This is a genomic window from Halorubrum tebenquichense DSM 14210 (assembly GCF_000337415.1).
Classification (GTDB): domain Archaea; phylum Halobacteriota; class Halobacteria; order Halobacteriales; family Haloferacaceae; genus Halorubrum; species Halorubrum tebenquichense.
The window spans coordinates 57,672-167,928 of sequence record NZ_AOJD01000027.1; the positions used below are offsets into that span (position 1 = coordinate 57,672).

At 70.4% G+C, this 110,257-nt stretch carries 118 protein-coding genes, 1 tRNA gene and 1 pseudogene (2 of these 120 only partly in view); 56 read left to right on the forward strand and 64 right to left on the reverse strand.

Annotated elements, in window-relative coordinates:
* Window positions 1-800, forward strand: the final stretch of a protein-coding gene (locus C472_RS03845; RefSeq protein WP_006628484.1) for an FAD-binding and (Fe-S)-binding domain-containing protein. Its footprint begins 2,251 nt before the window's first position; the window shows 800 of its 3,051 coding nt (coding positions 2,252-3,051); its start codon lies beyond the left edge, outside the window; its stop codon occupies window positions 798-800.
* A gap of 54 nt (window positions 801-854) precedes the next feature.
* On the opposite strand, the gene C472_RS03850 is transcribed toward C472_RS03845, so the two are convergent.
* From C472_RS03850 to C472_RS03860, 3 genes are all read right to left on the reverse strand, one after another.
* On the reverse strand, window positions 855-1,064 hold the full coding sequence (locus C472_RS03850; protein ID WP_006628485.1) for a hypothetical protein: 210 nt from the start codon (window positions 1,062-1,064) through the stop codon (window positions 855-857).
* Between the two features lie 21 nt (window positions 1,065-1,085).
* Window positions 1,086-2,081, reverse strand: a complete 996-nt coding sequence (locus C472_RS03855) for a DUF5787 family protein (protein WP_006628486.1) — start codon at window positions 2,079-2,081, stop codon at window positions 1,086-1,088.
* Between the two features lie 132 nt (window positions 2,082-2,213).
* A complete protein-coding gene (locus C472_RS03860; RefSeq protein WP_006628487.1) occupies window positions 2,214-2,660 on the reverse strand; it encodes a bis(5'-nucleosyl)-tetraphosphatase in 447 nt (148 codons plus the stop codon).
* 173 nt (window positions 2,661-2,833) lie between these two features.
* On the opposite strand from C472_RS03860, the gene C472_RS03865 reads away from it, so the two are divergent.
* Window positions 2,834-3,166 (forward strand): uS10/mL48 family ribosomal protein, encoded by a 333-nt coding sequence (locus C472_RS03865; RefSeq protein WP_006628488.1) that lies wholly within the window; start codon window positions 2,834-2,836, stop codon window positions 3,164-3,166.
* 94 nt (window positions 3,167-3,260) lie between these two features.
* Here C472_RS03865 and tgtA read toward each other — a convergent pair whose 3' ends face one another.
* From tgtA to C472_RS03905, 8 genes are all read right to left on the reverse strand, one after another.
* On the reverse strand, window positions 3,261-4,754 hold the full coding sequence (tgtA, locus tag C472_RS03870) for a tRNA guanosine(15) transglycosylase TgtA (protein ID WP_006628489.1): 1,494 nt from the start codon (window positions 4,752-4,754) through the stop codon (window positions 3,261-3,263).
* Between the two features lie 98 nt (window positions 4,755-4,852).
* Entirely contained in the window at window positions 4,853-5,629 is a 777-nt protein-coding gene (locus C472_RS03875; RefSeq protein WP_006628490.1) for a Nif3-like dinuclear metal center hexameric protein, read from the reverse strand.
* Between the two features lie 495 nt (window positions 5,630-6,124).
* Complete coding sequence (gene hemA / locus C472_RS03880; protein ID WP_006628491.1) at window positions 6,125-7,459, reverse strand: glutamyl-tRNA reductase; 1,335 nt, start codon at window positions 7,457-7,459, stop codon at window positions 6,125-6,127.
* Window positions 7,456-8,136, reverse strand: a complete 681-nt coding sequence (locus tag C472_RS03885) for a precorrin-2 dehydrogenase/sirohydrochlorin ferrochelatase family protein (protein WP_006628492.1) — start codon at window positions 8,134-8,136, stop codon at window positions 7,456-7,458. The genes hemA and C472_RS03885 overlap by 4 nt, the downstream gene beginning before the upstream one ends.
* A 31-nt stretch (window positions 8,137-8,167) precedes the next feature.
* Window positions 8,168-9,253, reverse strand: a complete 1,086-nt coding sequence (ahbB, locus tag C472_RS03890; RefSeq protein ID WP_006628493.1) for a siroheme decarboxylase subunit beta — start codon at window positions 9,251-9,253, stop codon at window positions 8,168-8,170.
* Window positions 9,254-9,305: 52 nt separating this feature from the next.
* Window positions 9,306-9,773, reverse strand: coding sequence for a DUF7112 family protein (locus tag C472_RS03895; RefSeq protein ID WP_006628494.1), 468 nt, complete (start codon window positions 9,771-9,773; stop codon window positions 9,306-9,308).
* Between the two features lie 9 nt (window positions 9,774-9,782).
* A complete protein-coding gene (locus C472_RS03900) occupies window positions 9,783-10,190 on the reverse strand; it encodes a 30S ribosomal protein S6e (RefSeq protein ID WP_006628495.1) in 408 nt (135 codons plus the stop codon).
* Between the two features lie 66 nt (window positions 10,191-10,256).
* The gene (locus tag C472_RS03905; protein ID WP_006628496.1) at window positions 10,257-11,006 is read right to left on the reverse strand and encodes a lipoate--protein ligase family protein; all 750 of its coding nucleotides are present in this window, start codon (window positions 11,004-11,006) and stop codon (window positions 10,257-10,259) included.
* Window positions 11,007-11,150: 144 nt separating this feature from the next.
* Here C472_RS03905 and C472_RS03910 point away from each other — a divergent pair, with 144 nt between their 5' ends.
* From C472_RS03910 to C472_RS03920, 3 genes are all read left to right on the forward strand, one after another.
* Window positions 11,151-12,824 (forward strand): sensor histidine kinase, encoded by a 1,674-nt coding sequence (locus C472_RS03910; RefSeq protein WP_006628497.1) that lies wholly within the window; start codon window positions 11,151-11,153, stop codon window positions 12,822-12,824.
* Window positions 12,821-13,885, forward strand: a complete 1,065-nt coding sequence (locus C472_RS03915) for a hypothetical protein (RefSeq protein WP_006628498.1) — start codon at window positions 12,821-12,823, stop codon at window positions 13,883-13,885. Before C472_RS03910 ends, C472_RS03915 begins: the two co-directional genes overlap by 4 nt.
* A gap of 119 nt (window positions 13,886-14,004) precedes the next feature.
* Window positions 14,005-14,508 carry a PaaI family thioesterase gene (locus tag C472_RS03920; protein WP_006628499.1) on the forward strand — a complete coding sequence of 168 codons (504 nt, stop codon included), beginning with the start codon at window positions 14,005-14,007 and terminating at the stop codon, window positions 14,506-14,508.
* Here C472_RS03920 and C472_RS03925 read toward each other — a convergent pair.
* From C472_RS03925 to C472_RS03935, 3 genes are read right to left on the reverse strand one after another with little or no spacing between them, the layout of a single operon-like run.
* Window positions 14,478-16,550 carry a molybdopterin biosynthesis protein gene (locus C472_RS03925; protein ID WP_006628500.1) on the reverse strand — a complete coding sequence of 691 codons (2,073 nt, stop codon included), beginning with the start codon at window positions 16,548-16,550 and terminating at the stop codon, window positions 14,478-14,480. The two genes, C472_RS03920 and C472_RS03925, sit on opposite strands and share 31 nt — an antisense overlap.
* Window positions 16,547-17,830, reverse strand: a complete 1,284-nt coding sequence (locus tag C472_RS03930; protein ID WP_006628501.1) for a molybdopterin molybdotransferase MoeA — start codon at window positions 17,828-17,830, stop codon at window positions 16,547-16,549. The genes C472_RS03925 and C472_RS03930 overlap by 4 nt, the downstream gene beginning before the upstream one ends.
* A gap of 47 nt (window positions 17,831-17,877) precedes the next feature.
* The gene (locus tag C472_RS03935) at window positions 17,878-18,789 is read right to left on the reverse strand and encodes a CehA/McbA family metallohydrolase (RefSeq protein ID WP_006628502.1); all 912 of its coding nucleotides are present in this window, start codon (window positions 18,787-18,789) and stop codon (window positions 17,878-17,880) included.
* A gap of 108 nt (window positions 18,790-18,897) precedes the next feature.
* Between C472_RS03935 and C472_RS03940 the strand changes: the two genes are divergently transcribed.
* On the forward strand, window positions 18,898-20,520 hold the full coding sequence (locus C472_RS03940; RefSeq protein WP_006628503.1) for a GMC family oxidoreductase: 1,623 nt from the start codon (window positions 18,898-18,900) through the stop codon (window positions 20,518-20,520).
* A gap of 79 nt (window positions 20,521-20,599) precedes the next feature.
* Here the strand turns inward: C472_RS03940 and C472_RS03945 are convergent, their stop codons facing one another.
* Both C472_RS03945 and C472_RS03950 read right to left on the reverse strand, forming a co-directional pair.
* A complete protein-coding gene (locus tag C472_RS03945) occupies window positions 20,600-22,138 on the reverse strand; it encodes a universal stress protein (protein WP_006628504.1) in 1,539 nt (512 codons plus the stop codon).
* A gap of 48 nt (window positions 22,139-22,186) precedes the next feature.
* Complete coding sequence (locus C472_RS03950) at window positions 22,187-23,128, reverse strand: DUF7139 domain-containing protein (protein ID WP_006628505.1); 942 nt, start codon at window positions 23,126-23,128, stop codon at window positions 22,187-22,189.
* 156 nt (window positions 23,129-23,284) lie between these two features.
* On the opposite strand from C472_RS03950, the gene C472_RS17440 reads away from it, so the two are divergent.
* The 5 genes from C472_RS17440 to C472_RS03970 are packed head-to-tail and all read left to right on the forward strand — an operon-like array spanning window position 23,285 to window position 26,202.
* The gene (locus C472_RS17440; protein WP_006628506.1) at window positions 23,285-23,461 is read left to right on the forward strand and encodes a hypothetical protein; all 177 of its coding nucleotides are present in this window, start codon (window positions 23,285-23,287) and stop codon (window positions 23,459-23,461) included.
* A gap of 39 nt (window positions 23,462-23,500) precedes the next feature.
* The gene (locus C472_RS03955) at window positions 23,501-24,235 is read left to right on the forward strand and encodes a hypothetical protein (RefSeq protein ID WP_006628507.1); all 735 of its coding nucleotides are present in this window, start codon (window positions 23,501-23,503) and stop codon (window positions 24,233-24,235) included.
* Between the two features lie 18 nt (window positions 24,236-24,253).
* Window positions 24,254-24,568 carry a hypothetical protein gene (locus C472_RS03960; RefSeq protein ID WP_006628508.1) on the forward strand — a complete coding sequence of 105 codons (315 nt, stop codon included), beginning with the start codon at window positions 24,254-24,256 and terminating at the stop codon, window positions 24,566-24,568.
* A 24-nt stretch (window positions 24,569-24,592) separates the two neighbouring features.
* On the forward strand, window positions 24,593-25,102 hold the full coding sequence (locus C472_RS03965) for a nucleoside deaminase (RefSeq protein ID WP_006628509.1): 510 nt from the start codon (window positions 24,593-24,595) through the stop codon (window positions 25,100-25,102).
* Window positions 25,099-26,202 carry a carbohydrate kinase family protein gene (locus C472_RS03970; protein WP_006628510.1) on the forward strand — a complete coding sequence of 368 codons (1,104 nt, stop codon included), beginning with the start codon at window positions 25,099-25,101 and terminating at the stop codon, window positions 26,200-26,202. The genes C472_RS03965 and C472_RS03970 overlap by 4 nt, the downstream gene beginning before the upstream one ends.
* Before the next feature lie 34 nt (window positions 26,203-26,236).
* Here C472_RS03970 and C472_RS03975 read toward each other — a convergent pair whose 3' ends face one another.
* Window positions 26,237-27,064, reverse strand: a complete 828-nt coding sequence (locus C472_RS03975; protein WP_006628511.1) for a BtpA/SgcQ family protein — start codon at window positions 27,062-27,064, stop codon at window positions 26,237-26,239.
* 76 nt (window positions 27,065-27,140) lie between these two features.
* Between C472_RS03975 and C472_RS03980 the strand changes: the two genes are divergently transcribed.
* From C472_RS03980 to C472_RS03990, 3 genes are all read left to right on the forward strand, one after another.
* Window positions 27,141-27,608: a DUF7124 domain-containing protein gene (locus tag C472_RS03980; RefSeq protein ID WP_006628512.1), complete on the forward strand. Its 468-nt coding sequence runs from the start codon at window positions 27,141-27,143 to the stop codon at window positions 27,606-27,608.
* An 80-nt stretch (window positions 27,609-27,688) separates the two neighbouring features.
* Window positions 27,689-28,036, forward strand: a complete 348-nt coding sequence (locus C472_RS03985; RefSeq protein WP_006628513.1) for a 4a-hydroxytetrahydrobiopterin dehydratase — start codon at window positions 27,689-27,691, stop codon at window positions 28,034-28,036.
* 51 nt (window positions 28,037-28,087) lie between these two features.
* Entirely contained in the window at window positions 28,088-28,570 is a 483-nt protein-coding gene (locus C472_RS03990; RefSeq protein ID WP_006628514.1) for a hypothetical protein, read from the forward strand.
* Window positions 28,571-28,594: 24 nt separating this feature from the next.
* Here C472_RS03990 and C472_RS03995 read toward each other — a convergent pair whose 3' ends face one another.
* The 6 genes from C472_RS03995 to C472_RS04020 form a co-directional block, all read right to left on the reverse strand.
* Entirely contained in the window at window positions 28,595-29,509 is a 915-nt protein-coding gene (locus C472_RS03995) for a hypothetical protein (protein ID WP_006628515.1), read from the reverse strand.
* Complete coding sequence (locus C472_RS04000) at window positions 29,506-29,826, reverse strand: DUF5827 family protein (RefSeq protein WP_006628516.1); 321 nt, start codon at window positions 29,824-29,826, stop codon at window positions 29,506-29,508. The genes C472_RS03995 and C472_RS04000 overlap by 4 nt, the downstream gene beginning before the upstream one ends.
* A 509-nt stretch (window positions 29,827-30,335) precedes the next feature.
* Entirely contained in the window at window positions 30,336-30,935 is a 600-nt protein-coding gene (sod, locus tag C472_RS04005) for a superoxide dismutase (RefSeq protein ID WP_006628517.1), read from the reverse strand.
* Between the two features lie 271 nt (window positions 30,936-31,206).
* Window positions 31,207-31,290 (reverse strand) — tRNA-Ser (locus C472_RS04010).
* Window positions 31,291-31,367: 77 nt separating this feature from the next.
* On the reverse strand, window positions 31,368-32,123 hold the full coding sequence (locus tag C472_RS04015) for a DUF2064 domain-containing protein (RefSeq protein WP_006628518.1): 756 nt from the start codon (window positions 32,121-32,123) through the stop codon (window positions 31,368-31,370).
* 55 nt (window positions 32,124-32,178) lie between these two features.
* On the reverse strand, window positions 32,179-32,793 hold the full coding sequence (locus C472_RS04020) for an NUDIX hydrolase (RefSeq protein WP_006628519.1): 615 nt from the start codon (window positions 32,791-32,793) through the stop codon (window positions 32,179-32,181).
* 152 nt (window positions 32,794-32,945) lie between these two features.
* On the opposite strand from C472_RS04020, the gene C472_RS04025 reads away from it, so the two are divergent.
* The 7 genes from C472_RS04025 to C472_RS18115 all read left to right on the forward strand — a co-directional run bounded on the left by C472_RS04025 (window position 32,946) and on the right by C472_RS18115 (window position 39,918).
* Window positions 32,946-34,400, forward strand: coding sequence for an ATP-binding protein (locus C472_RS04025; protein WP_006628520.1), 1,455 nt, complete (start codon window positions 32,946-32,948; stop codon window positions 34,398-34,400).
* A 328-nt stretch (window positions 34,401-34,728) separates the two neighbouring features.
* A complete protein-coding gene (locus tag C472_RS04030) occupies window positions 34,729-35,352 on the forward strand; it encodes a peptide-methionine (S)-S-oxide reductase MsrA (protein WP_006628521.1) in 624 nt (207 codons plus the stop codon).
* A gap of 175 nt (window positions 35,353-35,527) precedes the next feature.
* On the forward strand, window positions 35,528-36,856 hold the full coding sequence (locus C472_RS16205) for a protein kinase domain-containing protein (protein WP_082238227.1): 1,329 nt from the start codon (window positions 35,528-35,530) through the stop codon (window positions 36,854-36,856).
* Window positions 36,849-37,667 (forward strand): hypothetical protein, encoded by an 819-nt coding sequence (locus C472_RS04040; protein WP_006628523.1) that lies wholly within the window; start codon window positions 36,849-36,851, stop codon window positions 37,665-37,667. Before C472_RS16205 ends, C472_RS04040 begins: the two co-directional genes overlap by 8 nt.
* A 357-nt stretch (window positions 37,668-38,024) precedes the next feature.
* Window positions 38,025-39,164, forward strand: coding sequence for a sensor histidine kinase (locus C472_RS16210; RefSeq protein ID WP_161612607.1), 1,140 nt, complete (start codon window positions 38,025-38,027; stop codon window positions 39,162-39,164).
* A 25-nt stretch (window positions 39,165-39,189) separates the two neighbouring features.
* The gene (locus C472_RS18110; RefSeq protein ID WP_082238229.1) at window positions 39,190-39,495 is read left to right on the forward strand and encodes a sensor histidine kinase; all 306 of its coding nucleotides are present in this window, start codon (window positions 39,190-39,192) and stop codon (window positions 39,493-39,495) included.
* Window positions 39,496-39,501: 6 nt separating this feature from the next.
* Complete coding sequence (locus tag C472_RS18115) at window positions 39,502-39,918, forward strand: sensor histidine kinase (RefSeq protein WP_082238230.1); 417 nt, start codon at window positions 39,502-39,504, stop codon at window positions 39,916-39,918.
* On the opposite strand, the gene C472_RS04060 is transcribed toward C472_RS18115, so the two are convergent.
* The 3 genes from C472_RS04060 to C472_RS04070 all read right to left on the reverse strand — a co-directional run bounded on the left by C472_RS04060 (window position 39,890) and on the right by C472_RS04070 (window position 42,941).
* Window positions 39,890-40,681: a sensor histidine kinase gene (locus C472_RS04060; RefSeq protein WP_152420595.1), complete on the reverse strand. Its 792-nt coding sequence runs from the start codon at window positions 40,679-40,681 to the stop codon at window positions 39,890-39,892. The two genes, C472_RS18115 and C472_RS04060, sit on opposite strands and share 29 nt — an antisense overlap.
* 138 nt (window positions 40,682-40,819) lie before the next feature.
* Window positions 40,820-42,226 (reverse strand): response regulator, encoded by a 1,407-nt coding sequence (locus C472_RS04065; RefSeq protein WP_082238231.1) that lies wholly within the window; start codon window positions 42,224-42,226, stop codon window positions 40,820-40,822.
* 139 nt (window positions 42,227-42,365) lie between these two features.
* Window positions 42,366-42,941: a class I SAM-dependent methyltransferase gene (locus C472_RS04070; protein WP_006628530.1), complete on the reverse strand. Its 576-nt coding sequence runs from the start codon at window positions 42,939-42,941 to the stop codon at window positions 42,366-42,368.
* 72 nt (window positions 42,942-43,013) lie between these two features.
* Between C472_RS04070 and C472_RS04075 the strand changes: the two genes are divergently transcribed.
* Window positions 43,014-43,616, forward strand: coding sequence for a GNAT family N-acetyltransferase (locus C472_RS04075; protein ID WP_006628531.1), 603 nt, complete (start codon window positions 43,014-43,016; stop codon window positions 43,614-43,616).
* A gap of 56 nt (window positions 43,617-43,672) precedes the next feature.
* On the opposite strand, the gene C472_RS04080 is transcribed toward C472_RS04075, so the two are convergent.
* The 3 genes from C472_RS04080 to C472_RS04090 all read right to left on the reverse strand — a co-directional run bounded on the left by C472_RS04080 (window position 43,673) and on the right by C472_RS04090 (window position 45,953).
* Window positions 43,673-44,185, reverse strand: a complete 513-nt coding sequence (locus C472_RS04080; RefSeq protein WP_006628532.1) for a TspO/MBR family protein — start codon at window positions 44,183-44,185, stop codon at window positions 43,673-43,675.
* A 48-nt stretch (window positions 44,186-44,233) separates the two neighbouring features.
* Window positions 44,234-45,250, reverse strand: coding sequence for an AI-2E family transporter (locus C472_RS04085; RefSeq protein ID WP_006628533.1), 1,017 nt, complete (start codon window positions 45,248-45,250; stop codon window positions 44,234-44,236).
* 106 nt (window positions 45,251-45,356) lie between these two features.
* Window positions 45,357-45,953, reverse strand: a complete 597-nt coding sequence (locus tag C472_RS04090) for a DUF6149 family protein (RefSeq protein WP_006628534.1) — start codon at window positions 45,951-45,953, stop codon at window positions 45,357-45,359.
* A 205-nt stretch (window positions 45,954-46,158) separates the two neighbouring features.
* Here C472_RS04090 and C472_RS04095 point away from each other — a divergent pair, with 205 nt between their 5' ends.
* The 6 genes from C472_RS04095 to C472_RS04120 all read left to right on the forward strand — a co-directional run bounded on the left by C472_RS04095 (window position 46,159) and on the right by C472_RS04120 (window position 52,003).
* Window positions 46,159-46,737, forward strand: coding sequence for a DUF1684 domain-containing protein (locus C472_RS04095; RefSeq protein WP_006628535.1), 579 nt, complete (start codon window positions 46,159-46,161; stop codon window positions 46,735-46,737).
* A gap of 144 nt (window positions 46,738-46,881) precedes the next feature.
* Complete coding sequence (locus C472_RS04100) at window positions 46,882-48,120, forward strand: NAD(P)/FAD-dependent oxidoreductase (protein ID WP_006628536.1); 1,239 nt, start codon at window positions 46,882-46,884, stop codon at window positions 48,118-48,120.
* A gap of 123 nt (window positions 48,121-48,243) precedes the next feature.
* A complete protein-coding gene (locus tag C472_RS04105; protein WP_049906297.1) occupies window positions 48,244-50,436 on the forward strand; it encodes a PAS domain S-box protein in 2,193 nt (730 codons plus the stop codon).
* A 93-nt stretch (window positions 50,437-50,529) separates the two neighbouring features.
* The gene (locus C472_RS04110) at window positions 50,530-50,745 is read left to right on the forward strand and encodes a hypothetical protein (protein ID WP_049906298.1); all 216 of its coding nucleotides are present in this window, start codon (window positions 50,530-50,532) and stop codon (window positions 50,743-50,745) included.
* A gap of 74 nt (window positions 50,746-50,819) precedes the next feature.
* The gene (locus tag C472_RS04115) at window positions 50,820-51,236 is read left to right on the forward strand and encodes a DUF7124 domain-containing protein (protein ID WP_006628539.1); all 417 of its coding nucleotides are present in this window, start codon (window positions 50,820-50,822) and stop codon (window positions 51,234-51,236) included.
* 92 nt (window positions 51,237-51,328) lie between these two features.
* On the forward strand, window positions 51,329-52,003 hold the full coding sequence (locus C472_RS04120; RefSeq protein ID WP_006628540.1) for a MogA/MoaB family molybdenum cofactor biosynthesis protein: 675 nt from the start codon (window positions 51,329-51,331) through the stop codon (window positions 52,001-52,003).
* A gap of 12 nt (window positions 52,004-52,015) precedes the next feature.
* Here C472_RS04120 and trpG read toward each other — a convergent pair whose 3' ends face one another.
* The 6 genes from trpG to C472_RS04150 all read right to left on the reverse strand — a co-directional run bounded on the left by trpG (window position 52,016) and on the right by C472_RS04150 (window position 58,288).
* The gene (trpG, locus tag C472_RS04125) at window positions 52,016-52,609 is read right to left on the reverse strand and encodes an anthranilate synthase component II (RefSeq protein WP_006628541.1); all 594 of its coding nucleotides are present in this window, start codon (window positions 52,607-52,609) and stop codon (window positions 52,016-52,018) included.
* Window positions 52,606-54,336: an anthranilate synthase component I gene (gene trpE, locus C472_RS04130; RefSeq protein WP_006628542.1), complete on the reverse strand. Its 1,731-nt coding sequence runs from the start codon at window positions 54,334-54,336 to the stop codon at window positions 52,606-52,608. Before trpE ends, trpG begins: the two co-directional genes overlap by 4 nt.
* Complete coding sequence (locus tag C472_RS04135; RefSeq protein WP_006628543.1) at window positions 54,333-54,977, reverse strand: phosphoribosylanthranilate isomerase; 645 nt, start codon at window positions 54,975-54,977, stop codon at window positions 54,333-54,335. The genes trpE and C472_RS04135 overlap by 4 nt, the downstream gene beginning before the upstream one ends.
* Window positions 54,977-56,026, reverse strand: coding sequence for an anthranilate phosphoribosyltransferase (gene trpD / locus C472_RS04140; protein ID WP_006628544.1), 1,050 nt, complete (start codon window positions 56,024-56,026; stop codon window positions 54,977-54,979). The genes C472_RS04135 and trpD overlap by 1 nt, the downstream gene beginning before the upstream one ends.
* Before the next feature lie 168 nt (window positions 56,027-56,194).
* Window positions 56,195-56,899, reverse strand: coding sequence for a universal stress protein (locus tag C472_RS04145; protein ID WP_006628545.1), 705 nt, complete (start codon window positions 56,897-56,899; stop codon window positions 56,195-56,197).
* Window positions 56,900-56,998: 99 nt separating this feature from the next.
* The gene (locus C472_RS04150) at window positions 56,999-58,288 is read right to left on the reverse strand and encodes a tRNA pseudouridine(54/55) synthase Pus10 (RefSeq protein WP_006628546.1); all 1,290 of its coding nucleotides are present in this window, start codon (window positions 58,286-58,288) and stop codon (window positions 56,999-57,001) included.
* 150 nt (window positions 58,289-58,438) lie between these two features.
* On the opposite strand from C472_RS04150, the gene nth reads away from it, so the two are divergent.
* Together nth and C472_RS04160 are read left to right on the forward strand one after the other, a co-directional pair.
* A complete protein-coding gene (gene nth / locus C472_RS04155) occupies window positions 58,439-59,122 on the forward strand; it encodes an endonuclease III (RefSeq protein ID WP_006628547.1) in 684 nt (227 codons plus the stop codon).
* Window positions 59,123-59,266: 144 nt separating this feature from the next.
* Window positions 59,267-59,821 carry a DoxX family protein gene (locus C472_RS04160; RefSeq protein ID WP_006628548.1) on the forward strand — a complete coding sequence of 185 codons (555 nt, stop codon included), beginning with the start codon at window positions 59,267-59,269 and terminating at the stop codon, window positions 59,819-59,821.
* A 194-nt stretch (window positions 59,822-60,015) separates the two neighbouring features.
* Here the strand turns inward: C472_RS04160 and C472_RS04165 are convergent, their stop codons facing one another.
* Window positions 60,016-60,372, reverse strand: coding sequence for a hypothetical protein (locus tag C472_RS04165; RefSeq protein ID WP_006628549.1), 357 nt, complete (start codon window positions 60,370-60,372; stop codon window positions 60,016-60,018).
* 580 nt (window positions 60,373-60,952) lie between these two features.
* Here C472_RS04165 and C472_RS04170 point away from each other — a divergent pair.
* The 4 genes from C472_RS04170 (at window position 60,953) to C472_RS04185 (ending at window position 63,797) form a co-directional block, all read left to right on the forward strand.
* On the forward strand, window positions 60,953-62,032 hold the full coding sequence (locus C472_RS04170) for a glutamate--cysteine ligase (RefSeq protein WP_006628550.1): 1,080 nt from the start codon (window positions 60,953-60,955) through the stop codon (window positions 62,030-62,032).
* Window positions 62,033-62,100: 68 nt separating this feature from the next.
* Complete coding sequence (locus C472_RS04175) at window positions 62,101-62,733, forward strand: winged helix-turn-helix domain-containing protein (RefSeq protein WP_006628551.1); 633 nt, start codon at window positions 62,101-62,103, stop codon at window positions 62,731-62,733.
* A gap of 78 nt (window positions 62,734-62,811) precedes the next feature.
* On the forward strand, window positions 62,812-63,306 hold the full coding sequence (locus C472_RS04180) for a phosphopantetheine adenylyltransferase (protein ID WP_006628552.1): 495 nt from the start codon (window positions 62,812-62,814) through the stop codon (window positions 63,304-63,306).
* Window positions 63,303-63,797, forward strand: a complete 495-nt coding sequence (locus C472_RS04185; RefSeq protein ID WP_006628553.1) for a hypothetical protein — start codon at window positions 63,303-63,305, stop codon at window positions 63,795-63,797. Before C472_RS04180 ends, C472_RS04185 begins: the two co-directional genes overlap by 4 nt.
* Window positions 63,798-63,823: 26 nt before the next feature.
* Here the strand turns inward: C472_RS04185 and C472_RS04190 are convergent, their stop codons facing one another.
* The 5 genes from C472_RS04190 to C472_RS04210 form a co-directional block, all read right to left on the reverse strand.
* Window positions 63,824-65,275, reverse strand: coding sequence for an FAD-dependent oxidoreductase (locus C472_RS04190; protein WP_006628554.1), 1,452 nt, complete (start codon window positions 65,273-65,275; stop codon window positions 63,824-63,826).
* A gap of 70 nt (window positions 65,276-65,345) precedes the next feature.
* Window positions 65,346-65,789, reverse strand: coding sequence for an RNA-binding protein (locus C472_RS04195; RefSeq protein WP_006628555.1), 444 nt, complete (start codon window positions 65,787-65,789; stop codon window positions 65,346-65,348).
* 21 nt (window positions 65,790-65,810) lie between these two features.
* Window positions 65,811-65,999, reverse strand: a complete 189-nt coding sequence (locus tag C472_RS04200; protein WP_006113388.1) for a hypothetical protein — start codon at window positions 65,997-65,999, stop codon at window positions 65,811-65,813.
* Window positions 66,000-66,079: 80 nt separating this feature from the next.
* Entirely contained in the window at window positions 66,080-66,661 is a 582-nt protein-coding gene (locus tag C472_RS04205; protein WP_193788340.1) for a DUF7524 family protein, read from the reverse strand.
* 105 nt (window positions 66,662-66,766) lie between these two features.
* A complete protein-coding gene (locus C472_RS04210; protein WP_008586250.1) occupies window positions 66,767-66,961 on the reverse strand; it encodes a methytransferase partner Trm112 in 195 nt (64 codons plus the stop codon).
* Window positions 66,962-67,084: 123 nt separating this feature from the next.
* Between C472_RS04210 and C472_RS04215 the strand changes: the two genes are divergently transcribed.
* Window positions 67,085-67,369, forward strand: a complete 285-nt coding sequence (locus C472_RS04215) for a ribonuclease P protein component 4 (RefSeq protein ID WP_006628558.1) — start codon at window positions 67,085-67,087, stop codon at window positions 67,367-67,369.
* A gap of 18 nt (window positions 67,370-67,387) precedes the next feature.
* Here C472_RS04215 and C472_RS04220 read toward each other — a convergent pair whose 3' ends face one another.
* The 4 genes from C472_RS04220 to glpK form a co-directional block, all read right to left on the reverse strand.
* Window positions 67,388-68,071 (reverse strand): HAD-IIB family hydrolase, encoded by a 684-nt coding sequence (locus tag C472_RS04220; RefSeq protein WP_006628559.1) that lies wholly within the window; start codon window positions 68,069-68,071, stop codon window positions 67,388-67,390.
* A gap of 120 nt (window positions 68,072-68,191) precedes the next feature.
* On the reverse strand, window positions 68,192-69,364 hold the full coding sequence (locus C472_RS04225; protein WP_006628560.1) for a Cdc6/Cdc18 family protein: 1,173 nt from the start codon (window positions 69,362-69,364) through the stop codon (window positions 68,192-68,194).
* Window positions 69,365-69,602: 238 nt separating this feature from the next.
* Window positions 69,603-70,691, reverse strand: a complete 1,089-nt coding sequence (locus C472_RS04230; RefSeq protein WP_006628561.1) for a hypothetical protein — start codon at window positions 70,689-70,691, stop codon at window positions 69,603-69,605.
* A complete protein-coding gene (gene glpK / locus C472_RS04235) occupies window positions 70,692-72,230 on the reverse strand; it encodes a glycerol kinase GlpK (protein WP_006628562.1) in 1,539 nt (512 codons plus the stop codon). It lies immediately after the preceding gene.
* Window positions 72,231-72,610: 380 nt separating this feature from the next.
* On the opposite strand from glpK, the gene glpA reads away from it, so the two are divergent.
* The 14 genes and pseudogenes from glpA (at window position 72,611) to C472_RS04310 (ending at window position 86,271) form a co-directional block, all read left to right on the forward strand.
* A complete protein-coding gene (gene glpA / locus C472_RS04245) occupies window positions 72,611-74,422 on the forward strand; it encodes an anaerobic glycerol-3-phosphate dehydrogenase subunit GlpA (protein WP_049906304.1) in 1,812 nt (603 codons plus the stop codon).
* A complete protein-coding gene (gene glpB / locus C472_RS04250; protein WP_006628564.1) occupies window positions 74,422-75,801 on the forward strand; it encodes a glycerol-3-phosphate dehydrogenase subunit GlpB in 1,380 nt (459 codons plus the stop codon). The genes glpA and glpB overlap by 1 nt, the downstream gene beginning before the upstream one ends.
* A complete protein-coding gene (locus C472_RS04255) occupies window positions 75,798-77,345 on the forward strand; it encodes an anaerobic glycerol-3-phosphate dehydrogenase subunit C (RefSeq protein ID WP_006628565.1) in 1,548 nt (515 codons plus the stop codon). The genes glpB and C472_RS04255 overlap by 4 nt, the downstream gene beginning before the upstream one ends.
* A gap of 149 nt (window positions 77,346-77,494) precedes the next feature.
* Window positions 77,495-78,559 (forward strand): hypothetical protein, encoded by a 1,065-nt coding sequence (locus C472_RS04260; RefSeq protein ID WP_006628566.1) that lies wholly within the window; start codon window positions 77,495-77,497, stop codon window positions 78,557-78,559.
* A gap of 81 nt (window positions 78,560-78,640) precedes the next feature.
* Entirely contained in the window at window positions 78,641-80,047 is a 1,407-nt protein-coding gene (locus tag C472_RS04265) for a CRTAC1 family protein (protein WP_006628567.1), read from the forward strand.
* Window positions 80,048-80,161: 114 nt separating this feature from the next.
* Window positions 80,162-80,362 (forward strand): DUF7576 family protein, encoded by a 201-nt coding sequence (locus C472_RS04270; protein WP_006628568.1) that lies wholly within the window; start codon window positions 80,162-80,164, stop codon window positions 80,360-80,362.
* A gap of 75 nt (window positions 80,363-80,437) precedes the next feature.
* The gene (locus C472_RS04275; protein WP_006628569.1) at window positions 80,438-81,163 is read left to right on the forward strand and encodes a ribosome assembly factor SBDS; all 726 of its coding nucleotides are present in this window, start codon (window positions 80,438-80,440) and stop codon (window positions 81,161-81,163) included.
* 101 nt (window positions 81,164-81,264) lie between these two features.
* Window positions 81,265-81,716: pseudogene (locus C472_RS04280) on the forward strand (YbaK/EbsC family protein).
* Window positions 81,717-81,839: 123 nt separating this feature from the next.
* On the forward strand, window positions 81,840-82,904 hold the full coding sequence (locus C472_RS04285; protein ID WP_006628571.1) for a metal ABC transporter substrate-binding protein: 1,065 nt from the start codon (window positions 81,840-81,842) through the stop codon (window positions 82,902-82,904).
* A gap of 100 nt (window positions 82,905-83,004) precedes the next feature.
* Window positions 83,005-83,736, forward strand: coding sequence for a metal ABC transporter ATP-binding protein (locus tag C472_RS04290; protein ID WP_006628572.1), 732 nt, complete (start codon window positions 83,005-83,007; stop codon window positions 83,734-83,736).
* Window positions 83,736-84,806, forward strand: a complete 1,071-nt coding sequence (locus C472_RS04295) for a metal ABC transporter permease (protein ID WP_006628573.1) — start codon at window positions 83,736-83,738, stop codon at window positions 84,804-84,806. Before C472_RS04290 ends, C472_RS04295 begins: the two co-directional genes overlap by 1 nt.
* A 92-nt stretch (window positions 84,807-84,898) precedes the next feature.
* Window positions 84,899-85,183, forward strand: a complete 285-nt coding sequence (locus tag C472_RS04300) for a DUF7545 family protein (RefSeq protein ID WP_006628574.1) — start codon at window positions 84,899-84,901, stop codon at window positions 85,181-85,183.
* Window positions 85,184-85,262: 79 nt separating this feature from the next.
* On the forward strand, window positions 85,263-85,706 hold the full coding sequence (locus tag C472_RS04305; RefSeq protein ID WP_006628575.1) for a hypothetical protein: 444 nt from the start codon (window positions 85,263-85,265) through the stop codon (window positions 85,704-85,706).
* A 55-nt stretch (window positions 85,707-85,761) separates the two neighbouring features.
* Window positions 85,762-86,271, forward strand: coding sequence for a GIY-YIG nuclease family protein (locus tag C472_RS04310; protein WP_006628576.1), 510 nt, complete (start codon window positions 85,762-85,764; stop codon window positions 86,269-86,271).
* A gap of 62 nt (window positions 86,272-86,333) precedes the next feature.
* On the opposite strand, the gene C472_RS04315 is transcribed toward C472_RS04310, so the two are convergent.
* From C472_RS04315 to C472_RS04325, 3 genes are all read right to left on the reverse strand, one after another.
* Window positions 86,334-86,816 carry an acyl-CoA thioesterase gene (locus C472_RS04315; protein WP_006628577.1) on the reverse strand — a complete coding sequence of 161 codons (483 nt, stop codon included), beginning with the start codon at window positions 86,814-86,816 and terminating at the stop codon, window positions 86,334-86,336.
* Window positions 86,817-86,914: 98 nt separating this feature from the next.
* Complete coding sequence (locus C472_RS04320) at window positions 86,915-87,373, reverse strand: bifunctional nuclease family protein (protein ID WP_006628578.1); 459 nt, start codon at window positions 87,371-87,373, stop codon at window positions 86,915-86,917.
* A gap of 62 nt (window positions 87,374-87,435) precedes the next feature.
* Window positions 87,436-88,122: an ArsR/SmtB family transcription factor gene (locus C472_RS04325; protein ID WP_006628579.1), complete on the reverse strand. Its 687-nt coding sequence runs from the start codon at window positions 88,120-88,122 to the stop codon at window positions 87,436-87,438.
* Between the two features lie 196 nt (window positions 88,123-88,318).
* Here C472_RS04325 and C472_RS04330 point away from each other — a divergent pair, with 196 nt between their 5' ends.
* The 3 genes from C472_RS04330 (at window position 88,319) to purM (ending at window position 91,907) form a co-directional block, all read left to right on the forward strand.
* Window positions 88,319-90,094, forward strand: a complete 1,776-nt coding sequence (locus tag C472_RS04330; RefSeq protein ID WP_006628580.1) for a TraB/GumN family protein — start codon at window positions 88,319-88,321, stop codon at window positions 90,092-90,094.
* Window positions 90,091-90,765 carry a metalloprotease gene (locus tag C472_RS04335; RefSeq protein ID WP_006628581.1) on the forward strand — a complete coding sequence of 225 codons (675 nt, stop codon included), beginning with the start codon at window positions 90,091-90,093 and terminating at the stop codon, window positions 90,763-90,765. Before C472_RS04330 ends, C472_RS04335 begins: the two co-directional genes overlap by 4 nt.
* 110 nt (window positions 90,766-90,875) lie before the next feature.
* The gene (purM, locus tag C472_RS04340; protein WP_006628582.1) at window positions 90,876-91,907 is read left to right on the forward strand and encodes a phosphoribosylformylglycinamidine cyclo-ligase; all 1,032 of its coding nucleotides are present in this window, start codon (window positions 90,876-90,878) and stop codon (window positions 91,905-91,907) included.
* A gap of 370 nt (window positions 91,908-92,277) precedes the next feature.
* On the opposite strand, the gene C472_RS04345 is transcribed toward purM, so the two are convergent.
* The 3 genes from C472_RS04345 to C472_RS04355 all read right to left on the reverse strand — a co-directional run bounded on the left by C472_RS04345 (window position 92,278) and on the right by C472_RS04355 (window position 94,776).
* A complete protein-coding gene (locus C472_RS04345; RefSeq protein ID WP_006628583.1) occupies window positions 92,278-92,571 on the reverse strand; it encodes a DUF6360 family protein in 294 nt (97 codons plus the stop codon).
* Between the two features lie 28 nt (window positions 92,572-92,599).
* A complete protein-coding gene (locus tag C472_RS04350) occupies window positions 92,600-94,378 on the reverse strand; it encodes a nitrite/sulfite reductase (RefSeq protein WP_006628584.1) in 1,779 nt (592 codons plus the stop codon).
* Between the two features lie 80 nt (window positions 94,379-94,458).
* The gene (locus C472_RS04355; RefSeq protein ID WP_193788341.1) at window positions 94,459-94,776 is read right to left on the reverse strand and encodes a hypothetical protein; all 318 of its coding nucleotides are present in this window, start codon (window positions 94,774-94,776) and stop codon (window positions 94,459-94,461) included.
* Window positions 94,777-94,991: 215 nt separating this feature from the next.
* Here C472_RS04355 and C472_RS17975 point away from each other — a divergent pair, with 215 nt between their 5' ends.
* Complete coding sequence (locus tag C472_RS17975; protein ID WP_275039735.1) at window positions 94,992-95,120, forward strand: hypothetical protein; 129 nt, start codon at window positions 94,992-94,994, stop codon at window positions 95,118-95,120.
* The gene (locus C472_RS04360) at window positions 95,117-95,305 is read left to right on the forward strand and encodes a hypothetical protein (RefSeq protein WP_006628587.1); all 189 of its coding nucleotides are present in this window, start codon (window positions 95,117-95,119) and stop codon (window positions 95,303-95,305) included. Before C472_RS17975 ends, C472_RS04360 begins: the two co-directional genes overlap by 4 nt.
* 8 nt (window positions 95,306-95,313) lie before the next feature.
* Here the strand turns inward: C472_RS04360 and C472_RS04365 are convergent, their stop codons facing one another.
* The 13 genes from C472_RS04365 to C472_RS04425 all read right to left on the reverse strand — a co-directional run bounded on the left by C472_RS04365 (window position 95,314) and on the right by C472_RS04425 (window position 108,247).
* The gene (locus tag C472_RS04365; protein WP_006628588.1) at window positions 95,314-95,853 is read right to left on the reverse strand and encodes a CBS domain-containing protein; all 540 of its coding nucleotides are present in this window, start codon (window positions 95,851-95,853) and stop codon (window positions 95,314-95,316) included.
* A gap of 107 nt (window positions 95,854-95,960) precedes the next feature.
* A complete protein-coding gene (locus C472_RS04370; protein ID WP_006628589.1) occupies window positions 95,961-96,335 on the reverse strand; it encodes a DUF555 domain-containing protein in 375 nt (124 codons plus the stop codon).
* Window positions 96,336-96,419: 84 nt separating this feature from the next.
* Window positions 96,420-97,418 carry an isocitrate/isopropylmalate family dehydrogenase gene (locus C472_RS04375; RefSeq protein ID WP_006628590.1) on the reverse strand — a complete coding sequence of 333 codons (999 nt, stop codon included), beginning with the start codon at window positions 97,416-97,418 and terminating at the stop codon, window positions 96,420-96,422.
* Window positions 97,415-98,071, reverse strand: a complete 657-nt coding sequence (gene leuD / locus C472_RS04380; protein WP_006628591.1) for a 3-isopropylmalate dehydratase small subunit — start codon at window positions 98,069-98,071, stop codon at window positions 97,415-97,417. The genes C472_RS04375 and leuD overlap by 4 nt, the downstream gene beginning before the upstream one ends.
* Entirely contained in the window at window positions 98,068-99,489 is a 1,422-nt protein-coding gene (gene leuC, locus C472_RS04385) for a 3-isopropylmalate dehydratase large subunit (protein ID WP_006628592.1), read from the reverse strand. Before leuC ends, leuD begins: the two co-directional genes overlap by 4 nt.
* A 79-nt stretch (window positions 99,490-99,568) precedes the next feature.
* Entirely contained in the window at window positions 99,569-100,627 is a 1,059-nt protein-coding gene (gene ilvC / locus C472_RS04390; protein WP_006628593.1) for a ketol-acid reductoisomerase, read from the reverse strand.
* Between the two features lie 41 nt (window positions 100,628-100,668).
* Window positions 100,669-101,412: an acetolactate synthase small subunit gene (ilvN, locus tag C472_RS04395; protein WP_006628594.1), complete on the reverse strand. Its 744-nt coding sequence runs from the start codon at window positions 101,410-101,412 to the stop codon at window positions 100,669-100,671.
* Window positions 101,409-103,220, reverse strand: a complete 1,812-nt coding sequence (ilvB, locus tag C472_RS04400; protein WP_006628595.1) for a biosynthetic-type acetolactate synthase large subunit — start codon at window positions 103,218-103,220, stop codon at window positions 101,409-101,411. Before ilvB ends, ilvN begins: the two co-directional genes overlap by 4 nt.
* A gap of 364 nt (window positions 103,221-103,584) precedes the next feature.
* Complete coding sequence (locus C472_RS04405; protein ID WP_449271984.1) at window positions 103,585-104,766, reverse strand: LeuA family protein; 1,182 nt, start codon at window positions 104,764-104,766, stop codon at window positions 103,585-103,587.
* A 377-nt stretch (window positions 104,767-105,143) separates the two neighbouring features.
* Window positions 105,144-105,947, reverse strand: coding sequence for an ABC transporter ATP-binding protein (locus tag C472_RS04410; RefSeq protein ID WP_006628597.1), 804 nt, complete (start codon window positions 105,945-105,947; stop codon window positions 105,144-105,146).
* Window positions 105,931-106,731 carry an ABC transporter permease gene (locus C472_RS04415; protein WP_006628598.1) on the reverse strand — a complete coding sequence of 267 codons (801 nt, stop codon included), beginning with the start codon at window positions 106,729-106,731 and terminating at the stop codon, window positions 105,931-105,933. The genes C472_RS04410 and C472_RS04415 overlap by 17 nt, the downstream gene beginning before the upstream one ends.
* Window position 106,732: 1 nt before the next feature.
* Window positions 106,733-107,716 (reverse strand): substrate-binding domain-containing protein, encoded by a 984-nt coding sequence (locus tag C472_RS04420; protein ID WP_006628599.1) that lies wholly within the window; start codon window positions 107,714-107,716, stop codon window positions 106,733-106,735.
* A 252-nt stretch (window positions 107,717-107,968) separates the two neighbouring features.
* Window positions 107,969-108,247, reverse strand: a complete 279-nt coding sequence (locus C472_RS04425; protein ID WP_006628600.1) for a DUF7111 family protein — start codon at window positions 108,245-108,247, stop codon at window positions 107,969-107,971.
* Window positions 108,248-108,367: 120 nt separating this feature from the next.
* Here C472_RS04425 and C472_RS04430 point away from each other — a divergent pair, with 120 nt between their 5' ends.
* Window positions 108,368-109,297 carry a 1,4-dihydroxy-2-naphthoate polyprenyltransferase gene (locus tag C472_RS04430; RefSeq protein ID WP_006628601.1) on the forward strand — a complete coding sequence of 310 codons (930 nt, stop codon included), beginning with the start codon at window positions 108,368-108,370 and terminating at the stop codon, window positions 109,295-109,297.
* Window positions 109,294-110,257 carry the 5' portion of a mandelate racemase/muconate lactonizing enzyme family protein gene (locus tag C472_RS04435; protein ID WP_006628602.1) on the forward strand. It continues 164 nt past the right edge of the window, so the window shows 964 of its 1,128 coding nt (coding positions 1-964); the start codon lies at window positions 109,294-109,296; its stop codon lies off the right edge, out of view. The genes C472_RS04430 and C472_RS04435 overlap by 4 nt, the downstream gene beginning before the upstream one ends.

Sequence of the window (110,257 nt, forward strand, 5' to 3'; positions counted from 1 at the left end):
TCCGCTCCGAGTCGCTCACCGACTGGTTCGAGGCCCGCGGCGGCGCGGGCGTCCCGCGCGAGGAGGCCGACCGCGACGTGCTCTTATTCCCCGACGTGTACACCACCTACACCAACCCCGGCGCGGGGAAGGCCGCGGTGCGCGTGCTGGAGGCCGCGAACTGCCACGTCGAGATTCCGGACGTGGACGGGAGCGGCCGCCCGCCCCACTCGAAGGGGATGCTCGACGTGTCGCGCGCGACGGCGAGAGACGCCGTGGAGACGCTCGCGCCGCGGGCCCGAGACGGTTGGGACGTGGTCGTCGTCGAGCCCTCGGACGCGGTCATGCTCCAGTCCGACTACCACGACCTCCTTGACGGCGACGCCAGCGACGTGCCCGACGGCGACGTGGCGGCCGTCTCAGAGAACGCCTACGGGGTCATGGAGTACGTCGACGCCTTCCGGCTCGACGAGTCGCTCGCGCTCGACGCGCCCACCGAGTCGCTCACCTACCACGGCCACTGCCACCAGAAGGCGACGAAGAAGGACCACCACGCGGTCGGCGTGTTGCGCCGCGCCGGCTACGGCGTCGACCCGCTCGACTCCTCGTGTTGCGGGATGGCCGGCTCGTTCGGCTACGAGGCCGAACACTACTCGATGAGCAAGGCGATCGGTGAGACCCTGTTCGAGCAGGTCTCGGCGAGCGACGGCGACGGCCTCGTCGCGCCGGGCACCTCCTGCCGGACGCAGTTGGAGGAGGGCCCGGGCGAGGTGCCGGAGCCGGACCACCCGGTGGAGAAGCTGGCGGCCGCGCTGGCGTAGTCGGCCGCGACGGCGGCGGCGTCGCCGGAGCGTCGGCGGAACGCCGGCGGCCCGTCATTCCGGGATCCAGCGGACGTTCGCGGCGAGGACGGCCAGCAGGTACGAGAAGACCGGGAACGTCACCGCGACCACGGCGAGGAACACCGGGTCGAGGCCGGCCGGGTCGTCCGAGAGCCAGCCGGTGTACTGGAGGACGGCCAGCGTGAGGACCACGACCGCCGTGTTGACCGCGTACTCGGCGGGAGACGGATCGGGGAACCGCATACGGCCCCCTGACGCCGCCGCTCACTCAACTGTTTCGCCGCGGTCTCGCTCGCGCTCCCGCCGCCGCGCCAGCAGCCGCTCGACCCCCTTTCCCGGCCCGCCCTCGATCGGCCACCCCTTCGTGCGCCACTGGGGCGGCTCCGGCGAGAACTCGTCGCAGGAGCCGGAACACTCCCGCGCGGTCGGGACCTTGTCCTTCGCCGCGCAGTGCGGGACGAGCGCCCGCCCGTCGCGGCGGAGTCCGAAGTGGCGACAGTCGGGGCGCATCGTGTCGTGGAACGAGCGCCACCCCTTCCCGTAGGCGCGTTCGGCGATCTCCAGCCGCAGCGTCTCCGTCTCGGCGTCGCGGCGCTCGCCGTCCGCGGGCGAGAGGTCGCTCGGGTGCCACGCCACGTCGGCCGCGTCGGCGTCGACGCCCCGAGAGAAGTCCGTCGCCAGGATGCCAGCCTCGACCGGCATCTCGCGGAGGAGGGCGGGCTCGACGCGCTCGCCGGTCGTCTCGGTCGCCAGCCACGCCTCGTCGGCGAGCGCGGTCGTCACGTCGTGTTCGAGCTGCTCGGCGAGGCGGTCGGCCGCCGAGCGGTCGAGGTCCGGCTTGTTCTCGACAGCGACGATCCGCTCGACCCAGTCCGGGTACGCTCGCCGCCGGCGGATCTCGATTCGATTCCCGTCGCGGCGCTTCTCGATCAGGTCCCGCCCCGCCGCGCGGTGGACCGCCCGCCGGACGTAGCGCCACGGGTAGCCGGGGTCGGGCAGCGCGTCGCGGTACCACGCCCACTCGGCGGGCGCGCCGCGGACGACGTGGAGGAGGTCGGAGTCGATGGTTCGATCGCCGAACGCGCGTCGGGCCGCGAACGCCTCGGGGTCGACCTCGATGACGAGCGTGTCCCAGCGGCGCTCCTTGGTGCCGAGCTGGCGGGAGACGATCGCGGGACGGGGCCCCTCGCTCGGGTGCCACGCGAGCTCGGCGTACCGACAGACGAGCAGCTCGTAGCCGAACTCGGCGTCTGGCGTCACTGCCCGAACGGTCGTCGGCGGCGGACAAAAGCGGACCGCTCGGCCGCGGCGCGACCGGCCGGTCCGGTCGTCGCGGTCGAGTGGTGCGCGCGGTCAAGCTGACACGCGCGGCCGAGACGGCGCGCGCGGCGGTCAGACGTACTTCCCGCTCTCGTCGTCCTTCCGCTCGTCGAGGTACTCGTGGGCCTCCTCTAAGATCTCGCGGGGGCCGTCCTGGGTGATCGTGTTGAGCGCCTGATCGTAGTCACGCCACTGGAGGTCGCGGTGTTCCTTCGAGAGCTCGGCGCTCGCCTCGAACGAGCGAGCGATGAACAGGTGGACCGTCTTGTGGATGGTCTTCCCGTTCGCCTCGAACACGTAGTCGTACTCCTCGCGGAACCCGTCGATCAGCCGGAAATCCTCGATCCCGGCCTCCTCGCCGACTTCTCGTATCGCCGTCTGCTGGAGCTCCTCGTCCCCCTCGACCCCGCCTTTGGGGAACTCCCAGTCCCCCGGTCGGCTCTTCAGGAGCAAGTACTCCCGTTCGCCGCGGGTATCGCGGAAGAGGATGGCTCCGGCACTGGTCGCTTCGACCGTCATTGGCCGCAGGTAAGCGATCACCCCTAAAGAGCGTGTCGGACTCCCGAACAGATCCGAACGACGCGGCGGGATCGGCCGGTCTCACGGCTGGACTCGCGACCCGAGCGCGCGCGTCGACCGCGGGTAGATGCGTTTTTACCGCTCGGGCGGCCATCCACGCACGACCCCCAGCCATGACCTTCGTCACGAAACTCGACTTCGCGTCCGGCGACCGCGACGTGCTCGTCGAGACCGTTCAGGAGCTCAAAGAGACGCTCGAACGCAAGGGCGCGGAGTGTAAGGGACCGCACGCGACCCCCTCCGAGACCGTCACCGCCCCGCTGTACAAGAACCTCGCGCCCGGCGACGAGTTCTCGCCGTGGCGCTACGACGTGTACCGGCGCTCGATGGAGATCCACGGGGCCGACGACATCGCGCGCGACGTCGTCGGCCGCGACTTCCCCGACTCGATCCACGTCGAGGTCGAGGTCGACCAGAAGAAACCGCTCGGGCACCGGCGCGACTGACGCGCTCGATCCGGTCACGGCTGCGGTTTTCTCGCGGTTCGCGCACCGACGCCACTCCGTCCGGCGGCGCGTCGGTCGGTCGGATTCTCGCCCGTCAGCCGAGCGTTCGCAGGTTCTCCGTCTCGACGCGGTCGGGGAGTCTATCGAGCGCGCGGTCGCACCACGCGTCGTGACCGACCGTCAGGTCCGTCTCGGGGTTGGCCGACGCGAGCGCGGCGACGCCCTCCGCGGCCGCGACCTGCGCCGCGTCGTCGGTCCGCTCCGGCACCTCGGCCGTGAGCGGGTAGGTCTCGGAGAGCGCGGGCGGGTACGGCCCGAACGGAGGTTTCACGCGCCACACCGCGTCGTAGTCGTGGTCCGAGGGGGCCTTCGATTCGGTGAGCAGGAGGGCCTCGGGCGTCGTCAGGCGAGCGAGGCGGTCGCGGTGTCGGCCGACCTCCGGCCGCCGGGTCGCCTCGTGGGAGGTGTGGAAGAACGCGTCCTTCGAGCCCGGGTCGGTCCGCTCCAGTTCGTCGGCGTGGTCGAGCAGCGCCCGGTAGCCGTCGAGCATGGCCGGATGGCCGCGGGCGCGACGGTCGACCAGTTCGAGCAGGTTTCCGGAGCGGATCGCCTCCTTCACGCGGCGCAGCTCCTCGAAGGTGACGTGGAGGTTGTGTTCGGCGAGCAGCCGCTCGGCGGACGGCCCGTCGCCGTCGCCCTCACCGAGTTCCCGCAGGTCCGCGGGCGTGTGCTCGGCGCACACCGGACACGAGCAGGGGAAGTAGTCGAGATCTTCGAGGTGTTCCGTCCCCGAGACGGTGAGGTAGCGGCCGTCGCGGGCCATCAGCGCGTAGGCGGCCGAGTCGAACAGGTCGCAGCCGGCCGCCACCGCGAGCGCCAGCATCATGGGATGGCCGGCCCCGAACAGGTGGACCGGCGCGCCCGGCCCGAGCCCGCGCTTCGCCGCCCGCACGGCCTCGACGGTCTCCGCGTAGCGGTAGGAGTTGAGCAGCGGCACCATCGCGCCGACGGGGAACACGTCGAGGCCGGTCCCCGCCGCGTGCCGCCCGGCCTCCTCACGCAGGTCGGCGTACGTCGACCCCTGGACCGGCGCGTTGACGAGCATCTCGCCCGTCTCGGCCGCCTCGGCGTCCGCGAGCGCCCGCTTCGTCGTCGCCAGTTCGCGCTCTGCGCGCTCGCGGTCGGCGTCGGGCGGCGTCGGCACGTCGACCGGCGTCGCCACGTCGCTGCCGATCCGCCGCTGGAACTCGATTATCTCTTCGGTCGTCACGTCGATGTCGCCGTACTCGGCCAATTGGAAGGAGCCGGAGTCGGTCATGATCGCCCCGTCAAAGTCGAGGAAGTCGTGGAGCCCCTCGTCGACGGCCCGGTCGCGGATGCGGTCGGTGCTGCGGATGATGTAGGAGTTCGTGATCAGCATCTCCGCGCCGAACTCCGATTCGAGCCGCGACGGCTCGATCGTGAGCACGTTCGGGTTGACCACGGGCAGAAGCGCCGGCGTCTCGACCGTGACGTCGGCGCGCGGGACCTCCAGCCGGCCGATCCGCCCGGCGGCGTCGTGGTCCCGGATCTCGAAGTGATCGCGCATACCCCGACTGCGCGGACGCGAGCGGTAAGGGTTGCGTTCGGCGGCGAGGGGCGCGCGCGGCGAGGCTCCGGGCGGTCGGGGCCGGCGGTCGGCCGAGATCAGAGCCCGGTCGGGTGCGAGACGTACGTCGTCTCCAGCCCCCACTCGCACGAGAGCGACTCCAGCGCCCGGACGCCGAACGTCTCGGTGGCGTAGTGGCCGGCGAGGAAGACGGTGAGGCCCGCCTCGCGCGCCTCGTGGTACAGCTTCCCCTTCCCCTCGCCGGTGATCAGCGCGTCCGCGTCGGCCGCGACCGCCTCGTCGAACCAGTCCGCGCCGGAGCCGGTGACGACCGCGACGCGCTCGATCCGGTCCGGGCCGAAGTCGATCACGCGGGTCGGCGAGGCCTCGCCGTCCGGCTGCCCCTCGAACCCGTCGAGCGTCTCGCGGACCGCGCCCGCCGACAGCGGCTCCGCCGTCTCGCCGAGCGTCCCGATCGTGACTGGGCCGATCTCGCCGAACGGTTCGCGGTCAACCAGTCCGACCGCCTCGGCGACGCCCGCCGCGTTGCCGAGTTCGGGATGACCGTCGAGCGGCAGGTGCGAGACGTACAGCGCGAGGTCGTTCTCGATCAGGGCCGCGATCCGGTCGTGCGCCCGCCCGGTGACGCGCTCGATGCCGCCCCACGAGAGCCCGTGGTGGACGACGAGGAGGTCGGCCCCGGCGTCCGCGGCCGCCTCGATCGTCGCCCGCGCGGCGTCGACCGCGAACGCGACGCGCTCGATTTCGCCGTCGTCCGAGCCCACCTGAAGTCCGTTCGCGCTCGCGTCGACGTCGGCGTACGCGGCCGTGTCGAGTCGGTCGTCGAGTCGGTCGACGTACTCGGAGAGTTCCATACCGATCCGTGACTCGGGCGGGGAATAAAGCGCGGCGGTCCGGCAGGACCGATTTCGCTCGGAGAAGCGATCGTACGGGGACGACCGTTTATCCCCGATTGATGAGGTGGCGCGTGCCTGCGAGCGTGCCGCCGAAGGCGGCCGCGAGGTGTACGCGAGAGGTCGCCGGCGACGAAGCCGCCGGCTGCCAGAGGGACCGAAGGTCCCTCGCTGGAGTCAGTCGCCGGAGCAACGCGGAGGCGACTGACGAGGGTGGAGAGGCGTGGGGGGCGGTGCTGTTGCTGTGGGCGGGACTCGAAGGGGCGGTCGCCGGCACCGCAGGAACGAGCGAAGCGAGTGACGAGGAGCACAGCGAGCGCACCGAGTTCTCGCGGCTGGAGCTTCGGCGTTCGCCTCGCTGTTCCGCGTTCGATCTCCCCTCGGCCGCGACGGGGTCGAAGAAGGGGCTCCGCGAATGGACGGTACAAGAACAGGCCCGGAACGCACCGAAACGGCTTAGTCGTCGAGTTCCTCGGCGACGGAGTCCGGGACCGCGTCTGGACCGGCGTCCGCGATCGCGTCGACCTCCTCGGAGCCGGCCGCCTGCGACGTGAACTCGGGGTCGAACAGACGGAGCGCGGTGCGGATCGTCTCCCAGTCGTCCTCGCCGGCCGCGTCCCGCAGCGACCGGGTCGGTGCCGCGAGCAGCTGGCCGACGAGGGCGTCAGCGAGGTCCTCGACCGTCTCGCGCTGCTCGTCGGTCAGACCGCCCTGCGCCTCTAGCCTCGACATCGCGCGGTCGAGCTCTCTGGCCTTCACCTGGTCCGCGCCCGCGTACATCGACGAGATGGCGTCGTCGGCGCGCTTGCGCTTGTACGCCTCCAGGATGCGGTCCAACTCCTCGTCGATGATCGACTCGACGTCGCGGGCCTCCTGCGCCCGGCTCTCGCGCGTCCGGCGGGTGACGTCTTCGAGGTCGTCGATGTCGTAGACGGTCACGCCCTCGCGGGCCCCCGCCGCCGGGTCGACGTCGCGGGGCTGCGCGATGTCGATACAGACGAGGCGGCCGGCCCCGTCGACGTACGACGGGTGGACGATCAGGTCCGGGCTCCCGGTCGCCGTGACGACGAGGTCGGCGTCCGGGATCACCGCGGGGAGGTCCGCGAGCGACACCGCCTCCGCGGGGGTGTCGACCTCCTCCGCGACGAACTCAGCGTTCGGGACGGTGCGGTTCGCGACGAGTATCTCCGCGACCGGCGTGTCGTCGAGCGTGCGGGCCGCCAGCGTGCCCATCTCGCCCGCGCCGACGACGACGGCCGTCCCGTCGGTCAGGTCGATCTCGCTCGCCGCCAGCCGGACCGCCGCGGAGCCGAGCGAGACGACGCCCTCGTTGATCTCGGTCTCCGTGCGGGCGCGCTCGCCGACGTGGAGCGCCTTCGTCACCGCGTCCTTGAGGACCGGACCGATGCCGCCGGCGGACTTCGACTCCTCGTAGGCCTCCCGCAGCTGGCCGATGATCTGGTCTTCGCCGAGCACGAGCGACTCCAGCCCGGACGCGACCCGCATCAGGTGCTCCAGGCTCTCCTCGTGGTCGAGGCGGCGGACCGCGCCGCCGCGCACGTCCGGCGCGAACGTCGAGAGCGCGGTCGCGCCGTCGATCGTGCGGTCGGTGACGACGTACGCCTCCGAGCGGTTACACGTCTGCACCGCGAACGCCTCCTCGACCCCCTCGCGTGCGAGCAGGTCCGAGACGGTCGCGCGGACGCCGTCGCCGCCGGCGGCCTCGATCTCGTCGACGGTCGCGTCGGCGTGGGCGACGCTCACGCCGGCGATCGCACCCGTCTCTCTCATCGGTCGAGTACCTCCTCGATCACGGTGTCAGCCTCTTGCCGTCCGTAAGATCTCCCCTTTTGTAAAGCCTTCCAAACCCCCCGCGATCTGACGACGCGCCGGACTGCTTCCCGACGCTTCTCGGGCGCGACCCCCTCCGCTTTCAGCTCCTCGCGGATCTCGCCGGAGATCCGCGCCATCTCGCCCGCGCCGTCGATCTCGGCCTCGATCCGCTCGCGTAACGCCTTCGCGAGCGCGGGGCTGGTCCCGCCCGTCGAGAGCGCGACGGCCACCGGATCGTCCTCGACCGTCGCGGGCACCACGACGCTCCCGGGGTCGCGCTCGCCCGAGACGTCGGTCCGGTTGACCAGCACGCCTCGGTCGAGCGCGGCCGACTCCACCGCGCCGTTGACCGCCGCGTCGTCGGTCGCGGCGACCGCCAGCGCCGGGTCGAACCGATCGAGCCAGTCGCCGACGGCGGCGGCCTCCGGGGCGGCACGGACCAGTTCGATGGCCGGCCCTTCGCCTCCGTTTGCGTCCGTGTCGTCCGCGAACTCGTGTAACCGCTCGTCGAACGCCGGACTGACGACGACCACGCGGGCGGCGTCGTCGAACCCGCGGGCCTTCCGCGCCCCGACGGAGCCGCCGCCGAAGACGACCACCGTCTCGCCAGCGAAGTCGTGGTACAGCGGGGTCACGGCGCACCTCCGGGGGTCGGCGTTCGGCGGGTCACGCCGTGTTGCTGTCCGCCCGGTCCGCGATGCGGATGCCGGTCTTCTTCAGGATGCGCGTCGAGAACAGGGTGTCCCAGTCGTCGGCCCCGACGTCCCAGTGCTCGGCCATCAGCTCTCGCACCTCCGCGATCCGGCGCTCGGACTCCGCCTCCGTCCGGCCGTGCGTCATCGCGAAGAAGTTGTACTCCCAGACGCCCGCGTGCCGGGGGCGCTCGTAGCAGTGCGTGACGAAGTCCAGCTCCGCCACGGCGGGACCGACCTCGTCTAAGACGTCCTCCGGCACGTTCCAGACCGTCATCCCGTTCTCCGTGTAGCCGAGCGCGTAGTGGTTCGGGATGACGCCGACGCGGCGCACCTTCCCCTCCCGCTCGAACCGCTTGATCGTTTCGACCACCCAGTCGGTGTCGGCGTCGATCGCGGCCGCAACGTCGGCGTACGGCGTCTCAGTCGCCGGGAGACCGCCCTGTATCTCGACGACCAGATCGCGCTCGTCCGGAGTGAGCGTCTCGCGCTCGCTCGGCGACACGCCGGGGCCCAACTCCGATAGGTCGACGTCGCCGTCGGGGACCGGCCCGTCGACGAGGAACTTCGCGCCGACGTGGAACTCCCGGAGCTTCGGGAGGTTGTACGTCTCCTGCCCCGTGGCGGTCTCGATCTCCGCTAACACCTCCTCCACGCGGTCGCTCCCGTCCTTGTCCGGGTCCGGGTGGTCCGCGACGCTCACCACGAACCACATGTTGAGGTGGGGGTGCTCCCGCTCGTAGTTGTGCGCGACCGCGGTGAACTCGTTGACCGTCTCCGCGATCTCCTCGTAGCGGTCCGCTGGCGCGTGCATCGCGACGAGCGACGCCGCGCCGCCGATCTCCTCGGCGTTGACGAGCGCGCCGAACCGCGAGAGGATTCCCTCCTCGTCGAGTTCGCGGACGCGCTCGCAGAGCTCCGGTCCCGTCACGTCGACGCCGCGCTCGCGGAGCGCGGCCGCCGCCGCGTCGAAGGGACGCTCCGCGACCGGGAACCCGCCCTGGAACGCGTTGATGATCGCGCGGTCGAGCGCCGTCAGGTCCGCGTCGACCTCTTGCATGGGGAGATATCGGAGCCGAGCGAGAATAAGCGGTTCGACCTGCCTCGGCGAGCTACTCGTCCACGTCGCGGGCGATGTCCGCGAGCGACGAGCGGGGACCGCGGTTCGCGTCGTAGACGGTCCGGTCGCCGGGGATCCGGAGGCCGTACAGCTCGCCGGGCACCACGACGTCGAGGACGACGCCCTCGCCCGGCTCGCGGTCGTTCGCGTCGAGCCACTCGACCAGCCGGTTCGCCCCCTCGCCGGCCTCGCGCGCGAGCCGCCGGTTGTCGGACGCGCCCCGCAGGAGCCGCCCCTTCGAGTCGCTCGCGACCCGCGCGTGGTACTCCTCGCGGTCGATCGCGACCCGAACGAGGTCGCCCGCGCTCACGCCGAGCGCGTCGCAGGAGCCGGACTCGACGCGGCCGTCGAGCGCGTCGTCGTTCGGGAGCCTGACGCAGGGGCGGCGAGTGCCGCCGCTCCGGGCGAGCGAGACGCGAACGGAGGCAACGTCCTCGCCGTCGGAGGGGACGCGAGGCATCGGGGGTCCTTACTCGTCGGCTTCGTCGCCGTCCGCGTCGCCCTCGCCGAGCGCGGCCGCCACGTCGCCGTCGCCGTCGACGACGCTCGCGTTGATCTGCGCGACGTCGTCGTCGATCTCGCGGCCGCGGACGGTGATGCGCTTGCGCTCGCCCTCGCGGGACGGCTCGAAGCCCACGCCGCCCTCTAAGAGGAGCTCCTTCAGTCGCGTGCCGGAGACGTCCTCGCGCATCGGACGGCCGGTCTCGTCGGAGCCGCCGGTGAGTTCGATCGTGTGCTCGGGGAGCCCGACGGCGTCGCCGCCGATCTCGTCGCCGAGTTCGCGGCCGAGGAATCGGTTGGCGTCCTGTCCGTCGACCTCTCGCTGGAACGTCTCGCCGGTCTCGGGGTCGGCGACGACGACTTTGAATTCAGCCATGCGCGAACCCAGATGCCCGCGCATAAAAAGCACGTCGAAACGTCGGAACCGCGCGGCGCGCCGGGCTCAGGCGTCTCCCCCGCCGACGCGGGCGATCCGGCGCTCCCCGTCGCCCCACGGCCCGTCGACGAACGCCGCCTCGACCGCGCGGGCCACTCGGTCCGGGTCGTCCGGCCCGCCGGCGTCGGCGACGCTCCCGACCGACGCCGGGTCGAACGGCACGCCGAGCGCGTCGTAGACCGGCTCCGTCACCCCGGCGATCGCCTCGGGGTCGGCCGCCGAGACGACGAGGACGCCCGCGACGAGCGCCGCGTCGGCGCGGACGCGCTGTGCGAGTCCCGCGACCTTCCCGCCGCACTCTGCCTCCGCATCGCTGCCTGCCGCTTCCCTGCCGCCGGCGACCCGCAGGGAGTGGTCCCCCGGACAGAAGGATTCCGGCGGCTCCCCGCGGACCACGTCCGCCCCGAGGCCGCGGAGCGCGTCGCGGAGCGTCTCCGTCGCGGTCTCGTACCGCGAGTCGATCGATCCGCGCCCCTCGCCCGTCGGCACCGCGACCCCGAACGAGAGCGTCGACCCGGTGTACGCGACCGCGCGGCCGCCCACGTCGCGCTCGACGACCGGGAACCCGGCGTCGCGAGCCGCGCGCTTCGCCCGGTCGAATCCGGACTCTCGGGCGTCGCGGCGGCCGAACGCGACCTGCCGGGGCGGCGCGGTGACGCGGACGGCCGGGACGCCCTCGGCGGCCGACGCGAGCATCTCGGCCGTCGGGGCGCGGTCGGCGGCCGGCGTCGCGAACTCTCCCCTGTACACGCGCATACGAGGGCGGAGGACCGCAGCGCCGAAGCCATTTGCGCTCGCTTCGAATCTCCCTGCCGCGTCGTCCGCGAACCCCTTCACGAGCCGCGAACGCCGTCCCGTGACACAACAGTTTTGTCGGGGCTGAGAGTGATATCGATATCGATGAGCGACCTGAGCGCCCTGCCGGTCCAAGCGTACCTCGTCGCCTGTCTGCTGGCGGGGGCGATCGGGCTCTGGCTCGGTCGGGTCGCGTGGCACGAGCGCGACGAGCCGGGAGGGCTGGAGGTCGCGCTCTACCTGCTCTGTGGCGGGGGCGTCGCCCTCCTGTACGCCTTCCGGATCGCGCTCCCCGGCGAGGTCGGGATGACGGTGGCGCTCAACCTGGCGACGCCGCTCGTCGGGGCGATCCCCGTCCTCTGGATCCTGTTCGCGCTCGCGTTCACCGGCCACGAGCGATGGCGGACGGAGCGCCGGATCGTCGGGATCGCGACGCCCGCGTTCGTCTGGGTGCTGCTCGCGTGGTCGAGCGCGACCCACGGGCTGGCCCGGGGGCCGGTGACGGCCGTCGTCGACGGTCCGTTCACGCTGCTCGGATACGGGCTGGGACCGGTCGGCGGGGCGTACGTCCTCCTCGCGTACGGCCTGTGTGTCGCCGGCGCGCTGCTCGTCGTCGACCTCTACGAGCGGACCGGGAACCGCTACCGGCTCCAGACGTTCGTCGTGCTGCTCGGCACGCTGTTCCCGTTCCTCGCGGGGGTGGCGACGTTCGTCGACGTGGGGAGCTACGCGCACCTCTCGTGGCTGCCGACGGCGTTCGTGATCCACGGCGTGTTCCTCTACGGCACCGTCTTCTGGCTCGGGACCCTCGACGCCGCGGTCGTCGCGCGCGACACCGCCGTCGAGGTGATGCAAGACCCCGTGATCGTCTCCGGGTCGGACGGGCGGATCCGCGACCTCAACCCGGCGGCCGAGGCGCTCCTCCCGCCCGACGCGGTCGGCTCGTCGCTGTCGGCCGTGTTCCCGCGGCTGGAGGACGGCTCGGAGCACCCGATCGCGATCGGCGACCGCCAGTTCGACATCCAGGAGAACCCCATCACCGACCCGCGCGGCACCGACCGCGGACACGTCTTTCTCCTCCGCGACGTGACCGCGCGGGAACAGCGGCAGGCGGCGCTCGAACGTCGCGAGTCCGAACTCGAACGCCAGAACGAGCGCTTGGAGGAGTTCGCGGGCGTCGTCTCGCACGACCTGCGGAACCCCCTCGCGGCCGCGTCCGCGGCCGTCGAACTGGCCCGCCAGCGCGGCGACGACCCCGACGGCTCGCTGGAGCGGGCCGCGAACGCCCACGAGCGGATGGACGACATGATCGAGGGGCTGCTCGCGCTGGCGACGGCGGGCGAGACGGTGGACGAGCTCGACCGCGTCTCGCTCGACGGGACCGTCCGGCGCGTCTGGTCACGCCTGGAGACCGCGGACGCGACGCTCGCCGTCGAGGGCGACGCGACCGCCCTCGCCGATCGCGACCGGCTCGAACAGCTGCTCTCGAACCTGTTCCGTAACGCGATCGAACACGCGGGCGCGGACGCCGCGGTCACCGTCACCGTCTCGTCCGACGGCGACGGCGTCACGCTCGCCGTCGGCGACGACGGCCCCGGGATCCCGCCCGCGGAGCGCGAGAACGTCACCGAACGCGGCGTGTCGCTCGGCGGCGGCACCGGGCTGGGGCTGGCCATCGTCGGCGACATCGCCGAGGCGCACGGCTGGACGCTCACCGTCGGCGAGTCCGACGCCGGCGGCGCGCGGTTCGTTATCGAGGGGCTGGAGGCGGACTCGTGACGGGAGCGCCGAACGGCCGCGACGACGAGAGCGACGGCGGCAGCGGTGACGGGACCGGCGACGACGGCGGCGACGCTCCGCCGAACGCGACGGTGTCCCTTCCGGCCGACGTCGTCGGGCGCTATCGGAAGTTCTCGCGGTTCAACTCCCCGTACCCCGCCCACCGGCGCGGTCGGGCGATCGACCTGTATCCGGGCGACGGAGTCGGTCGCTCGCCGGTGGCCGGGACCGTCCGCGAGGTCCGGAGTGTCGGCTGTCCGGACCGCCCGTACGCGGCCGACGAGGACCACCTGATCGTCGTCGACCTCGCCGAGGAGTGGTGCGCCCGCGCCGGCGCTCCCCCCGGCACCGTCGCGCGGATCCTCCACGTGATCCCCGAGGTGTCGCCGGGCGACCGGGTGGCCGTCGGCGACGCGCTCGGCCCGACGACGCGCTCCGGCTTCTTCGGGCAGTGGGTCGACGACCACGTCCACCTCGGCTTCCGCCCGCCGGACGCGAACCCGCTCAGGGCGAGCGGGTCGCTCCCGGTCGCCGTCGACGCCCCCGTCGAGCCGGTGACGTGGGACGGCACCGGGTCGGTGATCGAGCGCGGGCCGACGCACGTCGTCCTCGACGGGCCGGGGCGGAACGGGTCGAAGCGGGACGGTTCGCGCCGAAAGGGGCCCCGACGCGACGAGTCCGGCCCGGCGTTCGCGGCGCTCGCGAGCGACGAGGGGGTTCCCGTCGACGGCGGAGTGACGCACTACGCCGGGGGCGGAACGTTCGGCGCGGGGGAGGAGGTGGCCGCGCCGACCGGATCCGCGCTGTCGCTCCTCGGCACCCGGATCGGAACCGCGACCGAACACGATTCGGGGGCCGAGCCCGGAGCGCCGCGCGTCGAGTGGGCCCCGGTCGACGTCCTCGCGAACGGCGAGCGCGTCGTCGGCCTCTCGCTGTTCGCCGCGCGCGGCGACCGCTTCGGCGTCAAGGTCGTCTGTCCCGACGCGACATTCGAGGTCGGCGAGTCCGTGACGGTCGAGGTCGTCCCCAGCGACGACCCGATTCGACTCGGGGTCGGGTGAGCGGTCGCTCGCGCGGACGAGTTGCCCGGCTGGTCCGCGACCGGCCTGACCGACCAATCCGCGGCCCGTTGTCGGGCGTTTCCGGGGGCTACAAGCCGTCCGAGAGCGACGCCCGGGACATGGACCGCACGGAGATCGCGGCGATGGACCCGCTGCCGTCGGAGGCGACGGCGTTCGTCGAGCGGAAGCTGGAGGACGAGCACGGCTACCTCTCGTGGCTGAACACGTCGGTCGAGGTCATCGAGCGCGGGCGCGTCGTCCTCTCTATCCCCTTCGACGACAAGCTCACGAACGCCGACGGGCGGACGATCCACGGCGGCGTCGCGGCGACGCTGATCGACACGGCGGGCGGCGTCGCCCAGCGCACCGCGTTCGAGGACCCCCTCGACGGCGGCGTGGCGACGGTGAACCTCAACGCGAACTACCTCCGGCCCGCGACCGGCGACCTCCGCGCAGAGGCGGAGGTCGTCAGGGCCGGCGGCTCGATCGGCGTCAGCGACATGACCGTCACGACCGCCGGCGAGAGAGAGGGGGCGGACGGGGGAGGCGACGACGGTGGAGAAGGGGCTGACCGCTCCGAGGTCGTCGTCGGTCAGGGGTCGTTCCGGCTGTTCCGCGAGTAGCCCGGGAGGCCGTCGAGGATCGCGTCGAGCGCGGGACCGGCGTCGTCCGAACCGGTTTCTCGACCGTCCGCGGACAGTTCGGCCGCCAGCGCCGCGACCGGTTCGCGGTCGACGCGGTCCGGCGCGGCGCGGACGACGACCGACTGCTCGCCGAGCGGGACGAACCCGCAGCCGAGCCGGGCCGCCGTCTCGCGGAGGCCGAGCCCGGCGTCGGCGTCGCCGGCGACGACCGCGCGGACCGGGCTCTCGAACGCCTTCGCGGTCCGCTCGTAGCCGTCGATCCGCTCGGCGAGTTCGCGGCGGTCGGCGTCTCGCCCGTCGGCGAGGTCGTCGAGCCCCGCGTCGAGGCTGCGCCGCAGTCCCGAGACCGTCGGCCGGTTCCGGAAGCGGAGGTCGCGGTCGACGAGGTCCGCGAGCCCCTCCACGCCGTCGGGGTTCCCCTCGGGGACGATCAGCCCCCACTCGCGGGTCCACCGCCCCAGTTCCTCGGCGTCGACGTCGCGGTCGGTCGGGCCCGCGGTCACGGCCACGTCGGGGACGCCGTCGCGGAGGCGGCGGAGCCCCTCGCGGGAGCCGACCGCGAGGTAACGCGGGTTCGCGAGGCGGTCGAGCAGGCGGTTGAGCGCGGGGTCGTCCTCGCCGACCCCGAGCAGCGTCGGCGGGCGCACGTCGGGCGAGAACAGGTCGACTGAGACGGACTCGCCGGCGTCGAGGTACTCCGTGTCCGGGTCGACCGGGACGACCCCGTCGGCCTCGACGAGGCTCGTCGTCGCCCCCGATCCCTTGTCGACCGGGTAGACGAGCGGGCGGTCGTCCGCGTCGCCGCCGCGGTCGCCGTCGCTCACGTCGAGCAGGCCGACCGGCATCAGGCGCATGCGGCCCTCGCCGTACCGCTCGCCGACGCCCATCCGGCCCTCGACGGTCGCGGTCGCCGGCTCGGGCTGGCCCGCGGCCTCGCGGATCGCGGGCGCGACGAACGTCCGGAAGATCGTGAGCGCGGACACCGGGTAGCCGGGGAGGCCGATGTACGCGGACTCGTCGCCCCGCGAGCCGTCCGCCTCGTCGGTGCGATCGAGTCGGCCGACGAGCATCGGCTTGCCGGGCTTGACGGCGACCCCGTGGAGGAGGAGTTCGCCGCGCGCCTCGATGACGCGGTAGATCACGTCGACCGCGCTCGCCGAGGTCGACCCCGAGGAGAGCACGAGGTCGCACTCGTCGGCCGCCCGGCGGAGCAGCCGCTCCATCTCCTCGTAGTCGTCACCGGCGTGGGGGTAGAGGACGGGCTCGCCGCCCGCCTCCTCGACGCCCGCGGCGATCGTCGTCGAGTTCACGTCGTAGATCTCGCCGCGATCGGGGTTGAGGGCCTCGCCCGGCCGCACGAGCTCGTCGCCGGTCGAGACGATCCCGACGCGCGGCCGCCCCGCGACCGGGACCTCGTCGACGCCGAGCGCCGACAGCAGCCCGATCTCGCGGGGCGTCAGCCGCGTTCCGGGACCGAGCGCGCGCGCGCCGGCGGCGATGTCCGTGCCGGCGGTCATCACGTGGTCGCCGGGCGCGACCGAGGTTCGGACCGCGATCCGGGCCGCACCGTCGGCCGCGGCGTCGTGTCCGTCGCCGGTGTCACCACCGTCGCCGGCGTCGCCGCCGCCGTCCGCGTCGCCGATCTCGTCGGTCCGTTCGACCATCACGACCGCGTCCGCGCCGTCGGGCATCACCGCGCCGGTGGATATCTCCGCGCACGTCCCCGGTTCGACCGTCACGTCTGGCTCCGCGCCCGCGTGGACCGCGCCGGCGAGGTCGAGTTCGGCGGGATCGGCCTCGTCCGCGCCGAAGGTGTCGCGGGCCCGCACCGCATAGCCGTCCATCGAGGCGCGGTCGAAGCCGGGCACGTCGATCGCGGCGTCGATCCGCTCGGCGAGGACGCGGCCGCGGGCCTCCCGCAGCGGGACCGCCTCGGGGGCGGGCGAGAGGTCGAGCGAGTCGATCGCGTCCCGTGCGGCCTCGGGGGTCGCGAGGTCGCGGAACTCCTTGCGGTCGCTCACGCGTTCACCTCCCAGAGCTCCACGTCGACGGTCTCGCCGGCGTCGAGCCCCTCCCGCGGCTCCGGCACGACGACCCAGCCGTCCGCGAGCGCGACGCTGGATAAGATTCCGGAGCCGCTCGCGCGGGTCGGCGTCGCGGTCGGGAGGTCGTCGCCGTCCGCGTCGTCGGCCTCGTCGCCGTCGACCGACCCGTCGTCTCCCTCGCCGTCGCCAGCCGAGAGGCTCACCCGCGCGAACGTCCGGACGCCGGGCTCGCTGGCGACCTTCCGCCCCAGCGTCGCCCGCCGCGTCGGGAACGGGTCCGCGTCGACCCCGCCCGCCCGCTTCAGCGCGGGCCGGAGGAACTGCGCCGCGTTGACGATGCACGCGACCGGGTAGCCGGGCAGCGACACGATCGGCGTCCCCTCCGCCCGCCCGAGACACACCGGGTGGCCGGGCTTCAGCGCGACGCCGTGGACCAGCACCTCGCCGAGGCCGTCGACGACCTCCGGGATCAGGTCCCGCTCGCCGACGGAGGAGCCGCCGGTGGTGACGACCACGTCGGCGTCGAGGTCGGCCGCGACCGCCTCGCGGAGCGCGTCCGGGTCGTCGGTGACCACGTCGCGGTAGCGCGCCTCCCCGCCCCACCGCTCGACGAGCCGCGAGACGGTGAGGCCGTTCGTCTCGATCACCTCGCCGGGGCCGGGGTCGGACTCGACCAGCTCCTCGCCGGTCGGGATCACGGCGACCTCGGGCGGCTCGCGGACCGCGACCTCGTCGAGGCCGACCGAGCGCAGGAGACCGAGGTCCGAGGGCCGCAGGACGTGGCCGGGCTCGTAGAGTCGCTGGCCGGCCGCGACGTCCTCGCCCGCCTCGCCGACGTTCTCGCCGGTCGCGACCGCGTCGAACACCTCCACGTCGTCGCCGACCGACTCGACTTGCTCGATCATCACGACCGCGTCCGCGCCCTCGGGCACCGCGCTGCCGGTGTGGACGCGCGCCGCTTCGTCCGGTGCGATCGACTCCGTCTCGGCCGGTCTCGCCGAGAGGACCGCGGGAGAGCGGTCGCCGGCTCCGAAGGTGTCGCTCGCGCGGACGGCGTACCCGTCCATCGCGGCGCGGTCGTACCCCGGCACGGGCGACGGCGCGTCGATCGGCTCGGCGATCACCCGGCCGTCGGCCCCCCCGACCGGGACGGATTCGGTCCGGTCGTGAGGGGAGACGGCGTCGAGCAGGGTCGCCCTCGCGTCCGCGACCCGGGTCCGCCGCTTGAACCCGGACTCGCGTCTGTCGTGGCTCATACACACCTATTCGCGGCCGCGGGCAAAAACCCGTTCTCCGCCGCCGCTCAGGCGAACCAGGAGAGGAGCCGGCGGGTGCGGTGGACCGACTGGAGCGCGGCGACCTTCGCCGCCGCCGCGCCGTCGACCGCGGTCCGCTTGGTAGCCTTAACGCCGCGGGCCGCGCCGGTGCGCGCGTAGTACGCCGACCGGCGGCCCGCAGCGCCGACGTAGTGTTTCGCCGCCATCCGGATCGGCGCGCGCCGGCCCTCGACGGTCGTCGTGCCGCGGCGGATCGCCGCGAGCACGTCGTCGACGGTGACCGCCGCCGCCGACGCCCGCCCCTCGATCGTCAGGTCGGTGAACGCCCGCCCGACGTACTGGAGGTGGTGCGCGTCGCTGGCGGCGACGCCCGGATAGCCGTGTTCGGCCGCGAACCGCCGCGCGCGGCGGTTGCGGTTCCCCGTGAACAGCCACGCGTTGAACACCTCGATCGCGTCGACCTCGTCGACCGCGTCGGCCTCGCCGACCTCGTCGACCGCGCCGGTCCCTCCGCTCTCGCCGTCCGCGGCGACGCGGTCGCCCTCGTCGCCCGGATCGGGCGTCGGGATGTTGCGCCGGCGGACGCCGTGCCGCGAGCGCTGGAACGGGTGCGGGACGACGGCGACGCCGCCCAGCTCGTGGACCGCTCGGACGGTCTCGTCGTACGGCCGCCCGCGCGGCGGCATCCGGTCGACGCCGATGGCGAGCAGGTGGCCGTGCGCGGTCGACACCTCGACCCCGGGGATCCCGATCAGCCCGTACTCCGGGGCGATCTCCGCGGCGCGTTTCGACTCCCGGATCACGTCGTGGTCGGTGATGACGACCGCGTCGAGCCCGATCTCGGCCGCGTGTTCTAAGATTAGCTCCACCGGCTCGTGCCCGTCGTAGCTCCCCTCGGAGTGGACGTGCGGGTCGACGCTGACGGTGACGCGGGACACGCCCGGACTACGCGGCGGGAAGTATATAAATGGACGAGCGATATCGGCCCCCGACGGGCGGCGTGTGACACGGGTACACTTAATGAGCCGTCCCGCACATGATCGTCCATGATAGAAAGTGAGTACGACTACGTCGTCGTCGGTGCCGGGTCCGCGGGCTGCGTCCTCGCGAACCGGCTCACGCGAGACCCGGAGACGTCCGTGCTGCTGCTCGAAGCGGGCGAGCCGGACGGCGACCGGAACATCGAGATCCCGGCGGCGTTCCCGGAGCTGTTCAAGACCGAGACGGACTGGGAGTACTACACCGAGCCACAGGAGCACTGCGACGGTCGAGAGCTGTACTGGCCGCGCGGCAAGACCCTCGGCGGCTGCTCGTCGAACAACGCGATGATCTACGTCCGCGGGCACCCGTCCGACTACGATCACTGGGCGGAACTGGGCAACGACGGGTGGGGGTACGACTCGATGCTGGAGTACTTCAAGCGGGCGGAGCGGTTCGGCCCGGGCGGGTCGCCGTACCACGGGGCGGACGGACCGCTGAGCGTCACCGAACAGACCTCGCCGCGGCCCGCCTCCGAGGCGTTCGTCCGCGCCGCCGCCGCGGCCGGCTACGACCGGACCGACGACTTCAACGGGGAGACGCAGGAGGGCGTCGGCCTCTACCACGTCACGCAGGAGAACGGGAAGCGCCACAGCGCGGCCGACGCGTACCTGAAACCCGTCCTCGACCGCCCGAACCTCACCGCCGAGACCGGCGCACAGGTGACGGAGGTGACCATCGAGGGCGGCCGCGCGACCGGCGTGGAGTACCGGCGGGACGGCCGGGCTCGCAGCGCTGGCGCGAGCGAAGAGGTGATCCTCACCGCCGGGGCCGTCAACTCGCCGCAGCTGCTCATGCTCTCGGGGGTCGGCGACCCGGACCACCTCTCGGAACACGGCATCGACGTGGCGGTCGAGTCGCCGGGCGTCGGGCGGAACCTCCAGGACCACCTGTTCGCCTTCACCGTCTACGAGACGGCCGACGACGTGAGCACGCTCGACGACGCCGGGGGGCTGCTGGACGCGCTCAAGTGGTTCGCGCTCAAGCGCGGGAAGCTCACCTCCAACGTCGGCGAGGCCGGGGGGTTCGTTCGGACGAGCGAAGACGAGCCGCGTCCCGACCTCCAGTTCCACTTCGCCCCCTCGTACTTCATGGAACACGGACTCGCGAACCCCGCCGACGGCCGGGGGCTGTCTCTCGGCGCGACGCAGCTCCGGCCCGAGAGCCGGGGCCGGATCACGCTCGCGTCGGACGACCCCTTTGACGCGCCGCGGATCGACCCGAACTACCTCGCCGAGAGCGAGGACGTGGCGACCCTCGTCGAAGGGGTGAAACGCGCCCGCGAGATCGCCGCACAGGAGCCGCTCTCGGAGTACGTCGGCCGGGAAGTGTGGCCGGGCGAGGACGCGCAGTCGGACGAGGCGATCGAGGCGCACGTCCGCGAGGAGTGCCACACGGTGTATCACCCCGTCGGGACGTGTAAGATGGGCGATGACGAGATGGCCGTCGTGGACGACCGGCTCCGCGTCCGCGGCGTTGAGGGGCTCCGCGTCGCGGACGCGAGCGTGATGCCGACGCTCGTCGGCGGCAACACGAACGCCCCGACGATCGCGATCGCCGAGCGCGCGGCGGACCTGATCCGCGGCGACCGGGCGGAGTCGGCGGACGAGCCGGTCGCCGCCGCCGACTGACGCGGATCCGCTCCGCGGGCTGCCGCGCGCTCCCCCGCGCGCACCGCCGCCCGGGTCGCCGCCCGCGCCGCAGCAGGGCTCACTCCTCGCGCGACGCCCACGCGTCGCGGTCGGCGTCGCCGCGGTCCACGATCCCCACGTCGCACCGGACGTCCTGAATGCGCTCGAAGGTCGGCGGGGAGACGAGCCGCGAGGCCACGGAGCGGTCCCCGCTCGACCCCATGAGGACGAGGTCGTACGCGTCCGCGTTCGCGCCGAGGAAGTCCGTCACCTCCGCCCGCGCGACCCGCGTCTCGACCGGTCCCGCCGCGGTCTCGACGAGGTTCGCCAGCTTCGTCTCGGCCCGCCTGCGGTCGGACTCGGCGTCGATACAGGTACAGACGCTCACCCCGCCGGCCTCGCCGGCCAGCCGCTCAGCGAAGTCGATCATCGCGTGCGCCGAGTCACCGGGACGGGCGACCAAGACGAGGACGCGCCGCCAGTCTTCGACCTCCGTCGTCGACCGGAACGCGACGGCGTCGAGCGGGCCGGCGAACACCCCCCGAGTGAACGGGGAGAGGAGGCCGTCGTCGGTCTCAAACGGCGTCACGAGCAGGTCCGAGTTCGTCGCGCGCGCCGTCTCGACGGCGACCCGCGCCGGATCGCCGTCGGCCGCGACGACGATCTCGCAGGGCACGTCGAGCCGCTCCCGGATCGCCGCGGCGTGGCGTTCGAGCCGCTCGGCCGCGGTCGCCGCCGCCCGGTCCGTGACCGCCGCCTCGAAGTCGTCGTCAAGCGACGCTCGCACCGACTCCGGGAGGTCCTCGGGCGTCGCGGCGTCGTGATCGTCGAGCATCGCTCGCTCAGCGGCCGCCAGCTCCGCGTCGTCGACGACGTCGAGGAGCACGACCTTGCCGGCGTCGTGGGCCGCCGCGAGCCGCGCGCCGAAGAACGCGGTCGCCTCGCTCGTCTCCCCGCGCATCGGCACCAGCACGTGGTCGTCGGCCTGCGTCGTCCCGTAGAGGTAGCGGGCGCGCTCCTCGTAGAACCACCTGCGCCAGACGGCGAACGCGCCCGCGACGAGACCGCCGGAGACCGCGACGCCCGCGACGTAGGCCGCCGCCGGGTCGACGGCGGTGCCGAACACGAGCACCGCGTCGCCGCGCGCGCTCACGAGGACCAGGAGCGCCGTCGAGAAGGCGGCCGGTTCCTCCACGCCGGCCAGCCACGTCAGGCCGCCGCAGAGCATGATCGACAGCCCGGCGCTGAGCGGACTGATCGCGCCGGCCGAGACGCCGCCGATGCCCAGCAGCGAGAGCTCCAGCGCCACCCACCCCGCGAGCGCCCCCGCCACGAGGCCGCCGACGAACGTCCGCGGCGAGGAGTACTGTCCCTCGGGATCGGCGAAGAGCGTGTAGGTCCCCGACGCCAGCGGCGGGAAGAGGAGGAAGGAGAGGTCGGTCAGGTTCGTTATCTGGGTGACGAGCGCGATGAGCACCGGCACGAGCAGCAGCGTCGTCAGGTGGAGGAGGTTGGTCGTGTCCTCGGCCCACTGCCGGAGCTCCACCACCTCCCGGCGCTCGATCCGACGCGCGCGCCGGCGAGCGGCGGCGAGTTTCGCTCGCACCCTGTCCAGCATTACTCCCGCTTCGCCCGTGGCAGTCAAGAGCGTGGCGGCGCGCCCCGCTCAGCCGAACAGCCCCTTTATCCTGTCGACGACCGAGTCGCCGTCGTCCGCCTCTTCGGCCTCCCGACGCTGTTGTTCGCGCAGTTCGCGGAGCTTCGCGGCCTGGTCATCGGTCCCCTGTCCGCTGTCGGTCTTCGCCTCGCCGCCCTGGAGGCCCTTCAGTTCGGAGACCGCGTCGTTGACCGTGCCGGAAGTCGTCCGGGTCTCCGTCGCCGAGCCCGCGAGCTTCTCGGTGTCGACGTCGACGTCGTCGACCGCGCTCGTGTTCAGCTCCAGCCGCCGCGTCTCGGAGCGCTCGACGCCGCCCCACGTCAGCTCCGCGTCCTCCAGTTCGCGCTCGATGTCGGCGCGGACCGACTCCTCGGTGACCGCCTCGCCGTCCGCGCTCGAGCCCGGTCCGCCGCCGGTCTCCCCGTCGGCAGCTCCGGATCCGGCCGCGCTCCCGGCGTTCGCGACCGCGCCGCCCGTCGCGCGCTCGACGCGGTGCGCGACGAGCGCGCCGCCGGTCGCTCCGATGAGCGCCACCAGCCCGACGCTGTAGACGGCGACGATCTGCGCGCTGTAGTCGGGGTTCACGACGACGTTCCAGTTGTTCGGGTACGCCCAGACGAACGCGCCGGTCCCGGCGAGCGTTATCGCGGTGCCGGCTCCCGCGAGGTACAGCATCCGACGGTCGACCGGCAGGAGGACGACGATGCCCAACAGCAGTGCCGGGAGCCCGACCGCGCCCGCGACGGCGGCGACCTCGCGGACCGCGTACGTCGAGAGCGCGGTGGGGTCGAGCGTCGCGCTGTAGAGGAACACGACGACCCCGATCACCCCGAGGGCGATGCCGGCGAAGAACAGCCCGAAGCCGGCGTACACGTCGATCGTCCGGTCCGGATCGCCGACGTACCGCCGGTAGTACTCGATGAGGACGTTCTCGGCGTCCGCTTCGCTCATGTTCGAACGTTTCCGCCGAGTGTAATGACTGTTACCCTGACCGCGGCGGCGGCGACTCGGTTCGCCCGCCGTTCGAACGTCGTTCCGGTCTCCCCGCGTTCCCGCCCGACCCCCTGCGTTTTTCACGGCGGGCGACGACGTTGTACCCGAGAATCCGTGTCGTCCGAGTGCCCCCGCTGCGGCGGCGACCTGTCGACGCTCTCGCTCGGCGCTGCCACCGCCGTCGCCTGCGACGACTGCGGCTACGCCGACGTCGAGGCCGACCACTCCGGGGAGCCGGAGGCCGTCGAGAGCTGGGCGGACGCGCTCGCGCGCTTCGAGGAGAACCAGTAGCCGCCCCGAACCAACGACCCGTCCGACCGGACTCACACCATGCCCACGCTCGACATCACCGACGACCAGGCGGACCGGATCGAAGCGCTCCGCGAGGAGTTGGCCGCGGCCCACGCCGGCCCGTACGCCTCCGTCGACCGCGAGGACGCGGTCGCGTACCTGCTGGACCTCGCGACCGCCGTCGACGACCCCGACCGCCTCGCGGAGCCGACGGCCGACGGCGACGAGAGCGAGGGCGACGGCGGCGACGCCTCGGACGGACCGGAGGCCGGCGAACCCTTCGACCGCGAGCGAGCGCGCGAACTGCTGAGCGAGCGGAACAGGCGGCACACCGACCCCGCTCCGGACGACCCGATGGACCTCTCCGACATCGCGTCCGCCTTCGACGTGACGGGACGGAGCGGGATGACGAAGGCCGAACTCGTCGACGCGATCATCGACGCGGCCGAGCGCCTCGCGACCGACCCGTTCGTGCGCGTCGACATCGACCTCGGCGTCGACGCGGCCGATTCGGCCGAGACCGAATCCGACGAGAGCGAGTCTGCCGACGCGAGCGACGACGTGGGTGACGGCGGAAGCGACGACGATGGAGGCGCGGCCGGCGACGACGGCACGGGGCAGTTGAACGCGATGATGAGCCTCCTCGACACCCACGCCGACAAGTGGCGCGAGGGCGACGGCGACGCGCGGTACGAGGTCGACCTGCCGGACGGGAGCGTCGAGACCGCCCGGACCAAAGACGACGTGCGCGCGCTGCTGTTCAAGAACTACTGACGACGACACCACCGACAAATGGGATTCATCGACGCGGTCCGCGCGTGGCTCTTCGGCGCGGACGACGACGTAGACGACCCGAGCGAATCGAGCGGCGAAACCGACGCGGCCGACGGCGACGGAGGAGCGGGCGACGCGGGCGGCGAGGCCGACGGTCTCGACCCCGCGGCGGCGACCGAGACGCGGACCGCGGCCGCCACCGACGACGCGGTCGACGCGCTCCGCGACGTGCGGGAGTCGGGTCCGCCGGGCGACGAAGGCGGTTCAGACGGCGAAAGCGAGACCGACGACGGCCGCGAGCGCCCGCCGGACGACGACCGCAGGAAGCGTTAGGTGGTCGGAGGGGCACGTGGGGGTATGCCCGACGAGAACGAACTCGGTGACCCGGTCGCGGCCGACCTCCCGCCCGACGCGACCGACGGCGAGTACGTGGCGCGGACGATCGAACTGGCCGAGGAGGCGGTCGCGGCCGGGAACACGCCGTTCGGCGCGCTGCTCGTCGTCGACGGGGAAATCGTCCGCGAGGCCGGAAACGAGACGCGGACCGGCGACGACGTGGCCGCGCACCCGGAACTCACGCTCGCGCGGTGGGCCGCGCGCGAACTCGACGCCGACGAGCGGGCGGCCTGTACGATGTACGCCAGCACGGAGCCGTGCCCCATGTGCGCGACCGCGGTCCACTACGCGGGGGTCGGACGGGTCGTCTTCGGCGTCGACGGCGAGACCCTCGACGAGCTCTCCGGCGGCGTGGTGCCGATCCCCTGCGAGGAGATGATCCGACGCGCCGGCGGCGAGACGACGGTCGAGGGACCGATCGCCGTCGACGCGGCGATGAGCGTCCACGAGTCCTTCTTCGGCGAGCCGTGACGGCGGGACCGGAGTCCGGCGACGCGGCGGACCGCGCCCCACCCGCGGTCCTCTCCATCGGGGCCGCGGCGATAGACGAGTGGTACGCGGTCAGCAACCTCCCTGAGCCGGACGGCGGTGCGTTCGCCCGCGAAGTCACGTCCGCGTTCGGCGGCGTGGGCGCGAACGTCGCGGTCGCGCTCGACCGGCTCGGTCGGGACACCGGGCTCGTGAGCCGCGTCGGCGACGACGAGTACGGGCGGCGGGCGCGGAGACACCTCGCGGAGACCGGGGTCGACGCGACCCACGTCGCGGTCGGCGACGACCCCCACACCCGGTCGCTGATCTTAAGCGACCCGGAGGGGGAGCGCGCCATCGTCACCGCGGGCGAGAGCTTCCGCGGCCTGCGCTTGGACGACGCCGCGCTCGCGGCGATGGCCGACGCCGACGCCGTCTTCCTCACCGCCTACGCGCCCGACCGCGTCTCTCGGCGGGTCCTCGACCGGATCGCCGCGCTCCGGGAGAGCGCCGCGGACGCGGGCGGCGACCCGCCCGCGCTCGTCTTCGACCTCTCGGGGTCGGTCGAAGAGCTGGTCGACCGGGGAACCGAGCCGGAGACGATCCACCGGTTCCTCCACGCGGCTGACCTGTTCGTCGCCGACGGGGTGGCCGCGCCCGCCTTCTTCGGCTCCGAGACGGCCGCGGTCGAGCGGATCGCGGCCGCACAGACCGGCGCGTCCGAACGCGGTTCCCGGTCGGGGCTGCGGTCGCGAGGGGAACGCGAAGGATGTCGGACGTGGCCCCGGGCCGTCCTCACGCACGGCGCGGACGGGATGACCGCGGTCGCCGGCGGCGACGTCTCGCGGTTCGACGCGTTCGAGGTCGAGACCGTCGACGCGACCGGGGCGGGCGACGCGTTCACCGCCGGCCTGATCGACCGCTGGATCGCCGGCTCCTCATCGGGAACGGCCGAGGCCGATATCGCCCCCGGCGTCCGGTTCGCGGGCGCGGTCGCCGCGATCAACTGTACCGCCCGGTTCACGCAGCCGGGGCTCCCGACGCGGAGCGAGGTCGCCTCGTTCCTCGCGGAGCGGGGGTACGCCCCCGACGGGAGTCGGTGACGGGCTGTCGGTGGAAGCGACGGGCCCGGCGCGGTCACCGGACCGCGTCGGCGGCCGCGACGAGGTCCGCGACGCGGTCCGCGTCGACCGGCGCGGTCGTCTCGCCGCCCCGCTTGAGCGCGGTCCCGACGATCGCGCCGTCGGCGACGGAGAGCAGGTCTGCGACCGTCTCGGGCGTGACGCCGCTGCCGACGAGGACGGGCGTGTCGAGGCCGTGGCGGTCGCGCTCGGCGACGACCGCCTCGAGGGCGTCCGCGTCGACCGCCTCGCCGGTCCCTGAGCCGGAGGCGATCACGGCGTCGGCGAGGCCGCGCTCGGCGGTGTCGGCGAACGACTCGGCGGTGTATCCCGACGGGGTCAGCGGCGCGGAGTGTTTCACGTCGGTGTCGGCGAAGACGCCGACGTCGACGCCGAGGCGGTCGCGCAGGCGGAGCGTCTCGTGGGCGCGGCCCTGAACGATCCCCTGGTCGGTGACGCGAGCGCCGGTGTGGACGTTCACGCGGACGAAGTCGGCGTCGACCGCGGCGGCGACCGAGAGGGCGGCCTCGGCGTCGTTGCGGAGGACGTTGATCCCGAGCGGGAGGTCGGTCTCCGCGGCGACCGCGGTCGCCGCGCGGGTCACGGCGGCGACGACGTGGGGCGGGACCTCGTCGGGGTAGAACGGCGCGTCGCCGAAGTTCTCGATCACGATCCCGTCGACGCCGCCGCGGTCGAGGGCGCGGGCGTCGCTCGCGGCGCGGTCGACCGCGGCCGCCATCGCCCTGCGGCCGTCGTCGGGCGCGCGCGGCGCACCCGGGAGCGGCGGGAGGTGGACCATGCCGAGCAGCGGGGCGGCCGTGCCGAAGGTGGATTCGAACTCCATCGTCGGAGTCGACGGCGCGGCGGGACAAAAGCCTCCCCACAGCGTTTAGGCCGCCCGCCGCGTGGTTCCGATCGAGATGGGAATCGACGCGACGACGCCCGGCGACGGCGACGTGACGCTCGTCTTCTCGCTCGGGGCCGCGCGCTCGCTCGCCGACCCGGCCGCGGCGTTCGCCGACGCTCGGGAGTGGAGCCGCCACGTCGGGATCGTCGCGAACGAGGCCGACGAGGTGGCGGCGTTCGCCCGCAGCCACGGGGTGGAGAACGACTACGCGCTCACGAACTGGGACAAGTGGGGCACCCTCGCGGACGTCCGCGAGGAGAGCGCCGCCCCGCGGCGCGTGTTCGTCGGCACCACCCGCGCGGACGAGCGCGTCGCGACCGAGACGGGCTACGAGTTCCTGCCCGTCGACGAGGCGGCCGAGAAGGCCGGGTGGGAGCTGTCGGAGCCGGGAACGGGAGCGGACGACGGACGCGGCGGCGACGCCGGCCGCCTCGCCCGCCTGCGACGGCGGGTCGGCGACCTGATCTCGCGGCTCCGGTGACCGCCTCGCGCGCCGATCGCCCGGTACCGCGACCGACTCGGTCGCGGAAGGTACAAACCGCTCGTCGCCCAACGTGGGGTATGTCCTCACCGCTCGCGGACGAGCCGGTCGAGCCGGCCGGCGACGACGCGGACCCGCTCGAAGGCGACGAGTACGCCGACCACTTCGCCGAGCTCGGCGACGCGTGGGAGGTCGTCGACGACCACCACTTGGAGGCCAGCTACGAGTTCCCCGACTTCGAGACCGCGCTGGCGTTCACGAACAAGATCGGCGAGCTCGCCGAACGGGAGTGGCACCACCCCGACATCTCGCTGTCGTGGGGCGAGGTCGGGGTCGAGCTCTGGAGCCACGAGGTCGGCGGGCTCACCCGCGCCGACTTCGTGATGGCGGCGAAGATGGACCGACTGTACGCGGACGCCGAGGCGTGACCTGACACGGCAACGAACGAGTTTAAACCCCTCCCGGCGAAACGGTGGGTAATGAGCGAGAACGTCTTCCTGGTCCCGATCGACCCGGAGAACTTCGACCGAACGGTCCGGTCCGCGGTGGATCTCACCGAGTACCCGGACCGGCCGGCCCCCCTCGCGGACCTCGACGAGGCCCGCCTGTGGGCGGTCGACGACGACAGCGGCAACGGATCGACGTTCGAGAAGATGTCCGAGGGCGACCTCCTCCTGTTCTACACCGACGACGAGTACATCGGTACGGGCCGGATCGGCACGACCTTCGAGGACGACGACCGGTGGACCAGCGGCGCGTTCTGGACGGCGTTCCCGACCACGCGGGTGTACACGGTGACCGACTACGCCGATGTCTCGGCCCCCAAGCGCGCGGTCAACCGCATCTTCGACTACTCGTCGTCGTACACGCCCGGCTTCATGCGCGTCGCCGACAGCCGGGTGACCGCCGATCTCTCGTCGATCGAGTCCGCGCTGGACCACTACACGAAGCGGAACGCCTGAGCGCGGGCCGAACGCGCCGACTTCTCAGTTCTCGACCGCACCGACGAGCGCCTCGTACGCCGGTTCGTACCGAGACGCGACGCGGTCGGGGTCCCCCCGGACCTCGCCGGCCAGCGCCGGGAGCGGGACGGTCGCGACCGGGTCGATCATCTCCGTCACCGCGTCGACGTGCTCCTCGCGGGTCCCCTCGCGCGGGCTGCCGGCGGCGACCGCGCGGGCCTTCGCGTACCGGTCGCCCGCGTAGACCCGGGCGCGGCCGGGGTCGACGACGGCGACCGCGTCGGGCGCGACCGGGCCGTCGCGCGGGAGCGTCCCGGCCACGTCGGCGTACGACTCGACGACGACCGGGACGGGCGTCCGCGCGACGCGCGCCGCGAGGCGCTCGATCGCCGGGAGGTGCGCCTCGGCCATCACGTCGTTGAACGCCGGGACGTCGCGCACGCGGGTCGCGTCGTCGAGGGGGAGCCGCTCCGCGAGCCCGTCGGGTATCAGTCCTTCCTCCTCGGCGGCGGCGTTGACGACGAACCGCGTCCCGGAGTCGGTCGTCACGCGGTCACAGAGGAAGGTGCGGTCGCCGTCGCCGAGCATCCCGGTCCGCCCCGGCGTCGGCCGCCAGAGGCGGTGAACGGGGTTTATCGACTCGGGCGCGACCGCCGAGGGCGACGGCGACGCGCCGTCGGCCGCCGCGAGCGCGCGGGTGCTCGCGGCCGCCAGCTTCCGCGCGTCCTTCCCGTAGAGGCGGCCCGAGTCGGTCGCGATCCGGTAGTCGCCGTGGTCGAACCAGAAGTCGTTGCCCGCGCGCGGCTTGACGCCGAGCGCGTCGCCCGCGCGCCCCGCGAGGTGCGCGACGAGCCCCGTCGAGAAGGTGGTCTTCCCGGCGTCGACGCGCGAGCCGCCGGCGACGAGGAACACCGGCGGGTCGGACGGCTCCCCGCTCACGCGGACTCGTCGGCGTCGGCCTTCGCGTCCGTCTCCTCCTCCGGCGTCGCCTCGGGCGCGAGCCCGTAGTACCCCGGGCCGTCCTCGCTCAACGGCTCGGCGATCACCATGTCCTCGGCGTGGACCATCACCCACGGGACCGCCCAGTCGACCAGCACCGCCTCGGTGTCGGGGTCGACCTCGGCGTCCGGTTCGAGGCCCTGAAGCAGGCGACCGATCTCGGGGACGGTGTACATCTGGTCCGGTTCGAACAGCTCGGCCGGTTCGTAGAAGTCGCACGGGTAGGTGGCGTCGAACGCAGACTTCGGTTCGGGCATGTGCGGGGATACGCGACCGCGGCCGTAAACGCTGCCGATAGCGACTCGATTCAATGCCGATAGCGACTCGATTCGATGCGGTGGCGCGTGCCTGCGAGCGGCCGCCCNGCGCTCGGAGAGCGCGAACCGCGAGGCTGGGGAGGCGTGAGGTGCGGGGCGGGGAGGGACTCGAAGGGGCAGCCGGGCGGCGGGCGCAGGTGACGTAAGGACCACAGGAGCGAACGGAGTGAGCGACGAGGAGCGTGGTTCGAAACGGCTCCGCCGTTTCGTCATCACGAGACGCCGAAGGTGTCTCGAACGACAGCGAGCGTGCGCCCGCCGCCCGGTTGGGGCTTCGGGAGTGTTCGTGTCGATCGGCGATTTATAAGCAGGATCACCATCGTACAGTCGCCCGGCTGAGGCTTCGGGAGTGTTCGTGTCGATCAGTGACTCACGCAGTCACGACTACCCGGCAAGCGTCGCGAAAAAATGCGGATCTCGACGCGCGTAACGCGTCCTCTCGAACGCGCTTACTCGAACAGTTCGACGGCCTGCTCGTAGCGGTCCGACGGTTCGTCCCAGTCGACGACCTCGAAGAAGTTGTCGACGAACTCGCCGCGGGCCGGGCCGTAGTCGTGGTAGTAGGAGTGCTCCCAGACGTCGAGCGCCAGAATGGGGTGACCGCCCCAGACAGCGCCCTCGTCGTGGTTGTCGACCACGACGTTACGAAGCTGATTCGAGAACGTGTCGTACACCAGAAGCGCCCAGCCGCTGGCCGCGGAGGCCGCCGCCTCGAACTCGCCCTTCCAGGCCTCGTACGAGCCGAAGTCCTCCTCGATGCGGTCGGCCAGCGCTCCCTCGGGCTCGTCGCCGCCCTCCGGCGACATGTTCTGCCAGAACAGGTCGTGGAGGATGTGCCCCGAGGAGTTGTGGGTCACGTTGCGGATGGCTCCGCCCGACGAAGAGAAGTCGTGCGAGTCACGGTTCTCTTCGAGCGTTTCCTCGGCGGAGTTCCAGCCGTTTACGTACCCTTGGTGGTGGGTATCGTGATGCCATTCGAGCACCTGCTCGGAGATGTGCGGTTCCAGCGCGTCGTAATCGTACGGTAGCGGATCGAGTTCGTAACTCATGCTTGTATCACCTATTCATTACATGTGCCGGAACGCTGTTAAAGATAATGCGGTACGCGGTAGCATGCGACACCAGACGTGAGTGTTATCGGCCGTTTCCGCGGAGTAGCGGTGTTGTTGCGGTTCCGGGACCTCGGGGGCGGGCGATCGGATACCGTCCGTGATCGACAGACGGGAGCGACGAGTAACTGAAACTGGGTTCACGTCAGATCGGTCGCACGCTGATTCGAATCCCAGCAACCGCTCTCTGCTCACTATGTTCGCAGAGAAGCGGTGGGACTGGGATTCGAACCCAGGAAGCCGTGAGGCTACCTGCTTTCAAGGCAGGCGCAATGGGCCGCTCTGCCATCCCACCACACGTAACCGCTCGGCGTCGGCCGACTAAGTCGTGTCGGATCCGACGAAGCCGACGACCGCTCCGACCCGGGCCCGTCAGTCCCGAACTAGCCGCTGCTCGCCGTCCTCCGCGACGACGTCGAGGCCGTGTTGGTGGACGAACGCCGCGGTGTAGTCCGGAACGACGCGCTCGGCGGCGAACCGCGCCCTGAGGATCGGCACCACGTCGAGGAGGTCCTCGCCGGTCTCCAGCGAGGGCGACGGCTCGACGAAGTCCACGGAACGGTCGGCGTCGCGGCCGCGCTCGGCGAGCGTCGGCAGCGCGGGGGCCTCGAACGCGCCGTCGAAGTCGATCGGCTCGGTGAAGCCGGCGAAGTACGCCCGGCCGTCCGTCGACGGGCCGAGCACGACCTCGGTCGTCCGGAGCTTCATCGCCGCGGAGTCGACGAGCGTGCGCGAGAGCAGCGGCGCGGTCGGCGTGACGACCGCGACCGAGTCGGCACCCTCCTCGCGCAGCAGGTGCGTGACGGTGTTGCCGGCGCGCGCGCCGAACGAGGAGCCGACCTGCCGCTCGAAGCGAACGCCCTCGGTGCCGCCGAGCGTGTCCGCGACGAGCGTCCGGAGTTCCGCCTCCGCGCTCGTCTCGGTCCGATGCTCGGCGGGGAGGTGGTCCTCGGCCGGGTAGTTGACGAGGAGCTCGCCGCCGGAGCGCTCGACCGCGAGGACGGCGTCGCGGAACTGCGCCTCGTAGAGGTCGGCCGCCTCGGCGGGCGACAGCGGCGTCGACTCGGCGAGCGCGGTTCCGACGAGCCCCTCGCGGGGCGGGTTCGCCAGCAGGGCGACGACGGTCATACCGGACCGCGGCGCGGGAGCGCCTTCAAGCCGCCGTTTTGGTTCGGGAAACCGCTCAGGAGAAGTCGCGTCGCATCGCGATCTCGAACCACGGACAGAGGCGGAGCTGGCGGTACAGCGCCGGGTTCTCGTGGAGGTGGTCGTAGTCGGCCCACAGCATGCCGCCGATCTCCTCCTCGTCGGGGTCGAGCGAGGTGTCGTCGAGGGTGACCTTCAGCACTGCGCACACCTCCCACTCGACGCCCTCGTTGGGGTAGTAGCGCTTGTACTCGAACTTGTCCGTCACGCGGAGGTCGTCGTACTGGTCGGGCGCGATGCCGAGCTCCTCCTCGAGACGCTGCTCGGTGGCGTCCTCCTGCGACTGCCCCTCGACGGGGTGAGAGGCGACCGTGCCGTCCCAGTGGCCGTCCCACAGCCGCTTGTTCGGCGCGCGCTGGGCCAGCAGGATCCGGCCCTCCGTGTCGAAGACGAGGCAGGTGAACGCGCGGTGACGGATCCCGTCGCCCGTGTGCGCGTCGAGGCGGTTCACCGTGTCCTGCGCGACGTCGTCGGGGTCGACCGCGATGACGTCCTGAAGCGCGTTCTCGTGGTCCGTGTCGCCCGTGTCGCCGGTCTCGCCTGCGCCGTCGCCGGCGGGGTCACCCGGCGCGGCCGCGTCTTCGGAACTCATGCGCGTTACGTCGCGGACCAGGGCTAATAAGGGTTCGATACGGCGGTCGGTGCCCCCGGTCTCGCGCGGGACCCGCGCGCGACTCGCTCTCACGCCCCCGAACCGACGGCGCTTCGACGCTCTTAACCGCGTCCCGGCGCTACTTCGCGCGGATGAGTAACCCGGCGCTCGACGTCGTCGAGTTCGTGTTGACGACGCACTTCTACACGCAGGACCGCGACCTCGACGAGAACGACCTGCCGCCGCGCTTCCGGCAGGTGTTCTGGTCGGCCGACGCCGCCGAGGACGCCCCCGGCGGCGTGGAGCGGCCGCTGAAGGCGACCGACGAGACCACCCGCACCGCGACGGGGGTCGACCGGCCGTGGGGGGCGGTCTCCGACCTCCTTTTCACCCAACGCACGGAGTTCTCCGGCGAGATCTCGCTGACCCAGCCGTCGATGGGGTTGGAGTGGTACCGCGACCGCGCGGACGACGACCGGATCGCCGGGAACCCGACGATCGTCGCCGCGCTGGAGGCCGCCGAGGACCTCGACGCGCCGGTGACCCGCGAGGAGGCCAGAGACGACGTGCGGCCGGTCCAGGCCGATCGCGTCTGGATCGACGCGCTGCTCGCGGAGTACTTCGACGAGGACGAGGACGGGGAGATGCTCGATCTGGTCAACGTCCGCGCGCCCGAAGAGATCGAGACGACGCTCGCCGACCTCGTCCTGACCGGCGATCAGGAGGGCGAGATACAGAAGATCGTCAAGGCGATCGAACACCGCGAGTACCTCGCGGAGATCGGCCTCCGAGAGATCGGGAAGCTGCTGTTCGTCGGCCCGCCGGGAACCGGAAAGACGACCGTGTCGCGCGCGCTCGCTCACGAGCTCGGACTCCCGTTCGTCGAAGTCAAGCTCTCGATGATCACGAGCCAGTACCTCGGCGAGACGTCGAAGAACGTCGAGAAGAGCTTCGAGGTCGCCAAGCGGCTCTCACCGTGCATCCTCTTCATCGACGAGTTCGACTCGGTGGCGAAGACGCGCCGCTCGGACGAACACGCCGCCCTCAAGCGCGCGGTCAACACCCTGCTGAAGTCGATCGACGAGGTGTCGCTCGTCCGCGACGAAGTGCTCCTCATCGGCGCGACGAACCACCCGGACCAGCTCGACGCGGCCGCGTGGCGGCGGTTCGACGAGATCGTCAACTTCCCCAAGCCGGACCGCGACATGCGCGCCGACATCCTCCGCGTGGTGACGAAGGAGATGAAGATCGCCGACTTCGACCCCGAGGAGGTCGCCGACCGGACGAGCGGGCTCACCGGCTCCGACCTCCGGATGGTGCTCCGGGAGGCCGTCCTCGGCGCGCTCACCGAAGACCGGATGACGATCACGCAGGAGGACGTGATGGCGGCCGTCGAGGACTTCGAGGAGCGGGACAACCTCAAGAACATGGACATGATCGACGGGGAGGGCGCGGAGGTGCTCGGCGAGACGGGGTCGAACGACGCCCACGACCACGGGGACCACGACCATGGCGAGCACGACCACGATCATGGCGAGGACGGAGACGGCGGCGAGAGCGCGGACCCGACTCGCGGCGCGGAAGCGCGCGGTCGGACACAGGACTGACGCGAGCGTTCGCGGTTACTGACGCCGGTTTTCGTGCGGGATGACACGGTTGAAGCTGCTCGTTCGAACACGAGACCGAGTGGGACGGCCGGGCGTTCGAGCGCATCTATATTTGATCTCTCGCAGGCACCTAGATGAAGAGTATACAACCGGGATCTCGGATGAAGCCAGTCTTACTCTGACCCGTTGTCTTCCAGTGCGGTCTCTCTTCGCTGCCGATCTCAAACGGATATCGACACTCAGCATATACGGCTGCGAGTCTGATTGGTGTTAGATGCGGTGGAATCCACGAACCACCATTCGGCGACTCTCTCGGAAGGGGACCCCAATGACACTCACAGAAACGCAGATACGCGAGTATGACAGTCGTGCGATGGATAGCGCGGAGACTGCCACGGCAACGTTTGGAACCGGTTGTTTCTGGGGGCCAGATGCCCAGTTCGGGGCGATAGACGGCGTCGTTCGCACCCGTGTCGGCTACGCTGGCGGGACAGAAATCGACCCGACGTATCACGCGTTAGGCGACCACACAGAGGTGTTCCAAGTCGAATTCGACCCCGACACAATGACGTATCGAGACCTCCTGAATCGGGTGTTCCACTCGCACGACCCACAGCACCAGACCCGAAAGACGCAGTATCAGAATATCGTGTTCGCCGCGACAGAAGACCAGCGAGCAGTCCTGGATGAATTCCTCGCGACACGGGGCCTCACTGCCGAGGGGATCGGAACACGCATCGAACAGCTCTCACGGTTCCATCCCGCTGAAGACTACCACCAGAAGTACAAGCTCCGGTCTGTCTCCTCGTTCATGGATGCGTTCGACGCGGCCGGATACGGCGATGAGGAGTTGCGCGAGTCACCGACCGCTGCCAAGCTAAACGGGTACGCTGCCGGACACGATGTTGCTATCGCCGAGGATCTTCAGCCACCGGATCACGGGACGGCATAGACTCCAGTGGGTTTGACGACAGACAGTACCGTCGGCGATGACGCCCTGACCAGTGTGTACGCGTCGCCTTGGTTCCGAAGCAGCATACTGATCGCTGGGAGGCAATGCCGCGATTTATGTGCGGGTCTCTCGTCGACTGACGTACGCACGGCGGCCTTCTGTCGCCCGCCCGACCATGGACCGAACCGATGTGACCCCGGATCCTGACGCGTTGCTTGAGACGGCACTCACGGATCCTGAATCGTTCGACGCCGCCCGAACAGCGAGAGCGGTGGCCCAACTGGAACACGATGATCCGGAGGTTCAACGGGCGGCGTCGTGGGCGCTCAGATTTGTCGCCGCGGAGGCCCCGTCGCTTATGGAGAGCTGTACGAGACGCTTTCGACGGGCACTCGATGACCCCGATGCCCGTCCAGTCGTGTTGCGGACACTCGCAGTTGTCGCCGAACACAATCAGGAGGCCGTCGCAGCGACCGTCCAAAGCGCTGTCGAAGCGGGGATGATCGACCAGCTCGTCGGGCGGCGAGTCGTCGCCGGATACCAGCCGTCCGACTTGGGGGCTGGAGGCTCAGTCATCGCTGATGAAGGAGACGAAACATCGGTGCCGACTGGGACGGCTGGATCAACGGTTGAGACCACTCCCGCAGAGTCCCGATCCGACGAGCGTCCGTCATCGTCGGTTGGGCATCCACCAGCCGATCCGCCGGCGAAACCGCCACAGCTCGACCGGTCGCTAGCTGCGTATGATCCGGTCCCTACGGGTGAACAAACTGTGTCGTCTTCGAACGCAGACGTCCGGTTCACTGTCGGCGGTCAAGAATTTACTGCGGTCCAGCAAGCGATACCGGCCGTAGGCACCACCGAAGGTGTGTTACAAGACGCGTTCGACCGGTGGCGTCGGATCGACGATCACGACGCCGTCGCCCGCCTCGTCGATCACGGAGTGCGACCAACACCATGGGCAATCTCTGAGCAAGGTGCCGTAGGCTCCGTCGTCGAACGGGAGACACCGCTTCCGCCGTTAGAAGCTCGCTGGGTGCTCTCTCGGATCGCGGACGCAGTCCATTACGCACACACTGCTGGTGTGGTCCATGGTGGACTCTTCCCGAAGTCGATCACGTTTGTGAGCGCGGTCGAAGACCCGGACGCGTGGGCGTACCCGCGGGTGAGCGATTGGGGCCTCCGTGAGGCGGTTGGATCACGCGACGATGATGCCGTGTCCCGCCAGCACGCAGCCCCCGAACATCTCGCCCCTGACCGGTTCGGTGACGTCGACGCTGCGACAGACATCTACGGGATCGGGGTGATTGGGCATTTGCTGGTGACGGGCAACGCGCCGGATCGCGACGACGGAACAGTCCGTTTCCATCCGACAGGTGACCGCGCCATTCCGGACGACATCTCGATGATTCTCGCAAAGTGTCTCACAACGGCGAAGATGGAACGATATGCCTCTGCGGCCGCAATCCGTCGCGATCTGGCGACAGAGGGTCACAATGAGTGACTCGGTGGGGGTTGATCTGGCCGGCTTCATCGTGGATAGGGGACTCTCCAATCGAGCGTTCGATACAGTGCCATCCCTAGTCGGCGCGACGACGGCTCCGGTTGGGGGCGGTGTCACCCGGTTCGTTGCGGCTGTCCTCGTTTTGGCAGCCTGTCTCGGTGCGACATGGTACGCGCTCGTTAGCGCGAGACAGGCACCGCTCGATACGCTCGTGTGGCGCTACGTCGCGTTGTCGGCAGCTGTGGGGAGTGTGTTTGCTGGTCTGCTCATTATCGAAACGGTGACCACGACTGTTGGAACCCTCGTCCAAGCGTTCCGTCTCCTCGCACAGCTCTTTTTTGCTGTCTTTTTAGCGCTCTCGCTCCGAGAGTTGTACTACGCACAGCCAGCGACCTCCAGTGACGACGACCGGCTCTCGCTGTCGACCGCTCGTCGGATCGAGACCGGGTTCATGGTTCTCGCCTTGGTCCAGTTTCCAATCGTTGTCTGGGTCGGGCCGACGGCGGTTGCGCAAGTGATTCTCGCCCTCGCTGCTGGAGCCTTCACGGTGTACGGTGTGTCGTTCGGACAGGCGATCCGCGCTCGGCGCGTCACTCGTGGGACGGTTCTCGATGCCACCGTCACCTACGTGATCGCAGTGTTGCTCTGCGTCGGTGCGGTGAGTGTCATGGAGGGAGCAGTTCTCACACCAATTCCGCGGCCAGCTATCGTCGGTGCTGTCAACGTTCTCTTGGCGATGACTGGATCGTTCTTGATCAGTCTGGTCATCCGGCTGAAACGGAGCGTCGACGCTGGCGGTCGCACCAGTTGAATCGAACCACTCCGTGGAAGGAAGAAGCGAGCTTACAAGCGTAAGTGGCAGTCCCCCGGAGCGGTAATTGTGATAGATAAGCAGTTCCGAGCGATTCGAGACCTCGTGCCGAGCTGTCTCTGTGAGCGAGCAGAAATACGAGTATCCATACGGCGGGCTGAGTTGAGTCGCTTCGGTATTCACGGCGAATGTTAACATGAATCTGGCAGTTTGAGCACCAGACCCGGTCACTCTGACTCTGGACGACGTCAAAAGTGAATTCGAGCGTCTGTGATATCGGTTCTGAGAACTAATACTGCTGGTGAGTACGGTTATATGGCTGAGATTTCTAATATCCCAATAGGAGACCAGACAGTCATGAGTGGTATACGGGATGTGAGAACTGGAACATTTCTGTTTGGAGTCCATATCATCTCTGCGCTGGGCCTCGTGGCGTATGTCCTCACCTACACCTGGGCACCGCCTACGACTTACTGGGCACGCGCTTTTGCCACCGGATTTCCCGTTGTTGCGGCCATCGCTCTCGTCAGTTACCCGGTGTTGTTTCGTGATCGGGCTGGGCGACACTTGCTGTTACATACCTCTGGCGTCGGGGGTGCCATTGGGGGATTCCTCGTCTCCACACCCGGCATCGGGGTGGTTTTCCAACAGGCTCAGATCGGTTCCCCTGTTATCAACCCAACTATCTTGTTGACCGAGTCGGCCATCGGAGGCATCCTCATTGGTGCCGCTGCTGGTCACTTCTATGGCCAATTTCTTATCGAACGGAAAGAACTCGCGGCGCAACGGGACCGTCTTGGCCAACACAAAGAACGGCTGACTGTCCTCAACCGAATTCTCCGTCATGACATTCGCAATCACATGAGTGTCGTTCTGGGCAACGTCACCCTTCTCTCCGATCGGCACGGGAAAGGAGAGTTACTGGAAAACATCGAGTCACACGGACAAAAAGTGGTTGAGATAAGCCAGAATGCCCGTCAGATAGAGACGACTCTAACAGAGGACGTACCGAGCGCGTCTGTCAATCTCGCCGACCTCGTACGTGACGGTGTCAAGGCGACGACGATCGACATCGAAGGAGAAGCCGTTGACATTCGACTCCCCGAAGACGTGAACGTCCAGTCTAATGGCCATCTCGCTTCAGCCGTTCGGAACGTGATCGAGAACGCGTTCGAACACAATGATAGCCAGAACCCGGAAGTCATAATCACCGCAACCGTCGACGCTGATATCGGTGAAGTCGAATTGCGAGTGGCGGACAACGGACCTGGGATTCCAAAGCGAGAACGGAAAGCACTCGACAGCGGCGAAAACCAACTCCAACATAGCAACGGCCTTGGACTCTGGTTAACCCACTGGGTGATCGAAGACCTTGGCGGACAGGTCACGTTTCACTCCCGCGACCCACGCGGGACGGTGGTCACTTTTACGCTTCCGACAGTACCGGCCTCTTTTGAGACGGAGGCGGGTTCGACGAGTTCACGCTCACACCTCTGACTGGGAAGAGACGCTGATTGACCTCATGCGCGGCTGGGTGAGTGGTGAACTACAACAAGAGCAGGCACCCCCGGAGCGACAAACGCAAAACGAACAACTGGATGAGTTCGGACGCGTTGTGTCCCATGAGTTGCGAAGTCCGTTGAACGCCATTGAGGGGCGACTCGAGTTGGCGAAAGAAGCGTGTGACAGCGATCACCTTGGCCCCATTGACGACGCCGTTTCGCGAATGGAGTCGCTCATTGACAATCTGCTCGTATTGGCCCGCACCGACGAACAGGTGTGTGAGTTGGAGACTGTAGATTTAGCTGAGATCGTGACAAGTTACTGACAGCGTGTGGCTACTGGAGATGCCACACACTTAGATGTCGAACAGCCGATCCGAGCAGACAGCAGTCGTCTCCAGCAACACCTCGAGAATTTCTCACGCAATGCGATTGAACACGGCGGTGACGATGTCGCTGTAACTATCGACGAGTTAGATGACGGGTTCTCTGTCGAAGACCCCGGTCCCGGCGTTCCGGCAGACAATCGAGAGGCGGCATTTGGTGTAGGCTACTCTACGAGAGGGGATGGCACTGGATTCGGACTGAGTGTTGTCAAACGCGTCGCACAGGGCCACGGTCGGAGCGCTGTTGCGACAACCGGGGTTGAGAGTGGGGCCCGATTTGAGATCACCGGTGTTGCCTCCCAGAGTGAGTTCAGTTCGGTGTTCGAGAGGGGTACTATTCAGTTGAAAACTCGACACCAGTGATTTCAAACCGCGTGCCGCCTCGGGACCCGTTGGTCACGCGAACGGTCCAGCCGTGGGCGTCGACGATCTGCCGTACGATTGGAAGACCGAAGCCCGTTCCCTCGTCGCTCGTCGTATACCCGGCATCGAAGATCTGCTCTTGTTCATCAACAGGAATACCACCCCCGTCATCTTCGACGTAGAATCCCTCCTCTATGTCACCAACCCTGATCGTCACGTCGTCACCGCCGTGTTCGACTGCGTTCCGAAACAAGTTCTCCAACACTTGCGCGAGTCGGCTTCGGTCGGCTCGGATTGTCCGCTCAGCCTCAGTGACGAGGGTAGCGTCACCTGTCTCGACTGTTTGCCAACAGGCCTCTGTGAGACTATCCAAATTAACCGGCTCCGGATCGGTCACCTTGTCTCCCTCACGTGCCAACGCTAGCAGGTCGTCGATCAATGACTCCATCCGGTCGTGTGCTTTCGCTATTGCATCGAGAGAATCGCTCTCATACTTCTCTTGAACCAGCTCGAGGTGACCTTCGGCCACCCCCAACGGATTCTGGAGGTCGTGACTGACGATGCTGGCAAATTCGTCCAGGCGGTCCCGTTCCGCCCGGAGGCGTTGCCTTTGCATTTCCAGTTCCATCTCATGGTCGACTCGATCGAGTACCGCTGTCAGGATCGTTGCGAGTAGTTCCGTGAGATACCGATCCGTTTTATCGAACGCGTTTGGTTCGGGCGAGGTTGTAACGAATATCCCGTGATCGCCGAGCGGGTACACGAGTCCGCTTCGCGTCGGCGTTTCAGCAGCGTCTATGGAATCGACGTCTTCGATGTCGTCAATGACGACTGGGTCACCAGCCTCGAATACCGCCCAATTGAACTCATCGATAGTTCGTGACGGGGTCGTCCGATCGTATCACGGGGCAGTACCCAATTGTTTCCGGACGCCGTCGGATACCGCAACCGGTTCGAGTACATTCGGGTTATCGCCGATGAGGTGAACACCAGTAAACGGAAGCCCGAGCGTCTGTTCTGCGATTTCGACAGTCGTTTCGGCGACCGCTTCGGTGGTCTCTGCGCGGATGAGATCCTGGGCTTGCTGTTGGAGGTCACGGGTCATCTCTCGGCGGTCTTCGCGGTCGGTAACGTCCTGATAGACCCAGAGATGACCGTTCCCATCAGGGAGTTCAAGCGGTCGGTAACTCCGTTCGAACGTTCGCCCATCACTGACTGAGAGGACTTCCTGATCGACCGGAGTTCGATTCGCCACCAATTCGTTGATCCGATTAACAAATCTGTCCCCGCCGACAAATTGGTCGCTCAGCTGTGCGGCCAACCGTTCACAATCCGTGCCGACGACGGTGTCCGGTGGGTCGGGTATCTCGAACAGTTCCAACGCCCGTTCGTTGACCGTCAGCACGTTGCGGTTTTCGTCTTCTGCGAGAATCCCGACGGTGGCCGTTTCGAAGACTGTCGAGAGTACGGCGTTCGTTTCTTCGAGTTCCTGTTCGCGCTCCTGCTGCTCGGTGATGTCGGTGATAAACCCTTCCAACGCTTCCAAGTCCCCATCGGCAGAGTAAATCCCCCGCCCGCGCTCCCACATCCACTTCGTCGTACCGTTTTTAGTGACGATCCGATAAGTCACCTCGAACGAGCCGTCCCCAGAGAGCCCCTCTTGGACAGTGTTCCACATTGGTTCCCTGTCGTCGGGGTGGATGATTTCTGTCCCCCACAGCACGTCGTTGTCTTCGAGCCTGTCGGCACGATACCCAGTCAAGTCCTCGACATCGCCGTCGACGGTTTCCATCGGCCACGCGGGGTCGTTTCGGCACCGGTAGACCATTCCTGGAAGGTTGCTGATGAGCGTCTCTAACTGTCGCGTCTGTTCTTGTGCCAACTGCTGTGTTCGATGCCCATCGACGGCGTTCAGAACCCGGTTAGCGAGCAGTTCGTACTGTTCGGTCCCGCTCTCTTTCTGGAGGTAGTCGGTAACACCGGCCGAGATTGCTTCGCTTGCCACCTCCTCTGAACCCTTGCCGGTGAACAAAATAAACGGGATCTCAGGGTATTCATCGCGGACCTTTGTGAGAAACTGGATGCCGTTCTGGCCGGGCATATCGTAATCCGAAATGATACAGTCGAACGTACCTTCAGCCAACTGGGTTAGACCGTCAGCGGCGCTGGTCGCTGCCTCGATACTGAATCGGTCATCTTTGCGTTTGAGATACGTGGCGGTCAGCTCTGCCACATCTGGCTCGTCATCAACATGGAGGACTCGAATCGACTGGAGTTCTGGTTCCATCTGTGATAAGCTAGAGGTCATTTGGACTCCCCCACTATGTGACTGAGTATCATTCTGTTGTGGGATACTGTAACTGTACCGGCGCTATCGCTACTATCGAATATTATTCCGCGGAACGATGGAGCAAATCAGCCGAGTAGTCGCCTTCGGTACCGAGCGATCATCGTCGAACGCCGACGACCGTGTAGCCGAAGCCGCGGTCGACGATCCGCGGGTCGAGGTCGACGGCGTCCATCGCGGCCGCGAGGTCGTCCGGGGTCAGGAAGCGCGAGTCCATCCCGATCGCGTGCTCGCCGGCGACGAGGAGCCGCCCGAGCGGGTGGTCCGGATCGAACTCGCGGACGACGAGCGCGCCGCCGGGCGCGAGGACGCGGGCCGCCTCGGCGAGCGCGGCGTCGTGGTCCGGGAGGTGGTGGAACGCGTCGACGACCGTCACCGCGTCGACGCTCGCGTCCCGGAGCGGCAGTCGCCCCGCGTCGGCGGCGAGACCGTCGAGTCCACGGGCGCGGCGCGCCCGGGAGAGCATCTCGACGGAGGCGTCGGCGACCGTGATCTCGGGACCGGTCAGCGCGGCCGCCGCGCGTCCCGACCCCCCGCCGACGTCGAGCAGGCGTTTGATCGGCCGCGTCGCGTGATCGAGGCCGGCGGCCAGCGCCGCGCCGTCCGCGGGCGGCATCGCGAGGTCGTACAGCGGGGCCACGCGGTCGAAGAACCCCACGTCGCCGAGTCCGTACATGGAGGGGTGAACTCCCGCGACGGACAAAGAGCCACCGACCCCGTTTAGGGGATCGCCCCCGTACGACGCCGCATGGAGTACGCGCTCGTGTGTCGACCGGGCGAGGGCGCGACCCTGCGGCTCGACTACCGGGCGTTCGCGTACGCCGGGAAGTTCGTCGTCGGCGCGCCGGGCAAGTCCGTGATCCGCACGCCGGACGGGGGTCCGGCCGCGCCCGACTGGACGCCGGACGAGTCGCTGCCGGAGACGGTCGACCCCGACGCGTTCGAGGAGGACGTGATCGCGGCCGTCTCCTTCTCGGCCGACCGGACCGACCCCGACTGCTGCCGGCTGCGGTACGTCACGGTTCACGCCGCGCGGCGCGGCGAGGGGATCGGACCGCGGCTGATCGACGAGACCGTCGCGGACCTGGCCGACGCCGGCTTCGACCGGGTGAAGATCGCCGTGAACAACCCGTTCGCCTACGAGGCGTGCCACAAGTGCGGGTTCGGGTACACCGGCGAGCGAACGGGACTGGCCGAGCTGGAACTCGAACGCCCGGCCGGGACGCCCGCCCGCGTCGACCCCGAGCGATACCGCGAGGGCATGGCGGCGTTCCGCGAGACCGACGGCGAACTGAGCCGCGCCGAGCAGCGGTTCGTCGCCGAGCGAGCGGAGCGCGGGCCGCCGCGGTGACCCTGCGGGCGAGACGGAGGCGGGACCCGGTCGGGAGCCGAGACCGGAGACCGGCGTCAGTTGAGCGCCCAGATGGCGTAGTTGAGCGCGGTCGCGAAACAGACCCACGCGAGGTACGGAACGAGGAGCGCCGCGGCCCGGCGGTCGACGCGGTCGAAGGCGGCTATCGTCGCGACGACGAGCGGGAGGAGGAGGGCGAGGACGGCGAGACCGAGGTCGGCGCGTTCGAGCCCCCAGAACACGGGCGACCACGCGACGTTGAGGGCGAGTTGGACGCCGAACAGCGCGAGCGCAGTCCGCACCCGCCGCGTCGACGCCGCGCCGTCGCGGCCGGCGAGGGACACGAGCGCGGCCGCCGCGCCGAGCAGCGCGTACAGGATCGGCCAGACGACGCCGAACGCCCAGCCCGGCGGGTAGAACGACGGCAGTTCCAGCGCCGCGAACCAGGCGCTCTGAGTGGTCGTGAACGGGACGCCGAGCGCGCCGATCAGGTTGACCCCGACCGCCGCGGCGGCGATGCGGAGAGCGTCGCGTCGGTCCGGGTGCCGGGCGGTCTCGGTCGTCGCCATGGGCGGGGTACGTCGGCGGCAGTGGTAAACCCCGACGCCGGATCCGGCTCAGATCGCGTCGTAGTCCTCGCGGAACGTCTCCAGCGTGGCCGCGAGCACGCCGATCACGATGGGACCGACGAACAGCCCGGTGAACCCGACCGAGTAGATGCCCCCGAACACGCCGAGCAGGATGATCGCGGGGTTGAGATGCGCCTGCTGGTCGATGACGAGCGGGCGGGCGTAGTTGTCGACCATCGCGATCACCGCGACGCCGTAGACGGCGAGGAACACGCCGGCCGTCACCTGGTCGACGACCACGAGGTACGCGGCCGCCGGTCCCCAGACGAAGAACGCACCGATGAGCGGGAGCAGCGCCAGCACGGCCATCACGAACGTCCAAAACACCACGTTCGGGATCCCGGCGACCCACAGGCCGAGCCCGGCGACCAGTGCTTGGAGCAGCGCGACGACGATGTGGCCGATGACGACGCCGCGCGTCATCACGTTGACGCGGTCGACGAGGTCGGCGGTGACCGCCGACGGCAGCGGGCTCGTCGCCCGGATCCACTTGACGAACGCCGGGCCGTCGATGAGCGTGTAGTACACCAAAAAGAGCGCGAGCGACAGTCCGACCGAGGCCCGGATCGCCGTCGTGAGGACGCCGCTGAATCCGCCGAACAGCGTCTGGACGAGCTGCTGCCCGATCGTCTGGAGGATATCTCCGATCTCCGGGTTCTGTCCCGTCAGCGCGGCGATCTCCGCTTCGATCGCCGCCACGTCGATGGCGGTGTCGCCGGCGGCGATGGCCGTGAGGTCGCGGACGAACACCCACGAGATGTACGCGAACGGGAGGATGACGGCGACGATGGACGAGAGGATGAGGGTCAGCGCCGAGAGCATCTCGCCGAACCGCTCCGAGACGCGGCGTCGGAGCCGGCGGGTGAGCCGCCGGTGGAACGGGTAGAGAACGAACGCGAGTATCGCCGAGGCGATGACGTACTCGGCGAACGGGAGGATGACGAAGAGAGTCAGGAGCGCGACCACGCCCATGAGGAGCAGGAGGAACGATTGCCCGCGGTTCATGGGCGTCCGTGTCCCCGGCGGGTTATAAACGTCACCGGGAGAGACTCGATCGGTCCCGGACGCCGAGCGCCGAGAGAGGAGGGGAAACGGCCGGCAGTCGGCCGGGTCAGGCGCTCGCCTCGTCCTCGTCGAGTCCGGGCGCGGCGGCGGCGTCGACCTCGTCCGGCTCGTCCGTGTCGCCGCCGACGACCGTCTCGCCCTCGTCGGTCTGGACGTACACGTCGTCCGCGAAGCCGGCCAGCGCGTTCTCGTACTCGGGCTCGTCGAGTCGAGCGGGCGTCTCGGGTGCCCCGACGACGCCTCCGGCCGGGCGGAACTCGCCCAGCGGGTCGTCGATCGTGATCCCGTGGTCGGAGAAGAACCCCTCGTACCGGCGGTAGTGGGTCTCCAGCTCGTCGCCCGGGATCTCCATCATCTCCGTCCAGCCGTGGTTGAAGAAGTCGAAGTTCGCCTGGACGTGGGTGATCTCGCGGGCCTCGGCCTCGGGGAACCCGGCCTCCAGCGCGGCGACGTACGTGTCCATCGTCGCGTCGAAGAAGCTGTCGAGGTGGTCGCGGCGCTCTTCGCGGCGCTGTTCGTCCGCCTTGTTGAGGAAGATGCTCGTGTGGAGGTCGACGAGCTTGTCGTTCGCGACGTCGCCGACGACCGGCGTGGTCAACGCCTTCTTCGCGGCCCAGTGGCGGATGTTCTGCCGGATTTTCATACGCGTCGTTGGGACGGGACGCTCTTGAATCTGTGGCGTCGGAACCGATCCCCCCGACCCGCTCCCGCCGCGAGCGGACGGCGGGCGGATTCGTGTGGGGACTGCGTGCGCGGATTCGCGCCTCGATCCGCGCGGGGGGATCGTGTGTGCGGTCGGCCCCGCCGCGGAACTGTTATTGCGCTTAGCGAACAATATTGTGGTAGACATGGCAACGAGCGAGGGCGGCGACGACTGGGCGGCGCAGGTGGAGGCACAGCGACGGGCGAAGATCCAACAGTTCCGCGAGTCGGCGCGGTCGCCGCTGCCGGTCTCGATGCGGGGCGACGCGTTCCCCGGGCTGGCGTACTTCGACCCGGACCCGGCGTACCGGTTCGAGCTCCCGCTTCACGAGCACGACGAGACGGAGACGGTGACCGTCGAGACGACCGCGGACGGCGAGCAGACGTACCGCCGCTGGGGCGAGTTCCGCTTCGAGGTTGACGGCGAGCCGGTGACGCTTCAGGCGTACCGCCCGGCCGGCGGCGAGGACCGTCTCTGGGTGCCGTTCCGCGACGCGACCAGCGGCGACGAGACCTACGGCGCGGGCCGGTACCTCGATCTGGAGCCCGACCGCGACCGCGTCGACGGCGAGTGGGTGGTGGACTTCAACGTGGCGTACAACCCCACGTGCGCGTACAACCACGCCTACGAGTGCCCGCTCGTGCCGGGCGAGAACTGGCTCGACGTCCCGATTCGGGCCGGCGAGAAGGACTTCCCCGGGGAGCCGGCCAGCGCGGACCACTGACCGCCGACGAGAGTCACCGACGGCTGACTCGGGTCCGGCGGGAGAGCGGTGCCAGTGCGCGTTTCTCGGCGGTCGTGCGCCCCGTTCGCACGGGGGCGGACGCGGATGACAACCCACATTAGGCACGAATCCGAACGCCGAGACATGAGCGATTCGTACGTGATCATCGGTGACGGTATCGCGGGCGCGTCCGCGGCCGAGACGCTCCGCGAGGAAGCGCCGGACGCCGATATCACGGTTCTCACGGACGAGGGTGAGTCCCTCTACAACCGGATTCTGATCAAGGAGTACGCGAAGGGGAAACTCCCCGAGGCCCCGATATCGATCCATCAGGAGGACTGGTACGACGACCACGACGTCGACCTCCGGCTCAACACGGTCGTCGTCGACATCGACGTCGACGCGGACGCGGTCCACACCCACGAGGGCGAGACGTTCGAGTACGACAGCCTCCTGCTCGCGATCGGCGGTACGCCCCAGCAGCTCCCGGTCGAGAACGCCGACGCCGACGGGATCCACCACTTCTGGACGTTCCAGGACGCCCGGCGGATCAAAGAGAGCGTCGAGGACGCCGAGAAGGCCGTCATCGTCGGCGCGGGCCTGCTCGGCATCGACTTCGCGGCCATCTGCGGCGCGCAGGACGTCGAGGCGAAGTACCTCATGCGCGGCGACAACTGGTGGCGCTACGCGCTCTCGGAGGAGGGCGCAGAGATCATGCACGAGGCGATGCGCGAGCGGGGCGTCGAGCCCGTCTTCAGCTCCGGCGTCGATCGCTTCGAGGTCGACGACGACGGCCACGTCGAGGCCGCGGTCGACCCGAACGGCGAGCGCTACGAGTGCGACTTCGCGGGCGTCGCCATCGGGCTGAACTTCAACACCGAACTGGTCGAGGACACGCCGCTGGAGACGGACGACGGCATCGTCGTCGACGAGTTCATGCGGACCAACGTCGACAACGTGTACGCCGCGGGCGACATCACCACGTTCAACGACCTCATCCTCGGCGAGCGGGCGAAGAACGGCTCGTGGGGATCGGCCAAAGAGCAGGGGACGGTCGCCGCCCGGAACATGATCGACTACGGCAGCGAGGAGTTCGAGTGGGTCTCCTCGTACTCGATCACGCACTTCGACTTCCCGTTCCTCTCCTTTGGCCACCCGACCCTCGGCGACGACTCGGTGGAGGCGACCACCGCCGACGGCGAGTGGCGGCGCGTCGCGCTGAAGGACGGCAAGGTGGTCGGCGGCGTGCTCATCGGCGACCTCTCGCCGCAGTCCGCGTTCAAACAGCTGATGCGCGAGGGCCGCGACGTCAGCGACCACACGGACCTCCTCATGGAGCCCGGCTTCGCCGTCGACGACCTGCCGGCCTCGGCCGAGCAGTAGTCGCGGACTGTCCGTTCGGGATCGGTGCCCGCGGCCCGGCCCGCGGCGGGATCGCCTCGGTCGCGTCGACCACCGGGCGACGGGGCAGGCCGCTTTTTACGCTGTGTGCGTTAGGGCGCGTGTATGAGTCGGGGATCGACACACCCTCCAGACGACTTCTTCGCCTCCTTCGTGGAGGAGTGTTCCGACCCGGTCGTCTCCCTCGACCGCGAGGGAACGATCGTGTACGCGAATCCCGCCACCGATGCGGTTCTCGGCTACGATCCGACCGACCTCCGCGGCCGCGCCCTCGTCTCCCTCGTCGCGTCCGAGGCACCGGACAAACGGACACAGTCGGTCCGAGAGCGACTCTCGCAGGCCGAAGGGCTGGACGGCCACGGAACCCTCTCGGTCCCGGTGAGGCACGCGGACGGCCACACCGTTACCTTCTCAGTACGGTTTCACGAGCACGCGCCCGGCGACGAAGTCGCGGATCACGGATGTGAGGACGGTTCCGAGGCGACGGCGGACGGTCCGGGCGCGGTCTACACGGGCGTCTTCCGAGACGGCGTGGAGGAGGTCGGCGGAGCGGTGACCGAAACGTTCCGGAACCTCGTCGAGCACGCCGGCCACGCCATCTACGTCACCGGCGTCGACGGGACGATCGAGTACGTCAATCCGGCGTTCACCGACCACACCGGCTACGACGCCGACGAGGCGCTGGGCGAGACGCCGGCGATCCTCAACTCCGGCGAGATGCCCGACGAGTACTTCGACGCGCTGTGGTCGACGCTGCTGGACGGCGAGGTGTGGGAGGAGGACATCGTCGACCGGCGGGACGACGGCGAGCTGTACCACGCCCATCAGACCATCGCCCCCGTCGTCGACGAGGACGGCGAGGTCTCGCGGTTCGTGGCCATCCAGACGGACATCACCGAGCGGAAGGCCGCAATGGGACGGCTGAAACAGTACCGCGACATCGTCGAGCGGCTCGACGACCCCGTCCTCCTCCAGAACCGCGACGGCGAGTTCGAACTGTTGAACGAGGCGGTGAGCGATTTCGCCGGCGTCGACCGCGAGGCGCTGTACGGCACCGACGAGTTCGCGTTCATGGGCTCGGAGGCGGCGGCGGCGATCGACGAGCGGCGGCGGGCGGTGCTCGACACCGAGGAGATGGCCGAATACGAGATCACGCCGACGTTCCCGGAGAGCGGTCGCGAGGCGACGTTCAGCACGCAGCGGTACCCCTACTACGACGCCGACGGCGACCTCGCCGGCACCTTCGCAATCTGTCGGAACATCACCGACCGCAAGGAGCACGAACGCGACCTCGAACGGTACGAGCGCGCGATCAACGGCGCGACCGACCTCATCGCTGCGGTCGACCGGAACGGCCGGCTCCTGTTCGCGAATCCGCAGTACCGCGCGTACCACGGGATCGAGGGCCGCGACGTGACCGACCTCACCCTCGCTGACGTCGTCCCCGAGGGGAGCTACGAGCGGGTCGAGCGAGAGGTCGAACGCGCGCTCCGGGGCGAGGCGGTCGAGTATCGGACGACTCGGACGCACCCGACCCAAGGGAACCGGACGTTCGACGTGCGGTACTATCCGCTCGAGAGTCTCGGCGAAGAGAGCCCCGCCGGCGTCGTCGGCGTGCTCCGAGACATCACCGACAGCGAACACCGCGCGCGCCAGCTTCGGGTCGTCGACCGCGTGCTCCAGCACAACCTCCGGAACGCCCTGACTGTCGTCCGGGGACGGGCGGAGCAGATCGTGGCGGGAGACGCCGACCCCGCTGCCGCCGAGTACATCGTCTCGCGAGCCGACGACCTGCTGGAGACGAGCGAGAAGGCACATCACATCACCGAGATACTGAGCGATGCGCCGGAGACCGAGCAGGTCGACGTCGGACGAGTGGCCCGGCAGATCGTCGCCACCGCGGCCGAAGAGTTCCCGGACGCGACGATAGAGGCGTCCGGGCCGGACGACGGCGTCGCGAGGGCATCGGCGACGACGTGGCTCTCGCGGGCGGTGGACGAGTTGGTCCGGAACGCGGTCCTCCACAGCGACCGGGACCGGCCCACGGTCGAGGTGTCAGTGGAGGTGAGCGCCGACTCGGTCGAACTCCGCGTCGCCGACGACGGCCCGGGATTGACCGGGATGAACCGAGACGTGCTCGTCGACGGGACGGCGATCGACGCGCTGTACCACGGCAGCGGTCTCGGGCTGTGGCTCGTCTACTGGGTCATCGAACAGTCCGGCGGCTCGGCGGCGGTCGAGAGCGCGGACCCGCGCGGCACCGTCGTCACGCTCACTTTCGCCCGGGCTGACGTCTGAAACGCCAGTCACCGCGGTTCCGAACGCGAGACGAGCGGCGGTGCCGTTGCTCGCCGCGTAACGTTTATGATTAACCATGTTATATGGTATCGTATGTCACTTAGAGACACCGGGCGACGAGTACGGCTCCGCCGCACCGGCCGGGTTCCGTCCGACGCGTGCGTTCGACACTACGACGAACTGGATGACGACGAGCAGGGCGTGGTCCGAGAACTGGCAGGCAAGCCGTGGACGGCACCGGAGATCGGAGATCTCGACGACGGCGACGTGGTGAAGTTCACCGACTACTACCAGATCCGGTCGCGGTGAGGTCGGGCGTTTCGCTCGACGCGTGACCTCCCCGGAAACGAAGTTGTTTTCGCCGGTGGGGAGTAAGCGGTTCCATGGACAGCGGCGGATCCACCGACATGACGCTGGCGTTCGAGTTGGAAGCGCTGAAGGCGCTCGCGGACCCCAACTCGGTGTTCAGCAACGCCCGACAGTGGACCGAGTACGTCGGCGTCGTCAGCGAGAAGCCAACCTACGTCGTCACGAACTTCACACGGAAACACCGCGTGCGACAGGACTTCTTCTCGGGGCCGCGCGGCGTCGAGGAGAGCTTGGAGAACATCAGCGGGCAGTTCGACACCGACCGGCACGTCTTCGTCGGGGTCGACGACGAGGACGAGGCCGTCGCCGAGGCGACCGGCTGGGAGTTCCTCCACGTCGAGGACGCCGCCGAGGCGGCCGGCTGGACGCTCGCGACCGGGGAGCCCGCGGACGAGACGACCGAGGAGCAGAATCGCGACGACTGGCCCTGAACGGCGGCGACGCTGTCGCACGGGGAGTTCGCGGCCCGGACGCCGCGCCGGCGACCGGGAGGTGTTTTGCGGAGGGCGACGAACGCGGAGTCATGACTGACCGCGGCGAGCAGCACGACCACGGCGACGACGGGCAGGGGAACGACCACGACGGCCACGACCACGGCGACGGCCACGACCACGGCGAGGGTCACGATCACCACCACCACGACGTCGACTCCGTCGCGGTCGCGGTCGTCACCGTGTCGTCGTCGCGGAGCGCGGACGAGGACCCGGCTGGCGACTACGTCGCGGCCGCCTTCAAGGAGGCGGGCCACGAAGTCGCCGTCCGGGAGCTGATACCGGACGACTACGACAGCGTACAGGGGACGGTCGACAGGCTGGCCCGACGCAAGGACACGGACGCGGTGGTCACCACCGGCGGCACGGGCGTCACGCCCGACGACGTGACGCCGGAGGCGGTCCGCGGGCTGTTCGCGAAGCCGCTCCCCGGGTTCGGCGAGCTGTTCCGCCGGCTCTCGTACGACGAGGTCGGGACGCGAACGATCGGGTCGCGCGCGACCGCCGGGATCGTCACCACGACGCCGGTGTTCTGCCTCCCCGGCTCGGAAAACGCGGTCCGGCTCGGCGTCGACGAGGTGATCCTGCCCGAGGTCGGCCACCTCGTCGGCCTCGCCGGGCGCGGAGTCGACGAACGCGGCGAAGAAGAAGTGGAACCTGAGGGAGAGAAGGCTGGAGAGGGGAAGGCGGAAGCGGACGACGCCTGACGCGTCCGCCCTTCAGACCCCGGTGAGGAAGTTCCGGATGAGGTCGTGACCGGAGCCGGTCAGCACGCTCTCCGGGTGGAACTGGACCGCCTCGATCGGGTGCTCGCGGTGGCGGATCCCCATCACGATCGACTCGCCGTCGTGGTCGGTCGTGGCCGAGACCGCGAACGCGTCGGGGACCTCGGTCGCCGCCAGCGAGTGATAGCGCCCGGCGCGGAACCCCTGATCTAACCCGCGGAACACGCCCTCGCCGTCGTGGTCGACGCCGAACGCCTTCCCGTGGACCGGCTCTGGGGCGTGGCCGACGGTCCCGCCGTACTCGTGGACCGCGGCCTCCAGCCCGAGGCAGACGCCGAGCGTCGGGAGCCGCGGCGAGAGGTCGCGCAGCACCGGCATCGTCACGCCCACGTCGCGGTCGTTCTTCGGGTGGCCCGGTCCCGGGCTGACGATCACCGCGTCAGGGTCGGCCCCTTCGATCGCGTCGAGCGACGCGGTGTTCTTGAACACCTCGACGGCGACCGGCTCGCCGTCGATCCGCTGGTCGGAGACGTACTCAACGAGGTTGTAGGTGAACGAGTCGAAGTTGTCGACGACGACGACCTTCATCGCTCGCCCTCCGGGCCGGTGGCGAGCGGCCCCTCTCCGCTTTCGGTATCGCCGCCAGCGTCTTCGCCACCAGCGTCCTCACGGATCCGGTCGATCGCGGTCAACACGCCGTCCATCTTCTGTTCGGTCTCCTCGTACTCGGCGGCCGGGTCGGAGTCGGCGACGAGGCCCGCCCCGGCGCGGACGCTGACGGCGGTCTCGTCCGGACCGCTCGCGTCCGCCGGGGACTCGTCGAGCGTCGCGGTCCGGATCACGATCGCGAAGTCGGCGTCGCCGGTCCACGCGTAGTAGCCGACGCCGCCGCCGTACGCCTCCCTCGGCGTCGTTTCGAGGTCGTCGATGATCTCCATCGCCCGCACCTTCGGCGCGCCGGTGAGCGTCCCCGCGGGGAACGTCGCGCGCGTCGCGTCGAACGCGTCGGCGTCGCCCGCGAGCGTCCCCGTGACGGTCGACTCGATGTGCTGAACGTGGCTGTATTTTAAGACGTTCATGAACTCCTCGACGCGGACCGATCCCGGCTCGGAGACGCGCCGCACGTCGTTTCGCGCGAGGTCGACGAGCATGGTGTGCTCGGCGCGCTCCTTCCCGTCGGCGAGCATCTCGCCCGCGAGCCGGCGGTCCTCGACGGGGCTGGTCCCGCGCGGACAGGTCCCCGCGATGGGGTTCGAGACGATCCGATCGCCTTTCACCGACACGAGGGTCTCCGGGCTGGCACCGACGACGGTCCGGTCGTCGTGGCGCAGGACGTACATGTACGGCGAGGGGTTCACGTCGCGGAGCGCCGCGTACAGCCCGAGCGAGTCCGCCTCGCCGCGCAGTTCGCGGCTCCGCGAGATCACGCCCTGGTAGATGTCGCCGTCGAGGACGTGCCGCTTCGCGGTCCGGACGGCCTCCTCGTACTCCGCGCGGGGGTCCGCGGTCTCCTCGCGCACCCGGACGCCGTCCGGGTCCGGGGGCGCGGCCTCGCGCAGTTCGGTCGCGACGCGCTCGGCCTCGTCGACCAGGTCGTCGTACACCGCCGCCGGGTCGTCGTCGACGCCGATCACCGGGGTGAACACGAGCTCGGCGCTGTCCTCCTTCTCATCGAAGACGACGGTGCGGGTGGTCAGAGCGAACTCGGCGTCCGGGAACTCGGTCTCGGGGCGCTCGACGCCGACCTCCTCCAGCCAGAGGTCGTAGACGGCCTCGTACGCGAGGAACCCGACGAAGCCGCCCGAGAGGATCTGCCGGTCGGTGTCGGGGAACCCGCGCAGGCTCACGTCCGGGAACGCGGCCCGGATCCGGTCGACCGCGTCGCCGGCGTCGGGACCGAGACCCGGCGCTTGCGTCGCTCCGCCGCCGGCGTCCGGGTCGCCGACGAACTCGGCGGCCGGGCCGAGTTCCGTCACCTCCGTGCGGTCCGGGTGGACGGAGACGATCGCCTCCGGGTCGTAGCCGACGAACGAGTAGCGGGCGTGTCTGTCCGCCTTCCCCCCCGAGGTGAACGCGCCGTCGGGATCGCTGGAGGCGACCTTCTCGCCGGACTCGAGGAGGAACCCGTACGGCCCGTCGCCGACGAGGGTCGCGTACGCCGCGAGCGGCGTCACGTCGGCGTCGAGCGAGGCGGACGCGCGGACCACGACCGGCCTGTCGGCGTCCGCGGCGAGGTCGACGAACTCGGCCTTCGAGCGGTCGAGGAGGTGGTGGGCGGACGCGACGCGGTCGTCCGACGCCGTGCCGTCGGTCATGCCAGTTCCATCTCCCGGCCCGCGTTGGCGACGAAGCGGGCCACCGCGTTGTGGTCCTTCCGCCCGCCCTCGATCTCGACGCCCGAGGCGACGTCGACCGCGAACGGGTCGGCGACGCGCACCGCCTCGGCGACGTTGTCGGCCGTGAGGCCGCCGGCCAGCACGACGGGCGTGGTGAGTCGGGCGGCCAGCTCGCCGGTCGCGCGCCAGTCGTGCGTCTCGCCCGTGCCGCCCGCGCCGGAGTCGTCGGTGGAGTCGACCACCAGCGCGTCCACCGCGCCGTCGAACTCCTCCGCGCGGGCCGGGTCGTCGGCGTCGACCGTGAGCAGGACCTTGCGCTCCGTCTCGGCGCGGACGTACCGCAGTTCGTCGACGGTCCACTCGCCGTGGAGCTGGATCGCGTCCGGCGCGGTCGTCCGGGCGAGTTCGACCGCGCGCTCGGCCGACTCGGGCATCGTCACCAGCGTCGCCGTGACGAACGCCGGGACGTCGGCGAGCAGCTCCGCGGCTTTCGCCGGGTCGACCTCGCGCGGCGAGTCGACCGGGGTCTCGGCGATGACGCCGACCGCGTCCGCGCCGGCCTCGACCGCGGCGCGGAGGTCGGCCCCGTTGGTGATCCCGCAGATCTTCACCCGCGCCATCAGTCGCCGTCCTCCGCGGTCACGCCGGGCCCCCCATCGACCGGTTCGCCGTCGCCGCACAGCGCCGCGAACTTCTCGGCGGCCGCGCCGGTGTCGATCGCCTCGGCGGCGCGCTCGACGCCCGCCGCGAGCGACTCGGCCGCGCCGGCGACGTAGATCGCCGCGCCGGCGTTCGCGAGGATCAGGTCCCGCTTCGCTCCCGTGACCGAGCCGTCGACGATCCCGCGCAGGTCGTCGGCGTTCTCCTCGGGGGTCCCGCCCGCGACCGCCTCGATCGGCGCGCGGTCGAGTCCGAGGTCCGCCGGCGTGATCGTGAACTCCGTCACCTCCTCGCCGTCGACCTCGGCTGCGACCGTGTCGTCGTGGATCCCGATCTCGTCCATCCCCGCGCCGTGGACGACCAGCGCGCGCTCGACCGGCATGTGCGCGAGCGACCGCGCGATGACCGGCACGAGGTCCGGGTCGTACACGCCGAGCACCTGCGCGTCGGCCCCGGCGGGGTTGGTGAGCGGCCCGAGGACGTTGAATATCGTCCGCATCCCCAGTTCCTTCCGCGGGCCGATGACGGCCTTCATCGCCGGGTGGAACACGGGCGCGAGCATGAAGCCGATCCCGTCCGACTCGATCGCCGCCTCGACGGCCGGGGGCTCGGCCTCGACGTCGGCCCCCGCGACCTCCAGCACGTCGGCGCTCCCGGAGGAAGAAGAGACCGAGTAGTTGCCGTGTTTGGCGATCGGCACGCCCGCGCCCGCCGCGACGATCGCGGCGGTCGTCGACACGTTGATCGTGTCGTAGTCGTCGCCGCCGGTGCCGCAGGTGTCGACGAGCGGCTCCCGGTCCGGCTCGATCGTCCGGGCGGCGTCGCGCATCCCCTGCGCGAAGCCGGCGATCTCCGCCTCGGTCTCGCCCTTCGTGCGGAGGGCGGCGAGCAGCGCGCCGATCTGCGCCTCCGTGGCGTCCTCGAAGACGAGCCGCGCGGCCTCGCGCGCCTCCTCGACAGTCAGATCCGCCCCGTCCGTCACGCGCTCGACCGTGTCGTTGAGATTCATTGTGTCCACCGATGTAGTATTCCGCGTTGTGATGTACAAGTATGTACACCAATTTAACGCTGTCGTCGACGCGAGAACAGATGGCACGGAGCGGGGGGCGGGGTAGGAGCGAGATCGATTTAACTGGGAACCGGACGCGCGAACCGTCGGGAGAGCGCCGTCGCGCCGTTACTCAGCGTCGAGCGCGGTCGAGCCGTCGGCCTCGACGACGACGACCGGGACCTCGGCGTCGCCGACGACCGTGTCGGTCGTGGAGCCGAAGACGAACCGGCCGACCGTCCCGGTCGTGGGCGCGCCGACGACGACCAGGTCGTAGTAGGGCGACTGCTCGACGACCGCGCCCGCCGCGGTCCGGTCCTCGACGAGCCACCGGTCGGCGCGGTCGAAGCCGCCGAGGCGCGACTCGGCCGCGTCGAGGAGCCGCTCGCCGGCCGCGGCGTAGTCGGTGTCCCGCGCGTCGTCCGGGCCAACGGCGGTTCCGGTCGCGTCGTCGCCGGGGCCGGCGTCGGCGAGCGCCGCGTCGGAGGGGACGACGTGGAACAGTTCGAGCCACGCGCCCGTCGCGGCCGCGATCTCCCTCGCGACGTCGACTGTCGCGCCGGAGTGTGGCCCGGGACCGACGGCGACGAGGACCGAGGAGACGCGGTCGGGCCGCTCCGCCCGCTCCGCGCCGTTCAGCGTCACGTCGGCCGCGGCGGCGACGTCGCTCGCGTCGTCGACCGCGGGTCCGATCACGGAGTCGCCGACCGCGGGCGAGTCGTCGGCGACAGCGGACCCACCGCTCGCCGTCGACTCGCTCGATCCGCCGCGAGCACCGCCGTTCGGGGTTCCGCCCTTCCGGGTGCTCCCGCCGTCGGCGTCGCTCCCGTTCATATCAGAACGTCCGACGCTCGTCAGATAAATCCCGTTGGTTCCGCGCTCGCTCGGAGGGAGCGCTCGGCCCCTGCGGCCCGGGGCCGAGGGGTTCGGACGTCACTCCCGGAAGAACTCCTCGCGCTCGAACGGTTCGTCCTCGCCCTCCACCGTCAGGACGTCGAGCGCGGTCACCTCGGCACCGACGCCGAGCAGGCCGGCGAGGCTCGGCTCCGTCCGGCCCTCGTCGCTCGATATCAGCTCCTTGATGTAGAGGCCGCCCTCCCCGCGGATCTCGACGGTGGCACGGCGGGGGTCGCCGTCGTCCGGTTCGGCGGTCGCCTCGTACACGTCGCGCTCGCGCGTCATGCTCGCGCGCCGGTGGTCGACTCGGTTCGGCGTGTACTGCTCGACGGTCGCCCCCTCCAGTTCGGCGACCGCGTCGGCGAGGGCGTCCGGGTCGACGTCGGCGTCGAAGCTCACCTGCGCGCGGTAGCGCTTGCCGGCGTCGTGTTCCTTCACGCGCTCGACCATGTCGTAGGTCGCGAGCCGGAGGCCCTCGACCTCGACCGCGCCGTCGGCGAACGCGTTGATGTCGGCCTGGAGGCGGTCGGTGTCGACCCGCCGCCGGCGCGGCTCCTCGATCTCGATCACGAACGGTCGCCCGGTGCCGAGCATGAGCGCGTCGACGTCCTCGCGGCCCGCGCCGTGGAACGTCGCCTCCGTCCCGTCCATCACGTCCTCGACGACCGGCGCGGTGTACTCCTCGACGCTGTCGTCGTAGAGGTAGCCGGAGCCGCCGCAGTGGTCGCAGGGGTCCGCGCCCTGCCGCCCGGACCCCTTACACTCCCGGCAGGGCCACTCCGTCTGCGGGATGTCGCGCTCCAGTTTCCGGTACCGGCCGTAGACGAACGTCGAGTTCACCTTCGCGTCGATCTCGTCTTCCGCGAGGTCGATCGTGAACTGGACGTCCGGACGGTCGAACGAGACCGCGGCGTCGGTGAGCCGGCCGACCCGCTTGCCGACCTCGCGGTTGAACTCCGACTTGAACGGCTCGCCCGCGTCCTCGTCGAGGCCGGCGTCGGCGCGCAGCAGGGCCTCGTTCTCCTCGATCAGCGGCGGCGGCCGCGTGCCGACGTTGTACGTGGCGAACTCGACGCCCTCGACCGCCTCGGCGGCGCGGTCGGCCCACTCGTCGAACTCGGTACAACGGCCCTCGCACACCCAGCAGTCCGCCGTTTCGACCGGCTCGTGGTCCTCGTCGTCGCGCAGCGCGAGCGACACGCGGAGCGCCGAGCCGCGCTCGGCGTTCGACAGCCCGAAGCTCCGGTCCGCGACGAGTCGGCCGAGGCAGGCGTCGCACACCGGGCCGGTGTCGGTCGCGCGCGCCGCGACGTCGAGTACGTCCATACGCCCACCAGCGCGGCGCGTGGTAACTGTCTTACTACTCGGACGGGAACGTCCGACTTCCGGTTGCGGGGAGCGGACGCGGGGCTTTCGGTCCGGGGAGCGGACGCGCGCAGTCGGATCGTTCAATGTCGCCCGGACGGAGGTGTTCGTATGGGAACGCCGCTCGACACGCGCGAAGAGCAGGTCGCCGAGGTGCTCGACCGGCTCTACGAGGAGTACCCCGACTCGACCATCTCGCTCAACTACTCGAACCGGCTGGAGCTGCTGATCGCCGTGATCCTCTCGGCGCAGTGTACCGACGAGCGCGTGAACGAGGTGTGCGCCGACCTGTTCGAGACGTACGAGACGCCCGAAGACTACGCGAACGCGCCTCAAGAGGAGCTGGCGGAGGCGATCAACTCGATCACCTACTACAACAACAAGGCGAAGTACATCCGCTCGGCGTGCGCGGACATCGCGGAGGAACACGACGGCGAGGTGCCCGACACGATGTCCGAGCTGACGGACCTTGCGGGCGTGGGCCGCAAGACCGCCAACGTCGTCCTCCAGCACGGCCACGACGTCGTCGAGGGCATCGTCGTCGACACGCACGTCCAGCGGCTCACGCGTCGACTGGGAATCACCGAGGAGGAGCGGCCGGAGGCGATCGAACGGGACCTGCTGGATATCGTCCCCGAGAGCGACTGGCAGCAGTTCACGCACCTCATGATCGACCACGGCCGCGCGACGTGCACCGCGATCAACCCCGACTGCGCGGACTGCGTCCTCGCCGACCTGTGCCCCTCGGAGAAGGGCGACGGCGACGTGGACTTAGCGAGCGGCGAGGCGTGGTAGGCGAAAGGAGACCGATAGCGTTCGGGGAGTGGTATTTAAAGGCCCCTCGGATGGTGGGAACCGGGCGAATCCGTCTCGCGGAGGGGGAACCCGGTTCTCGGTTTATATACTGAACCGGCGTATCCGTAAGTGAGGAGAGACACTATGTCCACCAAAACCACAAACGAGTTCGGCGGGGAGTTCGGCGGCGTCACGCTGTTGGGGAAGGCGCACTCGCTGTCGGCGCTGTTCATCGTCCTGCTCCGGGCGACGATCGGCGGGATGATCCTGTTCGCCGGCCTCGGGAAGGTCTCCGAGTGGCCGTTCGACGCGGCGGGCTACCTCGCGAACATCGACCCCGCGAGCCCGGTCAGCGGGCTGTACGCTGCGATGGCGTCGAACGCGGCGCTGATGGAGATCGTCAACGTCGTGGTCCCGGTCACGCAGCTGCTCATCGGCGTCGCGCTGATCGCCGGCGCGTTCGTCCGGCTGGCCGCGCTCGGCGGCGCGATGCAGATGATGCTGTTCTACCTCGGCGGGTGGAGCGGCGAGGCGCTCGCGCTGTTCGACTCGACGCTCGTCTACGCGGTCGTGTTCCTCACGGTCGCCGCGTTCGGTGCGGGCCGCGTCCTCGGTCTGGACGCCTACATCGAGCGGATCGAGGTCGGCGGGCAGGCGCTCGTCGAGAAGTTCCCCCGGCTCCGCTACGTCCTCGGCTGAACGGGACGTGGGGTCGGGTGTCGGGGAATCGGGCGCGTGACGGCGCGCCGCCGACTCGTTTTCCGATCGGTTCGCGGCTTTCGGTGATCCATTTTCTGCGGTCGAGCGAAAACGCCGCTTCAGCCGTCAGTAACCGTAATATCGAACGATTCGCGGACCTCCCGGTCGGAGGCATCGTTCGGGAACACCACGACTCAGTACTGGTACTCGCCGGGGTCCGCAGTCTCTGCGACGGCGATGGGTACTCCGACGGTCACGTCGGTGCGTCGCGACCAGAACCACCGGGGCGGGTAAGAGTCTTCTCCGGAGTCCGGCGGCGGGGACACGCTCCGTTCCGAGGCGGCCGTCCCGATGGTGATTCCGTCCGGCGGCGGTCGAAAGTTGAAGCCGCCGATGTCGGTCGCGGAGACGGTGACGGTCGCTTCCTCGCCGAGTGGGATGGTCGGCGTGTCACCGTCAACCGTCGGGTTCCACTCGCCGTCGCCAGCACAGCCGGCCAGCGGGACCGTGCCGGCGGTGAGGAGGGCGGCGGCGAACCGGCGTCGATTCATACTGCGTAGCTACGCTCAACGTGACAAATTCCTTGTGGAGAGGTGTGTCGGATTGTCGGTCGCTTCGTGGCTCGGTAGCTGCGAACTCGAATTCGCCACTTCGAACGCCCAGCCGCTCGCTACGACGCAGTCGCCGTCAACGGGACGACCGCCGAAGCCCCAGCCGCGAGGCGGGCGCACGCTCGGGGCGGTCCTCGCTCGGTCGCTTCGCTCCCTCCTGCGGTCCTACCGTCGTCGTCAGAACGCTCCGCGTTCTGATTGGCTCACGAGAGCTCGGCTTTCGTGAACGCCTGCGACCGCCTCGCGGCTGCCCCTTCGAGTCCCGCCCCACACCGCCCAGCACCGCACCTCACGCCTCCCCAGCCTCGTCGACCGGTCTCGCTTCGCTCCGACCGGTCGACTCCCTCGCGCGTGCTGTCGCCGGCGCGTAGCGCCGGCTGCCAGAGGGACCGGAGGCCCCTCGCTGTCTCGCGTCCTGCCGGGCGCTCACAGGCACGCGCCACCGTGAGAAATATTCGCTCGCCGACCACGCTTCCGCCTTCCAAGCCTTATAAGACCGCGCGACTGGTACGGGGCGGTAATGGAACTGGGCTCGCGAGAGGCGTTCACCCGGATGGGGACGCTCGGCATCGAGGAGGAGTTCTACATCGTCGATGCCGAGGGCCGCCCGACCTCCGGGACCGACGACCTCGTCTACGGCCGCGACCCGCCCGCGGCGGTGCCGGAGGGGTTCGACCACGAGCTGTTCGAGTGTACCATCGAGGCGCAGACGGAACTGATCGAGGACCCGGCGAACGCCGAGGACGCGCTCGCGACCGTCCGCGAGGCGCTCGTCGACCACGCCGCGGCCGACGGGTATCGGATCGCGGCCGCGGGCCTCCACCCGGCCGCGAAGTGGCGCGAACTCGACCACGTTCAGAAGCCTCGGTATCAGGCCCAGTTGGACCGAATTCAGTACCCGCAACACCGGAACACGACCGCGGGCCTCCACGTTCACGTCGGCGTCGACGACGCGGACAAGGCGGTGTGGGTCGCGAACCGCCTCCGGTGGCACTGTCCGATTCTGCTCGCCTTATCGGCGAACTCCCCGTTCTGGAACGGGTTCGACACGGGGCTGGCCTCGGCCCGCGCGAAGGTGTTCGAGAACCTCCCGAACACCGGAATTCCGTCGTCTTTCGACGACTTCGACGCGTTCCAGCGGTACGAGCGCCGGATGGTCGAGACGGACTCGATCGCTGACCGCGGCGAACTGTGGTTCGACGTGCGCCCGCACACCGGCCACGGCACCGTGGAGGTGCGCGCGCCCGACGCGCAGCGCGACCCCGAGGTGACCCTCGCCTTAGTCGAGTACGTCCGCGCCCTCGTCGTCGACTACGCGGAGCGGTACGAGGACGGCGAGTCGCCGCCGGCGCTGCGCCGCGAACTCCTCGACGAGAACAAGTGGCGCGCGATCCGCCGCGGCCACGACGCCTCGTTCGTCGACCGCGACGGGGAGGGGACCACCCCGCTCGGTGAGGTCGTCGACGCGGAGTGCGACCGCCTCGGAATCGACGGGATCCGCGAAGTGTACGAGTCGGAGAGCGGGGCCGCGCGCCAGCGCCGGATCCGGGAGGCGTCGGGCGTCGACGCGCTGTGTGCGGACCTCCTAGTTCGGCCCTGACGGCGGCGTGTTTCGTCGGAACGAAAGCGACGAGAAACCCTTTTGGCCGAGTGGCCCCACCTTCCGCCATGACCACGGACGATTCGCCCATCGATTCGACGGACGACGCCGAGGAGTCGCCGACGGAACGGACGCGCGAGGAGCTACGAAAGACCAGGGAACGCCTCGGCGAGGGGGCCGACAGGGCGGTGAAGGGGTTCGACGACAACGTCGTCGACCTGCTCGCGTGGGTCCTCGACACGGAGACCCGAGCGCGCATCTACGTCTACCTGCGGGACAACCCGAAGAGCACGAGCGACGAGGTCGCCGACGGCACCGGACTCTACCCCAGCACCGTCCGCGAGGCGCTCGCAGAACTCCACGACGAGGGCACCGTCGAGCGCGGCAAGCGGAAGGCCGAGGGCGCGGGCAACAACCCCTACGAGTACGAGGCCATCGCGCCGAGCGACCTCGTCCGCGGCGTCGTCGGCGACGTTCAGGCGGAGCTGAACGCCGTCTTCAACCTCGACCGGCGGCTCGGCGGCGAGTCGCCCGACGGCGACGCCGAGCCGGTCCAGATCTCCGTTGACGGCGACGGAGACGAAGGCGGGGAAAGCGACGACGACGCCCGCGAGGACGGAGACGACGCGGACGAGGGTGACGCGGACGACGACGGAAGCGACGAGGGGGACGGCGACGCGGACGACGACCGCGAGGCCTGAGCCGGCTCGCGGCTCGGTCTCGCGTCGCCCCGGCGGCAGTTCGGGACGTTTTAAGTTCGACCCCCGCAACGGGGAGACATGAACGTCGCGCTGGGTGGTACGTTCGACCCCGTTCACGACGGCCACCGCAAGCTGTTCGAACGGGCGTTCGAGCTGGGTGACGTCACCGTCGGACTCACCGCCGACGACCTCGCGCCGGACACCCGACACGTCGAGCGGTACGTCCGGCCCTACGAGCAGCGTGAGCGCGACCTAGAGGCGGAGTTGGCCCCGCGGGCCGAGGAGAACGGCCGCGAGTACGAGATCCGGAAGCTGACCGAGCCGACCGGCATCGCGGTCGAGCCGGAGTTCGACGCGCTCGTCGTCTCCCCCGAGACGCGGGACGGCGGCGAGCGGATCAACGAGATCCGCGCCGAACGCGGCCACGACCCCCTCGAACTGGTGATCGTCGACCACGTCGCGGCCGAGGACGGGGAGCGAATCTCCTCGACGCGGATCGTCGCGGGCGAGATCGACGAACACGGCAACCTCACCCCCGACCGCGAGGGTCGGGGCGCGACTCGGCCGGAATGACGGGCGGCGAGACGGCGAGCGGCGAGGCGGCGGGCGGTGAGACGGCGAGCGGCGAGGCGACGGACGGCACGGGCGGGCCCGGATCCGCATCCTTGCGGCGGATCCTCCTCGGCGAGACCGGCTTCGAGTGCGCGACGGTGTGGAGCGCGGTCGGGTTCGCCCTGTCGTACGTCGCCTTCGACGCGACCGCCGCGGCGGGCGTCGGCGCGCCGGCGACCGCCGGCGTCCTCGCCGCGGTGACGGCGCTCGGCGCGCTCGGGTTCGCCGCGACCGGCGGCGGCGTCCTCCCGACGGTGCTGCTCGCCTACGGTCCCCTGGCGGGCACGCTGCTCCGGGCGGCGGGACCGACGCCGTACGCCTCGCCGCTCGAGGCCGACGGCCCCTCTCTCCTCGCGGTCGCCGAACCGCTCGGCGTCGCGGTCGCCGCCGCGCTCGCGATCGGCGTCGCGGCCGCGGTGGTCGGCTACGCGGTCGGTCGGTCGGCCGACTGACCCGACCGCGGCGGACGCCCCCTCCCTCAGTCGTCGAGCGCTCCGTTCAGCACCTTCGCGGCGACGAGTATCGGATCCCACACCGGGCTGAACGGCGGCGCGTACGCGAGGTCCAACCGCTCGACCTCGGCGACGGTCATGTCCGCCTCGATCGCGGTCGCCAGCGTGTCGATCCGGATCGCCGCCCGGTCGGTCCCGACGATGCTTCCGCCCAGCAGCCGCCCCGTGTCGCGGTCGGCGACGAGCGTCACGTCGGTCTCGGCCGCGCCGGGGTAGTAGCCGGAGCGCGACCCGGCGGTCACCGTCTCGCTGACCGGATCGAACCCGGCCTCCGCCGCCGCCTCCGGGTCGAGCAGGCCGACGCGGGCGGCCTCCGTGTCGAACGCCTTCACCGCCGCGGTGCCGGCGATGTCGCCGACGGGCGTCGGGTCGCCCGCGACCGTCGCGCCGATGGCGCGGCCGGCGCGGTTCGCGGTGAGTCCGAGCGGGGTCCAGTCGGGTTCGCCGGTCACCGCGTGGCGCGCGGTCGCGCAGTCGCCCGCCGCGTACACGTCCGGGAGGTTCGTCCGGCCGCGGTCGTCGACCCGGACCGCCCCGCCCGCGCCGAGGTCGACGCCGGTCCCGTCGAGGAGGTCCGTGTTCGGCCGGATGCCGACGCCGACGACCGCCATGTCGACCGGAACCGTCTCGCCGCCGACCGCCGCGTCGGTCGATCCGGCGATCTCGATCGCCTCGATCCGGTCGTCGCCGACGAGCGACTCGACCGGCGCGTCGGTGTGGACGGCGACGCCCTCCGCTTCGAGCGCCGCCTCGACGCGGGTCCCGACCGCCTCACCGAACGGGGAGAGGAGGTGCCCGGAGCGATGGAAGACGTGAACGTCGAGGCCGCGCTCCGCGAGCGCCTCCGCGACCTCGACGCCGACGTACCCGCCGCCCACGACCGCCGCGGTCTCCGGCGCGGGCATCGCCGCGTTGCGGTCGACGCGCTCGCGGTCGACCGCGCTCACGTCCGCGCGGTCGGGGTCGTACGCGTCGGGCTCGGCCACGTACGCGTCGATGGCGGCCGCCGCGTCCATGTCGTGGAGGGTGAACGCGCCGTCGACGCCGCGCACGTCGAAGGGGCCGGTCGTCGCCCGCGCGCCGGTGGCGACGAGCAGGTCGTCGTACGCCTGCTCGTAGCGGTCGCCCGCGGCGGTCTCGACGGTGACGCGCTTCGCGTCGGGGTCGACGGCGACGACCTCGCTCCCGCGTCGGAGGTCGATCCCCCGCTCGTCGACCTCGCTCGGCGACAGCGACAGGAGATCCGACATGCGGTCGACGTAGCCGGCGACGAAGTAGGGCATCCCGCAGTAGGCGTACGAGATCCACCGCCCCTTCTCGAAGACGACGACCTCGCGGTCTGGAGCCTCGCGGCGGAACTTGCTTGCCGCGCTCAACCCCGCCGCGTCGGCACCGACGACCACGAACGGATCGGTCATAGCCGGACATCGGCGGGCCGAGTGAAAAAGTCACGCCGCGGGTGCGGTCCGAGCGCGCCGCCGTCGGCGGTCAGTCGTCGTCGCCGTCGGCCAGCCGCGAGAGCGTCTCGCGGGCGTTCGCGACGGCCTTCTCCTTTTTCGCCGGGTACGCCTCGACCTTCGTGCGCACGGTGAGCCCGGGGCCGAGCCGGACGTCCCCGCGGAACGCCGCCTGCTTGTCGAGGCGGAGGAAGAGCGCGCAGTTGTCGTCGACCCGCTCGTCGAGCTCGCCGAGGACGCGGTCGAGGTCCTCCAGCTCGGAGAGGCGGTCGAGCACGTGTCGCATCTCGTCGGCCCGCTCGACCCGCGCCGAGAGCACGACGATCCGGTCCCCGTGATGGCCCACGTTCTCGTTGCGCTCGAGTTCGACGTCCTCCGGGAGGAGAGTGTACAGCGCCTGCTCGACGCGTTTCACGTCCTCGGTGGCGTACGAGAACGCGCGGAGGTCGACGTAGTGGAAGGGGACTTTCGGCATGCGAAAACGAGTGGGGCGGCGTTACTCCTCGCTCTCGACGGCGTCGAGCGCGTCCTCGGGGACGCCCGTCTCCTGGCCGTCTTCGAAGCTGACCGTGTACGTCGCGTCGCCGAACATCGTCTCCATCACCTGCGTGATCGTGCCCGACTCGCCGTCGTACTCGCTGTGTTTGTCGTGGAGCACGACCTCGTCTTCCTTCTCGAAGCTCATGGCGTCTCGTTCCGCCGGGACGGTTAAAAGCGCCCGGATCCGCGCCGACGATCGCGGAGCGCGGCGGCGAGGAGACCGGCTCACGCCACCGCGAGCAGCGCCGCGCCGAACGCCACCATCAGCGCCAGCCCCACCGCGAGCCAGACGATCACGCTGTCGACGGCGAGCGCGAGCGCGACGCCCGCGGCGACCGCGAGGAATCCGAGAGCCGCGCCGGCGACGCCGCCGCGCCGGACGAGGCGGTCGAGCGCGTTCACGGCGCGCTGCGCAGGCGGGGGATCCGGGCTGCGGTCCGGGGGCGCGGAGAGGGTCTCGTCGACGGCGACGGGCTCGTCGGGAGTTTCGTCCGACGGTTCGATCCTGACGTCGACGTAGCGCGTGTTCGATCCGTAGCCGGTGACGATCTTCAGTTTCCCGCGGACCGGCTCGTCGACGTCGGCGATCGAGACGTGAACGTGGCGGGTCCCCTCGTCGGCGACGAAGTGGTTGACCTCGTCGACCGCGGTCACCCGGTCGAGTTCGTCGTCGAAGTGGAGGTGGACGTGCGTCGAGCGCCCGGCGTTGTCGAGCACGACCGGAAACGGCCCGTCCGTCGCGAACGCGTCCGGCGCGTCGATGTCGTGGACCGCCTCCCCGTTCAGTTCGACGTCGAGTGTCGGCACGGTGGAGACCACGACCCCGTATTAGAAAAAGATTCACACGGGCGAGGGGTTCGCCGCCGGCGTCTCGACCGGGGATGTCCCGGCGGCGACCGCCCGAACCGGACGCTACGCCGCCGCCTCCTCGCGCATGTCCGGCGGGAGGAGGTTCGGGATCCCGTCTTCGATCGGATAGGTCTCGCCGCACTCGGTACAGGTGAGCGTGCCGGCGAGGACCTCGTCGTCGTCCTCGTCGTCGACGTCGAGGTCGAGGGCCGCCTTGTCGAGCGGGCAGCAGATCACGTCCATCAGGGATTCCTTCATACCGTTCGATTGGATCGGACCGATAAAAAAGCGTGCGGGTCGCGGTCGCAGAAGCGGACGGGAGCGGCGCGCGACGGACCGCGGATAGCAACGTCTTTTGCGGCGGGCCTCGGCCCACGTCACATGGGAATCCCGGCGGAGCGGATCGAGCGGCTGTTCGCGCTCGCCCGCGAGGCGGTCGTCGACGACGAGTACGACCGCGCCCGCCGGTACGTCGCCCGCGCGCGTCGGATCGCCGAGCGGAACCGCTGCGGCGTGCCGTCTGAACTCTCCAGGCGCGCCTGCGACGACTGCGCGGTCTACCTCCGACCCGGGAGGACGAGCCGCGTGCGGACGCGGTCCGGCCGCGTGGTCGTCCGGTGCCTGGAGTGCGGCTCGACGGCGCGGTATCCGTACGACGGGGAGTGAGCGGGCCCGGCGACGAAGTTACTCGCCGCGCTCTCGCAGTTCCGTGAGGACGGAGACCGTCCCGCCCATGAACCCCTCGTCGAGGACCGTCTCGGCCGCCTCGCGGGCCGCGTCGTCCGCGTTGGCGACCGCGTACGACTCGCCGGCGACGCCGAACGTCGAGACGTCGTTCTCGCTGTCGCCGACCGCGACGAAGGCGGCGGGGTCGAGGCCGAGGGCCTCGGCGACGGCTTCGAGCGCCCGACCTTTGCTCACGCCGACCGACTTGACGTGATAGGCGTAGCCGGTGTCGACGACCTCCACGTCGCCGCCCGCCGCCGCCGCGACCTCGCGTAAGAGCGCCTCGTCGGCGTCGGGCGACACCGCGACCTCCGTCTCGCGCCAGCGGTTCACCGTGTCGCCGTCGCCCCAGCCGACCTCGCCGCCGCGCTCGCGGAACGCCTCGACGACGGCCCGCGCCGCGTCCGGGTCGCCGACCGTCGTCGTCTCGCCGCCGACGTACGCGACGCCGCCGTTCTCCGCGATCACCGTCTCCTCGCGGCCGAGGAAGTGCGCCAGCGCGACCGGGTACGGGAACGCCTTCCCGGTGGCGAACACGACCGGGGCCTCCCACTCGGGTAACAGCTCGAAGACTCGCGGGTCGATCCGACCGGTCGGCGTCGTCAGCGTGCCGTCGATGTCGAGCGCGAGGGGCGGAACCATACCGGGAGTCGTCGCTTCGTCGGCAACTGTCTTCCGTTCGATAAAAGTGCGGACCGATCCGCCGCGAGCGTCCCCGAGCGCGTCGGTCGGGCCGGTCGGGATCGCCGGTCCGGACCGGCCTTATCCCGTCCGAGTGTGCCGGTCGAACAGCTCCCGGAAGACGACGGTCGGGAACAGCGGCACGAGCCGGCTCGGGGGGCGGCCCTTGCCGTCGCTCCGGTGGACGGTGACGCGTTCGAGCAGGCCGGCGTCGGCGAGCTCGTAGAGGACGCGGCGCACCGTCGACGCCGAGAGGTCGACGCCCGGGCGCGCGGCGATCGTCTCCGTGGCCACGCCGACAGTCGACCGCTCCTCCTCGGAGAGCCCGGCGAGCTCGTAGAGGAGCCGCTGGCGGCTCTCGGGGAGCGCGAGGACGCGCCCCAGCGCGACGCAGGGGCGCGGCACGCCCTCGATCCCGGCGTCGACGTCGGCCGAGCGCACCGTCGACGCGCCCGCCCGCTCCGCGCTGACCGCCGCGCCCATCACGGCCGCGAGCGCGTCGTGAGCGTCGCCCGCGGCCCACTCGACGACGTCGCGGATCTGGTCGTGCGAGAGCGCGTCGCGGCCGAGACCGGTCGAACACCGGCTCGTCAACAGCTCGACGAGGACGTGCCGGCGGTACTTCCCGAACTCGACCGTCGTCTCCGGCTCCCAGTCGATCGCGTCCGGCGGGTCGCGGCCGATACACGCCGGCACGAGCCGCTCGCCGACGTCCTCGAGCCAGTCGATGAGCGTCGTCGCCGGCGGCGTCTCGACCTCGTCGGTGTGGTCGACGGCGACGACGAGGTCCGGCCCGGTGCGCATCACGTCGCGCAGCGACTCGGCCAGCTCCTCGGTGCCGATCCCGTGGTCCGGGACCGGCTCGTCGCTCATCGCGGCCAGCATCGCGTGGTAGAGCCGGAACCGGGTCGACGCGTGCCGGGCGTCGACGTAGACGAACCCGGGGATGGTCGGCTCGACCGCTCGGGTCGTCGTCTGGATGGCCTGCCGCGGGCCGCTGTGGGTCGCGAGGCGGTCGAACAGCGCCGAGACGACCGCCGACTTCCCGCTCCCCTTCGGGCCGTACACGTAGAGGCTCGGCGGGAGCGACCCGGAGAACGCGGGCGCGAACACGTCGAGCAGGCGCTCGATCGCCGGCCCGCGGCCGACCGGAGACTCGGCGTGCGCGACGGGCGAGACGGCCTCGAAGTCCGCGAGGACGCTCAGGCCCGTGTCGTAGCCGAGCCGTCGCTCGATCCGGTCGTCGATGTTCACGGTTGACCCTCCGAGATAGCCGAACAAAACTGGCACGGAGCGGAGTCGGTTCGGTGCGGGTCGCCGTCGGTGGCGCTCGAGACGGCACCCCGGCGACGGCTGTCGCTCGCGGCGCTGCGTCGGTCGCGTGTCCGGTCTGGTCTCATTTGATCCGGCGGCTTGGTCGGGAAGGTGGTTTCACGTGAGAAGCGCCTCGAACGCGACGGAGCCGACGCGGCGTCGGCCCCCGCACGCGGGCTTAGAGGTACCCGGCGTTCGGCAGGACGCCGAGGATGGCGAGGACGCCCACGCCGAGCATCATGATCGCGATCGCCATCGCCGGCGGGTCCACGTGGGTCCCGGAGTGCGAGTAGAACAGCCGCTGGGTGACCTCACCGACGAGGCCGCTGAGCGCGCCGAACGCGCCGGCCGCGAGCAGCGCGACGACGCTGCCCGCGACGGGCGCGACGACGACCGCGCCCGTCGCGCCGAGCAGCGTGATGTGGTGGGTCACCGGGATCTTCTCGACGCCGAGGTTCAAGAACAGCAGGCTCATCGCCGAGATGCCGTACCCGAGGAAGATGCTCCCCGTCTGGAGCCAGATGTACCCGCCGAGGATCCCGCCGACGAGTCCGATGACGGTGACGCCCGACCACTCGTACTGGTGCGGGAGCCACGGCTCGGTCGCCGGGCGGCCGGCGTGTTCCCCGTCGGCGTCGGCCTGCGGGTGGTCCTCGCCGCGCTCGAACGGCGACATGTCGAGCAGTCCGTCGCCCGCCGGCTTCCCGACGATCGGGTAGCCGAACACGGGGCGCGCGAGGAACGCGGTCGCGAACACGGACACCGCGATGAAGTCGGTCGGCGGCGTTATCTCCAGCACGTTGAGGAAGAGCCCGTTGGCGAGTTGGGTGAACAGCATCCCGATGACGCCGAAGATCGCACCGACCGCGAGGATGTCGGGCTTCGTCCCGAACGCGTACGTGATGTCTTTCCCGAAGTGATACCCGCCGTCCGCGGGGTTCATCTCGGGGTACTTCTTGCCGGCGTACGCCGAGGCGGCCACGCCGCCCGCGAACGCGATATGCGGGCCGGTGATCGCCCCGAAGCCGATGACGCCGGTGATCCCGACGGCGAGCTCGCCGGCGGGCACCGCGTCGAGTTGGCCGACCTGGCTCTGGAGAATGTTGAGTCCCTCGCCGAGGAACACGACGAAGCCCGTGAAGATGAACGACGGCAGCGCGCCGAGCGCGGCACCGAACGCCCCGCCCGCCAGCGCGGTGATCAGGAGCAGCAGGAACTGCTCGACCTCCATCCCGATGACCGGGACCTGAAGCAGGAGGCCGCTCATCTACTCGTCCTCCTCGTCGACCGCCCAGTCTTTCGACCGCTCGACGGCGTCGTCCCAGCGGCTGTACAGCTTGTCGACCTCGGCCTGGTCCTTCTCGGGGGTGAACTCGCGGTCGACCTGCCAGTTGTCGCGGAGCTCGTCGACGTTGTCCCAGTAGCCGACGGCGAGGCCGGCGGCGTAGGCGCTACCGAGCGCGGTGGTCTCGTCGACCTCCGGCCGCGCGATGTCCGTCTGGATGATGTCGGACTGGAGCTGACAGAGGAAGTTGTTCTTGACCGCGCCGCCGTCGACGCGGAGCGTCGTCGTCTCCACGCCGGAGTCGGCCTCCATGGCCTCGGCGATGTCGCGGGTCTGGTACGCGATTGATTCGAGCGTCGCGCGGACGATGTGCTCCTTGCTCGTGCCCCGGGTCATCCCGACGATGGTCCCGCGGGCGCGGCCGTCCCAGTGCGGCGCGCCGAGCCCCGTGAACGCCGGGACCATGTAGACGCCGTCGGTCGAGTCGACCGACCGCGCCAGCTCCGCGGTCTGGGCCGCGTTGTTGATCAGGTCGACGTCTTCGAGCCACTCGATGGCGGCCCCGGTGATGAAGATGGAGCCCTCCAGCGCGTACTGGACCGGCTCGCCGGACATCTGGAACCCGACCGTCGTCAGCAGCCCGTGGTCGGACTTGACGGCCTCGTTGCCCGTGTTCATCAGGTAGAACGAGCCGGTGCCGTAGGTGTTCTTCGCGTCGCCCTCGTCGAAGCAGGTCTGCCCGAACAGGGCGGCCTGCTGATCGCCGAGCGCGCCCGCGACCGGGACCTCCTCGCCGAGGAAGCCGTCGGCGTCCGTGTGGCCGTAGTACTCCTCGTCGGAGGAGGGGCGCACCTCGGGGACCATCTCCCTCGGCACGTCGAACTCGTCTAAGAGCTCGTCGTCCCACTCCATCTCCCGGATGTTGTACAGCATCGTCCGGGAAGCGTTGGTGACGTCCGTGATGTGGTTGCCCGTCAGGTTGTAGATGAGCCACGCGTCGATGGTGCCCATCACGAGTTCGCCCGCGCGGGCCCGGTCGCGGAGGTCGCCGCCGCGCGAGCTCTGCATCTTGAGCGGCTCGGCGTTGTCGAGGATCCACTCCGTCTTTGTCGCTGAGAAGTACGCGTCGGCCTCGAGGCCGGTCTTCTCGCGGATCTCCTCGACTTTGTCGGCCTCCTGAAGCTCCTCGACGCGGTCGGTCGTCCGGCGGTCCTGCCACACCAAGGCGTTGTGGACGGGGCGGCCGGAGTCTTTGTCCCAGACGATCGTCGTCTCGCGCTGGTTGGTGATCCCGATCGCTTCGAGCTGGTCGGCGTCGAGTCCCGCGTCGGCGAGCCCGTCGAGGACCACTTCCTGGGTGTTCTCCCAGATCTCCATCGGGTCGTGCTCGACCCAGCCCGGGTTCGGGTAGATCTGTTCGTGCTGTTCGTAGGCGTTCGCGACGACCTGGCCCTCGTGGTCGAACACCATGAATCGGGTGCCGGTCGTCCCCTGGTCTATCGCACCGACGTACTGTGTCATGTTGTGGATCCCTCCTGTGGCGCTGGTCCGCGCGCGGCGGTGACCGGATCGCGCTCGCCGTCGAGGGCGACCCCGGTGTCGCGTTCGCTGCCGCGCCGCGCGCCCACCGAGTCAGCCCCGTCCGGAGCCGACTCGAGGCGGCCGCGAGGCGTTTCGAACCCGCCGCGACATATCTTCACGGAAGCTACCACGCCGGTCGTGAACATAATGTACTACCATAATAATGTTCCTGTTAAAATCCGAACTTCGAGCTGAGTGAAAAAGACTTGTATATAAACGCACCGGCAGAGACAGGGATTACATTACTTGAATGTCCCTGATAGTTATGGGTGGGACGGCTCGGGAGGTAAAGTAAAGTGGTCGTGGTCCAAGGGCCTCCCATGGACAGACAAGTGGACGTCGTCGTCGTCGGTGGGGGGTCGACGGGGTGCGGCGTCGTCAGGGACCTGGCGCGACGGGGCCTCGACACGGTTCTCGTCGAGAAGGGGAACCTGACGCACGGAACGACCGGCCGAATGCACGGCCTCCTCCACAGCGGGGGTCGGTACGCGGTCTCGGACCAGAAGAGCGCGGAGGAGTGCATCGAGGAGAACATGGTCCTCCGGGACATCGCGGCCCACTGCGTCGAGGAGACCGGTGGGCTGTTCGTCAAGCGGCCCGAGGACTCGGAGGAGTACTTCCAGGAGAAGCTGGAGGGGTGTCGCGCCTGCGACATCCCCGCGGAGGTGATCGACGGCGAGGAGGCGCGGCGGCGCGAGCCGTACCTCGCGCGCGACGTGGAGAAGGCCATCGCGCTGCCCGACGGCGCGGTCGACCCCTTCCGGCTCTGCGTGTCGAACGCCGCGGACGCCCGCGAGCACGGCGCGCGGATAGAGACCCACGCGCCGGTGACCGACGTGCTCGTCGAGGACGGCGAGGTCGTCGGCGTCGAGATCGAACACGAGACCGGGCCGGGCAAGCGGGTCCACCGCGAACCCGGCACCACCGAGGAGATCCGTGCGCGCCACGTCGTCAACGCGACCGGCGCGTGGGCGGGCAACATCGGCGAGATGGCCGGCGTCGACGTGGAGGTCCGCCCCTCGAAGGGCGTGATGACGGTGATGAACACCCGACAGGTCGACACCGTGATCAACCGCTGCCGGCCGAAGGGCGACGCCGACATCATCGTTCCGCACGAGACCGCCTGTATCCTCGGCACGACCGACGAGGAGGTCGACGACCCCGAGGACTACCCCGAGGAGGACTGGGAGGTCGACCTGATGATCGAGACGCTCTCGGAGCTGGTCCCGGCGCTCGAAGACGCCCGGACGCTCCGCTCCTTCTGGGGCGTCAGGCCGCTCTACGAGCCGCCGGGAACGGGCACCGAGGATCCGACCGACATCACCCGCGACTACTTCCTCCTGGACCACGGCGACCGCGACGACCTCCCGGGGATGACGACCATCGTCGGCGGGAAGCTCACCACCTACCGGATGATGGCCGAGTCCATCTCCGATCACGTCTGCGAGACGCTCGGCCACGAGGCGACCTGCGACACGGCCGACGCGCCGCTGCCGGGCTCCGAGAACCCCGCGCGGATGGAGGAGCTGATGGACGAGTTCGGCCTCCGCTCGCCCGTCGCCCGCCGCTCGGGCCAGCGGCTCGGTTCCCGAGCGGACGACGTGCTCGACGAGTACGACCCGAACCCGATCGTCTGTAACTGCGAGAGCGTCACCCGCGCAGAGGTTCAGGACGCCGTCGACGAGGCGGGTTCCGACCTCAACGCGGTCCGCCTGCGGACCCGCGCCTCGATGGGGAACTGTCAGGGCGGCTTCTGCACCCATCGGATCGCGTCGGAACTGGCACAGGAGTACCCGGAGCCGGTGGTCCGCGACGCGGAGGACGAGCTGTACCAGGAGCGCTGGAAGGGCCAGCGCCACGCCCTGTGGGGCGAGCAGCTCTCGCAGGCGATGTTGAACCACATGCTCCACGCGACCACGATGAACCGCGACGGAGACCCGGCGAACCTCGACGAGTCGGTCGACTTCGACGCGTTCGACGCCGGGGCGGGATCGCCGGACGCGAGCGGTTCGGGGAGCGACGAGGCCGGGTCGACCGGAACCGCGGCCGCAGACGGCGGTCGCGCAACGGGCGACGCGAGCGCCGACGGGGGTCGCGCAACGGGCGACGCGACCGCGGACGGGGGACGCTGATGGCGATAACCAGCGACGTCCTCGTGGTCGGCGGCGGCCTCGCCGCGGTGACCGCGGCGGTCTCGGCCGCCCGCGAGGGCGCTGACGTGCGGCTCGTCTCCCACAAGGCGAGCACGCTGCGGCAGGCCTCCGGGCTGATCGACGCGCTCGGCTACGTCCCGGCGACGGAGCCGGCGAAGCCCCTCCGCGACGGGCCGCCGACCGCGGGCCGGAACCTCGATCCCGACGAGTGGCCGGACCCCGAGGGACCGCTCGCGGACCCCTTCGAGGCGATCGATCGGCTCCCCGAGTCGCACCCGTACCGGATCGCGGGGAGCGACGCGCTCCGCGACGGGCTCGACCTGTTCGACGACCTCGCGGGGGACGCGTACCGCGGGGGCCACACCGACCGCAACGCCCTCGTGCCGACGTTCGGCGGCGCGGTGAAGCCGACCGCGCGGTACCCGGCGGCGGCCGAGGCCGGCCTCGCGAGCGACGACCGGCCCGCGCTGATCGTCGGGTTCCGGTCGCTGACGGAGTACGACGCGCGGGCCTTCGCGGGACGCTTGGAGGCCGCGGGCGTCCCGTTCGACGCCGCCGGCGCGGAGGTGGAGTTCGCGGAGGCCTTCCGCGCCGACGCGAAGATCACCCGCGTCGCGAAGGCCCTCGACCACGACGAGGAAATCGACGGCGTCCCGGCCCGCGAGGCGCTCGCGAAGGCGGTTGCCCCGCACCTCCACGACGTGGTCGACGGGTCGGGCGGCGTCGACCGCGTCGAGCGCGTCGGCTTCCCGGCGTTCCTCGGCGACGACGAGGGCGAGGCGGTCCGCGCCGAACTCGCGGAGCGGCTCGGCGCGGACGTGTTCGAGATCCCGATGGGGCCGCCGAGCCTCCCCGGGCTCCGCCTGGAGGACCGGCTCTTCGACGCGCTCGACGCCGAGGGCGTCCGGTTCGAGACCGGCAACCCCGTGGTCGGCGTCGAGTCCGCCGCCGACGGCCGCGTGGAGACCGTCGCGGTCGACCGGAAGGGCCGGACGGCTCCGTACGGTGCCGACGCGTTCGTGCTGGCGACCGGCGGCCTCGTCGGGAAGGGGCTCGACTCGGACCGCGAGGGCGTCCGCGAGCCGGTGTTCGACCTGTTCGTCGACCAGCCCGACGACCGGTACGAGTGGTTCGTCGACGACGCGTTCGGCGACCAGCCGTACGCGCGGTTCGGGGTGCGACCCGACGAGCGGATGCGGCCCGTGGACGGCGACGGAGCGGTACAGTACGAGAACGTGTTCGCGGCCGGCGGCGTCGTCGGCGGCGCGGACGCGGCGAGGGAGAAGTCCGCGAGCGGGGTGTCGCTCGCGACCGGCATCGTGGCCGGGCGGCAGGCGGCGACGGAGGCGACACAATGACACGACACACGGACGACGACGGGAGTGCGGAGGAGTCGAGCGAGGACGACCGCGGTAACGGACGCGGCCGCGGCGAGCCGGCCCCGGGCGTGCCGGAGGCCGGCCGCGACGAGCAGCCGTCGATATTCGTCCCCGACGACGGGGAGGTCCCGGAGTCGGACGCGGTCGGCGCGCGCGACTCGGAGGCCGCCGCGGGCGGAGACGACGCCGCGGCGCGCGCCGCCACCGACGGCGGCGTCGAGAGCGCGACCGGCGGGACCGACTCGACGGACCTCGACCCCGACGCGTACGATCCGGTCGACGTGTTCCCCGGCGGCGACCTCGACCTCCGCGAGGGGGCCGACTCCTGTTACAAGTGCACGAGCTGTGACACCTCCTGTCCGGTCGCGGAGGTCGACGACGAGTTCCCCGGCCCGAAGTTCCAGGGGCCGGAACAGTGGCGGCTCAAGCGGAAGGGGGACCACGACATCGACGAGTCGATCACCTCCTGTTCGAACTGTATGCGGTGTGACGACGCCTGCCCGTCCTCGGTGCCGCTCTCGCAGATGCACAACGAGGCGCGCGGGCAGTTCGTCGAGCGCCAGATGGAGAAGCTCTCGGTCGAGTACATTCGGAACCGCCTGTTGGCGAACTACCGCACGTCGGCGCGGCTCGCGAGCATGTTCCCGCGGACGGCCTCGTTCGCGATGAACTTCGGGCCGGCGCGGTGGGCGATGGAGAAGGTGATGGGGATCCCCAAGGAGCGCGACTTCCCCGAGTTCGCCACGGAGACGTTCCGCGAGTGGTGGAAGGCGCGCGGCGGCGCGAAGGTGGAGAACCCGGACAAGCGCGTGGCGTACTTCCACGGCTGCTACTCCAACTACAACACCCCCGAGGTCGGCAAGGCGATGGTCCGCGTCTACGAGCACTTCGGCTACGAGGTGATGGTGCCCCCGCAGAAGTGCTCGGGGACGCCGATGTTCGCGAACGGCATGCTGGACGACGCTCGGCGACACGCCGAGACGAACGTCGAGAACCTCGTCGAGGCCATCGGCGAGGGCGCGGACGTGATCGCCTCCTGTACCTCCTGTTCGATGTCGCTGCGGCAGGAGTACCCCGAACTGTTCGACCTCCACGGGATCGAGGACCTGGCGGAACACACCTTCGAGGCGATGGAGTACCTCCGCATCCACGAGGACCTCGAAGGCGAACTCGACGCGGCTGGCGGGCCCGACGAGGAGCGCGAACTCGCGTACCACGCGCCGTGTCACGCCCGGAATCAGGGGCTCGCCCGGCAGGCCGTCGAGACGTTCCGCGACGTCGACGGCGTCACCGTGGAGGACGTCGGCGACTCCTGTTCGGGGATCTCCGGCACCTACGGCTGGAAGGAGGAGAAGTACGAGAAGTCGATGGAGATCGGCGAGGAGATGTTCGAACACATGGAAGACGCCGAGGGCGACGTGGGGATGACCGAGTGCCCGACCTGCGCGATGCAGATGGAACACGGCACCGGTTACGAGATCGAACACCCACTCCAGCTGCTGGAAGACTCGCTGGGCGCGTAGGCGGTCGACCGAGCGGTCCGGAAGAGCCGTCGCCGCGGACCGGATTCGGACGCGCCACCGCCGCGGGGCGCGTCGACGATCGAATCCGTTCTCAGACGCGATAACTGCGCGGGAATCCTTATGCGTCGAACCCGATCAGTGCGGACTACGTGACTCTCGAACAGTTTCTCGATCGCTTCGACGGGCCCGAGCGCTCCGTGGTCGTCGTCAACCGAACCGACCCGGACCCAGTGTTGAACATGCTCGTGGACACCTTCGGCGACGACGTAATGCGAGTGGTCGACGGCCGCGGAACCGACGGCGCGGGCGACGGCCGCGGAACCGACGGCGCGGGCGACGGCCGCGTAACCGACGGCGCGGGCGACGGCCGCGTAACCGACGGCGCGGGCGACGGCCGCGTAACGGAGAGGGCCGGACCCGTCGATGCGAGCCGGAACGTCGGCCTGACGGCCGAGGAGCTGACCGGCTACGCCGGTGTCGACGGGGACGACGAGGTCGTCCCCTCGCTCGACGTGGAGGTGCTCCGCCGGCGCGACGACATCCCCTTCGACGGCGGCACTCCGGACGACATCGAGAACCTCGTCCTGCTGATGGAGGACGGGGAGGTCGTCGCCGGCTCGACGCTCAGCGAACTGGGCGACGCGGTGCTGTTCGTCAACTCCGACCTGTACACCACGGGGAGCCGGTCGCTGGACGACGTGGACCTCCCGTCGGTGATAAGCGGCCTCAACGACGCGACGTTCACGCTCCGCGGCTATCCAGAGTCCAACCGCCAGAAGCTCCTCCTCATCACCATCTCTCGGTTCATCGAGCGGGTGGCGTGGACCGCCGGCGACGGCACGCTCCGCTCGTCGTTCCAGCGGCTCTCGCGCATCGACGACGAGGTCGGCACGCGGGCCGTCTACGAGCGCATCGCCGACACCGGCGTCGACGCGCACCTCTACGGGGTCCCGGACGACCTCCCGGACGACCTCGACGCGGTGATCCACGCCGGCGAGGACCCGGACTTCACCGACAGCTGGTTCGTCGTGTACCGACCGCCGGAGGGGCCGCACACGGCCGAAAGCGACCCGGGGAGCGACCTCAAGCGCGGGATCGAGGGGGGTGTCGCGCTCCTCGCGGTCGAGGCGGAACCCCGGGTCTGGCGCGGCCTCTGGACGTTCGACGCGGACCGGGTCTCGCGGGTGAACCGGTACGTCGAGCGGAACCTTTAGCGGAGTCGTCACTTTCGTCCCGGTCGGATCTCGCCGTATCCAACCCGTGCGTTCATATCCTCGGAGCGGTGACGGGCGGCCATGTTCACGGAGCGGTCCGCCCTCGTCGACGACGGACGTCCGATGCGCGGGTACGGCGTCGCGGTGACCCCCGGCCGCGACGGACCGCTCGTCTTCGTCGCCGGCTACGGCGAGCCGAACCGGCTGTACGCCCGCGAGGGCGACCGCTTTTCCGACACCGCCTGCGGTATCGTCGCCGACGGGACGCGCCACGGGATGGGCGTGTGCGCGGCCGACCTCGACGCCGACGGCTGCGAGGAGGTGTACGTCCACAACTGCGCGCGCGGCGTCGACGGCGGTGACCCCGACCTCCTCCTCAGCCGGCTGGAGTCCGACCGGTACCGCTGGACCGACGTGTTCGCCCGCGAGGTGAACGCCGACCGCCTCGACGTGCGCGCCGGGCGCTCGGTCGCCGCGCTCGACCGCCTTGGCACGGGCCGGTACGGGGTCGCCGTCTCCGGCTACGCCGCCCCGCTCGCGTTCTACGAGCTCGGCGACGACGGCGAGGTCACCGACATGGCCGAGGCGGTCGGGCTGGAGGTAGCGGGCGGCTGTCGGTCGCTGCTCGCGGTCCCGTACCGCTCCCGCGAGGGGGACCTGTTCGCGGGCGTCGAAGGGGGACCGAACCGGCTGTTCAGCAACCGCGACGGCCACTACGCCCGCACCGACGGCGGCCCGGTCCTCTCCGATCCCGGCGGGGACACGCGGGGGGCCGCGATCGTCGACGAGGGCGGGACGTTCGCGCTCGCGGTCGGCAACGAGTCGGCCCCGAGCCGGCTGCTGCGCTGCGCGCCCGACGGCGGGTACGAGGACGTGGCTCCTCCCGCGCTTCGCGACGCCGGCGCGGTCCGGACCGTCGTCGCCGCGGACTTCGACAACGACGGGCGCGAGGAGCTGTTCTTCAACGTCTGCGGCGGGGAGAACCGGCTGTTCGAGCGGGTCGACGGCCCCGACGGGCGCTCGCGCTGGGAGCCCGTGGATCTCGGCGCGGCCGCGGAGCCGGACGGGTTCGGCACCGGGGCGGTGGCGGCCGACCTCGACGGCGACGGCGCGCTCGAACTCCTCGTCGTCCACGGCGAGGTCGCCGCCCAGCCGGTGACGGCCTACGGCGACCCGGACGCGCCCGACGCCGGATGGCTCCGCGTGCGCCCCACCACGCGCCACGGCGCGCCGGCCCGCGGGGCCGTCGTCACGCTGGAGACCGCCGAGGGGGTTCAGCGCCGGACAGTCGACGCGGGCGGCGGCTGCCTCTGCCAGACGGAGCCGGTCGCCCACTTCGGTCTCGCGCACGCGGAGCCGCTGCGCGTGGACGTGCGGTGGTCGGACGGGCGCGAGCGGACCGTCGTCGGACCCAGCGCGGACCAAGAGATCACGGTCAGACACCCGTCGCGGAAGGCGACCGACCGCGACGTTCGGACGACGCGGTAGCGGGCGACTGCCGACCGCGACGCTCGGACGGCCCCGGCTGAAGGGACCGCCACGGCCGTGGCCAGAACTGCCGGCCTTCGCGGGTTCAAGTGTCCGGGGGGCACACGAGACGGTATGGTGGATCCGACCTCGGAGCTCGAGGAGGACGTCGACGAGGAATCCGCGCCGCGCTGCGCGGCGTGCGGCGAGCCGGCGCTGGGCGTCGGTCGACGAACGGTGACGTGGGTCGAGGACGGCGACGCCGTCCATCGACGGTTCTGCTCGGAGGCGTGCCGCGGAGCATGGGAGGACGAGCGCCCGTCGGCGGACGGATAGACGCACAGAGTGACCGAAGTCGGCGGACCGCAATCGGCGGGAGGCTTTTTGCCCGCGGGGGTGGTAGCCTCCGGTATGATATCGCTCGACGAGGCCGTGACGGCCCGACTGGAGTCACACGGGGAGCGCTTCGAGGTCCTGATCGACCCCGACGCCGCGCTCGCGATCAAACGCGGCGAGTTCGAGGGGGACTTAGAGGAAGTCATCGCCGCGGAGGACATCTTCGAGAACGCCTCGCGCGGGGACCGTCCCACGGAGGAGGACTTAGAGACCGTCTTCGGCACCACGGAGCCGCTGGATATCATTCCGGAGGTCGTCGAGCGCGGCGAGATCCAGATCACCGCCGAGCAGCGCGCGGAGATGCAAGAGCGGAAGCACAACCAGCTCGTCACCACTATCACGCGCAACGCGGTGAACCCGCAGATGGACGACTCGCCGCACCCGCCGGAGCGGATCGAGCGCGCCTTGGAAGAGGCTGGGTTCCAGATCGACCCGATGGAACCGGTGGAGAACCAGGTCGACGACGCGCTCGACGCGTTGCGCCCGGTGATCCCGATCCGGTTCGAGGAGGTGACGATGGCGGTCCAGCTTCCGGCCGACTACGCGGGATCCGGGCAAGCGCAGATCAGGGAGTTCGGCGACCTCGAACGCGAGGAGTGGCAGAACGACGGCTCGTGGGTCGGCGTGCTCACCTTCTCGGCGGGGCTTCAAAACGAGCTCTACGACCTCGTCAACGAGGTCACTTCGGGCGAGGGCGACGCCCGCGTGGTCAAGGACAAAGACGAGATCCGAACCCGATAGCGCCGTCCGACCGCCTGTTCCTGCCGCCGAATTCGACCGTGACCCGCCGCAGTTTCACCGCCTCCGGGAGCTTGATACCCGCGGGACGCGGCGCGGGTAGCATGCATCCACGCGCGGCGGAGTTCGCGGAACGGGCGCGGAAACGGTACGGAGTTGACCTCGACGCGCTGGAGTACGAGGCGGGGACGGAGACGGCGGCAGCCGCGGCCGACGCCGTCGGCTGCGAGACGGGCGCGATCGCCTCGACCATCGTCGTGTCGCTCTCCGGCGGCGACCGTGGTTCGCCGAACGACCTCGCGGCCGCGATCACGAGCGGCGCGAACCGGCTGGACCTCGACGCCGTCGCCGACCACTTCGGGGCCGACGCCGCCGCGATGGGCGNGGGGTCCCGCCGCTCTGTCACGACGCCGCGCTGCCGACCGTCTTCGACCCGACGCTCACGGAGTACGACACCGTCTACGGCGCGGCGGGGACGCCGAGCGCGGTGTTCGCGATGGACCCGGCGACGCTGGCCGACCTCGCCGACGCCGCGGTCGTCGACCTCGTTGAGTGAGGGGCGGGCCGCGCCCGAACGCTCGCCGCGGATTGTTAATCGGGAGCGCTCTCGCTCGTCGATTTATTAATTGAAGCTTATCAAATAATAACTTTTTTCTGTTAATCGGAGCTACGGATCGGTATGACTCACTCACGGCGGTCGGTGTTGCGGCGCGGTGCCGGACTCGCGGGAGCGGGGGCGGCGGCGTCGCTCGCGGGGTGTTCCGGCGGCGGCACTGACGGCGACGCCGGAGGGTTCGACGCCGGCTACGCGGCCTTCTTCACCCTCAACGACTGGGCGAACGAGGTCGCGGGCGACGCGGCGACCTTCGAGGACCCGGTCGACGTCGGGCGGCTCGGCCACGGCTGGACGCCGGACGGCACCCTCGCCGCGGACGTCGCCGCGACGGACGCGTTCGTCTACCTCGACAGTCCGGAGTTCTCGTGGGCGCAGGACCTCGCCGCGACGCTGGAGGCCGACTACGACTCCGTCGCCGTGATCGACGCGCTCGCCGACGTGGAAGGCGACCTGCTCGACTGGGACCACTCGCACGAGGGCGAGGACGAGAGCGGCGACCACGAGGACGGACATGAGGACGGCGACCACGGGTCGGGGGGCCACGACGGCGAGGACCACGACGGCGGCGGAGAGGGCGGTCACGACGAGCAGCGGTACGACCCGCACGTCTGGGTGGACCCGCTCCTCGCGGCCGAGATGGTCGACACGATCGCGGCGGGACTCGGCGAGGCGGACCCGGAGAACGCGGACGCCTACGCCGACAACGCCGCCGCGTACGCCGAGGAACTCGACGCCGTCGACGCCGCGTTCGAGTCGATCGCCGAGGACGCCGCGCGCGACGTGGCCGTGCTCGCCGGCCACAACTCCTTCCAGTACTTGGAGGCGCGATACGGGTTCCGGCTCCACTCACCGGTCGGCGTCTCGCCGCAGAACGAGCCGACCCAGACGGAGATCGCCGACACGATCGACCTCGTCGACTCCGAGGGGATCGACGTGGTGTTGTACGACCAGTTCCAGTCGCCGCGGCTCGCCGAGTCGATAGTCGAGAACAGCGACGCGACGGAGGCGGTCCCCGTCACGCCCGCCGGCGGGACGACCCGCGAGTGGAACGACGCCGGGTACGGCTACCTCGAACAGCTGACCGAGATCAACGTCCCCGCCTTCGAGCGGGCGTTCGGCGCGCAGTGAGCCGGACGAACGACGGACCGCCGGCGAGTGCGCCGACGCGACGGCGCGGGGACGGACGAAAGGAGCTAAACGTGCGGCCGACCCAGATCGAGGACACGCAGTGAGCGAAATCGTCGACATCGACGGCGTGACGTTCTCCTACGGCGACACTGTCGCCGTGAGCGACGTCTCTCTGACGGTCGAGGAGGGGGACTTCCTCGGGCTGGTCGGCCCGAACGGCTCCGGGAAGACGACCCTGCTCCACCTCATGCTCGGCCTCCACGAGCCGGACGAGGGGTCCGTCAGGCTGTTCGGCCGCCCGGTCGAGGAGTTCGACGACGGGGGGCGGATCGGCTACGTCTCGCAGAAGGCGACGAGCCGCGGCGGCGCGATGCCGGTCACCGTCCGGGAGTGCGTCACCATGGGCCGGTTCGCGCACGCCGGCCGCGGGCGGCTCTCGGCGGCCGACCGCGACGCCGTCGCCGACGCCATCGAGACNGGCGACCTCGCCGACCGACTCGTTTCGGAGCTGTCGGGCGGCCAGAAGCAGCGGGCGTACATCGCGCGCGCGCTCGCCAGCGACGCGGACCTCCTCGCGCTCGACGAGCCGACCGTCGGCGTCGACGCCGAGTCGCGCGACGCGTTCTACGCCCTCCTCGACGAGCTCAACGACGAGGGGATCACCATCATTCTCATCGAACACGACATCGGGGTCGTCACCGACCGCGCGAACCGCATCGCCTGCGTCAACACCGAGCTGTACCACCACGGGGACACGGAGTCGTTCGTCGAGAGCGACGCCCTCGCGGAGGCGTACGGCACGACGGGACAGGTCGTCCACCACCACCACTGATGAGCGGGGAATCGCGGGCGGACGGCGACCGGACTCGACGGGACCGCTCCCGCCCCGACCGCGGGCTCCGCCGGACCGCGGAGCTCGTCGGCATCGGCGTCACCGCTGTCGTCGCCGCCGTCATGCTCGGGTTCGTTCTGCTGTACTGGGCGCGGGACCTCCCCGTGGCGAGCGACCTGTACGCCGCGTTCCGCTCGTTCGGCCGGGGGATGGACGCCGCGTTCGGGACGAACGTGTTCCGCCACCCGGTCATGTGGCAGTCGATGGCGGTCGGCGTGCTCGTCGGGGTGGTCGCCCCGCTCGTCGGCTCCTTCCTCGTCCACCGCGAGATGGCGCTGATCGGGGAGACGCTCGCGCACACCGCCTTCGCCGGAGTCGCGGTCGGCATCCTCCTCACGGCCTCGACCGGGTGGAACGGGTCGCTGCTGCTCGTCGCGCTCGTCGTCGGCATCCTCGGCGCGCTCGCCGTCCAGTGGCTCACCGAACGCACCGACGCCTACGGCGACGTGCCCATCGCGATCATGCTCAGCGGGAGCTTCGCGGTCGGCACCCTGATCATCAGCTACGGCGACGGGCTCACCGGCGTCAACATCCAGGGGTACCTGTTCGGGAACCTCGCGGTCGTCACGCCGGAGGGGGCGCGCCTCATGGGCGCGCTCTCGCTGATCGTCGTCGCGGGCGTGGCGCTGACGTACAAGCAGCTCCTCTTCATCACCTTCGACGAGCAGGCCGCGCGGGTCGCGCAGCTGAACGTCACGGGCTACAACACCCTGCTCGTGGTGTTGACCGCGGTCGTCGTCGTGGGCGCGATGCAGGTGCTCGGCGTCATCCTCGTCGCCGCGATGTTGGTCGTCCCCGTCGCGGCGGCCTCGCAGGTCGCCCGGAGCTTCCGCGAGACGATGTATCTCGGAGTGATCTTCGGCCAGCTGTCGGTGGCCGGCGGCTTCGCGGTCTCGATCGGGCTCGGACTCCCCTCCGGCGGATCGATCGTGGTCACGGCCATCGCGGTGTACCTCGCCGCGGTCGTCGGCTCCGGCTCCTCGGTGAGGGCCATCTCGTCGCACGGGTGACGGCGACGCCCCCGCGCCGCGGGCGGGAGACGACCGCGTTCGCCCCCGTCCGGTTTCCACAGACCCTTATGTCGCGGCCGCGACCCACGCGTATGGGAGAGACAGAGACCTACACGGTCACCGGTCCCGACGGTGACGAAGAGTCGTTCGAACTGCCCGCCGGCCTCGTCGACGTGCTCAGCGAACAGGGCGAACCGTCGACGGCGGTCGTCTCCGACGTGGTCGTTCAGGCGATGGCCCAGCAGGCCCACGTCATCGTCCACCACAGCGAGGGGGACGTGCCCGAGGACATCGCGGAGATGGAGGAGACGGCCGCGGAGCTGTTCGAGGAGCGCTTCGGTCAGCCCCTCGAAGAGGCGCTCGGCCACTCGCACTGAGCGGGTTCAATGCCGCGTTCCACCCGAACCGGTTCGCCCCGACCGGCCGCTTAAGCCGGTCGAGACCCTACCTTCTCACATGACTACGGACCCGGACGGCGCTGACGCTCCGGTGTTGATATTCGACGGTGACTGCCCGTACTGCTCGGTCGCGGCGGTCGCGCTCCGCCGGCTCGACGGGGTCGTCGCGGTCCCGTGGGAGGCCGACCCGGTCGGGCGGTTCCTCGACGCGCAGTTCGGCGCGCGCCCGTTCGCGATGGTGTTCGTCGACCCCGTCGAGCGCCGCGTCTACGCCGGCCGCTCGGCCGCGGAAGAGCTGGCGAACCGCGCCGGGACCCCCGGGATCGTCGGGGGGCTCGTCCGCGACAACTACGACACCATCGCCGGCGTCGTCGGCGCGCTCTCGGGCCGCGACCGCGACCCGGACGACTTCCACGACACCTACTCGCTCGACGACGACGCCGGCGAGCTGATCGGGTCGCTCCGGGCGGCCGCGGACGAGGCCCCGACCGCGCTGTCGTGATGTCGGCGGCGACGACTCGACCGGCGGCGAGCGATAGCTCGGGGACGACGGACCGATGAGCGACGCCGACGGCGGCAGCTACACGCTCGTCGTCGACCTCGCGGCGGACGCGACCCTGTCCGCGGGCGCGCTCGGCGAGCACCGGCTCCCGACGGGCGCGTACGCGTACACCGGCAGCGCGCTCGGGTCCGGCGGCTTCTCGCGGGTCGACAGACACCGGCGGACCGCGCGCGGCGACCACGACGTGCGCCACTGGCACGTCGACTACCTGCTGGGGCACCCGGCGGCGCGGATCGACCGCGTCGTCCGGAGCCGCGGCGTCGACGTCGAGTGCGCGGTCGCGCGTCAACTTCCGGACGGACCGATCGACGGGTTCGGGGCTTCCGACTGCGACTGCCCGAGCCACTTGGCCGATGGCGGCGGGGACGACGCCGGGGCCGACCCCGACCGCGGCGACGCCCGCAACGCCCTCGCCGAGCGCACGCTGGCGGCCCACGAGGCGGCGGTCGCGGAGTCCGACGACCCGGACGCGACTGTCGACGTCGTCGCCGGTTCGGGGGAGTAAGGCCCGGAGAGGCGGTCCGAGGAGCGAAGCTCGAAAGAGCGGGGTTCGACCGGACTGCCGTCTCAGAGGTCGTACCGATCGACGACCTGTCGGAGCTGTTCCTCCCGTCCCTCCATGGCGTCCTCGCGGAGGACGCGCTCGTCCTCGGACGGGCACTCCAAGTCCGGGACCGGGGTCGGCCGCCCCTCCTCGTCGAGCGCGACGAAGGTGAAGTAGGAGGTGGTCGTCCGGCGCGTCTCGTCCGTGCGGGGGTTCTCGGCGCGCACGTCGACTTTCACGTCGACGCTGGTCCGGCCCGTGTTGAACACGTATCCCTCGATAATGGCGACCTCGCCCATCTCGATGGGCGCGATGAAGTCGACGTGGTCCATCGAGGCGGTGACCACCTGCCGGTTCGCGAACCGCATGCCGGCGATGGCACCGCAGATGTCCATCCAATGTAACACCGTCCCCCCGAGCGCGCGGCCGAGGTTGTTCGTGTCGTTCGGCAGCAGCATCTCCGTCATCTCGGTGTGGGAGGAGCCGAGGGTGGCCGTCTCGTCCATGCGCTCCGTGGGAGGGCCGGCGACTTGAACGGCGGGCTTCGCGTTTCGGGACGAGAACGCCCGGGGAAGAGCGATAGCGGGGCGCGAGCGGTCCGGTTTCAGCGTTCCTCGGAGGGGTCGCCGTCCCCGCTGAAGCGTATCGAGTCCGGCGGACGGCCCGCCTCGTCTATCACCGCGTCGGTGACGACGATGGGGCAGTCGACGCGGACGGCCAGCGCGAGCGCGTCGGAGGGGCGGGCGTCGAAGACGAACCGCTCCGGCTCGCCGTCGTCGTAGCGCTCGGCGTCGACCTTCGCGTAGAAGGTGCCGTCGCGGAGGTCGTCGACGCGGACGCGGTCGATAGCGCCGCCGAACTCCGTGAGGATCTCGACGAGGAGGTCGTGGGTGAGCGGTCGGTCGAACGGTTCGCCCTCCAGCGCCATCCCAATCGACTGTGCCTGGTCGCCGCTGACGAATATCGGGACGTACTCGCCGCGCGCCGAGAGGATCACCGCCGGGACGTCGCCGCTCGGCGCTGAGCCCGCACCGACCCCGACGACCTCGGCCTCGTGTTCCATACCGGAACGTGGTGGCGGCGGCTTGAATAGCTGTCCCACGCCCGGCGCTCGGGGCGGCGGCGCTACGCCGACGCGCGGTACCAGTACGCCCACGCGAGCGTGAAAACGAGCGCGGCACCGAGGAAGAAGACGACCCCGGGTTCGACGAGCGAGACCGCGTACTCCGCCAGCGGGTCGCCGACGAGTTCGATCGCGCCGTCTGTCGCGTCCGCCGCCGTCTCCGGCTCCGGCGCGCTCTCTATCGTCGGTCCGTCGGCGGCGGCTCCGGCGTCGTCGCCCTTGGAGACGCCCGCGCCGGCCCCGGCGAGCGAGCCGACGGCGAGGAGCCGTTGGGCCGCGACCGCCGCGAGGCCGATCAGCCCGTAGCCGCCGAGCAGGCGCATGAGGGCGGTCTTGATCCCGGCCGACTCCTCGGAGCCGCCGGAGAACAGCACGAGCGGCTCGTCCGCGGCGGCGTACACGTCCATCTCGCGGCCCTTCTCGGAGTAGGCGGTGTCGACGACGTCGACGAGGTCGGCGTCGTCGAGCCGCGCGAGGTGGTACTGGACGTTCTGGAGGGAGGTGTCGACCTCGTCGGCGAGTTCGGACTTTGTCGCCGGGCGGTCGTGGAGCGTCGAGAGGATCGTCCTGGCGGTCTCGGAGCCGAGGGCGGCGATGAGGTCGTCGGCCTCGTCGTCGTCGACGCCGACGACCCGGGGTTCGCGCTCCTCGGGCGTCGCGTCCGGCAGGGAGGGCAGCAGCCGGGACATGTGCTGCCGTGAGGCGCGTGAGGATACAAACTTGTTGGATCGGCGGGGACGCTCGATGTCGTTAGAGCTGCGGGGACGCCCGTCGAGACGGCGGGAGGGACGGTCGGATCGGCGGGGAGCGTCTCCCGCGAGTCGCGGCGCGGGGTTCCGAGACCGACTCACAAACCCTAAACGCGGTGACCGAGTACGACGGGTGATGACAGAGACGTCACGGGGGAGCGAGGAGGCACCCCCGTCGACCGACGGGTCCCCGCGGACCGACGGTTCCGGCCTCGACGGGGAGGCGAACCGCGGTCCCGACGGCGGCGGGAGCGTCACGGTCGTCGGGACGGCGCACGTCTCCGAGCGCTCCGTCGACCAAGTCGAGGAGACGATCGAGCGGGAGCGGCCCGACGTGGTCGCGGTGGAACTCGACGAGGGGCGGTACCGCCAGCTCAACGGCGAGACGCCGGACGACCTCGACGCGGGCGACCTGCTCAAGGGGAACACCGTGTTCCAGTTCCTCGCGTACTGGATGCTCTCGTACGTCCAGACGCAGCTCGGCGAGCGGTTCGACATCGAGCCGGGTGCCGACATGAAGGCCGCCGTCGACATCGCCGAGTCGCTCGGGATCGACGTCGCCCTAGTCGACCGGGACATACAGACCACGATCCAGCGGTTCTGGGCACGCATGACGCTCGCGGAGAAGCTCCGGCTCGTGGGCGGGCTCGCGTTCGGCGTCAGCGACCCCCGGGTCGCCGGCGTGATCGGCGGGCTGCTCGTCGGGATCGTCGCCGGGCCGGCGATCGGGCTCTTCGGTGGCGCGGTCGGGATCACGAACGCGATACTGACGAGCGTCGCCGCGGGCGTCCTCGTCGCCGTCGTCGTCGGGATCGCCGTCGATCAGGTCGGCTCGCTCGCGCTCTCGCCGGACCAGCGGCTCTACGCCGCGGTCGGCTCGGGGCTCGCCCTCGGCGTCGCCGCCGGGCTGACCGGGGTCGCGGACGGGCTCGTCTCGACGTACCTCGGCGGCTTCGCGGTGACCGCGATCGGCGGCTTTGGGATCGGCATCGGCCTCGGGCTGGTCGTCGGCGCGGTCCTCGCGCTCGCCGTAGGGGCGTTCGCCGGCGGCGACGGCGACGTCGAGGCCGGCGGGATCGAGGAGCTGGACGCCGCCGACCTCACCGACACGGACGTGGTGACGATGATGATGGAGGAGTTCCGGCAGTTCTCCCCGGGCGGCGCGGAGGCGCTCATCGACGAGCGCGACGCGTTCATCGCCCACCGGCTCGTCGCGCTCCGCGAGGCCGGCCACGACGTGGTCGCCGTCGTCGGGGCCGGTCACCAGGCCGGAATCGAGGGGTATCTCGCGAACCCCGCGACGCTCCCGCCGATGGAGAGTCTGGTCGGCGAGGAGTCCGGCCGGGGCCTGCCGTGGAAGAAGGCGATCGGCTACGCGATCACGGTCGGCTTCGTCGGCTTCTTCCTCCTGCTGGCGCTTGGCGGGGCCGGAAACGCGTTCCTGATCCGGCTGTTCGGCGCGTGGTTCCTGATCAACGGCGTCTTCGCGTTCGCGTTCGCGAAGGTCGCCGGCGCGCGGTGGCTCTCGGCGGGCGTCGGCGGCGCGGTCGCGTGGATGACCTCGATCAACCCGCTGCTCGCGCCCGGCTGGTTCACCGGCTACGTCGAGCTCAGGAGCCTGACGGTGAACGTCGCCGACATCGGGGCGCTCAACGAGCTGCTCGGCGACGAGAGCCGGTCGATGACGGACCTGCTCTCCGCGATGCTGGACGTGCCGCTGTTCCGGCTCATCGTGGTCGTCGCGATGACGAACGTCGGGAGCATCGTCGCGAGCTTCCTCTTCGCGGCGTACGTCATCCCGGCGATGTTCGGAGCCGAGGTGGGCGGCGTCGAGGACGTCGGTCGCCTGCTCGTCGACGGCGCGGTCAACGGGGCCGATCTCGTCCGCGGCGCTGTCGGGGGGCTGGCATGAGCGCCGGCTCGACCCTCTCGGGGCGGCGGATCGCGGGGCTGTACTTCAGCGGCACCGAGATCCGGGACCTCCTCGTCGCGTGGCTCGCGCTCGGCGTGGCGTTCGCCCTGTTCTTCGTCGGCGGCTGGAACGGGATCACTCGGATCCTCGCCGCGGGCGTGTTCCCGCCGCTGTTCGTCGCGCTCGCGACCGCCGGGGTCGCCTTCCTCCTCCACGAGGTCGCCCACAAGGTGGTCGCGGTCCGCTACGACCAGGTCGCCGAGTTCCGCGCGGACAACAGCATGCTGTTTATCGCCGTGATGAGCTCGCTCTTAGGCTTCATCTTCGCCGCGCCGGGCGCGGTCCACCACCGCGGGCGGCTCACGCCGCGCGAACACGGCCACATCGCGCTCGCCGGCCCGGCGGTGAACCTCGGGCTGATGGTCGCGTTCGCCCCGCTGTTCGTCCTCGGCGGCGTCATCGGGAGCGACCTCGTGACCGTCCTCGGCTCCCGCGGGATCGCGATCAACGCGTTCCTCGCGGCGTTCAACCTGATCCCGTACGGGCCCCTCGACGGGAAGACCGTGATGGGGTGGAGCAAGCCGGTGTGGGCGGCCGTCTTCGTGCCCTCGGCGCTGCTCGCGGTCGGGTTGGTGTTCGTCCTCGGACTCGGGTTCGGCGGGCCGTACTGAGTGGGACCGGACGCCGTCCGCCTTCGGAACGCCGAACGGGGGCAGCCGGGACGGCCGGCCCGCCCCGGCGGAACGGTGCGTTTTTGCTCCGCGGGCGTGGCCTCACACACATGTCCGAGGGCGACGGGGGCGACGGCGAGGGATCGGGCGAGGGCGACGAACTCACCTACGCGGACGCGGGCGTCGACATCGACGCGAGCGAGGCCGCGACCGCGGCGCTGATCGGCGCGGTCGGGTCCGACCCGGACGCGGGCGACTCGGCGAGCGACTACGCCGGACTGCTCGACATCGGCGACCGCTACCTCGCGCTCGCGACCGACGGGGTGGGGACGAAGCTGCTCGTCGCGGAGGCGCTCGGCGACTACTCGACGGTCGGGGTCGACTGCATCGCGATGAACGTCAACGACCTCGTCGCGGCCGGCGTCCGCCCGGTCGCGTTCGTCGACTACCTCGCGGTCGACGAGCCGGACGAGCGGTTCGCCGAGCAGGTCGGCGAGGGGCTCTCCGCGGGTGCCGAACTGGCGGACGTCGAACTCGTCGGCGGCGAGACCGCGGTGATGCCCGACGTGATCCGGGGCCTCGACCTCGCGGGTGCCTGCGTCGGTCTCGCCGCGAAGGACGGCGTGTTCGACGGGCGGGCAGAGCCGGGCGACGCCCTGGTCGGCTGGCGCTCCGCCGGGATCCACTCGAACGGACTCACGCTGGCGCGGGAGGCCGTCACGCGCGACCACGACTACGCCGACGCATGCCCGTTCGACGGCTACGAGACGCTCGGCGAGGCGCTGCTCGAACCGACCGAGATATACACCGACCTGCTCGACCCGATGCGCGAGCACGGCGTGCGCGGCGCGGCCCACGTCACCGGCGGCGGGTGGACGAACCTCGAACGGCTCGGCGGGAACCGCTACGTGATCGACGACGCGTTCGACCCGCAGCCGGTCTTCGAGTTCGTTCAGTCGGAAGGGGGCGTCTCCGACGAGGAGATGTACCGCACGTTCAACATGGGGACCGGGTTCGTGGCCGCGTTAGAGCCCGAGGCGGCCGAGGAGTTGGCGGCGGCGACGGACGGGCGCGTGATCGGACGCGTGACGGAGGGCGACAGTGACGAGGGATCCGTCGCGATCCGCGGACTAGAGCTATAGAGGGAGGTCGGCTCTGCGTTCGACTCCGGTGTGACCGGGAGCGTCGGGGGTCCAGTTGCTCGCTATGAACTGACTGTTTTCGTCGGAGTCAGCCCGGTGTCCGTGGCCGCCGAAGCCCCAGCCGCGAGAACTCGATGCGCTCGCTGTGCTCCTCGTCGCTCACTACGTTCGCTCCTGCGGTGCTTACGTCGCACGTCTTCGCCCTCGCGGCTGCCCCTTCGAGTCCCGCCCCGCACAGTACCGCAACCGCACCTCACACCTCCCCAGCCTCGTCGACCGGTCTCCGCTTCGCTCCGACCGGTCGACTCCCTCGCGCGTGCTGGCTCGCGGCCTGTCGGCCGCTCGCAGGCACGCGCCACCGCACTAGTGGTTAGTCTTCGTCCTCTCGCTGTGCCTTCTCGACGCGGTCCGCGGTGTCGTTCAGCGCCTCGGCGAGTTCCCGGGCCTGCGCCGGCGAGAGGTCGAACTCCTCGGCGTGCGCCGGGAGGTCGTCGACGGCGGTCCCGTCGAGTTCGACCTGTAAGTTGACGTGTTCGGGGTCCTCGCGCGGCGCGGTGACGTTCACGACGCCGGGCGCTTCGGTCTCGAACTCGTGGGCCCGGACCCGACCGTCGACGAGGTCGAGGGTGGTGTACGCGTTGACGCGCAGCAGTCGGTTGCTCATGTCGAACGTGGTACGCCGCGGGCCGACTTCAGTCGTCCGCCGGCGCGGGCGGGGCGTCCTCCATCGCGTCGTTCTCGGCGTAAGGGTACCAGGTGCGCTTCGTGTTGTGGAGCATCGGGTCCTCGTAGTCGGTCTCCTTGGGTTCGACCAAGGCGTCCAACTCCTCGTCGTCGTGGCGCGCGACGAACGCGCGGAACGACTCGTCCTCGTCCCGCTCGGCCGCGAAGCCCTCGATCAGGTTCGCGATCGCGCCGGGCACCTCGTCCGCGGGTACGCGCTGGGTGACCCACCGCGCGAACCCCGGCTCGTCGCCGAGCCCGCCGCCGAGACCGACATCGAGCGCCTCCACCGGATCGCCGTCCTTGCGGGTCTTCATGCCACGGAGACTCACGTCCGCGATCTGCGGCTGCGCGCAGGAGGCGGTACACCCGGAGAGATGGATGTGGAACTCGTCGACCCCGCCGGGGAGGTCGACGTTGGCCTTCAGCCAGCGCGCGAACCGCACCTGCCGGTTCTTCGTCTCGACGATGGACAGCGAGCAGAACTCGGTGCCCGTACACGCGACCGACCCGCGCATGAACGGCGAGGGGGACGGCGAGTAGTGTTCCAAGAGCGGCTCGTCGCGGAAGGCGTCGAGCGCGTCGTCCGGCACGTCGGTGACGATGACGTTCTGTCGCTGCGAGAGCCGGACCTCGCCGGAGCCGTACTCGTCGGCCAGGTCGGCCAGTTCGAGGACGTCTCCGGCACCCATCCGCCCGACGAGGACGTTGAGCCCGACGAAGTTGCGGCCGTCCTTCTGGTCGTGGACGCCGATCAGGTCGTTGCGCTCGCCCGATCCCGTGTTGTACGTGTACTCCTCGCGGACGTCCCGGCCCGCGGTCTCCAGCTCGAAGTCGACGTACTCGTCCTGTAAGGTCTCCCGGACCGCCTCCGGCCCCCACTCGTCGACGAGGAACTTGATCCGGGCGTTGTACCGGTCCTCGCGGTCGCCGTTGTCGCGGAACAGCGCGGAGAGCCCGCCGGCGACCGCCGGAACCTTCTCCGGCGGGACCCACACGTCGATGTCGCGGGCCAGACGCGGCTCGTTGCGCGAGAGGCCGCCGCCGACGCGCACGTTGAAGCCGACGGCGTCCTCGCTTCCGTCGTTGTCGACCCCGCCCTCACCGCCGCCGACCGCCTTGTACGCCGGCTCGAACGCGAGGTCGTTGATGTCGCCCTGCCCGGAGCCGTCGGCGGAGCCGGTCACGGACACCTTCCACTTCCGCGGGAGGTTGGCGTGGTCATCGTTGCCCTTGAACGTCTCGTTGAGCTCGCGGATGACCGGCCACGCGTCGACCACCTCCTGTCCGTCCTTGCCAGCGACGGGGTTGCCGACGATGTTGCGCCAGGAATCGCCGCAGGCCTGCTGGGTCGAGAGGCCGTTCGCCTCCAGTTTCTCGAATATCGCGGGCACGTCGGAGAGTTCGATCCAGTGGAGCTGGATCGACTGCCGGGTGGTGAAGTCGGCGTAAGCGCCGCCGAAGATCGGGTTCGTCCCGGGGCCGCGGGCGTACTCGTCGGCGATCTCGCCGACGACCCGGAGCTGTCCCGGTTCGAGAACGCCGTTCGGCGTCCCGATCCGCAGCATGAAGTACCCCTCCTGCCCGTTCCGCTGGTGGTACAGCCCCCACCACTTGAAGCGCTCGAACCACGCGTCTCGCTCGTCGTCGGGGATCGAGTCGAACCCCGCCTCGGCGAACTCGAAGAGGCGGTCTCGGACCTCGTTCCCGTAGACCTCGGACTTCCAGTTCTCTACGTCCGTTGGCATCGCCACCTGCTACACCCGGCGGGGATATAGCCGACCGCACCGTGTCAACGCTTCCCGGTGGTTCCCCGAACCGGCAAACGTTACCCGTCCGAACAGTCTGTGGGGCGACGGACCGCGTCGCGGTCGATTTCGGCGAAGGAGCCGCCGTGAACCCGTCCGACGGGGATCCAGCCCGTGGTACCGTCCTCGCCGCACGCGATACACTGGCCGTACACGCGCGCCTCCACGGTCGAGCCGTCGACGCCGACCGCCTGGAAGTTCTCGACGACGAGGTCGGTGAGCGCGCAGTCGCAGAGATCCGACGCGTCGAGCCGCCACAGTTCGCTAACGCGGACTTTTCGGTCGTCGTCGACGGAGATCCACGCCCCGTCGTCGAGGACGCGCAATCGAGTGGTCACACGCCACGTTCCCCCGCCGCGGTCCAATGGGTGACGGTGGTCGCAATCGCCGACCGTTTCGATGACGCCGCGCGATCGAGAAACCGCCGGACTACACCACTTCTCCGCTAAAATTATCCTCCGAGCTACCGGATACAAAATCCGGTATCCGTGAGCGGTGGTCCGATTTACCCCCGTGGCGGTACTTATGCCTCGTGGGGGCATACCACGGTATGATGCCCGATCCGGTTCCCGACGCCACCGGCGACCGACCCGCCGGTCCGGCCGACGACGGCGAGCACCGACAGCACGCGTCCGCGGACGTAGCCCCCGAGCTCTTCGACGACGTTCCGGAGGGACGATGACCGAGCCGGGCGAGCCTCACGCGACCGGCGAGGAACGAGCGGAGGTCGACCGGGAGGGAGGCGCGGACGCCGGCTCGGATCGGGAGCCCGACGACGGGGACGAACCGAGCCACCTCGACGACGTCGAGGACGGCGCGGGCTGTACGGAGATCTGGGAGCGACTCTCCGAGCGACGCGAGGAGTGATCGCGGTCCTACGACAGCTGCGCGGCGATGTCGGCCTCCGTGATGATCCCGACCGTCTCGCCGCCGTCGGTCACCATCACGGCCTTGTAGTGGTCCAGCAGGTTCCGGACCTCGTCGACGGTCGCGGACGGCGCGACCGTCGGGAACGACTCGCTCATGACTTCGCTCACGGGGTGATCGCCGACGTTCTCGCCGGCGTGGACGACGTCGCCCTGACTGATCGAGCCGACCGGTACGCCGTTCTGGAGGACCGGGAGCTGGGAGTACGCCTCGGCCTCCATCAGCTCGACGGCCCCGCTCACGGCGTCGTCGGGCGCGACGCTGATCACGGTCTCGTTCATCAGGTCGGCCGCGCGGACGACCTCGCCTTCCGCCTCCTGGAGGGCGTTGACGATGCGGCGGAGCGTGGAGAGCCGGGGGTCGACGTCGCCGCCCTCGATCCGCGCGATGAGCGGCTGGGAGACGTCCGCGGCGTCGGCGAGTTCGCTCTGGGTCAGCTCCAGCGCCGTCCGTCGCTCGCGGAGGTCCTGTGGCGTCGGCAGTTCCATGCCGACTAATTACTTAAGGTTATTAGAAAAGCTTTCGGCACCGACCGAACTCGTGCCGCCGGGGTCATCAGCTCCGCCGTCCGAGGGGGAACCGATCGCGGTCGCCGTTATCGCGCCGGCTCCTCGTCCTCGTCGTCGCCCTCGGTCTCGAAGACGTCGATGACTTCGAGCGGGACGTCGCGGAGCGCGCCGCCGACCTCGCTTTTCGCGATCCGCTCGGCGTGCTCCTCGCTGTCGGCGTTGAACACGTCGATCTCCAAGAGGAGCCCCACGAGCGCCGTGTTCGCCGCGAGGAACGCGGCGTCGAACGGCTCGCCGCAGGCCGGACAGCCGGTGACGCCGGGTTCGACCTCGACGTACTGCTTGTCCGTCTCGTTGAGTCGCTTTCCGGCTTCGCTGACCGCGACGCCGATGGCGTCGTCGGTCTCCTCGACGTCTCGGACCAACCAGGCGGCTTCCATCGCGACCTCGTAGTTGCTCATACTCGGCCGGACGGGCCGCAGGGTTTCTTGTCTTGCGGTTCTCCCGCGGTCCGCCCGACGGCCGGGATCGCCCGCAGCGACGCCTTACAGCCGGTCGACGACCGCCGCGGTGACCTCGTCAGTCGTCGCCGAGCCGCCGAGGTCGCCGGTGCGCGGCCCGTCCGAGAGGACGCCTTCGACCGCGTCGCGCACGCGCTGTCCCTCCTCGACGTGGCCGAGGTACTCGACGAGCATGGCCGCCGAGAGGATCGCCGCGGTCGGGTTCGCGACACCCTCGCCCGCGATGTCGGGCGCGGTGCCGTGGACCGGCTCGAACAGCGCGTTGTCGTGACCGACGTTCGCCGAGGGGAGCAGCCCGAGCCCCCCGACGAGCCCGGCGGCGAGATCGGAGAGCACGTCGCCCGCGAGGTTCGGGCAGACGATCACGCCGTACTGCGTCGGGTCGAGCGGGAGCTTCGTCGCGAACGCGTCCATCAGCTCCTCGTCGGCGTCGACGCCGCGCTCCGCGGCGACCGCCAGCACCTCCTCGCGGAAGCGCCCGTCCGTCTCGCGCATCACGTTCGCCTTGTGCGCGACGGTGAATCCCTCGTCGTGGTCGCCGGCGGGACCGCGACCGTCTTCGACGAACTCGCAGGCGTACTCCGCCAGCTCGCGCGAGGCCGACGAGGTGACGACCCGCGTCAGTGTCGAGAGATCCTCGGAGAGCCGGTCCTCGTGGCCGGCGTAGACGCCCTCGGTGTTCTCGCGGAGGAAGACCACGTCCGTCTCCGGTCGGAGCGCGTCGACACCGGGGTACGCCGTCGCCGGCCGAACGTTGACGAACGAGTCCACCGCCTCCCGCAGCGGGAGGATCACGTCGGCCGCCGTCTCGCCGGCCGCGCCGAACAGCGTCGCGTCCGCGTCCGCGGCGAGGTCGTACGTCTCGGCGGGGAGCGCCTCCCCCGTCCGCTCTTTCACCGCGTCGCCCGCGTCGGCCGCGACGAACTCGAAGTCGACGGGGAGCGCCTCCAGCACCTCGACGGCGGCGGGGACGACCTCCTTGCCGATCCCGTCGCCCTCGATGACGACGACCTCGTGGCTCACGCCCCGTCCCCCGGGACGTCCTCGGCCGGCACGTACGGCAGCGACCGGGCGGTCTCGCGGACCGCGCCCTCGTTCGCGCCCATCAGCGCCGTGGTGTCCCAGACGCCCTCGACGAGCGCCTTCCGCTGGGCGTCGTGGACCGTCGCGTCGATCGTGGTGTCGCCGTAGGTGACCGTCTCGGCGGCCACGTCGATGTCGACCTCGGCGTCCGGATTGGCCTCGACGTAGTCCTGTAGCGCCTCGATGTCTTCCTGGTCGGCCGTGACCGTCGGGACGCCGAGCGCGAGGCAGTTGCCCGCGAAGATCTCCGCGAACGACTCGCCGACGACCGCGTCGATCCCCCAGCGCATCAGCGCCTGCGGGGCGTGTTCGCGGGAGGAGCCGCAGCCGAAGTTGGCGTTGACGACCAGAATGTTCGCGCCCCGGTACTGCTCCTCGTTGAACGGGTGGTCCTTCTCGTTGTCCTCGTCGTCGAACCGCTGGTCGAAGAAGGAGAACTGGCCCAGCCCGTCGAAGGTGACGACCTTCATGAACCGCGCCGGGATGATCTGGTCGGTGTCGATGTCGTTGCCCCGGACCGGGATCCCGGTCCCGGAGACCTCGGTGACCTTCTCCGCCGGGGCCTCGCCGTCGCTGAACTCGGGCGAGCTCATACGGTCGCCACCTCCTCCATCTCGCGGACGTCGGTGACCTCGCCGGTCACCGCCGCGGCCGCGACCATGATCGGACTCATCAGCACGGTGCGCCCGTCCTTCGAGCCCTGCCGGCCGACGAAGTTCCGGTTGGAGGAGGAGGCGCTCGCCTCGTCGCCCTCCAACTGGTCGTCGTTCATGCCGAGACACATCGAACAGCCCGGCTCCCGCCAGTCGAAGCCGGCCTCTTTGAACACCTCGTCAAGCCCCTCGGCCTCGGCGGCGTCGCGGACCCGCTGGCTGCCCGGGACGACCATCGCGCGCACGTCGTCGTCGACCTCGCGGCCCTCGACGAACGCCGCGGCCTCGCGGAGGTCCTTCAGCCGCGCGTTGGTACACGAGCCGAGGAACGCCACGTCGATGTCGTACCCCTCCATCGTGTCGCCGGGCTCGACGCGCATGTGCTTCTGTGCCCGCTTCGCGGTGTCGCGGTCCTCCTCGGGGAGGTCGTCGGGGTCCGGGATCGGCTCCGTGATCCCCGCGGTCTGTCCCGGGGTCGTGCCCCACGTCACGGTCGGTTCGATCGCGGAGCCGTCGATGGTGACCACGTCGTCGTACTCGGCGTCGCCGTCGGTCCGGATCGACTCCCAGTAGGGTTTCAGCCGCTCGAACGCCTCCGGATCGTCCGCGAAGGCGTCGGTCCCCTTCAGCCACTCGTAGGTGGTCTCGTCCGGGTTGACGTAGCCCGCGCGAGCGCCCCCCTCGATCGACATGTTACAGATGGACATCCGGCCCTCCATCCCGAGGTCCTCGATGGCCTCGCCGGCGTACTCGTACACGTAGCCGACGCCGCCGTCGGTCCCGAGCTTTCCGATGATCGTGAGGATGATGTCCTTCGCGGTGACGCCCTCGCCGAGCTCGCCCGTCACCTCGATCCTGCGGACCTTCTGTTTCTCCATCGCGACGCAGCCGGTCGCTAACACGTCGCGGATCTGCGAGGTGCCGATGCCGAACGCCAGCGCGCCGAACGCGCCGTGCGTCGACGTGTGCGAGTCGCCGCAGACGATCGTCATCCCCGGCTGGGTGAGCCCCTGCTCCGGGCCGATGACGTGGACGATCCCCTGATCGCCGGAGTCCGGGTCCGAGAAGTCGATCCCCGAGCCGCGGACGTTCGCCTCCAGCTCCGCCATCATGCTCTCGGCGGCCTCGTCGCGGTACGGGCGGTCGCGGTTGCCGGTCGGCACGATGTGGTCGACCGTCGCGTGCGTGCGCTCCGGGAACGCGACCTCCTGTCCGCGCTCCTTCAGCATCCCGAACGCCTGCGGGCTGGTGACCTCGTGGACGAGGTGGAGCCCGACGAACAGCTGGTCCTGTCCGGTCGGCAGCCGCGTCACCTTGTGGCGGTCCCACACCTTGTCGTACAGCGTCCCCTCGCTCATCGGGGATCACCCGCGTGGCGCGTGGGATTCGGGGAGCCCGCGGTCTCGCCGGAGCGGTTCGCGTCGGCGCGTACGCCCATCAGGCGGTCACCTCGGCGCTCTCCTCCTCGTCGTCCTCCGCCGACTCCTCCCACGAGAACAGCCCGCGGAGCTCCTCGCCGACGGCCTCGATCTCGTGGTTCTTCTCGGCGGTCCGGAGCTGGGTGTAGGAGGGGCGTCCCGCCTGGTTCTCCGCGATCCACTCGCGGGCGAACTGGCCGTTCTGGACCTTCTCTAAGACCTCCTCCATGTTCTCGCGGGCGTGCTCGTCGACGACCACGTCGCCCTGCGTGAGCCCGCCGTACTCGGCGGTGTCCGAGACCGAGTCCCACATCTCGCCGAGCCCGCCCTCGTACATCAGGTCGACGATGAGTTTCAGCTCGTTGAGACACTCGAAGTACGCCATCTCCGGCGAGTAGCCGGCGTCGACGAGCGTCTCGTACCCCTGCTTCACGAGCGAGGTGACGCCGCCACAGAGGACGGCCTGCTCGCCGAACAGGTCGGTCTCCGTCTCCTCGCGGAACGACGTCTCGACGACGCCGGCGCGGGTACAGCCGATCGCGGCCGCGTACGCCAGCCCCTCGTCGTGGGCGTCGCCGGTCGCGTCCTGGTACACCGCGAGCAGGCCGGGGGTCCCCTGGTCGCTCTCGTAGTTGCGGCGGACGAGGTGGCCCGGCGACTTCGGCGCGACCATCGTCACGTCGACGTCCTCCGGCGGCTGGATCTGGTTGTAGTGGATGTTGAACCCGTGCGCGAACTGGAGCGTGTCGCCCGCGTCGAGGTTCGGCTCGACCGCGTTCTCGTACACGTCCGGCTGGACCGTGTCGGGGACGAGGACGCTCACGATGTCGGCCTCGGCGGCGGCGTCCGCGGGGGTCTCCACCCGGAGTCCGTCGCTCTCGGCGGCGGGCCGCGAGGAGCTCCCCTCGCGGAGGCCGACGATCACGTCGACCCCGCTGTCGGCGAGGTTCTGGGCGTGAGCGTGGCCCTGCGAGCCGTAGCCGAGGACGGCCACGGTCTTGTGCGCGATGGCCTCCTCGTCCGCGTCGTCGTCGTAGTATACTGTCGAATCGAACGTCTGCGTGTCGTCGTCGGTCATGTGTATCGTTGTGGGTTCGCGTGTTCGCGTCTGTCTTCGCGTCAGTCGTCGTGTGTGGTCGGTTCGCCGGCCGTTCCGGGCTTCTCTCCTGGCGCGGTCGGGGTGTTGCCGCGCGCGAGGGCGGTCGGCCCCGTCCGCGCGATCTCGACGATGCCGAACCGCTCGAACGCGCCGATCGCGTTGTCAACGTCGGCCTTGTCGCCGGTGAGCTCGACGGTGATCGTCTCCGGGCCGGCGTCGACCGTCTTCCCGTCGTACATCTCGGAGACGGCGTGGACCGCGGCCGGGTCGTCCGCCTCAACCTTCAGCAGGACCAGCTCCGAGGTGACGGCGTCGCCCGCGACCTCGCCGACCGAGATCACCGGCTTCAGCTTCGCCATCTGCTTCTCGATTTGGTCGATGCCGGGGTCCGTCTCCTCGACGACCATCGTGATCCGCGAGTGGCCGTCGACGGTCGTCGGCCCGACGGTGAGGCTCTCGATGTTGAACTGCCGCCGGGAGACGAGCCCGGAGACGCGCGCGAGCACGCCGGGCTCGTCCTCAACGAGCGCGGAGATCACCGCGCGCCGCGACTCGTGTTCCGCCTCGACGACGGGGTCGATCCGGATCCCTTCGAGGTTCCGCCGCCCCTCGGGGTGGTCCCGATCCCGCGGTCCGGGCTGCTCGCTCGGCATGGGCCGGGAGTCGGTCTCCGGACCCTCGCCGGCTGCGGAGCCGCCGTCGGTCGCGGGTCGGGGATCGGTCGCCTTCTCGTCCGCTCGGTCGTCGGGCGAATCGCCGCTCATAGCTGGTCCTCCGCGGTCGCGAACTTGCCGTTCGCGCCGCCGCTCGGCACCATCGGCAGGACGTTCTCCTCGGGGTCGACGTGGAAGTCGACCACGGCCGGTCCGTCGTAGTCGAGCGCCTCCTCGACGGCGGGGGCGACCTCGTCGTAGTCGTCGACGCGCAGGCCAAGGGCTCCGAACGCCTCCGCCAGCTTGTCGAACTCGGGCATCCAGCTGTACTCGGAGGCCATGTGGCGGCCCTCGTAGAACGCGTCCTGCCACTGCCTGACCATCCCGATGTACTCGTTGTTGAGCACGGCGATCGTGACGTCCAGTTCCTCGCGGACCGCGACCGACAGCTCCTGCATCGTCATCAGGAAGGAGCCGTCGCCGTCGAAACACACCACGTCGCGGTCGGACTCCCCCATCGTGTCGGCGGCGACGCGCGCGCCGATCGCGGCGGGCACGCCGTAGCCCATCGTGCCGAGCCCGTGCGAGGAGACCCACGTCCGCGGCTCCGAGTACGACCAGAACTGGGAGGCCCACATCTGGTGTTGCCCGACGCCCGTGGTGACGATGGTGTCGTCGTCGGTCGCCTCGTCGAACGCCTCGACGACGAACTGGGGTTTCAGCGGCTCGTCGTCGGGTGTCGCGTACGTGAGCGGGTACGTCTCCTTCCACTCCGCGCAGCGCTCGCGCCACGCCCCGGCGTCGGGGGACTCACGGACCGCGGCGGTCAGCTGGTCTAAGACGCGCCCGGCGTCGCCGACGAGCGGGTAGTCGGCGTAGACGTTCTTCGAGATCTCCGCGGGGTCGATGTCGACGTGGATCACCTCAGCCTCGGGCGCGAACGTGTCGATCCCGCCCGTGAGCCGGTCGTCGAACCGCGTGCCGACCGCGATCAGGCAGTCGGTGTGAGTGATCGCGAGGTTCGCGTAGCCGGTGCCGTGCATCCCCGCCCACGAGAGCGAGAGGTCGTCGTCCTCGGGGAACGAGCCGATGCCCGGCATCGTCGTCGTCACGGGGATCCCGTAGCTGCGGGCGAACGTCCGCGCCTCGTCGCTCGCGTCGCCCTTGATGACGCCGCCGCCGAACAGACAGAGGGGGCGCTCGGCCGCCTCGATGGCTCGCGCCGCTTCCTCAACCGCCTCGGCGTCCGCGTTCGGGTCGGGGTCGGTTCCCGCGGGCGGCGTCGCCGGCCCGGGCGTCCGGTCGGTCTCGTCCTGCGTCACGTCCTTCGGCAGGTCGACAAGCGTCGGGCCGGGCCGGCCGGCCCGCGACAGCTCGAACGCCTCGCCGACGGTGTCACCGACGGTGTCGGCCCCGCCGGCGAAGTAGTTGTGTTTGGTGATCGGCCGGGTGACGCCGACCGTGTCCGTCTCCTGAAAGGCGTCGTTGCCGACGAACTCCGTCGGGACCTGTCCGGTCAGCGCCAGCATCGCGTCCGAGTCCATGTCGGCGTCGGCGATGCCGGTGACGAGGTTCGTCGCCCCCGGACCGGAGGTGGCCATACAGAGGCCGGGCTCGCCGGCGACGACGCCGTACGCGTCAGCGGCGTGGGCCGCCCCCTGCTCGTGGGCCATCGTCACGTGCCGGATCGACGAGTCGTACAGGGCGTCGTAGACGGGCATGATCGCCCCGCCCTGAACGCCGAACGCGGTCTTCGCGCCCGCCGCCTCGAGGGCGGCGACGACCGACTCAGCGCCGGTCGAAACGGGTCCCGCGGGCTGTTCGTCGTCCGGGTCGGTCGGGTCGTCGGCCGCGGCGTCGGCGGACGAGCCGTCCGCCTCGTCTCCGTCGGACCGCGGCTGTGCTGCTGTGTCGCTCATTGTCGTGGTGGTGTTCGGTGTGGCATCTGGCGGGTTGTCGAGTCGGTCGCTGGGAACGCGGGACGAGCGGGGCCGCGCCGCGCCTGTCGGGAGCGCGGGTACGTCCGTCGGAAACGGCCCGGCCGCCGGCGTTCGGCGGTGCGTCGCGTCGGTGAGGAAGGGGTGGTGTAGGGGATCAGACCCCTACAATGATCGGCGCGACGGCTGCGGGAACGTCCGCTCGCTCCGCGACCGCGGTGTGCCGTCGCATCTCGCTCGGAGCAACGCGGCCGGGGTATAAATTCCTGTCGGGGAGCGCGAACCGACTCCGCCGACGACCGCCGTCGCGGTCGCTCGGGGGGCGCTCCGGTCGCGGAGGCGGCCATCAGACCCGGACCTCCTCCTCGCGCGCCACGTCCGCCTCCTCGGCGAACCGCTCGACGTCGCCGGCCGTCACCCGCCGCTTGCCGGCTCCGTACTCCTTGACCCGCTTCGTGATCGACCGGACCTCGCCGTCCGTCGGGTCGAAGCCGGCCTCTACCAGGTGCTTGCGCACGCTGTGGGTGCCGGTGTGTTTGCCCAGCACGAACTCGCGTTCGGCCCCGACCATCTCCGGGGTCATCACGCCGGTCTCGAACGTGTCGCTGTTCTCGATGACGCCGGCAGCGTGGATGCCCGACTCGTGGGCGAACGCGTTCCGCCCGGTGACGGGCTTGTTCGCCGGGACCGGGATGTCCGAGGCCTCCTCGACGATCCGGGCCAGCTTGGTGATCTGGGTCGTGTCGATGCCGGTGTCGACGCCGTACACCGACTCGACGGCCATCACAACCTCCTCGTAGGCGGCGTTGCCGGCGCGCTCGCCGATCCCGTTGACCGACACCTGCGCCTGCTCCGCGCCGTTCTCGAAGCCGGTGACGGCGTTGGCCGCGGCCATCCCGAAGTCGTCGTGGGTGTGGACGTCGACGCGGGCGTCGGTCGCCTCGACGACGGCCGCCACGGTCTCGCCGAAGCTGGTCGGCATCCCGACACCGCAGGTGTCCGGGATGTTGATCCAGTCGGTGCCCGCGTCGGACACCGCCTCGACGATGTCGATGAGGTAGTCCGGGTCCGTCCGCGTGGCGTCCATCGGCGAGAACATACACTCGACGCCGGCGTCTTTGACCGTCTCGACGGCGTCGACCGCGCGCCCCTTCGCCTCCTCGCGGGTCGCGTGCATCGAGTCCTCCAGCTGAACGTCGCTGGTGGAGACGAACACGTGAACCATCTCGACGCCGGAGTCGATGGCGGCCTCGATATCGCCCTCGACGACGCGGGCCAGCCCGCAGACGGTGGTGTCCGTCGCGGCGGCGATGTCGCTGACGGCCTCGAACTCCGCGTCCGAGTTGACCGGGAACCCCGCCTCGATGACGTGGGTGTTCATGTCGTCCAGCGTCGCCGCTATGCGGCGTTTCTCGTCGTAGCTGAACGAAGTACGTGGTGACTGTTCTCCGTCTCGCAGGGTCGTGTCGAAGATCCTGACAGGACCGATTTCGACGTTAGAAGCTATCGTGCCCTGGAAGAACTCGATCCGCCGGGGTGTCCGACGAAGCCTCCGTGATGTCTGTCATCGGTTCACGACAAGACGGTCGGGTACTTAACGGTTTGGACGATCGCAAAATCGGAGCCGACCGGCAGTCGAGACCGATGTGGAGCGAGATCGACAAATCGCTAGACGGAAGCGATGTCAATACTCCTTAAGGAGGTAATACACACACCGGAGATCCGACGCGTATTCCGATCCGGAAGCCAGTTAATAAGTGGAATCGACGTTCGTTTCGTTCGGTCCCCGGGCGGCTCGCGGCTCGCGCGCGGCGAGTCAGCGACCCGCACGGCGACCGGATCCCGAGCCGCGCGGAGACCGGACCCCGACTTCCGGGACGGTCCGGGTCGGGGGCTGAACCGCCCTTACCGCCCGAGCGCGTCCGTCACGTCGCGCCGGAGTTCGACCAGATCCGGGTCCGCCCGCTCGCGGGGACGGTCGATGTCGACGTCGACGACCGCCTCGACCGAGCCGGGCTGGCCGCCGAGCACGACGACGCGGTCCGCGAGGTACACCGCCTCCTCGACGTCGTGGGTGACGAGGACGACGGTCGTCCCCCGCTCCTCCCACACGTCGAGCAGGTGGTCCTGCTGGTCGGCCTTCGTCAGCCGGTCGAGCGCCGAGAACGGCTCGTCCAGCAGCAGCACGGAGGGGTCGTACGCCAGTCCGCGCGCGAGCGACACGCGCTGGGCCATCCCGCCGGAGAGCTGGTCCGGGCGGCTCTCCGCGAACCCGTCGAGGCCGACGGTCTCGATCAGTTCGTCGACGCGCTCGCGGGCGGCCGGCGCGTCGGGGTCGACGCCGGCCGGGAGCCCGACCGCGACGTTCTCGCGCACGTCGGCCCAGTCGAGCAGCCGCGGCTCCTGGAACACCATCCCCACGTCGTCGCTGCCGCCGTCGCGGACGTCGGTGCCGTCGACCGCGACGCGCCCGGCGAACTGCGGTTCGAGCCCCGAGAGCACGCGGAGCAGCGTCGACTTCCCGCAGCCGGAGGGACCGACGACCGCGACGAACTCCCCGTCGGCGACCGCGAGGTCGACGCCGTCGAGCGCGACCGTGTCGTCGTACCGCTTCCGGAGCCCGTCGACCGCGAGGACGGGGTCCCCGGTCGACCCGGCGGCGGCCTTGCCGGCCGGGGGCGCGGCGTCGGCGTCAGCGTCCGACGACACGGTCTCTCACCTCCCTCACCGCGACGTCCGAGCAGTTCCCGAGGAACGCGAAAAGCAGGATCGAACCGACGATGATGTCGGGCCGCGCGAGGGTCCGGCCGTCGCTCAGGAGGAAGCCGATCCCCTGACTCGCCGCGATCAGCTCGGCCGCGACGACGAACATCCACGCCAGCCCGACGCCGCCGCGGATCCCGACGAGCAGGCTCGGGAGCGCGGCCGGGAACACGACCCGGCGCAGCGACTCGACGCGCCCGAGGTCGTACACCTCGGCGACCTCCAACAGCTCCTCGTCGACCGCGGCGATGCCCGTCGAGAGGTTGAGGTAGACGGGGAAGAACGCGCCCACCGCGATCAGCAGCACCTTCGCGGTCTCGCCGATGCCGAACCAGAGGAGGAACAGCGGCACCCACGCCAGCGACGGGATGTTCTTCAGGCTCTGGAAGAGCGGGTCGAGCAGGTCGCTGGCCGTCCGCGAGAGGCCGGTGACGGTCCCGAGCGCGGTGCCGACGGCGATCCCCAGCCCCGCCCCGAGGAAGACGCGCTGGACCGTGATCGCGACGTGGTCCCACAGCTCCCCGGAGGCCGCCATCCCGTACAGCGTCTCGGCGACGCGCAGCGGCGTCGGGAGCTGGTACGCGGGGATCACGCCGGTCGCGACGACGACGTGCCAGCCGACGACGAGCGCCGCCGGGACGGCGAGTCCGAGCAGCGGCCGGAAGCGGTCCGCGGAGGGGACCGCGACCGGGCCGATCGTTCGCGGCTCGGTTCGGGCGTCGGTGGCCATCTCAGACGACCTCGCTCGCGAACTCGGGGTCGATCAGCTCGTCGACGCGGCCGGCGGGGTCGGAGCCCTCGGTCACCAGTCCCTCGCTTTCGAGGATCGGCGAGAGGTTCGAGAGCAGCTCGCGGTGCGGGTCGCCCGGGATCGGCCGCGAGAGGTCGTTCCGCTGCGTGAACACGCGCTCCGCGACCGGCTCCGACATCTCCGAGGCGTCCGCGAGGATCCCCGCGGTCTCCTCGGGGTTCTCGACCGCCCACTCGCGGCCGCGCTCGTACGCCTCGATCACGCGGCGCGCGTCCTCGGGGCGGTCGGCGAGGAAGCCGTCGAGGAAGTTGAGGAAGCCGTAGGTGTTGTACCGGGGCTCGCGGAAGAACAGCTCCGCGCCGTCGTGTTCGAGCTCCAACTCCGCCATGTGGGGGTCGAGCCCGGCCCACGCGTCGACCTCGCCGCGGACCAGCGCGGACTGGCCCTCCGGGTGCTGGAGGTTGACGACCTCGACGTCGCCCTCGCTCAGGCCCGCGTCGTCGAGCGCCTGAAGCAGGAAGAAGTACGGGTCGGTCCCGCGGGTGGCGGCGACGCTCCTCCCCTCGAGGTCGGCCACCGACTCGATGCCGGTCTCCGCGAAGGTGACGAGCGCGGTCCACTCCGGCTCCGAGTAGATGTACGGCGTCGTGATCGGCACGCCGTTCGTGCGGGCCATCAGCGCCGCGATCCCCGCGGTCGAGGAGACGTCGGCCTCCCCGCTCTGGGCGTACTCGTTCGCCTGGTTGCTGCCGAGGCTCAGCACCCACTCGACGTCGGTGCCGGCGTCCGCGAACGTCTCCTCCAGCCAGCCCTTCTCCCGCAACACGAGGCTGACCGGATTGTAGTACGCGTAGTCGACCGTCACCGTTCCCGATCCCGATCCGTCGCCGTTCCCCGCGCAGCCGGCGAGCAGCGAGCCGCCGATCGCCGCGCCGGTGCCGCGCAGGAACTGTCTTCGCTCCATACACGTTCTCAACGGTCCCACTCATAAACGGATATGGCTATTGAGAATATTTAGCCGCGACTATGATGTTTTGTGGTTATTTATTTTCAGTAGTTAAACCGGTATACACGGTGAGTATCCGCGGCTTTGACCCCTCTCCCCGTCGAGAACGCGTTTGGGACTCCGCTCCGGCCGGTGACGAAGCCGTTCGGCTCGCGTTCCGTATAGCGGACGATGTTGCTGGTTAGTCGGACTCGGGCGACGACGCCGCGGCTACATCCCCATGTCGGCGGCCGCGTCCGGCACCGGGAGGTCCGGGACGGCGACGCCGAGCAACTCCGCGGCGTGGTCGAGCGCCATGTCGAACCCGTAGTACCGCTCCAGTTCGTCGCCGTCGGGACCGGGGCGGACCTTCAGCATGGCGTACCCCTCGACGTTCTGCGCGACGGTCGCCTCGCGGCCGTCCCGCGAGAAGGTGAGCCGGCGCTCGCCGTCGGTCTCCTCGTACCGGGCCGCGACGCCGTTCGCCGACGCGGTCTCCGTGTCGGTCATACGATCCGTACGGACCGCACCCTGTCGAATGTGTCGGTCGCCCCGACGACTCCGACCCGGTTTCCCTCGCGCCCGTTTCCGATGATAAGGTTAAGGGACGCCACGCACCAATCGAGGGCAATGAGTACCGAGGTGACCCGCCGTCGGGCGTGGGTGATCGCAGCCCGTCCCCAGACGCTCCCCGCCGCCGCCGCGCCGGTGATCGTCGGGGTCGGCCTGGCGCTCGACGCCGGGGTGTTCGCCCCGCTGCCGGCACTCGCGGCGCTCGTCGGCGCGGCGCTGATCCAGGTCGGCACGAACTTCGCGAACGACTACTACGACGCGATCCAGGGGGCCGACACCGACGACCGCGAGGGGTTCACCCGCGTGGTCGCCAGCGGCCTCATCGAGCCGTCCGAGGTGAAACGCGCGATGTGGCTCACCTTCGCGGCCGCGATCGGCGTCGGCACCTACCTCGTCGCGGTCGGGGGGGTCCCAATCGTCGTGATCGGGCTCGCCTCCGTCGCGGCCGGGATCGCCTACACCGGCGGCCCCTACCCGCTGGGCTACCACGGGCTCGGCGACCTCTTCGTGTTCGTCTTCTTCGGCGTGATCGCGGTGACCGGGACCTACTACGTCCAGGCCGCGGCGCTCCTCTCCGGGTGGTTTCCCCTCGGGATCCCGGACGGAACCGTCGCGGTCGCCGCGGTCGTCGCCAGCCTCCCGATCGCCGCGCTCTCGACGAACATCCTCGTCGTCAACAACCTCCGCGACCGCGAGGAGGACGCCTCGACCGGCAAGCGCACGCTCGCCGTCCGGTTCGGTTACCGGTTCGCCCGCGCGGAGTACCTCGCGATGCTCGCGGTGGCCTACCTCGCCCCGCTCTGGTTCGTCGCGCGCGGCGACGGCCTCGCGCCGCTCTTCCCCCTCCTCACGCTCCCGCTGGCGGCGGCGGTCGCCCGGACGGTGCTCACAGAGACGTCCGGCGAGGCGCTCAACCCCGCGCTCGAATCGACCGGTAAGCTGCTCGCGGCGTACGCCGTCGCGTTCGCGGTCGGGCTGGCGGTGTGACCGACGACCGATCCAGCGACGGGGGGCCACCCGTCGCGGTCCGTCACCACCCGTTCGCGCTCGACCTGACCCGGCCGCTCGGCACCGCGAACGGAGAGATCCGCAGTCGAGACGGGTTCGTGATCGCCGTCGAAGGCGAGCGCGACGGGACGACCGTAGTCGGGCTCGGCGAGGCGACCCCGCTTCCCGGATGGACGGAGTCGCGCGAGGCCTGCTCGGCGGCGCTGGACGGGCTGTCGGGGCCCGACGGCGACAGGGTGGAATCGGACCCGCTCGACGGCCTCAACGCCGAGGCGACGCCGGCCGCCCGACACGGCGTCTCCCTCGCGTTCGCCGACGCCGCGGCCCGGGAGTCGGGAGCACGTCTCGCGGACCGGCTCGCGGACGGGGCCGACGTCGACCCGACGCCCGCGGACGCCGTCCCGGTCAACGCGACCGTCGGCGACGCCGACCCGGCCGAGACCGCCGCCGAGGCCGAGCGGGCCGCGGCCGAGGGGTTCGACTGCCTCAAACTGAAGGTCGGCGTCCGCGGCGTCGACGCCGACGTGGAGCGCGTCCGCGCGGTCCGCGAGGCGGTCGGCGACGGGGTCGCGCTCCGCGTCGACGCGAACGGGGCGTGGGACCGGGAGACGGCGCGCCGCGCGCTCGACGCGCTGGCCGCGTTCGACCTCGCGTACGCAGAGCAGCCGCTCCCGGCGGACGACCTCGAAGGGCTGGCGAGCCTCCGCGAGACCGGACGGGGGTCGGGGGTCCCGATCGCGGTCGACGAGTCGGTCGGGGTCCGGGGGATCGACGCCGTCTTGGACGCCGACGCCGCCGACGTGGCGGTCCTCAAGCCGATGGCGCTGGGCGGACCCGACCGGACGCTGGCGGCCGCGCTCCGGGCGCGGGCGGCCGGGATCGACCCGGTCGTCACCACCACGATCGACGCGGTGGTCGCGCGCACCGCCGCCGTCCACG

Coding starts and splice junctions, on each gene's coding strand:
- C472_RS03940 (WP_006628503.1), top strand. CDS start 18,898: ATGATAGAAAGTGAGTACGACTACGTCGTCGTCGGTGCCGGGTCCGCG.
- C472_RS03850 (WP_006628485.1), bottom strand. CDS start 1,064: ATGCGGTTCCCCGATCCGTCTCCCGCCGAGTACGCGGTCAACACGGCG.
- C472_RS03910 (WP_006628497.1), top strand. CDS start 11,151: ATGAGCGACCTGAGCGCCCTGCCGGTCCAAGCGTACCTCGTCGCCTGT.
- C472_RS04330 (WP_006628580.1), top strand. CDS start 88,319: ATGACAGAGACGTCACGGGGGAGCGAGGAGGCACCCCCGTCGACCGAC.
- C472_RS04000 (WP_006628516.1), bottom strand. CDS start 29,826: ATGCCCGAACCGAAGTCTGCGTTCGACGCCACCTACCCGTGCGACTTC.
- C472_RS17975 (WP_275039735.1), top strand. CDS start 94,992: ATGCCCGATCCGGTTCCCGACGCCACCGGCGACCGACCCGCCGGTCCG.
- C472_RS03990 (WP_006628514.1), top strand. CDS start 28,088: ATGAGCGAGAACGTCTTCCTGGTCCCGATCGACCCGGAGAACTTCGAC.
- nth (WP_006628547.1), top strand. CDS start 58,439: ATGGGAACGCCGCTCGACACGCGCGAAGAGCAGGTCGCCGAGGTGCTC.
- C472_RS04350 (WP_006628584.1), bottom strand. CDS start 94,378: ATGCCAACGGACGTAGAGAACTGGAAGTCCGAGGTCTACGGGAACGAG.
- C472_RS04065 (WP_082238231.1), bottom strand. CDS start 42,226: ATGACCTCTAGCTTATCACAGATGGAACCAGAACTCCAGTCGATTCGA.
- glpB (WP_006628564.1), top strand. CDS start 74,422: ATGGCGATAACCAGCGACGTCCTCGTGGTCGGCGGCGGCCTCGCCGCG.
- C472_RS04020 (WP_006628519.1), bottom strand. CDS start 32,793: ATGAGTTCCGAAGACGCGGCCGCGCCGGGTGACCCCGCCGGCGACGGC.
- C472_RS04275 (WP_006628569.1), top strand. CDS start 80,438: ATGATATCGCTCGACGAGGCCGTGACGGCCCGACTGGAGTCACACGGG.
- C472_RS03975 (WP_006628511.1), bottom strand. CDS start 27,064: ATGGAGTTCGAATCCACCTTCGGCACGGCCGCCCCGCTGCTCGGCATG.
- C472_RS04185 (WP_006628553.1), top strand. CDS start 63,303: ATGACGGGCGGCGAGACGGCGAGCGGCGAGGCGGCGGGCGGTGAGACG.
- C472_RS04070 (WP_006628530.1), bottom strand. CDS start 42,941: ATGTACGGACTCGGCGACGTGGGGTTCTTCGACCGCGTGGCCCCGCTG.
- C472_RS04030 (WP_006628521.1), top strand. CDS start 34,729: ATGACACTCACAGAAACGCAGATACGCGAGTATGACAGTCGTGCGATG.
- C472_RS04305 (WP_006628575.1), top strand. CDS start 85,263: ATGACTACGGACCCGGACGGCGCTGACGCTCCGGTGTTGATATTCGAC.
- C472_RS16205 (WP_082238227.1), top strand. CDS start 35,528: ATGGACCGAACCGATGTGACCCCGGATCCTGACGCGTTGCTTGAGACG.
- C472_RS04150 (WP_006628546.1), bottom strand. CDS start 58,288: ATGGACGTACTCGACGTCGCGGCGCGCGCGACCGACACCGGCCCGGTG.
- C472_RS03865 (WP_006628488.1), top strand. CDS start 2,834: ATGACCTTCGTCACGAAACTCGACTTCGCGTCCGGCGACCGCGACGTG.
- tgtA (WP_006628489.1), bottom strand. CDS start 4,754: ATGCGCGATCACTTCGAGATCCGGGACCACGACGCCGCCGGGCGGATC.
- C472_RS04170 (WP_006628550.1), top strand. CDS start 60,953: ATGGAACTGGGCTCGCGAGAGGCGTTCACCCGGATGGGGACGCTCGGC.
- C472_RS04265 (WP_006628567.1), top strand. CDS start 78,641: ATGTTCACGGAGCGGTCCGCCCTCGTCGACGACGGACGTCCGATGCGC.
- C472_RS04345 (WP_006628583.1), bottom strand. CDS start 92,571: ATGAGCAACCGACTGCTGCGCGTCAACGCGTACACCACCCTCGACCTC.
- C472_RS03875 (WP_006628490.1), bottom strand. CDS start 5,629: ATGGAACTCTCCGAGTACGTCGACCGACTCGACGACCGACTCGACACG.
- C472_RS04310 (WP_006628576.1), top strand. CDS start 85,762: ATGAGCGACGCCGACGGCGGCAGCTACACGCTCGTCGTCGACCTCGCG.
- ahbB (WP_006628493.1), bottom strand. CDS start 9,253: ATGCAAGAGGTCGACGCGGACCTGACGGCGCTCGACCGCGCGATCATC.
- C472_RS04075 (WP_006628531.1), top strand. CDS start 43,014: ATGGAGTACGCGCTCGTGTGTCGACCGGGCGAGGGCGCGACCCTGCGG.
- C472_RS03895 (WP_006628494.1), bottom strand. CDS start 9,773: ATGCCTCGCGTCCCCTCCGACGGCGAGGACGTTGCCTCCGTTCGCGTC.
- C472_RS04365 (WP_006628588.1), bottom strand. CDS start 95,853: ATGGAACTGCCGACGCCACAGGACCTCCGCGAGCGACGGACGGCGCTG.
- C472_RS03920 (WP_006628499.1), top strand. CDS start 14,005: ATGGACCGCACGGAGATCGCGGCGATGGACCCGCTGCCGTCGGAGGCG.
- C472_RS04270 (WP_006628568.1), top strand. CDS start 80,162: ATGGTGGATCCGACCTCGGAGCTCGAGGAGGACGTCGACGAGGAATCC.
- ilvC (WP_006628593.1), bottom strand. CDS start 100,627: ATGACCGACGACGACACGCAGACGTTCGATTCGACAGTATACTACGAC.
- C472_RS03955 (WP_006628507.1), top strand. CDS start 23,501: ATGCCCACGCTCGACATCACCGACGACCAGGCGGACCGGATCGAAGCG.
- leuC (WP_006628592.1), bottom strand. CDS start 99,489: ATGAGCGAGGGGACGCTGTACGACAAGGTGTGGGACCGCCACAAGGTG.
- C472_RS04195 (WP_006628555.1), bottom strand. CDS start 65,789: ATGCCGAAAGTCCCCTTCCACTACGTCGACCTCCGCGCGTTCTCGTAC.
- leuD (WP_006628591.1), bottom strand. CDS start 98,071: ATGAGCTCGCCCGAGTTCAGCGACGGCGAGGCCCCGGCGGAGAAGGTC.
- glpK (WP_006628562.1), bottom strand. CDS start 72,230: ATGACACAGTACGTCGGTGCGATAGACCAGGGGACGACCGGCACCCGA.
- C472_RS04090 (WP_006628534.1), bottom strand. CDS start 45,953: ATGAAAATCCGGCAGAACATCCGCCACTGGGCCGCGAAGAAGGCGTTG.
- C472_RS04420 (WP_006628599.1), bottom strand. CDS start 107,716: ATGGAGCGAAGACAGTTCCTGCGCGGCACCGGCGCGGCGATCGGCGGC.
- C472_RS18110 (WP_082238229.1), top strand. CDS start 39,190: ATGCGCGGCTGGGTGAGTGGTGAACTACAACAAGAGCAGGCACCCCCG.
- C472_RS04180 (WP_006628552.1), top strand. CDS start 62,812: ATGAACGTCGCGCTGGGTGGTACGTTCGACCCCGTTCACGACGGCCAC.
- C472_RS04105 (WP_049906297.1), top strand. CDS start 48,244: ATGAGTCGGGGATCGACACACCCTCCAGACGACTTCTTCGCCTCCTTC.
- C472_RS04295 (WP_006628573.1), top strand. CDS start 83,736: ATGAGCGGGGAATCGCGGGCGGACGGCGACCGGACTCGACGGGACCGC.
- C472_RS03930 (WP_006628501.1), bottom strand. CDS start 17,830: ATGAGCCACGACAGACGCGAGTCCGGGTTCAAGCGGCGGACCCGGGTC.
- C472_RS04165 (WP_006628549.1), bottom strand. CDS start 60,372: ATGAATCGACGCCGGTTCGCCGCCGCCCTCCTCACCGCCGGCACGGTC.
- C472_RS04145 (WP_006628545.1), bottom strand. CDS start 56,899: ATGAACGGGAGCGACGCCGACGGCGGGAGCACCCGGAAGGGCGGAACC.
- ilvB (WP_006628595.1), bottom strand. CDS start 103,220: ATGAGCGACACAGCAGCACAGCCGCGGTCCGACGGAGACGAGGCGGAC.
- C472_RS04325 (WP_006628579.1), bottom strand. CDS start 88,122: ATGTCCCGGCTGCTGCCCTCCCTGCCGGACGCGACGCCCGAGGAGCGC.
- C472_RS04175 (WP_006628551.1), top strand. CDS start 62,101: ATGACCACGGACGATTCGCCCATCGATTCGACGGACGACGCCGAGGAG.
- C472_RS04190 (WP_006628554.1), bottom strand. CDS start 65,275: ATGACCGATCCGTTCGTGGTCGTCGGTGCCGACGCGGCGGGGTTGAGC.
- C472_RS03945 (WP_006628504.1), bottom strand. CDS start 22,138: ATGCTGGACAGGGTGCGAGCGAAACTCGCCGCCGCTCGCCGGCGCGCG.
- C472_RS03860 (WP_006628487.1), bottom strand. CDS start 2,660: ATGACGGTCGAAGCGACCAGTGCCGGAGCCATCCTCTTCCGCGATACC.
- sod (WP_006628517.1), bottom strand. CDS start 30,935: ATGAGTTACGAACTCGATCCGCTACCGTACGATTACGACGCGCTGGAA.
- C472_RS03900 (WP_006628495.1), bottom strand. CDS start 10,190: ATGGCTGAATTCAAAGTCGTCGTCGCCGACCCCGAGACCGGCGAGACG.
- C472_RS04425 (WP_006628600.1), bottom strand. CDS start 108,247: ATGACCGACACGGAGACCGCGTCGGCGAACGGCGTCGCGGCCCGGTAC.
- C472_RS16210 (WP_161612607.1), top strand. CDS start 38,025: ATGAGTGGTATACGGGATGTGAGAACTGGAACATTTCTGTTTGGAGTC.
- C472_RS03965 (WP_006628509.1), top strand. CDS start 24,593: ATGCCCGACGAGAACGAACTCGGTGACCCGGTCGCGGCCGACCTCCCG.
- C472_RS04200 (WP_006113388.1), bottom strand. CDS start 65,999: ATGAGCTTCGAGAAGGAAGACGAGGTCGTGCTCCACGACAAACACAGC.
- C472_RS04320 (WP_006628578.1), bottom strand. CDS start 87,373: ATGGAACACGAGGCCGAGGTCGTCGGGGTCGGTGCGGGCTCAGCGCCG.
- C472_RS04040 (WP_006628523.1), top strand. CDS start 36,849: ATGAGTGACTCGGTGGGGGTTGATCTGGCCGGCTTCATCGTGGATAGG.
- C472_RS04415 (WP_006628598.1), bottom strand. CDS start 106,731: ATGGCCACCGACGCCCGAACCGAGCCGCGAACGATCGGCCCGGTCGCG.
- C472_RS04430 (WP_006628601.1), top strand. CDS start 108,368: ATGAGTACCGAGGTGACCCGCCGTCGGGCGTGGGTGATCGCAGCCCGT.
- C472_RS03950 (WP_006628505.1), bottom strand. CDS start 23,128: ATGAGCGAAGCGGACGCCGAGAACGTCCTCATCGAGTACTACCGGCGG.
- C472_RS04360 (WP_006628587.1), top strand. CDS start 95,117: ATGACCGAGCCGGGCGAGCCTCACGCGACCGGCGAGGAACGAGCGGAG.
- C472_RS04115 (WP_006628539.1), top strand. CDS start 50,820: ATGGACAGCGGCGGATCCACCGACATGACGCTGGCGTTCGAGTTGGAA.
- C472_RS03960 (WP_006628508.1), top strand. CDS start 24,254: ATGGGATTCATCGACGCGGTCCGCGCGTGGCTCTTCGGCGCGGACGAC.
- C472_RS04315 (WP_006628577.1), bottom strand. CDS start 86,816: ATGGACGAGACGGCCACCCTCGGCTCCTCCCACACCGAGATGACGGAG.
- glpA (WP_049906304.1), top strand. CDS start 72,611: ATGGACAGACAAGTGGACGTCGTCGTCGTCGGTGGGGGGTCGACGGGG.
- purM (WP_006628582.1), top strand. CDS start 90,876: ATGTCCGAGGGCGACGGGGGCGACGGCGAGGGATCGGGCGAGGGCGAC.
- C472_RS04285 (WP_006628571.1), top strand. CDS start 81,840: ATGACTCACTCACGGCGGTCGGTGTTGCGGCGCGGTGCCGGACTCGCG.
- C472_RS04160 (WP_006628548.1), top strand. CDS start 59,267: ATGTCCACCAAAACCACAAACGAGTTCGGCGGGGAGTTCGGCGGCGTC.
- C472_RS04335 (WP_006628581.1), top strand. CDS start 90,091: ATGAGCGCCGGCTCGACCCTCTCGGGGCGGCGGATCGCGGGGCTGTAC.
- trpD (WP_006628544.1), bottom strand. CDS start 56,026: ATGAATCTCAACGACACGGTCGAGCGCGTGACGGACGGGGCGGATCTG.
- C472_RS04135 (WP_006628543.1), bottom strand. CDS start 54,977: ATGGCGCGGGTGAAGATCTGCGGGATCACCAACGGGGCCGACCTCCGC.
- trpE (WP_006628542.1), bottom strand. CDS start 54,336: ATGACCGACGGCACGGCGTCGGACGACCGCGTCGCGTCCGCCCACCAC.
- ilvN (WP_006628594.1), bottom strand. CDS start 101,412: ATGAGCGGCGATTCGCCCGACGACCGAGCGGACGAGAAGGCGACCGAT.
- C472_RS04300 (WP_006628574.1), top strand. CDS start 84,899: ATGGGAGAGACAGAGACCTACACGGTCACCGGTCCCGACGGTGACGAA.
- C472_RS04230 (WP_006628561.1), bottom strand. CDS start 70,691: ATGAGCGGCCTCCTGCTTCAGGTCCCGGTCATCGGGATGGAGGTCGAG.
- trpG (WP_006628541.1), bottom strand. CDS start 52,609: ATGAAGGTCGTCGTCGTCGACAACTTCGACTCGTTCACCTACAACCTC.
- C472_RS03905 (WP_006628496.1), bottom strand. CDS start 11,006: ATGCGCGTGTACAGGGGAGAGTTCGCGACGCCGGCCGCCGACCGCGCC.
- C472_RS04210 (WP_008586250.1), bottom strand. CDS start 66,961: ATGAAGGAATCCCTGATGGACGTGATCTGCTGCCCGCTCGACAAGGCG.
- C472_RS04120 (WP_006628540.1), top strand. CDS start 51,329: ATGACTGACCGCGGCGAGCAGCACGACCACGGCGACGACGGGCAGGGG.
- C472_RS04220 (WP_006628559.1), bottom strand. CDS start 68,071: ATGGTTCCGCCCCTCGCGCTCGACATCGACGGCACGCTGACGACGCCG.
- C472_RS04080 (WP_006628532.1), bottom strand. CDS start 44,185: ATGGCGACGACCGAGACCGCCCGGCACCCGGACCGACGCGACGCTCTC.
- C472_RS03980 (WP_006628512.1), top strand. CDS start 27,141: ATGGGAATCGACGCGACGACGCCCGGCGACGGCGACGTGACGCTCGTC.
- C472_RS04255 (WP_006628565.1), top strand. CDS start 75,798: ATGACACGACACACGGACGACGACGGGAGTGCGGAGGAGTCGAGCGAG.
- C472_RS04095 (WP_006628535.1), top strand. CDS start 46,159: ATGGCAACGAGCGAGGGCGGCGACGACTGGGCGGCGCAGGTGGAGGCA.
- C472_RS04100 (WP_006628536.1), top strand. CDS start 46,882: ATGAGCGATTCGTACGTGATCATCGGTGACGGTATCGCGGGCGCGTCC.
- C472_RS04215 (WP_006628558.1), top strand. CDS start 67,085: ATGGGAATCCCGGCGGAGCGGATCGAGCGGCTGTTCGCGCTCGCCCGC.
- C472_RS04110 (WP_049906298.1), top strand. CDS start 50,530: ATGTCACTTAGAGACACCGGGCGACGAGTACGGCTCCGCCGCACCGGC.
- C472_RS04085 (WP_006628533.1), bottom strand. CDS start 45,250: ATGAACCGCGGGCAATCGTTCCTCCTGCTCCTCATGGGCGTGGTCGCG.
- C472_RS04370 (WP_006628589.1), bottom strand. CDS start 96,335: ATGAGCAACTACGAGGTCGCGATGGAAGCCGCCTGGTTGGTCCGAGAC.
- C472_RS04015 (WP_006628518.1), bottom strand. CDS start 32,123: ATGACCGTCGTCGCCCTGCTGGCGAACCCGCCCCGCGAGGGGCTCGTC.
- C472_RS03985 (WP_006628513.1), top strand. CDS start 27,689: ATGTCCTCACCGCTCGCGGACGAGCCGGTCGAGCCGGCCGGCGACGAC.
- C472_RS04025 (WP_006628520.1), top strand. CDS start 32,946: ATGAGTAACCCGGCGCTCGACGTCGTCGAGTTCGTGTTGACGACGCAC.
- hemA (WP_006628491.1), bottom strand. CDS start 7,459: ATGAGAGAGACGGGTGCGATCGCCGGCGTGAGCGTCGCCCACGCCGAC.